Source organism: Paenibacillus nanchangensis, assembly GCF_046543445.1.
In the GTDB taxonomy this organism is placed as follows: domain Bacteria; phylum Bacillota; class Bacilli; order Paenibacillales; family Paenibacillaceae; genus Paenibacillus_AQ; species Paenibacillus_AQ nanchangensis.
The window spans coordinates 115,344-201,935 of sequence record NZ_JBHOFD010000008.1 but is presented as its reverse complement, the minus strand read 5'-3'; the positions used below and the strand labels follow the sequence as shown (position 1 = coordinate 201,935).

Genomic DNA, 86,592 nt, shown 5'->3' with positions numbered 1-86,592 from the left:
GCATGGTTGGTCGCACTCCCATGCTGCCACACAAGCAAGGTGTTTTTTGTCCATACGAGTAAAGCTACTGAATTCTCCTTACGCGCTCAAGGATTTAAGCCATTTTTCTAGCTGCGAAAGTTGAGTTAATAAGGCTAGCTGATTCAGGGGTCTCAAGCTGATGCTGCCTTAGAGGGCTCATCTGTTGTCGCACCAGGCAGCCCGCTCTAGGCGGCTTTAAGCTGCTGCTCTCGGCAGTGCACAGCCAGAGCTCCATCCAGCCGGAGCCGGGAGAACGCAGAGGATAGGAAAAGAGGGAGCGGCTAAACCCGGTTGGGCTTAGCCTGCTCCCTCTTTCCGATCGTAGGCCTCTTTCAGCACCGCTTTCATCAGCGGGACATACACATCCCAATAAAAAGCGTCTTCACTGTGATTCCGGTCAAAGGTGAAGGCGCTTTTCAGCGTTTCCCAGCCGGTATAGCGGCGCCAGAACGGGTAGCGGTTGTAGTCGGCATAATCTCCGGCAAAGTAATAAGCGGTGTACACGTCAGTCCGGCGGGCAACGACGGCCGGAAATTCGGCCGGAAGGCCCGCTCCCGTCAGCACCGCCCGCCCTTCGTCGGTCACGTTCAGGCGGTAGTTCGCCAATACGCTGCTGCCCCCAACCGGCGTCACGATGTCGAACCAGTAGTTGTAACGGGTCGTTCCGTTTACGCCCGAAAAAGCCCGCCCTTCCGGCGTAAACGTCATGCCGACACCGCCTTCCTCCAGCGCTTGGCCTTCTTCCAGCACCAGCATGCCGCCGTCCGAGTGGACCAGCAGCAGCCCCGGCCCCGAGTACGGCCAGGGGCTGCCTTCTTGGGCAGCATAGGTTTGCCGCAGGGCTTCCGGCACCTCGCCGCCTTCCCCGAGCTCTGGGAAGTAACGGCCGGTCCAGCCGGTCCACCGGGCGCCAAGCAGCGGGTACATCCGCGCGGCCGCGGACGGCGGGGTGGGGCTGGCGAACGCGTTGAACTCGGCGACCAGCGTGGCCCCCCGGCCCGCCGCGCCGGTCAGCAGCTCCGCATCGCCCAGCGTGAGCCCGCCGTAAAGATGGGCCGCCGCGCCTTCGGGCGGAGAGGCGCCGTAGAAGTCTTCGGCGGATACGCCGTAGGTGTCGGCCACATAAATTAAATCGGCCGACACCGCTTCCTCCGGCAGCTCCGAAACCGAAAATTCCGTCCCGTCTTCGGGATGGAACCCGTAATAATCCCGGCTGTAGTCATAAGCCGAGCCGTTATTTTTGACGTATTTCTGCTGATTTAACAGCCAGACCAAACCTTTATGCTCCCGGTACGATTCGTCCGGCACCGTCTTGTCGAGGATGGCGACCTGCAGCGCACGCCCCGGGGAGACGGTCCAGATGATCCAGGGGAGCAAAGCCGCCAGCAGCAGTCCGCCGGCCAGCAGCAGCGGCCATCTTTTGCGCATATTCACAGCTCCCGCCCCTTCCGTTCGCCTCCGGGCTTGGAATTCATCACGTTGCCGCGCACCATGTCGCCCCAGGCGTGCTGCTTACCCCGGACCGCCTGAATCAGCCCCTGAAACCGCCAAACCGTCATCAGCGGCCGGTACCAGAACGCTTCGGTCAGCGCGTAGAAGGTCAGGCGGAACAGGTCGGACAACTTGTTATAGCGCCCGAAGCACCACTGTTCGAACAGCACCGCGCCAACCGACAGCAGCGATCCATACACCAGCATCATCAGGAATAGGGCGAGCGTGATCTGCAGGTTGACCAGGTCAAGCAGCAGACCGGCAGCTACCGTCACAATACCAAACAATTCGATAACGGGGCCCAGCAGTTCGATCAGCGTAAAATAAGGCATAGAAACAAGCCCAACCGCGCCATAGCGGGGATTGCCGATCATCCGTTTATGCCGCCACAGGCTTTCAAACAGCCCCCGGTGCCAGCGGGTGCGCTGGCGGTGCAGCACCTTCAGCCCTTCGGGCGCTTCGGTCCAGCAGACGGGATCGGGGACGTAAACAACTCTGGCGCGGCTTTTTTTCTCCTTGATCCGGCGGTGCAGGCGGACGATCAGCTCCATGTCCTCTCCAATCGTGCCGGTTTCGTAGCCGCCGGCTTCGATAACCCAATCCTTTTTAAAGACGCCAAACGCTCCTGAGACGATCAGCAGCAGATTATACCGGCTGAGGCCAACCCGGCCCATCAAAAATGCGCGCAGGTACTCAATGACCTGCATGACGACAACCGGATTGCGCGATAGCTTGACGTGCTCGCCGCTGAGATGTCCGCTGTCCACGAAGCTGCCGTTGGCGATTCCGACACTGCCGCCGGTGGCGACAATTTCTTCGCCGGGCTTGGCATCAATAATCGGTTTAACCACCTTCAAAAAGGCGTCCGTATCCAGCACCGTATCCCCGTCGAGCGAAGCGAAGTAGGGATACCGCGATACATTGATGCCTGCGTTCAGGGCATCGGCTTTACCGCCATTCTCCTTGTCGACCAAAATCAGATTGTGATGCCGGAGCGACCGGTAGATGGCCCGGATCGGCTTGGTTTCTTTGCCCAGCCCGGACCAGTGCACCTTGCTTTTGACCTCGGTCATCTCGAATTCATCGATCAGCGCCTGCGCGGTGGCGTCTTTGGACCCGTCGTTAATGACGATAATTTCAAACTGTTTATAGTTGATGCCAAGCAGGGAACGCACGCTCCACACGATGTTGACTTCTTCGTTGTAGGCGGGGACGAGAATGGACAGGGGAGGGGCCAATTCACTGCCCAGGAGCATGTCGAACTGAACGGGATTTACGTCTTTTTCCCGGTAGAGCTTGCCGGCGGCGGCCAGGAACAAAAAGATATAGATAAGCGTGACGACAACGACATAAATCAGCAGCACCAGCGCAAACGCGTCCAGAATGACAAACAGCACGTCAATGGAAGATTCCTTCATAACGTTTCCTTTCCAGCGTTTCCTCCGCCATTTCTCTGGCATAGCGGTCGGGATGGCTTGAAATTACCCGGAGCAGCAGTTCTTCTCCCGAGCGGTAGCGGGAAAGCGAATCGGCCGCCGTTTGGCGTACGGCATAAGACGGATCGCCGAGCAGACCGTTCAGATGCGGCTTGTAGGCTTCGTCCCGGATGCTTCCCATCAGCCTGGCCCTTGCCTGCCGTTCTTCCGCTGAGCCGCCGGGGCCGTCGCTCAGAAGGGACTGAAACGCTTCTTCCCCTTTAGGACTCATATACCCAAAATTCGCCAGCGCGTTTAAGGAGCGGATGCGCAGCTCAATCTCCGTGCTGTTCAGCAGCATCTCCAGCAGCCCAAGCACGGCGGACGTGCGGTCATTGCCGAGCCGCAGGGCGTCCACAGCCGCCATTTGAACCCGCAGCGGATAGCCTGAAAAATCGGCAATCAGCTCCTCCCGGATTTGCGGTCCAAGCGGAAGCAAGAGCTGCAGCAGCCGGGCTTCGGACAAGCGGTCCGTTGTGGCTTCCTGCCGGAGGAGATGAAGCAGTTCGGGATCATGAAAAACGGCGAAAATCCGCATGATCAAAAAGCGTTCTTCCTCCGATATCCGCCGTTTCCGGTTCAGCATATCCGTCAGCTCCGTCTTCAGGGAGCCGATCCGGAACAGTTCGATTTCCAATAGAGCGTTGACTCTGCGGCTCCACCTGCGGCTGTTCAGCATCCGGGCGTAGTCTTCCCGGAAGTGGCGGCGGGCGAAAGCGTAAATGCGCTCGCGCTCCTGCTGTGAGCCGCTGACTGTCAGGCGGTGCTGCAGGGCGGCGCGCACAGGAGGCGATTCGCCCAAACGGCCTTGGTGCAGCAGCCGGCCTTCCTTGCCGGATTCCAGGTACTGCTGCAGGGCCGAGTCTCCTTCCTGGAGCAAGCGAAGCGATTCTGCAAACCGGCGATGATTCCGGTTAATCGTGCTTTTACGGAGACTGAGGTATAAAAACAGGGCAGCCAGCAGAACCAGCAGGAGCAGGCTGAAGAGTTCCACGGCCCGCAGCGTAAGGCCAAAGGGCTCGTTCATCCGCTCATCCCCCGCAGCAGCCGCCCGACACGGGCCTCCAGCTCGACCAGGCTGAAGGGCTTGGTCAGATAATCGTCCGTACCGGCCTGGATCGCCTCCGCGATTTCCCGTTCCTCCTGGACGCCGGTCAGCATCAGCACTTTATATTCGCCTTGCCCGGTCAGGCCGCGCAGCTTCCGCAGCACCTCCATGCCGTTCATCCGGGGCATCATCCGGTCGAGGATCAGCAGGCACCGGCCGCCGCCTTCGCTCCAGCCGTCTCCAAAAAAATCTTCTCCGTCGGAGAAAGCGCGAATCTCGGCTCCATATTCCTCCGCCAGTTCCCGAAGCTGACGCAGGAGCAGGCTGCGGATTAAATCGTCGTCGTCAATGACCGCTACGCGCAGGGGCGGTTTGGCGGCAGGCGTATCTTCGCGGTAGACGGCCGCCCGGCCGCCGCCCGCCGCCTTGGCTTCGGCTGCGGCCGAGGCAGCCCGCTCCAGAATCGACGCGACCGGGCTTGCCGGATCGGCGCGGGTAATGCCCGCCGAGAAGGAGGGCAGGCCGTCCATGCCGTCCGGACCCCGCCGGTACCGGGCGAGAAGTCCGCCGATCCAGTTTTCGGCCTCCGTCTCGGTCATTCCCGGCTGCAGCAGCAGGAAGCGGTCGCCTTTTTCCCGCGCCCACACGTCCTGTTCCCGAAGCGCGTTCCGGATAATATGCGAGAATTCGCGCAGCGCCTCGTCTCCCCGGGCATAACCTTCGCGTTCGTTAAAGCCGCGGAAATTGTCCAGATTGAACAGGGAAACGGTCAGCGGCGGTCCTCCGGCAGGCAGGCTCCGCCATCGCTCCAGCTCCTGTCTGAAAAACGGCGCGTTGTACGCCCCGGTTAACTCATCGTTCATCAGCATCGCCGTCAGCCGCCGTCTGCGGGACAGCTGGCGGCCGATCCGGACGGTGAATTCATCCAGCGCAAACGGCTTCGGGATGAAATCGTCGGCGCCGGAAGCGAAACCGGCAATCCGGGTGGCCTTGTCGTTCCTTGCACTCATCAACACCGTCGGGATCAGCCGGGCTTCACAGCGCTCCCGGATGCGTCCAAGCAGCTCCAGACCGCTGGACTGCTCCAGGACGACATCGAGCACGACGCAGTCGGGGTCCAAATCGTAACACCATTGCAGCGCACGGTCGGGGTAAGGCGTGGCAAGCGCCATCCAGCCGCCGGCTTCCAGAGCGTCCTTGAGGACGGTCAACATGCCGGGGTCATCGTCAAGCACGACGACCAGATCCTGCCGCCGCTCCGCCGCCGGCAGCGCCAGGCTGTCCTCGCCGTCCGATCCGGCGGCGGGTCCGATCCCCTCAGCGGGGGCTTCCGGGGCGGCGGAAGGGAGCAGGCGCAGGAACGGGGACAGCACCTTGGCTCTGTCCCCGGCCGACCATTCCCGCTCCGAGTCCTCCCGGAGCCCGGGGAGCTGCTGTTCGGCGGCCTCCATCCAATCGGTAAGGCCGATGGTGCCAGCCGTACCTTTGATCGAATGGACCAGCCGGTACAGCTCCCTTTCGGGGACGATCCCTTCGGCGGACAGCAGCCCAAGCCGTTCGCGCATCTGCTTGTAAAACAAGGTCCGGTACTTATCCATGTTCGGTATCCTCCTTTTCGGGCGGAGTCAGATGCACCTCCACGACATCGCCCGCGCTGCGCACCCTCGCATCCGCAAACCCGTTTTTGGCCAGCGTCTCGCGGATCTCCTGCTCGTTTTGTGCCGGAAACACCAGCGGCGGCGGCCCCGGCTTCCGGTTCATCAGCGACTCCCCAAGCTCCAGCAGCCGCTCCAGGGCAAAGGGCTTCTGCAGATAAGCCTGCTGCCCGTCATCCGCGTAATGCTCCGGCCGGTCCAGCACGGAGCTGACGATCACCGGCAGGCGGCCGAGCCGCTCGCTTTTCACCAGCTCGGCCACCACATCCCAGCCGGTCAGCGTTCCTTTCAGCTGAATGTCGACGATCAAGAGGAGAGGGAGGTGGGAGCCGGTGTGCCGGAGATCCAGCAGCGCTTCTTCGGCACTGTTCACGCGGTATACTTCATATCCGCTCTCCTCAAACGGGGCGCGGATCAATCCGGCGAGATTGTCGTCGTCCTCGACTACAAAAATCTTCCCTCCAAGCGGCTCGGGCACAAAGCGCTCGAATGCCGCCCAGAAGGTGCTCCCCTCGCCGAAAACCGATTCAAAGCCGATCCGGCCGCCCATTCCCTCCATAATCTCCTTGACGATGGATAAGCCAAGTCCCGTTCCGCCGATCTGCCGGCGGTCGGAATTGTCTACCCGGTAGAACTTGGAGAAAATCCGGTTTTTGGCTTCTTCCGGAATTCCCAGACCGTAGTCCTGCACCTCGGCCGTCCACTGTCCCTCGCGGAGAACAACCCGGACGTCCACTTTGTCCGCGCCGGGCGAGTATTTGATTGCGTTGCTGATCAGATTATGCAGAACCTGCAGCGTCCGGTCCCGGTCGCCTTTGACGTAGCAGGGTTCCTCCGGCAAATCGGCCTGAAGCAGATGATTAAATCCGTTTTTATATTGCGAGGCAACGGTTTCAACAACCTCCCGGAGATCAAACGGCAGCCGGGCGTAGGACTGTTTGCCCGATTCCATCCGCTGCAGATCCAAAAAATCGCCGATCAGCTGGGAGAGGCGGACCGCTTCTTTATGCACCGTCTCCAGATACTTTTGGCGTTTGGCGGGCTGTACCTCGCGCTTCAGCATAATTTCAACAAAGCCCATAATGCTGGCCAGCGGGGTCCGCAGTTCATGCGAAACGATGCTGACGAACTCATTTTTTGCCCGGTCGGCGGCTTCCTCTTCCGTCCGGTCCCGCAGGACAAAGACATACAGGGGTTCGCCTTCGGCCTGATATAAATTGCGCATATACAGCTCAAAAGCTTTTTCTTCCCCGTTGTCCCAGCGGAGGTTAAGCTGTTCGTGGAACTCATTCAAGCGGCCTGCAAACACGTCGTCAAGCTTGGCGGTCATGCGCTGGATGGCCGCTGTGGTCATAGATTTGTGGGTGGCGAGCATATACACGTTCATGCCTACCTGCAGGTCTTGAGGAATCAGGCCGTACATCGGCTGATTGATAAAAGTAACTGAGCCTTGGGCGTCTGTAAGCAGCAGCCCTTCGTAAAGGGAGTCGACGATCCGGCGGAAGCGGTCGCGCTGTTCCTCCATCGTCTGCTTTTCGCTGCCGATTTGGACATTCAGCCGGGCCAGTTCCTCTGCCTGCGATTTCCGGGCCTCCCCTTCCAACTGAGCCATGTAGGCCAATCCGAACTGGCGGACGAGCCCCTCTGTCGTCCCGTCATCCGACGCAAACGCTGTTCCGGCGCCATAGATGGTCAGGAGCAGGAAACCGGATGTCTCGCGTGAGCCGTTTTGAAGCGGAAAATAACGGTCCCATGCGTGTTCATATCCGCCGTGAACGCCCTGCTCCGGTCCTGACAGCGGACGGATGCGGGCGATTGGTTCGCCCTCTTCAAGCACGCGCAGCGCAGGCCCGAACCACTCCGATTGTTCCGGCTGCCCCGCTGATGACGGGTACCCCTGGGAATACAGCCGCTCAAACTGGCCGCCGTCCCGCCGGGCCACCAGCATGATTGCGTCAAGCCCAAGCGCTTTGACCAAAGCGGACAGCGAGTTGCGGAGAAACGCATCCATGTCCGTAAATCCGGCGAGCTGCTCCTGGAAGGAGGAGATTGTCTCCAGCGTCGCCTCACGCTCTCTCAGCTTGTCAAGCGCTTCCTGCCGTTCCAGCTGCTGGGCCATAATTTCTTCGTTTTGGGCCTCCAGCTCATCATGCTGCTCGGAGAGCTTGGCAAGATGGCTGTCGAGCTCTGCACGGCGTTGACGCAGCGCTTCAGTCATGACATTGATCCCGTGGGCCAGCTGGCCGATCTCGTCGGAACGGCCGCTTTCTTTTAGCAGCAGAAACTGTCCGCCGCCAATCTCCTGGACGACTTCCTCCATTTCCCGCACAGGGGCAATGACTTCCCGCTCTAAGTAACGTCTCAGCCGGTAAGCGAAGAGGACGGCGACACCTAAAATAAGCAGCGGAATAAACAGCAGCAGCCGATTCAAGCTCCGGTTGCGCTCCGTCAGCTCCGTTACATCGTCCCGCTGCAATTGAAGCTGGGTGGCAAACTGGCTTTCTATGGAGCGGATCAGCGGCGTAATTGTTCCTTGGGACAGGTTGCTGATGGCTGCTTTATCCTTGGCCCGGTTAAGTGAGATGGCCGTGCTCAGATGCTGGAAATAGTCGTTTCCCATCTTCTCCAGCTCGGCGAACCGGCCGGTCCATTCGGGATCGTCATGCAGCGCAAGGAACTGCCGCAGCCGCTCCCGGTAGTTTTCCCGCCTGCTGAGCGAGTCGTCCAGAAATTCCTCCCGGCCGTAAGCCATGTAGGCGCGGAAGTCGGAAACAATCCCGCTAAATTCATTTTCCAGAATGTACAGCGCGTTAAGCTCGTCCAGCCGCTGTTCCATGGCCTCCGTGTTTTCCCTGATTTGCAAATTTACAAAAATATTCGACGCAATCAGGATCACTGCCAGCGCAATAACAAGCTGATAGACGGCCCCGGCCAGTTTGGAAGCCAGGCCGCCGCGCCGCCCGCGCTTCATTCCGCGGTCCCCGGCTGCTCCATCAGCCCTCCGATTTCCTCCAGCAGTTGAATCGGGCTAAAGGGTTTGGACATAAACCGGCTTACGCCGGCGGTTTTGGCGCGAATCCGGTCCTGCTCCTGCACCTTGGCTGTCAGCAGAATCACCGGCTTGGAGGCGTTAGGCCCGCCTTCGCTGCGGAGCCGTTCGCACACCTCGATCCCGGTCGCTTCCGGCATCATGTAATCCAGGATAATCAAATCGAAGGTTTCACTGGCCAGCAGGGCGGCGGCTTCCCCGCCGTCTTCCGCTTCCGTTACCTCGAACCCTTCCTCTTCCAGCGTTTCGGTCAGCAAAAAGCGCAAAACGGCTTCGTCCTCAGCGATTAATATTCGTGCGTTGTTCAAGGAACCCAGCTCCCTTCAAGGTCATGAGTATGATGCGGGAAAGATGCCGGCAGGTTGTACTCGCCCCAAAAAATATTCCCTATCCTTAATATAAACGTTAACAATTGGACTTGTTACCTCGAATTTTGATTTCCTGGGAAATCAGGCTTATCTACCTAAAACGTGGTGAAGCCCAGCAGGTTCTGAAGGCGGAAGACCGCGTATTTCAGCCAGGTGTATTCGCTTTGGTAGGCTTCGAAAGGAAGAGTATAATCGGCGTCGGTATTGTTCCAGAGGCGGTTAAAATAGGCGACCAGTTCTCCATGCACGGGCTGCTCCTTGGGAAATGAAGCCCAAAGATTATTTTCCAGGTTGTAGTCGTCCAGATTACGCGGTGTAAAGTTGGCAGAACCCCCGAGCAGAATGGAGGGGCCTTTTGCTTTAGCGATGAACATCAGCTTGGTATGATACTGCTCCTGTGTGGTATTGTACCAGCGGATGCGGACTGCACCGTCTGATCGGTTATGAAGGTCCATCGCGACCGGCCGGTTCGGAATACCGGTTTTATCCCGTCCAAAGGCGTTCTGATTCGGATCGAGCACCAGCCGGACATCTGCTCCGCGGTCCGCAGCCCTCAGCAGCTCCCGGGTGACTTTGTCGTCGGCCAGGTAAAACATGCCGATCCAGACCGTGTCGCCCGCCCCCGCTTCGGCCAGGTCAGCTAGCAGCCTACGGTAAATGGCGCCTTCCGTCAGGTAGCGGATTTCAATGTCTCCCTTAGTGTCTTGAGGCAGACTATCCGCCTTGCCGGCGATCCGGTTCAACGCCTCCAGCGCCGGGCTGCCGCCGGACAAAGCCGCCGCGGCCCGTTCAGTCTCCACCATATCGGCAATAACCGGTCCGGTTACCTCAAATGCGATGTTGGAGTGGTAAGCGCTGGCGTCGTGCACATTGCCGGAAGAAACAAGCGCTCCTTTTTCGCTGACCAGAAGCTTGCGGTGGTTGGCCTTGACATTCAGGAGCTTGAGGTAGGACCGGACGGTAATATCAGGTCCTCCGCTGGCCATAAGATTCGGCAACCCGCCGCTGCCGCTTTGGCCAAACCATTGGATAAACGTGCGCCATACCGCCGAATACAGCGGGGTGGAGTCGCGCAGCGCATCCACATCGGTCACGACAACAGGGATGCCGGCGGTAGTCATGCGTTCCAGCAGAGGGTTAGGAGCTGAGCCGTAGTTGGTGTTTACTTCGTCGGTAAGGAAGACAATGTCCATGCCGGGGTGATTTTGTTTGTGGGCGATCAGCTTGTCCGCAAGCAAGGCGCTGACTTGAGGGAACGTCTGATCCTTATGCGTGTAGTCGTTAAAAAGAAACAGATCAATCACGAGAAACTCCCTCGATTCCTCGATCATTTCCAGCATTCTGGGCAAAATCCGGCTCTCCTGGGCGCCATCAGAACTGCCGTCGGGATAGGTGAGATCGTATAAGAAATTTAGATCTTGAACGCGGTACACCGGGCTTTCATAAGAAATCCCCGGGGGAAGCGGCTTATGGGTCTGATAAATGGCCACGGCCGCCAGCCAGAGAATCAGAGCGGCGCAGCAAGCGAGCAGGAAGCGCCGCCGCGAGAGACGGCGAATCCGTTCTCCGCCCGCCCGGCCGGAGGGCCGGGAAGACAAAAATAGTTGGTTGGAATTCATGGCCAGGCCTCCTTGTGCGAGGTTGGGTGCTTAAGAGTACTGTAAAGTGTTGTGCAGCTGTACCCACCTATAACCGCAGCGGAGAAGTCTTGACGCAGGAGGCACGCGCGGGGAGGCGCCGGAGATAATGGAACTCAGTGTAAGACAATGACAGTCTGACGCGCGTTATGTATAATGGGTGTATTCGATTTGTATAACGTTAATGACGAGCTTTTTTCGGGCGGAGACGGGAAAGGTTCAGCGAAAGGAGGGTGAGTAAACAACGTGTATACCATCAAACAGGTTGCCGAAATGCTGGATATCCCCTCCGTCACGCTTCGGGCCTGGGAGAACCGCTATCAGGCGGTTGCGCCTGAACGGACCGAGTCGGGTTACCGGCTGTACAGTCCGGAAAATGTGGAAGACCTGCGCTGGCTGAAGGAAAAGACGGAGAAGGACGGCATCAGCATTTCGCATGCGGTCCGGCTGCTGCATGCCCGCAGGCGGGACATGCTTGAGGCGGGCGGGGGACAAGGAGCTCCCGGCCAGGGTTACGATAAAATGCGGAACCAGATCTATGAAGCGCTGCATGCGTTTCAGGGTGAGCGGGCCAATGCGCTGATCGACTTCGGGTTTTCCGTGTACAGCTACGAAACGATGTTTTATCAGGTGCTTGTGCCTGTTCTGCATAAAGTCGGGGACGCCTGGGAAGCGGGAGAGGCCACAGTGGCGCAAGAGCATTATATGACCCATATGATTTTTCAGCGGTTTCAGCAGTTCATGCAGGCTTTTCCCGTGTATGCGCATCTGCCGAGAGCACTGGCGTTTTGCCCCGCGGGTGAGCATCATCAGGTTGGCCTTCTGCTGTTTTCGCTGTTTTTGCGAAAAAATGGGATGGACGTTATCTACCTCGGCGCCAATACGCCGGAAGACGGTGTATTCAGGCTGCTGGAAGAAGAGAGCCGGATCGGTGCAGTCTGCCTGTCGGTAACGGATACCGACCTGGTCCCGTATACGGACGAGCTGGTGGAACGCATCAAGAAAGCCCGGCCGGAGCTGAAGATCGTATTGGGCGGAAAAGGATACGAACGGTCAACGGACACGGTCCATTCCCGCTATGTGATGAACGAACCCGCGGAGCGGTGGCAGGAATGGTTTGACCAGTTTTTTTAGCGGTGGGAAACCTACCGGAAAAGACGAGCAGTGCGGCCTGATGCCGCACTGCTTTTTTGCGCCCGGTTTGAAAATTTATGCCAGCGGAAGTGCGGATTTACAATCGTTTTAGTTGATTGTATGATATTTGTATCACCATTGTATAAGGTTTGTCTAAAATGTGGGTAAATAAAGGTTGAGAGGAGGGATCGGATTGCTGCCATTAGCGGAATCCGCTGCAAAAGTAGCGGTAGTGGGCGCCGGACCGGGCGGCCTTGCTGCGGCGATGCTGCTTGCTGCCGGAGGCTACAGGGTTCAAGTGTACGAGAAGCAGCCCGTTGTCGGGGGACGTTCCGGAAGACTGGAGCTGGGGAATTACCGGTTCGACAGGGGAGCGACTTTTTTAATGATGCCCCAGCTGCTTAAGGAGCTGTTTGAGCTGGCGGGCCGCTCACTCTCCGATTACGTGGAGATGAAGGAGCTGGATCCGCTGTATTCGCTGCATTTCGGAGACCTTGTGTTTTCGCCTTCGACGAACCGGGAAGACACCGCGGAGCAAATTGCGAAGCTGTTCCCGGGCGACGAACAGGGGTATCTGCGGTTTATGAAAGAGGAAGAAAACAAATTCAGCCGGATCATGCCGCTGCTGCAGCGGCCGTTCGGATCGCTGGGGGATTACCTTAAACGCGATGTTTTCAAAGCGCTGCCCAAGCTGCACGCCGCGGACACTGTGTACAACCGGTTATCCAAGTATTTCAAGGATGAGCGTCTGCGCCAATCGTTTACTTTTCAAGCCAAATATCTCGGGATGTCGCCTTGGGAATGTCCGGGCACGTTCACCATTTTATCCTTTCTGGAGCACCGCTACGGATTGTATCATCCGGTTGGCGGAGTGAACCGGGTGCTGGAGGCCATGGCTGATATCATCCAGGAATACGGCGGCTCGATTCATACGGCTTGCGGGGTTAAACGGATATTGGTAAAAAACCGCCAGGCGCAGGGACTGCTCCTGGAAAACGGTGAAAAAGTGGACGCAGACCACGTCGTCATTGGCGCCGACTTTGGCTCCGCAATGACGAATCTGTTTGAGCCTGGTCTGCTCAAACGTTATACACCGAACAAAATCGCCCGCAAACGTTATTCTTTGTCCGCAGCTATGCTGTACCTGGGCATCGACGGTCCGGTCGGCCTGGCGCATCATTCCGTTCACTTTGCTGGCGATTACCGCCGCAATGTGGAGGAAATCACGAGGCTGGGCGTCCTGCCAAAAGATCCTTCCATTTATGTTCACAATCCATCCGCTATCGATCCGACGCTGGCTCCGGCAGGAAAATCCTCCCTGTATGTGCTGATGCCGGTAGCGAATTTGCAGGGACAAACGGAATGGGACCGGGATAGGGAGCGGGTGCGTGACATGATGCTGGAACGGCTGGAACGGATACCGGGTCTGGCAGGACTCGAAAGCCGTGTGGAGGAAAGCCTGTTCTACTCGCCGCTGGATTGGCAAAACAAGCTGGACGTGTACAACGGGGCTGTGTTCAATCTTGCGCATAACCTCGGGCAGATGATGTACCTTCGCCCCCATAACCGGTTTCAGGAAATAAAAGGCGTCTGGCTGGTCGGCGGAGGAACTCATCCGGGCAGCGGGCTGCCGACCATCTTTGAATCGGCCAAGATCAGCGTCCGCCTGCTGCGCGAATCCGACCGACCGGCAAAAAGCCGGATCCATGCGCCGGCGGGTTCTGCTGCCGGGACGGGAGCGCGGCTGTGAGCCGGGTCGCGGTGATCGGCGGTGGCATCGGCGGTCTGACGGCGGCGCTGCTGCTCAGCCGGCAGGGACAGGAGGTCACTTTGTACGAACAAGAAAGCAAAGTGGGCGGGCGGACGGCCTTTGAGGAAGAAGGACCATTTCGGATCGATAAAGGACCGACGATCGTGCTGCTGCCCGAGATGCTGCTCGGCATTTTGGAGGAAGCGGGCATTCCCGCGGAGCGGGTGCCCCTGCTGCGCTGTGATCCGCTGTACCGGATTCACTTCCGCAGCGGGCGGACCCTTATAAAAACCGGCGGAGCTGAGGAGACCGCGGCGGAGATTGAGCGGACTTATCCGGGCGAAGGAGCGGGTCTGTTGCGTTTTATGCGGGACATGGCTCATTTGTATCCGCAGGGCAAACGCTCGTTTCTGGAGCGGGACTTTGGCCGGAACCGTGATTTTTTCACTCCCTCGAATCTTCGTCTTATGCTTCGCCTCCAGGCATACCGGAGCCTGCGGTCGGCGGTGGGCCGATATTTCCGGAGCGAGGAGCTGCGGGACGCGTTTTCGCTGCAAAGCCTTTATATTGGAGGAGCTCCGTTTCAGACCCCCGGCATTTATACCATGCTCCCTTACGCCGAGCTGGCTTTTGGCGTCTGGATGCTGAAGGGCGGCTACGGGCGGCTGCCGGAACTGATGGCGGAAGAACTGGTGCGGCGCGGAGTAAAGATTCATACGGAAACAGCCATTGAATCGCTGCTGATTCAAGGGCGGCGCTGCAGGGGAGTGGTCGTCCGGGGAGCGGCTGAGGAATACGATGCGGTGCTGTATAACGGGGATTATCCGAATCTTGATGAACTGCTGGCGGGAGGAACGGGACGGAAAAAGGCTGAGACTGACGAACCGGATTCGAAACAAGGAGCCCCGCGCCGCCGGATGTCTTCCTCCGCAGGAATCGTCGCGCCGGGCTGGACGGGAAGCCGAGGAAGCGGGGGGCGAACCGGCGGACCGGTCCGGGTGCGGCGGGATTATCTTCCCTCATCAGGCTGCGTGCTGCTCTACATCGGAGTGGAAAAACGGTGGGAAAAGTCCCTTACGCACCAGTTTTTTCTGCCGGATAGTCTAGACCGGAGTCTGAAGAGTGTGTTCAAGGAACGCCGGATTCCGGCGGACCCGTCGTATTATGTGTTTAATCCGGCGGTGCTGGATCCGGAAGCGGCGCCGCCGGGAGCGAGCGTGCTGTACTTTTTGATTCCGGTACCCGATGCGCATGGAATAGACTGGGCAGCAGAATCCGGACCGCTTGTGGAGCGGGTACTGGAGGACGCAGAGCGGCGGGGGTTTCCAGGCCTGCGCGATCGGATTGTCTGGCGGAAAATCCGAACCCCGGAGGATGCGCAGCGGGAAGGGTTATACGGCGGAGGAAGCTTCGGGATCGCTCCAGTCTTGTCGCAGTCGGGTGTATTCCGGCCGCAGCCCAAACCGCTTCCGCTGGAAGGGCTGTACGCCGCGGGAGCGTCCGTGCACCCGGGGGGCGGCGTGCCGATTGTGATGCAGGGCGCGCGGCTTGCGGTCAGTCAAATGATGAAGGAGATGAAGAAGCGTGGATGAAATTTTGCGGAAATGCGAGGAAATGATTCAGGGTAGATCCTCCTCTTTTTATATGGCGTTTCAAGGCCTCCCCTCGCCCCGCCGGGAAGCGGTGTATGTCATTTATGCCTTCTGCCGGATGATTGACGACAGCGTGGACGAACCGGGCCGTTCCCCCTACGGCATCCATGAACTGCGGACGCTGTTTCTGAATTTGGAGCGGGCGGAAGGACATTTCATCTGGCCGGCGCTCCGCTGGCTGTTCGCGAAATTTCCCGGGCTTGAGCAGGAACCGTTCCTGCTGCAGATGGAAGGGCAGACGGGAGATCTTACGTTCACCCACTACCTGACCATGACGGAGCTGCGGCGTTATTGTTATCTCGTCGCGGGAACGGTGGGGGAGATGCTGCTGCCCGTGCTGAGGAAAGATGGCGGAGCGGAGGCCCGGGAAGCCGGGATTGCGCTGGGAATTGGAATGCAGCTGGTCAATATTATCCGTGACGTCGGGGAAGATCTGGAGCGGGGAAGAAGATACGTGCCGCTGGAGCTGATGAACAAGTACGGCTACACGCAGCAGGAACTGGAGCAAGGAATCGTCAACAGCAGATTTCGCGCCGTGCTGGAGGAGTTGCGGACAGAGGCGCTGCGCTCGTTCAGAATCGGGCTTGGCAACATTGGCAGCTACCCTCCTGAAAGCGGCATGGCGGTCGAACTGGCGGCGGCATTTTACTCCGCGATTCTGGATGATGTGGAGGCCGGCGGATACGATGTGTTCCGGCGCAGAGCGTTCGTAAGTGACGCTGCCAAGCTGAACATGCTGCGCCTTGTCAGTCAGCGTTACCCCAGACTGTCGCCTGCAGGATGCAAGGGGGTGGCCGCGCTGGGATGATTGGCGGTATTTTTTGGATCTGGTATTCGATCGGTGCCGTGCTGCTGCTGGGTCCAGGCGTTCCTGCGGTTTTGGGATTCGCGAACGGATTTTTTTTGATGCTGTTTGGACTTTATGCGCTTGTTCTTATAAAAAAGGGTCTTTTAAAAACCTCACTGTCCGGCCGGTCAGTCAGTTCTCACGGGCTGTGGCGGCTTTGGGCATCGGCGGCCTGCATATGGACCGGCGGCATGGCCCTGGAGTGGGTGGGTGTACATTCCGGACGCCTGTTCGGCACGTATCAGTATTCGGATATTCTCGGGCCGCACTGGTTTGGCGTGCCGGTTACACTAGGGTTTGCCTGGATTGGCGTGGTCGGAACTGCGGTGCTGCTCAGCCGCGATTTCGGCCAATCCGGATTTCGGCTGGCCGCTGTCCGGTCCGTGCAGACGGGAGTATGGGCGGTGCTGCTTGATCTGGTGCTTGATCCGGTGGCTTATGCCAGAGGATTTTGGAATTGGAAACAGGATAGCGGCGGTATGAGCTTTTACGGCGTTCCGGCAAGCAATTTTCTTGGATGGTTCATCGTTTCCATCCTGCTGTCCTTCTGTCTGCCTCATATACCCGCCGGAAAAACAGCTGTTCACAGCGGAACGCGCCTGTACCAGGGGATGCTTGTCTTTTTTGGCCTGCTTGCCCTGAAGGAAGGCCTGTGGGGTGCCGTTTGTATCGCCCTGCTTGGGACACTTGCCGCTGAAGGGAGCTGGCGTTATGCTCGCAGCCGCCAAGTCGCGGACATTCGATAACCTTTTTTACCTCTATAATTCCCGGTATCTCCTGCAGCGGAACTTTCGTTATGTTGGTGCGGCGGGCGATCTTAGCCCGGATGAAGCAGCGGGGCGGCCAATTTTGTATGTTATGAACCACAGCTCCTGGTGGGACGGCCTGCTTGCGTACCATGCGGCCAGAACGCTGACGCAGCGGGATCATTATTTCATGATGGAGGAGGCCCAGTTGAAGAAATATGCGTTTTTCCGCAAAATCGGCGCGTATTCCATCGATCGGCACCGTTCTTCGTCCACAGCGGCTTCACTAAAATATACCGCTTCGCTGCTAAAGGGGGGCGGCTCCGTCTGGATGTTCCCGGAGGGCGAAATCCGCCGGCTGGGCGCGGCGCCGCTTGAGTTCCAGTCCGGAGCCGGTTTTGTCCTCCGCCTGTGCCCCGAAGCGGCGGTTGTACCGGTTACGCTGGTGCACGGCTTGTTTCTCCATTCGAAGCCTGAAGCTGTGCTGCTGGCAGGTCCGCCTATACTGAAGCCGTGGAGCGAACTGGACCGAAAAACAATCGCGGAAATGCTGCAGTCTGCGCTCCAAACCCAGCTCGACGGGCACCTTCACGAGGTGCGGCAGTCGGAAAACGGCCTTCCCGCAGGTTGTACTCCGCTAATAAGGACGGGGCAATCGGTGAATGAACGGTATGACGCCTTCCGGCTCCGGAGGGCAAAATGACGGCGGTTTTCCTGGCCGCGGCGGTGCTGACCGGGCTGCAGCTTGCTTTTGCCCTATGGAACATGGGCAAAGTGCCCCGGCTGGAGCAGCTGCTGCCGCGCGCCAAATGGATGAACGACTACGTCTGGCGGATGGACAGCTGCGACTGGATGGACAGCCGCGCTTGGGCTGCGGCTCGAGATGCCGCCGCACCTTCCGCCGGTGCCTCAGTGTTCCATTGCGGGTGGGGCAGACTGGGCGAGCCGGTTGGGCCGGGCAGACAGGCGGGGAGCAGTCAGCCGGGAGAAGTTCACCCTGTGGCGGATAGATCCGGGGAAGAGAGGGGAAAGCACAGCTCACCTCGTCCGCTCCTGTCGATCCTTATTCCGGCCCGTAATGAAGCAGATAATATCGGCGAGTGTGTGCACGCTTGCCTGCGAAGCGTTGAGGGCCTCGCTGGACGGATCGGCTATGAAATAATCGTGCTGGACGACGGCTCGGAGGACGGAACAGGAGAAATCGCCGCTGCGGCTGGTGAAGGACGGGTCCGCGTCCTGAGCGGCCGCCCGCTTCCAGCGGGCTGGCAGGGGAAGTCCTATGCCTGCGCGCAGCTGGCTGAGGCAGCCCGGGGTGAGTGGCTGTTGTTTCTGGACGCAGATATCCGGCTGGAAACGGAGGCGCTGAAAGCTGCCGTTAGGGGAGCGGCCGCCCAGCGTCATGGATTGATCTCGGGGTTTCCACGCCAAGTTACCGGCACCTGGATGGAGCGGCTGGTCGTCCCGCTGATGCTGTTCACCATCGTCTGCCATCTGCCGCTGCCGCTTTTACGCCGGCTGCAGGACCCCCGTTTTACAGCAGCGCACGGCGGTTTTATGCTGATTCACAGCGGAACCTACCAACGATGCGGCGGACATGCCGCGATCCGGAGCGAACTGGTTGACGATATGTCATTGGCCCGTGCGGTCAAGCGCGCAGGCGAGCCGGTTAAATTAGCTGATCTGACCGGCTACGCATCCATGCGCATGTATCACAACGCCCGCGAGGTATGGAACGGGTACCGTAAAAATCTGTATGCCGGACTGGGCCGACAGCCCTGGCTGCTGGCAGGCCTGCTGCTGCTGTACGGCTGGATGTACCTTCTCCCGCCAGCCGCCCTGCTTCCGCTGATGATAGGGGGAAACGCCGTATCCACAGTCTGGTGCGGGACCGCTGTACTGTTCGGAATAGGCATAAAAGCGGCCGCGGACCGGAAAGGCCGCCAGCCGCTCTGGCTGTGCCTGTTTTATCCGCTCAGCATGCTCAGCCTCGCGGCCATTGCCATCGCTTCCTGGCTCGGCGGGCGTAAGGGATATGAATGGAAAGGAAGGCGGTATTCATGAAGGGTACGGCGGTGATTATCGGCGCCGGGTTCGGCGGCTTGTCCTGCGCCGTCCGGCTGGCGGCGGGGGGCTGGAAGGTCACCGTGCTGGAGCGCCAGTCCGCCCCCGGCGGCAAACTGCAGCGGATCGAGCAGGACGGATATACGTTCGACCGCGGCCCCAGCACCATTACGATGCCGCATGTGTTTCGCTCCCTGTACGAGCTGGCGGGGGCGAGAATGGAGGACTACGTATCGCTCTATGAATTGGAACCTCGCACACGTAATGTTTTTGCGGACGGGACGGTAGTCGACCTCTCAAAAAACCGTGCTTTCATGCGGGAGCAGATTGCCGCCTATAGTCCCGGAGATGCCGGACGGTACAATGAGTTTCTGGACGAGGCCGGGGAGCTGTACCGGCTTAGCAATAGGCGGTTCCTAAACCGGCCGATGCTGTCCTGGAGGGATAAACTGGCGCCTGGGCTGCTGCGCGACTGGCTGCGGGTGCGGCCGCTCGTCCGGCTGGAGCCTTTTCTCCGCCGCTACTTCAAGCATCCAAATACGCTGGCCATGTTTGGACGCTACGCCACATATGTTGGTTCTTCGCCTTATGAAGCGCCTTCGATTTTCGCTATGCTCGGTTCGGCGGAAGCCGAAGAAGGGATATATGGGGTGCATGGAGGCACCTACCGTCTGGTTGAAGGGCTCCTGACCCTTGCCCGGGAGCTGGGCGTCACGGTGGTGACGAACACAGAGGCAAAGCAAATCCGGCTGGACGGCGGCCGGGTGACGGGAGTGGAGACGGCGGACCGTTTTTATCCGGCGGACCGTGTGGTCATTGGAGGCGACGCCGTCCAGGCGGCCGCCCGGCTGCTGCCGGACCGGGCCGAGCCGGGGCTGAAGCCGGAAGCCTACGAGCCGTCGTTGTCGGGCATGGTGCTGCTGGCGGGCGTCGGAAGGCGGTATGATGCGCTGCTGCACCACACCGTATTTTTTCCCGAGACGTATCGCGATGAGTTCCTGTACATCTTCGGCAGACGGATGACGCCGCCGGAGCCTGCGGTATATGTCTGTCACTCCGGCTACACGGAGTCCGGAATGGCGCCGGAAGGGGCAAGCAATCTGTTTATCCTAGCCAACGCCCCTTACCTCAGCGAAGCCTGCGACTGGCGCGAAGAAAAACATTATTATGCCGACCGCATCCTCTCGGTGCTGGAGAACCACGGGATAAAGGGCGTGCGGGAAGCGGAGGTGCTGATCCCTTACACACCGCAGGATATAGCTGCGGACACGCTGGCTTACAAAGGGGCCATCTACGGCATTTCCTCGAACTCGGTGCGCCAGACGTTTTTTCGGCCGGGCAATAAAAGCCGAGGCGTGAAGGGTCTGTGGTACGTTGGCGGCACAACGCATCCCGGCGGCGGAACGCCGATTGTCTCGTTGTCGGGCCGTATGGTGGCGGAGACGATTTTGGGCGGAGGCTGAACCGCGCGGAAAATCGGAGTTTGGACAGGGATATGCTATAATGGGCGGATGAGAGCGGCCTGCAGGGTAAAAAGACCGGTAAACCAATGATATTGGAGAGGAGGAAAAACCTTATGAACCACAGCCCGAAAACTGGTCTGAAGCAGGGGCTGAAGTCCGGCACGGAGCAGACGGGCGGCCGCCCGTCTGCCGGTTCGGCGCCGCTTGGAGCGGGACCCGCAGGGGCAGAACAGGCTGCGTCGTCCGCCGAGGTGAACCGGGGGCCCATGACCGCCGGGACGAACCAGGAGCCGGCGTCAGCTGAGGAGCAGCAGGAACGTCCCGGTAAGGAGGGCGGCTCGCTGCTGCCGGCTTCCCGGACAGGGGAACGGAAGCTGGAGCATGTGCGGCTCTGCCTGGAGGAGGAAGTCGCGGGCAGCGGCATAACCACGGGATTGGAGCGGTACAGGTTCAAGCACTGCGCGCTGCCGGAGGTTGATTTTGAAGAGATTTCGCTACAGACCCGCTTCCTTGGACGGACGCTTCGCACGCCGCTGCTGATCAGCTCCATGACGGGCGGCAGCGAGGCGACCGGACGCATCAACGCCAGGCTGGCGGCTGCTGCGGGAAGACGCGGCTGGGCGCTGGGCGTAGGCTCGGTGCGGGCGGCGGTCGAGCGGTCGGAGCTGGCGGAGACGTTCCGCGTGCGTGAAGCGGCCGCAGGCGTTCCGGTGATCGCCAACCTTGGCGCGGTCCAGCTGGCCTACGGATTTGGGGCGGAGGAGTGCCGCCGGGCCGTGGAAATTGCGGAAGCCGATTGGCTGGTGCTGCATCTGAACGGGCTGCAGGAAATTTTTCAGCCGGAAGGAAATACTCGGTTTGGGGATTTACTGAAGCGGATCGAAACGGTATGCCGGACGCTTGAGGTCCCTGTGGGGATCAAAGAGGTCGGCTGGGGCATCGACGGCGAAACCGCCCGCAGGCTGCATGAGGCTGGAGCGGCGTTTATTGATGTGGCCGGGGCGGGCGGCACGTCGTGGAGCCAGGTCGAGAAATTCCGCAGCACGGACCCGGTCCGCCGGGCGGCCGCCGAGGCGTTTGCCGATTGGGGCATCCCGACGGCCGACTGCATCGCGGAGGTTCGCGCGGCAGTCCCGGACGGCGCCCTGATCGGCAGCGGAGGCCTGCAGAGCGGCGTTGACGCGGCCAAAGCGATTGCGCTTGGCGCTGATCTTGCAGGGTTCGGCCGGGGGCTGCTTGGAGCAGCGGTCTCGTCCGAAGAAGAGCTGGATGCGGCGCTGGCTCAGGTCGAGCTGGAGCTGAAAACGGCGATGTTCGGGATCGGCGTGTCCGATCCGGCCGCCTTGCGTCTAACGGACCGGCTGGTGCCGAAGGGCCGTTTGTAAGATCATCTGTAAGAATCGGCTAGTGTTGAAGCACCAGCTGATGTTGAAGCACCAGCTGCCGCACCTTTTTGTAAATCAGGCCCGGATTGTCCGGGCTAAAAATAAGCCGTACTCATCCGGAAGGACCTGATAACGTTCGTCCGGGACGCACGATGGGCCATTTTGCCTGAAATCTGCACGAAACTTGGACTGTAAAGGCGGCGCTAATCCGCTATAATGGGAACTGGGAATCATCCGCCCAAACAGAACAAGGAAGGGCTTAAAACTTATGATCAAATTAATGAAGATGGACGAGTCCACATTTCAATTTTTTATTAATCAATCCACCCGGGATTTTGCCGAAGAGAAAGTAAAGTCCGGTTCATGGGACGCGGAACAGGCGCTCAAAGCCTCCAAAGAGGCGATGGCGGGGTTTTTGCCGCGCGGGCTGCATACCGACGGGGCGTTTTTGTACTCTGCGGTGGAGACGGAGACCGATACTCATGTCGGTTATATCTGGTTTAATGTCACTGAAGGCCGGAGCGGGCGCGAAGCGTTTATTTACGATCTGTACATCTACGAGCCGTTTCAAGGCAAAGGCTACGGCACTCAGGTGATGCAGGCGCTGGACGAAGAGGCGCGGCAGATGGAGATTCGCCGGATTGGTCTTCATGTGTTCGGACAGAACAACCGGGCTTTTGAACTGTACAAAAAAATGGGGTACGCCGTCACCGACATCACCATGTCCAAGGAGCTGTAACGCATACAGTCGTCGGCAAGCTGGATCCCGTAACGAATCCAGTTGTCAGCAAACAGGGATATCGTAACGCCATCCAGCCGTCAGCAAGCAGGGATCTCTTATCGCACCATTCGCCTTATAGCGGGGATAGGCAACGCACCCATTCGCCCGAAAGCAGGGATCTGGTATCGCACCCATCCATCCGTATGAAGGATCTCGTGGAGAGGTCCTTTTTTTGTTAAGGGAAACAGCAGGGAGCTATGTACGGGAAATCTATGGATGATCCGGCTGCTCAAAAGGCACTCGAACCTGTCGGGAAGAAAGCGGGAACCCGGTTGCTCCGGCAAGAAGCCGAAAAGAAGTCGCTGTTGGGATTTAGGCAAAATGCTGATATAATAACTTAGATCGTGCAAAGGCTCGTGATCAATCAACTAGAAATGGGAGTTGTCATATAAATGGCTTTGAAAGCTGGAATCGTCGGATTGCCGAACGTCGGCAAATCTACGTTGTTTAACGCAATCACGCAGGCGGGCGCTGAGTCGGCGAACTACCCGTTCTGCACCATCGATCCGAACGTCGGCGTGGTGGAAGTGCCGGACGAACGGCTCGATAAGCTGACCGAACTGGTGCAGCCGAACAAAACGGTGCCGACCGCATTCGAGTTCGTCGATATTGCCGGACTGGTACGCGGTGCGAGCAAGGGCGAAGGCCTCGGCAACAAGTTTTTGGCTCACATCCGGGAAGTGGACGCGATTGTGCATGTGGTCCGCTGCTTCGAAGACGAGAATATTACGCATGTCGACGGCAAAGTCAATCCGGTAAGCGATATCCAGACGATCAACCTGGAGCTGATCCTGGCCGATGTCGAAAGCGTGGAGAAACGGATCGAGCGTTCCCGCAAAAACATGAAGGGCGGCAACAAGCAGTACGCCCAGGAAGTGGAGCTGCTGGAACGGGTGAAGGAAGCCCTTTATGAGGACAAACCTGCGCGCAGCATCGAGATGACCGAAGAAGAACGTCTGATTATCCGCGACCTTCACCTGCTGACGCTGAAGCCGGTGCTGTATGCGGCCAACGTAAGCGAAGACGAAGTGGCCGACGCCGAAAGCAATCCGTATGTGCAGCAGGTGCGTGAGTTTGCGGCTGCCGAGAATGCAGAAGTGGTGCCGATCAGCGCGAAAGTAGAGGCGGAAATCGCCGAGCTGGAAGGCGAAGACAAGGCGATGTTCCTGGAAGAGCTGGGCCTGCAGGAATCGGGTCTGAACCGCCTGATCAAAGCGGCTTACCGCCTGCTTGGCCTGTACACGTATTTTACGGCGGGTGTGCAGGAAGTCCGGGCATGGACAATCCGCAAAGGCACGAAAGCGCCGGGAGCGGCGGGCGTGATCCACTCCGACTTCGAACGCGGCTTTATCCGTGCGGAAGTGGTGGCTTACGACGATCTCGTGGCAGCCGGTTCGATGAACGGCGCGCGCGAACGCGGCCAGCTCCGGCTGGAGGGCAAGGAATACGTCGTGCAGGACGGGGACGTTATGCATTTCCGCTTTAACGTCTAATCCGCATTCTGGCGGGTTGACAGGACAAGCGAAGACAACGTGCGGCGCGATGCGCCGCTTTTTTTGTAAATAAAATATCGTTTGATGTCCCTAAGGGGGATGCCTTGAAGGGCTTGCTCGTAGTGAACGGTGTGTGCTGAAAACAGGCGGCAGGCCCGCTCTCTTGCATATAGCCTTTTTGCGTAAGGAATGATATAATATAAAGTCGTGTGCCCTAGTTTGACTCCAAACTGAGGCAGACGTTTTTTTAACGAACAGCCTTGACCCTTGCCAGACGCTTCAGCGGGCGACTTCCGCGGGCATTGCCAAGCGAAGCCGGACGGAGCGCCGCTTTGCGTAAAGGAACTCCCTTGTGAAGCTTTACCGAAGTGTGGAACGAATTTATACAGGAGAGGTGATTCCTTTGTTGGACCGATTGCAATCCCTGGCGGACCGCTACGAGAAACTGAGCGAGCTGCTCTGCGACCCCGACGTGGCGAACGACAGCAAGAAGCTGAGAGATTATTCCAAGGAACAATCCGATTTACAACCCGCCTACGAGGCATATAGTGAATATAAGACCGTCATGGAAGAGCTGGATGCAGCCAAAACCATGCTCGGCGAGAAGCTTGACGACGAAATGCGCGAAATGGTCAAAATGGAAATCGAGGAGCTGTCCTCGCGCCAGATCGAGCTGGAGCAGAAGATCCGTATTCTGCTTTTGCCAAAGGACCCTAATGACGACAAAAACGTAATCGTGGAAATCCGTGGCGCGGCCGGCGGCGACGAAGCGGCGCTGTTTGCTTCCGATCTGTACCGGATGTACACCCGCTACGCGGACAGCCAAGGCTGGCGCGTGGAGCTGATGGATGCCAACACGAATGACCTCGGAGGATTCAAAGAGGTTATTTTCTCCATCAACGGACGCGGCGCTTACAGCAAAATGAAATACGAAAGCGGCGCGCACCGGGTACAGCGGATCCCGACGACCGAATCGGGCGGACGGATTCATACGTCCACTTCGACGGTGGCAGTGATGCCGGAAGCTGAAGAAGTGGATATCGAAATTCATGACAAAGATATCCGTGTCGACACGTTCTGCTCCAGCGGCGCGGGCGGACAGTCCGTCAACACGACCAAGTCGGCTGTGCGGGTGACGCATATCCCGACCGGAATCGTGGCGACGTGCCAGGACGGCAAATCGCAGAACTCCAACAAGGAGAAGGCGCTGCAGGTGCTGCGGGCCCGTATCTTCGATATGATGCGCCAGGAGGAAGAAGCGAAATACGCCGGCGAACGCAAAAGCAAAGTCGGCACCGGCGACCGGAGCGAACGCATCCGGACGTACAATTTCCCGCAGAGCCGGGTAACCGACCACCGGATCGGGCTTACGCTTCACCGTCTGGATCAGGTGATGAACGGGGAGATTGAAGATATCATTTCGGCGCTGTCGATCGCGGAGCAGGCCGAGCTGATGGAAAAAGGAGAATAATGCTTTGAAACAGAGCGCATATGTCATGTCGCAGGTGCAAAGCATCCGGGAAGCCTTTGCGGAGGCTTCTTCTTTTTTGGAGGAGCAGGGAGCGCATGAGCCGCAGCGCAGCGCCCAGCTGCTGCTGGAGCATGTGCTGGGGCTGTCGGGCGCCGCTTATTACATGGCTTTGTTCGACCCGTTCCCTGCGGAGAAGCGGGCGGACTGGGAAGCGGCGGTAACGCGCCGGGGCCGGGGCGAGCCTGCCCAATACATCATCGGCGAGCAGGAGTTCTACGGGCGGCCGTTCGAGGTGACGCCCGACGTGCTGATCCCCCGCCCGGAGACGGAGCTGTTGGTCGAAGCGGTGCTCCGGTATGCGGGCGAGCTGTGGCCGGAAGGCGTTAAGGCGGGCACGGGATCGTCGGCGGAGAGCGGACTTGACGGGGCTCAGGCGAACTATGCTTCAGCCGACCGCGATTCGGTGGGCCACAGTGCTGCGGACCGGAGCCAAGGGAGCCACAGCCCGAGCGTTGGCGGCACCGGGTGCGGCGAAGCGGAGGCGCCGCTTGTTGCAGCGGACGCGGCTCCGGCTGAGACGGGCGGCGGCAGAAGCGCCGCCAGGCCGCTGACCGCCGTCGATATCGGCGCCGGCAGCGGCGCCATCGGCGTCACGCTGGCGGCCGAAGCGCCCGCGTGGCGCGTGCTGGCCGGCGACATCTCGCCGGCGGCGCTGGCCGTGGCCGGCCGCAACGCGCGGCGTCTCGGCGCCGCCGTGGAGTTCCGGCTCGGCGATCTGCTCGAGCCGTTCCAAGACCTGGCGGTGGATATCCTTGTATCCAATCCACCGTACATCCCCGGCGGTACCATCGCCGGGCTGCAGCGCGAGGTGCGCGACTACGAGCCGCGCACGGCGCTGGACGGCGGGGCGGACGGGCTGGACCCGTACCGCCGGATGCTGGAGCAGCTGGCGCTGCTCCCCGCTCCGCCCCGCCTGGTCGGCTTCGAGCTGGGGCTCGGCCAGGCGGGGGAGGTGGCCGCGCTGCTCCGCGCGCGCGGGCACTGGAACGAGATCGTTACCGTTAACGATCTCGCAGGGATCCCCCGCCACGTCATCGGCCTGTCCCGATGAAGTTATGGTTTGCACCGCGTGCAATCTTCCTGCACGCGGTGCAAGGGGAGTTCGGACGCTGCTCGATTGACCAGCTGCCCGGGCCGCCCGGACAGTCTGCTTTTGGCCGGCTAATAGGGGCGGCGCCCGGGCCGCGGTCAAGCCGCGCCTTCCGGTTGTTGTAATTCTTTTACCAGTTCCGTTACAATGGGAACAGGACCGGGCTCCCGCGGTCCGGATCACCGACGGATAAGCCGAACATACCGCAAGGAGGCAGTCCATTGCTTCAGAAGATTAAAAAAATCGACGGGGTTATCGTCGTCATGCTGCTGTTATTGATGGCCGTCTGCATTTTTGCGATATACAGCGTTACTCATGGGCGGGAAGGCATTGACGGCCACCACATGAAGATGCTGAAATTTTATATTCTTGGTTTTGTTGTTTTTTTTGGCCTTGCCTTTCTCGACTACAGGCTGCTGGTGAAATACGCTCTTTTCATTTACGCCGCAGGCATTGTCATTCTTGTTCTGGTCAGCTTTATCGGCAAGACGAAAAATGGCGCGCAGGGCTGGCTGGAAATTGGCGGCATCAGCCTGCAGCCTGCCGAGCTGTTTAAGCTGATTCTGATTTTGTTTTTATCTTCGGTTCTTGTGCGCAAAAACAAGCAAAAGCTTGGCTTCTGGCGGGATGTCGTTCCAATTGGCCTGCTGACATTTGTTCCGTTCGCCATCGTCATCACCCAAAACGACTTGGGGAACGCGCTGAGTTACATCGTGATTCTGTTCGGCCTGCTGTGGATCGGGAACATCAAGTTTTCCCACGCGCTGATTACCATTCTGGTAATCGGCGGGGTGGCGTTTGGCGGAATCTGGAGTTATATCAATTATCATGACCAAGCGGTGAAGCTGATCGAAAAGCTCCCGGGACGGGATCACCTGATCAGCCGCTTCGATCCGTGGCTGGTGCCCGAAAAGGCTTCGTCCGACGCCAGTTACCATACCAAAAACGCCATGCTCGCCATCGCATCGGGCGGAATGAGCGGGGAAGGTTATCTGAAAGGCAGCTCCGTACAGGCGAACCGGGTGCCGTATACGTACGCGGACTCTATTTTTGTACAGATCGCCGAGGAGTTTGGTTTTGTCGGGTCGGCGGCGGTGCTGATGATCTTTTTCATTTTGATTCACCGGATGGTTCTGATCGCGCTTGAAGCCAAAGACCGGGCCGGCCCCTTTATCATCGTCGGCGTCGTTTCAATGCTGCTCTATCAGATTCTTGAAAATATCGGAGCGTTTATCGGGCTGATGCCGCTGACGGGGATTACGCTGCCTTTTATCAGCTATGGGGGAACCTCGCTGCTGATCAACATGGCCAGCATGGGGATTGTGATGAGCGTCCTGCTGTACGGCCAGGAAGTCGAAGACGACCTGCCGAAGCCCGCGGCTTATCCGGCGCCTGCTCCTGCCAAACAGAGCTAGCGGCGGTGTTACCCGCTCCTTGTGCGACAGACCGTTTTTTTCTTGAGGATTCAGGAAGAAACGGTCTTTTTTTGTCCGGATTATCGTCCGGAATATTGTCCGGGGAATTGTTCGGGAAATCGTCTGGGGAATACTTTGCGTTTTCTTGTCCTCCCGTTCCTGCCATCCGTACGCCACCTGCTATTCTGCTACTTCTATACAAGCCCCTGCTACGTCTCTGTTACTTCCATACATGTCCTTGCTATTCCTATGCTATCTGTGGTTCTTTCCCGCGTTATTCTAATTTCCCCTCAAACGTTGCTTGCTTGGCAGACGAAGACTTGGCACCAGAGCGGCTGCGGGCGAATCTATCGGGTGAGAGTCAGCAAACTGCTGGCTATTAAAAAAATTATAGTTTTATAGGTTTGAGCTTTGCCTCCTCCGGCGATACTGGCGGATAGATAATCATACCGCCGAAGGAGTGATCGGGATGTTTTCAAATAGAGGTGCTTCCGCAGGAGAATCCATTCGTAAAACCGTGAAGATTACCGCCATTTATACTTGTTTGCTTATGATCGTCATGATGATGTGGGAAGGTCAAAAAAGCGATGCGGCAGTGGCTGCCGGCCCCATTCCGGAGGAGTCGATCCGGCTGCGCATTTTGGCCAATTCGGACAGTCCGCGCGATCAGCTGGTAAAAAGACAAATCCGCGACGAGATCGTCCAGCAGATGAACCTCTGGGTCGCAGAACTGGAAAACCCGCAAAGCTTGGAGCAGGCGCGGACGCTTATCCGAGCACAGCTCCCCGAGCTGGAGTCGCTGGTCGGACGGGAGCTGCGCGAGCGGGGGGAGGACTACAGCTACCGGGTGGAGCTCGGCACGGTGCCGTTTCCGGCGAAGCTGTACGGCGGTACGGTGTATCCCGCTGGCGAATATGAGGCGCTCCGCGTAACGCTGGGCGAAGGAAAAGGCCAAAACTGGTGGTGCGTGCTGTTCCCGCCGCTTTGCTTTATCGATGCGGGCACGGGAGAAGCGGCTGCGGCATCGGCTGAAACTGCTGGCGGTGAGGACGCATCCGCCGCAGGGAAAGCGAAAGCCGCAGCAGGTCAGGCAAAAGCCACAGGTGCGGGGAAAGTGCAGCAGACCTCTGCAGAAGGCGGGTCAGGTGGAGCTGCTGCAGGCGCAGCTGATTCAGGTGAAACGGAAACGGGAGGCGAAGCTCCGGAGGTGCGGTTTTTCCTCTGGGAGCTGATCGAGGGGATTGGCGAGTGGCTGCGTTCGCTTTGGAGCTGATTGCTCTTTAAGAAAATGGGTGGTCTGCGCAAACTGAACAGATAGTCCCATGCGAATGGGAACTGGCAGTCTTCCGTAAACGGAACAGGCAGTCTCCCGTAAACGGAACGAGCAGTCTCCCGCGAACGGAAAAATTATGATACGATTTGAGGACGGGAACGCCCGGAATACAGAAACAAGAAAGCTTGTGATGACATGACTTCATATAATGAGAAATCTGAGCTAATGCAGGATGAGAAATCGGGAGAGATACGCCTCCCGGCAGAGGAGACGCGTTGTTGGCGGCTTGATTACGAAAGCGGCGGAGAGTTGACGGCAAGCGACCATGACGCGATCCGGAAAGCGGCAGAGATGCTGCGGGCCGGCGGCACGGTCGCTTTTCCGACCGAGACGGTTTACGGCTTGGGCGCCGACGCGCGGCGGACGGAGGCGGTCGAAGCCGTTTTTGCCGCCAAAGGCCGTCCGTCCGACAACCCGCTGATCGTCCATATCGCCGACCCGGCCAGCCTGGCCGGGCTGGCCGCCTCGGTTCCGGCGGAAGCCGCCGCGCTGATGGCGGCTTTTTGGCCGGGCCCGCTGACGGTGGTTCTGCCCGTCCGGCCGGGTGTGCTCTCCGCGCGCGTTACGGCGGGGCTGGACACGGTTGGCGTCCGCATGCCCGACCACCCGGTGGCGCTGGCGCTGATCGAAGCGTCCGGCTGTCCGGTTGCCGCGCCCAGCGCGAACCGCTCGGGGCGGCCGAGCCCGACGCTGGCCGCCCATGTGCTGGACGACCTGGCCGGGCGCATCGGCGGCGTCGTCGACGGCGGCGCCTGCGGCGTAGGCCTGGAGTCGACGGTCGTTCAGGTGCAGCCGGACGGCCGGGTGGCCGTGCTGCGGCCGGGCGGAATCACCGCCGAGCAGCTGGAGGGCGTCGTCGGCGAAGGCCGCGTCGTCTCCGGCTCCGCTGCGGAAGAGTCTTCATCCGCGTCGGCCGATCCGGCGTATGACGCGAATGGCGCATCAGCACCGGCCGCGGCTGAAGCTTCCCGACCAAGCACGGCGGCAGTTGGCCGGAAAGCAAAGGCTGCTGCTGCGGATGCAAATTTCACGCCCCGGGCGCCGGGCATGAAATACACGCATTATGCGCCGCGCGGCATCCTTACGCTGGTAAGCGGCGCATCGCCGGAGCGCACGGCGCAGGCCGCGGCGGAGCGGCTGCGGGCGGCTGAGAAAAACGGCGAGATCACGGGGCTGCTTGTCTTCGACGAGCATGTGCCCCTGTATCCCGCATCGCCCGCCGCCTGCGTCGTGACGCTTGGGCCGCTGGCCGAGCCGGGCGAAGCCGCCCGGTCCCTGTACGCCGCGCTCCGGCGTTTTGACGACGCGGGAGTCACATATATTCTGTCCGAGACCTGCCCGGAGACCGGTCTCGGCGCAGCGCTCATGAACCGGCTGGCCAAAGCGGCCGGGGGGCGGATTATTCAGGCGGACTAACCTTCCCCACTCTTCTACCGTTTTGGTTATTGGTTCATCTTGTTTTAAATCCATTTTGAAATAGACTCGTGCAGTCTTTATAACCGTGCCTTATGGAAGGCAGACTTGCCGGTCCAGTCATGAAAGCCCCCTTGTCCGCATATCGTGTGTTGTACAAGATATCTATGGACCTGGGGGGTTGCGGATGGGCTTGGCGGAAGGTTATCCCGCGTTGGGTCAGCTGATGACGGTCGCCATTATGGCATTTGCGCTTGGACTGGATGCTTTTTCGCTGGGAGTGGGAATCGGGATGCGGGGCATCCGGCTGCTCCATGTGCTGCAAATGAGCCTGCTGGTCGCCTTGTTTCATGTGATTATGCCGCTGCTTGGCCTGCTGGCGGGCAGCTACGTCGGCCATCTGCTCGGACAGGTTACCGGTTATGCCGCTGGAGGACTGCTGGTGCTGTTGGGCGCGCATATGATATATAACGCGTTTCACCCCGGAGAGGGGGCTGGCGTAAAGGCAATGGATCACCGCACTTTTCTCGGCATGCTGCTGATCTCGCTCAGCGTCAGCGTCGACTCGTTTTCTGTAGGCGTGTCGTTGGGAATGTTCGTAAACGGCCTGCTGTGGATTGTGCTTGCTTTTGGAGCGAGCGGCGGGCTGATGTCGGTTATCGGACTGCTGCTTGGCCGGCGTGTCCGCGGCGGGCTTGGCGAATACGGGGAAGCCCTGGGCGGAGCCATTCTGCTGGCGTTTGGTTTGCTGATTATCTTTTGATACAATATCACCATAGAAAAACAAGTAACGGGAGGTGGAGAAGCATGCTGAATATTCTGTTCGTCTGCACGGGCAACACCTGCCGCAGTCCGATGGCTGAAGGTCTTCTGCGGAAGTTGTCCGCGGAGCGGGGGATAGAGCTGGGCGTGCGTTCCGCCGGCGTATCCGCAATTACCGGCACATCCATGTCGCGCCACGCGGCCGCGATCCTGCGGGAGGAAGGGTTTGAGGGCAGCATTACTTCATCCCAGCTGACGGAGGAAACGGTGAATTGGGCCGATCTGATTTTAACTTTGACCCGCAGCCATAAACAGCATGTGCTGCACTACTACCCTGAAGCGGTGGACAAGACTTATACGCTAAAGGAATATACTGGCGATGAAGAGTCGGTGCGGGCCGATTTGGCTGAACTGGACAGCCTCTACGCACAGGCGGAACTGAAGCGGTCGCTTGGGCAGGAGCCGAATGCCGCCGATATGGAGCGGATCATCGAGATCCGCCAGCGGATTCCGAGCTTTGATATTACGGATCCTTACGGCGGCACCCGGGAAGATTATGAGATGGCCGCTGCAGAAATCCGCTCGGCGCTGCACCGCCTGCTGGATAAGCTGGATGTTCCGCGTTAAGAGAGAACACGGTTGCTTTTCGCATCTTTTTGCTTTAAGATAGGAAGCAAATAGCGGTTTCGGTGTAACTGGCGACAAATGTGGACAAACCACGATGGAGCACCGGAATAAACGGCCGGTCGCCTGGGCAAAAGAGCACATCCGCAAGCAGCGGACTGCTCTTTTTTGTTTACTTGCCGCCTTCAGTCCAGTAACGCGCCAGAAGTTTTGGGCTGCAGCCCAGCTTTACCGCGGACAGCATCGCCTTGATTTACGGAAGGATTCGTTTTTAAGGCACGCATGTGGAAAAAAGTGAAGGAGGAAGAAAATATGAACCAATCGACTCCGGACGCGGACCGCATCCGGACCGACATTCCGGGCGCCGCGCCCCGGAACGCCGCGCCCGCTGGCGGCGGACAGCTTGCGGAACAGACGTATGCCGTGCTTAAGGAACTCGCCGGCGCCGCGGGTCTTGCTCCCGGCCGTCTGGTCGTTATCGGTGCCAGTACAAGCGAGGTCGCCGGAGCCCGAATCGGCACGGCCGGCGCGCTTGAAGTGGCGGGCGAACTGCTTGCGGGTGTGACCCGTGCGGCGGAAGAATTCGGATTTCATCCTGTCTTCCAATGCTGTGAGCATTTAAACCGTGCGCTTGTGATGGAACGCGCCGTACTGGAGCGGTTTGGTCTGACTGAAGTGTCGGCTGTCCCCGTTCCCCGCGCTGGAGGCTCCATGGCCGCAGCGGCCTACCGTTCGCTGCAGGACCCGGTGCTTGCAGCGTCGGTTCAGGCGCACGCGGGAGTGGATATCGGCGAGACGTTGATCGGCATGCATCTGCGTGCGGTGGCGGTGCCGTTTCGTCCGGGCCTGCGCTATATCGGCAAGGCGCGGGTCAACGCTGCCTGGAGCCGTCCTCCGCTAATTGGCGGAGAGCGCGCCGTATACCGGCCGGAAGCGGCTGGAGAAGCCGGATTCTGCGATTAACCGCCGGCATTTTATACCAAACAGGATATTAAGGGGAGGAATTGAAACAATGGATCAACTGCGCAAAAGTGACCCGGAAGTACTGAAAGCGATGGGGCAGGAGCTGAAACGCCAGCAGCGCAACATTGAGCTGATCGCGTCGGAGAATATCGTCAGCGAGGCGGTTATTGAAGCGATGGGTTCCGTACTGACGAACAAGTATGCCGAAGGTTATCCTGGCAAACGTTATTATGGCGGCTGCGAAGACGTTGACGTGGTGGAGAACATTGCCCGCGACCGCGCAAAACAGCTGTTCGGAGCCGACCATGCGAATGTGCAGCCGCACTCCGGCGCCCAGGCGAATATGGCCGTGTACCTCGCTGCGCTGAAACCTGGCGACACGGTGCTCGGCATGAACCTCGCCCACGGCGGGCATTTGACCCACGGCAGTCCGGTCAATGCTTCGGGCCTCCTCTATAATTTTGTAGCCTACGGCGTTCAGGAAGATACGTTCCTGATCGATTATGACGAAGTCCGCAAAGCGGCGTTCAAACACCGTCCGCGCCTGATCGTTGCAGGGGCGAGCGCTTATCCGCGCACCATTGATTTTGAAGCGCTGGCTTCTATCGCAAACGACGTTGGAGCGCTCTTTATGGTTGATATGGCGCATATCGCCGGTCTTGTTGCCGCCGGACTGCATCCGAATCCGGTGCCGCATGCGCATTTTGTAACGACTACTACGCACAAAACACTGCGCGGCCCGCGCGGCGGCATGATTCTGTGTAAAGCACCTTGGGCGGCCGCAATCGATAAGGCGGTATTCCCGGGATCGCAGGGCGGCCCGCTGATGCATGTGATCGCCGCCAAAGCCGTATCTTTTGGCGAAGCGCTGCAGCCAGCCTTCAAAACCTATGCGCAAAACGTCGTGAACAATGCCAGAGTGCTGGCCGGTACGCTGGTTGAAGAAGGTCTGACGATCGTGTCGGGCGGAACCGACAATCACTTGATGCTGGTGGATACCCGCAGCCTGAACATTACAGGCAAGGATGCGGAAAAGGTGCTGGATGAGGTTGGCATCACAGTAAATAAAAACGCCATTCCATTCGACCCTACCAGCCCGTTTGTGACAAGCGGCATCCGGATCGGCACGCCAGCCGTTACTTCCCGCGGAATGGACGAGCAGGCGATGGTCGAAATCGGCCGCGTAATCGCGATGACGCTGAAGCAGCCGAAGGATGAGGCTGTGCTGGCCGAAGCTTCGCGCCGGGTTGCAGCGCTGACGGAACGTTTTCCGATTTACCCTGGCTTGGAATACTAAGCCTGGGAGTCTTTGATTTTTTCAGCCCTTCACAGTCAGGCAATACAGCTGGCTGCGAGGGGCTTTTTTCGTTCTTTTACAAAACGTTCACATTTACTTGCCATTAAAAAGATAGTGAAAGCGTATTGCAAGTTCATGAAACTTTCAATAAAAATAGTGAAACAAATGTGAAAGCTCCAAAGGTATGAAGAAGTGCATGCAGGTCACCCTATATTATGTAGGACCAACCACCCATTTTGGCCCCGGCCGGAGAGTGGATGACTCGGACCAGCGGTATGAGACCGAGTACTCCAATCAAACAATATCCGCTGAGGAAGGGGAACGTAAACCATTTCGTCATAGATGAAATGCGGCGATGGTGATGATATAATAAACAGGATTTAGCCGCGGACAAGCAAGTATGCGTTTACGCCACACAGTTAAGGCTTCTCTTTTTCAGCGCGAAAGACGCGTTCATGCTCCGCCAATGAGGAGGGCTGGCGCATTCGCTTAGGAGACCGCTCGCGGGACAAGACATACGATTACCGGAGGGACAGCAATATGGGAAAATTGGTGATTTGCGATCATCCATTGATTCAACACAAACTGACGTTTATCCGCGACGTGCGGACCAACACCAAGGAATTCAGGGAGCATGTCGATGAAGTAGCCACCTTGATGGCTTATGAGATTACCCGTGAGATTCCGCTTGAGACGATTACAGTACAGACGCCTGTCGCCGAAACGCAGAGTAAGGTGATTTCGGGCCGGATGCTCGGTCTGATTCCGATTCTCCGGGCGGGCCTCGGGATGACGGAAGGCGTGCTTAAACTGCTCCCAGCGGCAAAAGTCGGCCATGTCGGCCTGTTCCGCGATCCCGACACGCTCCAGCCGGTAGAATACTACATAAAGCTTCCTACCGACGTACAAGAGCGGGAATTGATCGTGATCGACCCGATGCTGGCAACAGGCGGATCGGCTATCGCCGCGATTACCGCGCTTAAGAACCGCGGCTGCACGCAGATCAAGATGATGAACCTGATCGCTGCACCGGAAGGCGTGGCCGCCGTACAGGAAGCACATCCCGATGTTGACATCTATGTCGCCGCGCTGGATGAATGCTTAAACGATCATGGTTATATTGTGCCAGGGCTGGGCGACGCCGGCGACCGGCTGTATGGAACCAAATAAGATCCTTCCCGTATGTAACGGGGTGGGCAGAAGCATAATTAGAAAGGATAGGGGTTAATGTCCAAGATAAAAGTAATGACCATATTCGGCGTTCGCCCCGAGGCGATCAAAATGGCGCCGCTTGTGCTGGAGCTGGGGCGGCATCCCGAGCAGATCGAATCGCTGGTATGTGTTACCGCTCAGCACAGAGAGCTGCTTGACCAGGTGCTCGAAGTGTTCGGCATTACGCCGGACTTCGATCTGGACGTGATGAAGAACCGCCAGACGCTGAACGAAATTTCGATCCGTGTCCTCGAAGGATTGGAGCCTGTGCTGCGGGAAGCGAAACCCGACATCGTGCTGGTGCACGGGGATACGCTGACCACATTTCTGGCGAGCTATGCCGCATTTTTGCAGCAGATTCAGGTGGGCCATGTGGAAGCGGGCCTGCGGACGTGGAACAAGCTGTCTCCGTATCCTGAGGAGATGAACCGCCAGCTTACCGGTGTTTTGGCGGATCTTCACTTCGCTCCTACCGACTGGTCGGCGGGGAATTTGAGAAACGAGAACAAAAAAGAATCAAGTATTTATATCACAGGCAATACGGTTACCGATGTGTTTCAATATACCGTACAGCCGGATTACCGGCACCCGGTATTGGATTGGGCTTCAGGAAAACGACTTATTTTGATGACGGCGCACCGCAGAGAATCGCAAGGCGAACCGCACCGTCATATTTTCCGTGCAGTCAGAAGAATCGCCGATGAATTCGAAGATGTCGCCATTTGTTATCCCGTCCATCCAAGCCCCGCGGTCAAGGAGCCGGCGCACGAGATTCTGGGCGATCATCCGAGAATCAAGCTGATCGATCCGCTGGATGTCGTAGACCTGCATAATTTTTACCCGCATACCCACCTGATTTTGACCGATTCCGGCGGACTGCAAGAGGAAGCTCCATCTTTTGGAGTTCCGGTGCTGGTGCTGCGCGATACAACGGAACGGCCGGAAGGAATTGAGGCCGGCACGCTTGAACTGGTGGGAACGGATGAGGAGAAGGTGTATCAACGGACACATGCGCTGCTGACCGATCAGGACCTTTACCAGTCGATGAGCAGGGCCGCCAACCCTTATGGAGACGGAAAGGCTTCGGCAAGAATTGTCAATGCGATACTTCACCATTTTGGCAAGTTAGACCAACGTCCTGAAGAGTTTCACAGAATGTTCACAAATAATCCGAAAACATCTTAAGTTGCTCTTCTCAGATGCGAGAAAACAACATACAGTAAAACTGTACGGTTTATATGGAATTGGAATGGTTTGCTGTGATTATTTTCATGTTTTCAAGGCTTTTTGGCTAAAGTTCAATGAATTGACAAAGAGTCTGGCAATTCAGTAAAATGAGTTGGGATTGTAGCTTATGGACAATCGAAACAACAAGGACAGCCTGGCGCGGACCGCGCTTGTGCTCGGCAGTGCAGGCACTTTGCTTGCCGCTTACATCGTGATCGGATTTTTTGTTTCACGGTGGCTGGTTGGACTGCTGGACGGCCCGGGGTACTGGCTCGCGATCGGTACCATCACGGGGATGATTCTTGGAATCGTCAACGTTGTCATTTTAATCAAAAGATATCTGGGGGAGCAGGATGGATAATATGACTCCCATGATTACCGCCGTCACGCGAATGACCTGTGTTATTATGGCGGGTCTGCTGATGGGGTGGTCGCTTCACCACGAAACCCGGGACGTCACGCTTGGCATGACGCTGGGTCTCTTGGCTGGCCTCGTCAATTTCCGCTATCTGGCTGTTAAGGTCCGGCGGGTGACGCAGGCGGCGGCTGACCGGGAAGGCCGGGGGTTCAGCCTGGGGTTTGCAACGCGGATCTGCTTCGCGGTCCTGGTGACGATGTTCTCGATCAAGATTGAGCATTTTTCGCTGGAAGCAACGATCGCAGGCTTGTTTCTCCCCCAAATTCTGGCTATCCCCGCAGGGATATATTTAAGCATCAGGAACAAGCTGTAACAGATTAAAGTGAAAGGGGGGAGTGGAACATGCACAGCTCTCCGGTCATTGACCTAGGAGGCATTCCGATTGACTTATCCGCGGTCCTTATGCTGCTGGTCAGTTCGATTATCGTCTTCGTTCTGGTTATGCTCTCGGTCCGGAATCTTTCGGTCGAAAACCCTTCCAGACTGCAGAACTTCATGGAATGGGTAGTGGAATTCGTTCACGGCATTATCGGCAGCGCCATGGATTTGAAGAAAGGGAAGCCTTACATATCCTTGGGATTGACGCTGATTTTGTTCATCTTCGTTTCCAACTTGCTCGGACTGCCCTTTTCCGTTATCACCGAGGCGCACGAGCCGGTTACCATCTTCGGTCATGTTATTGAAGCCACGCGCAACCTGGCGCACGGCGGTCATGTGGAGCTGCTCTGGTGGAAATCGCCGACAGCCGACATTAACATCACCGCGGGTCTGGCGATCATCGTGTTCTTCCTGATGAACTACCTGGGCATCAAGCTGAACGGCAAACATTACTTCAAACACTACATCGAGCCGTTCCCGATCTTTCTGCCGCTGAACATTATCGAAAACCTGGCCAAGCCGATCGCGCTCGCCATTCGTTTGTACGCGAACATTTTCGCGGGCGAGGTGCTCATTACCGTTATTCTGAAGCTGGGAATTCTCAGTATTCCGTTCCTGGCGGTATGGCAGGGATTCAGTATTTTCGTCGGCGCTTTGCAGGCCTTTATCTTTACCATTCTGACGATGGTGTACATCGCGCAGATGACGATTCACGAGGAAGAGCATTAACGAACTTCCGCGGGGTAACCCCGAGCAGTCGATTTGTTTCGCGGAGGATATCTTATATTCCATATCTATGAACCGAATTTAAAGGAGGATATTTACAAATGGAATTTTTGGCAGCAGCAATCGCGGTAGGTTTGGGCGCACTTGGCGCCGGTCTTGGTAACGGTATGATCGTCAGCAGAACGGTTGAGTCCATCGCTCGTCAGCCTGAAGCTCGTAACGCCCTGCAAACAACCATGTTTATCGGTGTAGGTATCGTCGAAGTTATTCCGCTGGCAGCAACAGTTATCGCATTCCTGATCATGTTTACTTAATTTGCCGTATTTGCGGTTTGGCGGGGACGGCGTCGTGCCATCCGCGCCTTACTTTTTGTCTAAAGCTCCGCAGCAGAAGCGGTAACGGAAGGGAGTGACCTCAGTGGAAATTATTTGGACGAATATCATATTCGCGATTATCGCGTTTGTTATTCTATATGTCCTGCTAAGCAAGTTTGCGTTCAGCAAGCTGTTCGGTATTATGGAAAAACGCCGCGAACTGGTCATGCAGCAGATGGATGAGGCCGCGAAGACCAGAGAACAAGCAGTGGCTTACGTGGAAGAGCAGAAGCAGGCGCTGCAAACGGCTCGCCAGGAAGCTCAAGCCATCATCCAGCAATCTCAGCAGACAAGCGGACAGCAGGCCGAACGCCTTCTCGAAGAAGCGAAACAGGAAGCAACCCGCCTGAAGCAGGAAGCCGTTCGGGATATCGAGAACGAGAAAAACAAAGCGGTCGAAGAGCTGCGCAGCGAGCTGGGCACCGCGTCCGTCCGTATCGCCTCCAAGCTGCTTGAAAAAGAAGTCAGCGCAAGCGGTGAGCAGGAACAACTTGTCGACCGATACCTCAAAGAGGTGGGAGGCCGATCATGAGCCGCGATACGGTAGTTGCCAAACGCTACGCCAAAGCCTTGTATTCGGCGGCGGTGGAACAGGGCTCTACGCTGGAAGTGGAACAGCAGCTTAAAGCGGTGGTGGAGGCGCTCCATTCGGACCCCGAAGTGCAGCGCTTTATCCAGGCGCCGCGCATCTCGCAATCGAGCAAGCTGACTGTTCTGCGCAGCGCGCTTGAGGGGAAGATTTCTCCGGCGCTGATGAATACCGTCGAGCTGCTGGTAGAGCGGGGCAGAACCGATATTTTGGCCGATTTGCTGGATTCCTACGTGAAGATCGAGGGAGAGGCGCTCGGCATCGGCGATGCCGTCGTATATTCGACCTATCCGCTCAGCGAAGCTGAACAAGCCGCGGTGGCCGCGGAATTCGGTGCCCTTGTGGGCAAAACAATCCGGGTCGAGAACAAGGTGGACACCAGCCTTCTCGGCGGACTGAAAGTCGTCATCGGAGATACGCTGTACGACGGCAGTCTGGCGGGCAAGCTCGAACGTCTGGAGAAATCCTTTAACGAGAAGCATAGAAGATAGGGGTGAGGATATTGGGCATCAGACCTGAAGAAATCAGCACTTTGATCAAAAGTCAAATTGAGCAATATAAAGCCGATATCGAAGTTGCCGAAATCGGCACCGTCATTCAAGTCGGCGACGGTATCGCCCGTGTCTACGGTTTGGAAAACGCGATGGCCGGCGAGCTGCTGGAGTTCTCCAACGGCGTTGTAGGGATGGCGCTGAACCTGGAAGAAAGCAACGTTGGTGTCGTTATCCTCGGCGAATACTCCGAGATTCGCGAAGGCGATCAAGTAAAACGCACAGGCCGGATCATGCAGGTGCCGGTTGGCGAAGCGCTCCTCGGCCGTGTCGTGAACTCGCTCGGACAGCCGGTTGACGGCAAAGGACCAATCGAAACCACGGAGTTCCGTCCGGTTGAGAACAATGCGCCTGGCGTTATGGCGCGTAAATCGGTACATGAGCCAATGCAAACCGGACTTAAAGCCATCGACTCGATGGTTCCGATCGGCCGCGGCCAACGCGAGCTCATCATCGGTGACCGTCAGACAGGTAAAACGGCGATTGCGATCGATGCGATCATCAACCAAAAGGGCAGCGGCATGAAATGTATCTACGTTGCCATTGGACAAAAGCAATCGACGGTAGCTCAAGTAGTGGAAACACTCCGCCGCCATGGCGCAATGGAGTATACCATCGTGGTAACCGCTTCGGCATCCGAACCGTCCCCGCTGCTGTACATCGCTCCTTATGCGGGCTGCGCAATGGGCGAATATTTCATGTACAAAGGCGAGCACGTGCTTGTTATTTATGATGACCTCTCCAAGCAGGCGGCCGCTTACCGCGAGCTTTCCCTGCTGCTCCGCCGTCCTCCGGGCCGCGAGGCTTACCCGGGTGACGTATTCTATCTGCATTCCCGGCTTCTGGAACGTGCAGCGAAGCTGAGCGACGAGCTTGGCGGCGGATCGCTGACTGCGCTTCCGTTTATTGAGACACAGGCTTCCGACGTATCGGCTTACATTCCGACCAACGTAATCTCCATTACGGACGGACAGATCTTCCTGGAATCCGATCTGTTTTACTCCGGCCAGCGCCCGGCGATCAACGTCGGTATCTCCGTATCCCGCGTAGGCGGTTCCGCGCAGATTAAAGCGATGAAGAAGGTTGCTGGTTCGCTTCGTCTGGACCTGGCCCAATATCGTGAGCTGCAGGCGTTTGCCCAGTTCGGTTCCGACTTGGACAAATCGACCCAAGCCCGTTTGAACCGCGGTGCGCGCATGATGGAAATTCTGAAGCAGGGCGTCAATCAGCCGCTTACCGTTGAGCATCAAGTGATCAGCTTGTATTCGGCGGTTAAAGGTTTCCTCGACGATATCCCGGTTAAGGATGTCAGACGCTTTGAAAAAGAATTCCTGGCCTTTATGGACAGCAACCATCCGGAAGTGGCGCGTTCGATCACGGAAACCAAAGATTTGACCGCTGACAACGAAACGGCGCTCAAAAACGCCATCGAGAAATTTAAAAAAGGCTTTGCAACCAGCTAAGCCGTTTTATTGCTATAAACGAAGGGGACGGCTGTTTCGGGCAGGGACCCGGCTCGGCGCCGGACTTGCCTAGCGGACAGCCTTCTCCCTATGCATATCTAAGTTAAATCTAGTTTAGCAGCGTTTTCGAAGTCAGCTTTGGCTGACGCCAAAGCAAGCCAATGCTTACGAAGTAACTTTTGCTAGAGGCAAAAGTTTAGCAACGCTTTCGAAGTTAGCTTTGGCTGACGCCAAAGCAAGCCAATGCTTACGAAGTAACTTTTGCTCAAGCAAAAGTTTTGAGGTGGTGAAACCATGGCAAGAAGCATGCGCGATATCAAACGTCAAATCAAAAGCGTTCAGAATACCCGGCAGATCACGAAGGCGATGGAAATGGTCGCCGCCTCCAAGCTGAGAAAAGCCCAGGAAAAGGCTGAAGCGGCCCGCCCTTACTCCCGCAAGCTGAAGGAAGTGGTCATGAGCATTGCCGGCGCCACGGAGGGCGTACAGCATCCAATGCTGGTCACCCGTCCGGTCAAGAAGACCGGATACCTGATTATCACCTCCGATCGAGGCCTCGCTGGCGGCTACAATGCCAATATTCTGCGCGCGGTTACGATGATGATTCAGGAGCGGCACAAGTCACAAGACGAGTATGCCCTCTTCGTGATCGGACGCAAAGGACGCGACTTTTTGAGCCGCAGAAACTATCCGATCGTTCAAGAGGTTACCGACCTCTCCGATACGCCAACGTTTGCGGACATCAAGTCCATCGCCAACTTGGCGGTGCAGGAGTTTGAAGCAGGCGTATACGATGAACTGTATATCTGCTACAACCGTTTCGTGAATGCGATCAGCCAGATCCCGACGGTGGACCGGCTGCTGCCGATGAACGAAGTGGCCGAGTCGAAGCCGCATGAAGCCCATGCGACCTACGAATATGAACCGTCCGCTGCGGCGGTGCTGGAAGTGCTGCTGCCCAAATACGCGGAAACCTTGATCTACAGCGCCGTGCTGGACGGCAAAGCAAGCGAGCTTGGCGCCAAGATGACCGCAATGGGCAGTGCGACCAAAAACGCATCCAAAATGATCGGCAATCTTACACTTACGTATAACCGTGCACGTCAGGCGGCAATCACGCAGGAAATCACCGAGATCGTGGCCGGAGCGAACGCGCAGTCTTGAGGTAACAGTTTTCAAGGAGGGAAACAATAATGAACAAAGGACGCGTTGTAAGCATTATGGGTCCGGTTGTGGATATTGAATTTGAACGCGGCCAGCTGCCCGAAATTTTCAACGCCATCAAAATCGAAGGCACGATGGACGATGGACGCGTTATCAATGTGACGCTTGAGGCGTCGAATCACCTGGGAGATAACATGGTCCGCTGCATCGCCATGTCCTCCACAGACGGATTGGTACGCGGCATGGATGCTATCGACCAAGGCAGTCCCATCGCCGTACCGGTCGGGGAAGCCACGTTGAGCCGTGTGTTTAACGTACTCGGCGATCCGATCGACAATGGCGCTCCAATCGCTACGGCTGAGCGCAATCCGATTCACCGTAAAGCGCCGACATTTGAAGAACTGTCGACCCAAGCGGAGATTCTGGAGACCGGTATCAAGGTTATCGACCTGCTCGCTCCTTATGCGAAGGGCGGCAAAATCGGGTTGTTCGGCGGCGCCGGCGTAGGCAAAACCGTTACGATCCAGGAACTGATCAATAACATTGCACAGGAACACGGCGGTATTTCCGTATTTGCCGGTGTAGGCGAACGTACCCGTGAAGGGAACGACCTGTTCAACGAAATGACGGAATCCGGTGTTATCAAAAAGACGGCGATGGTATTCGGCCAGATGAACGAACCGCCAGGCGCACGTCTGCGCGTAGCGCTTACCGGCCTTACGATGGCGGAATATTTCCGTGACGTGGAAGGCCGCGATACGCTGCTCTTTATCGACAACATTTTCCGCTTTACCCAAGCTGGTTCGGAAGTATCCGCCCTGCTCGGACGGATGCCGTCCGCGGTAGGTTACCAGCCGACGCTTGCGACTGAAATGGGTCAGCTTCAGGAACGGATCACCTCCACTAAAAAAGGTTCCGTTACTTCCATTCAGGCGATCTACGTACCGGCGGACGACTATACCGACCCCGCTCCGGCTACAGCGTTCGCGCATTTGGATGCAACAACGAACCTGGAGCGCCGGATCTCCGAAAAAGGGATTTTCCCTGCGGTTGACCCGCTTGCATCGAGCTCCCGGATCCTCGACCCGAATGTCGTCGGCGAAGAGCACTACAACGTGGCTCAAGGCGTTAAGCAGCTGCTGCAGCGCTATACCGAACTTCAGGATATCATCGCCATCCTTGGTATGGATGAGCTGAGCGAGGAAGACAAAGTTGTGGTAGCCCGTGCGCGGAGGGTAGAACGTTTCCTGTCGCAGCCGTTCCACGTGGCCGAGCAGTTTACCAACTTCCCTGGCAAATATGTACCGATCAAAGAAACGGTACGCAGCTTCAAAGAAATTCTCGAAGGCAAGCATGACAACCTGCCGGAAGCGGCGTTCCTCTTCGTAGGTACGATTGAAGAAGCGGTGGAAAAAGCGAAAACGATGTAATATCGAGGCGCCATCCGGACCGTGTCCGCCCGTCAGGGTGCGCAGGTCTCCGGATGGCTTTTCCGTTATTGACGAACACGCCTTTCGCAGCAAACGCAGCAAAGGGAGGCGGCGTCAGAGGCCGTTTTCGGCGATCCGTACGAAACCCGGGGAAGACTTACAGACGCGGAGGTTGACCGGGGTTATTTTAGGAGGGATAAAAGGTGAACACCTTTTTGCTAGAGATCGTGACACCCGACCGGCTTGTGTATTCGAAACAGGTGAGCAGCTTGTCCGTCAAGGGTGTTGAAGGCGAACTGGGCATTCTGCCTGGACATATTCCGCTGGTAACACCGCTGCAGGTGGCTGCAATGACTGTCAAAGCCGACGGCCAGTCGACAACAATCGCTGTACACGGCGGATTTTTAGAAGTGCATAAGGATAAAGTAACGGTGCTTGCCGAAAGCGCGGAGCTGCCTAGAGACATCGACGTTGAACGTGCGGAAGCGGCCAGAGAACGGGCGATGCGCCGTCTTCAGGTACGCAGCAAACAAGACGAGATCGACCACCGGCGTGCCGAAGCGGCGCTTCAGCGTGCCGTTACCCGGATCAAAGTATCCACGGGCAAGGGACAAGAATAAGCCGCGAAAAGCAGTCAAGCCTCGCTTGGCTGCTTTTAAGCATTTAGAAGCGTAAGAGTCCCCGGCATATATCGGTAAGGAGTATTCCGCTAACAGGCCGTTTTGCGATATCAGCCAGGTCAACCAAACGTTATCCATTCTGCTTCTAGTTTTGCAGCTGTGTAGGCACCGACCGGGACCCGGGGCCTGAATTGTTTAAAAAATCGTAAAAGTACTGGATTCTTTTGCGCTTCGCAAGTATGATATAAGAGTCGATTTCCGAGCAGTTGACACGGGAGGCTAAAATGAGCGAATTCATCAATGCCGAGGTGTCGAGGTCGATCGGCACAAACGGCCTGGTTTCCATGCTGATTTCTTTGCTGTGTGTCGCCATTTCTTGGTGGGCATTGCAGAACCTTAAGCTTGACCTGTTCATAAGATATCCCAAGAGTCCCCAGGGAAGATTGCTGCACTTGCTGCTTGCGATCGTGATCGGCCGTTTGGTGGCCGGATTTTTCCTTGACTATCTGGGATGGAGCGGACAGATCCGGCACCTGTTTTAAGGTGAGTCGGTTTGGTTATAAGTGTCATAGTATCCACTGCAGTAAGAACGCCGAATAATAACATTTTATTATGTCAACACTGAAATTTAAGAAATGTTCGCGAAATTCCGCAGATTTTGAGGAAAAATGAAGCTTTTTAAGCAATCAACGAAGCAAGAGCTGGGGAAAATAATGGACGCGGAGGGAACCCTGATGAGCAAATTTATCGTCCGCGGTGGCAACAGATTGACCGGGAGCGTGAAAGTTAGCGGCGCGAAAAATTCTGTACTACCGATCATAGCCGCCTCTCTTTTGGCAGGAGAAGGAGAAAGCGTCATTATTGACGCGCCTCCGCTAGACGACGTGATGACGATCAGCAAGGTGCTGGAATCCTTGGGAGCCAAGGTTACATATCAAAATGACGTCATTCAGGTGGATGCAACCACCATCACATCTTGTGAAGCACCCTACGAGTGGGTACGCAAAATGCGGGCTTCTTTTTTGGTGATGGGACCTCTTTTGTCCCGTATGGGTCGGACCCGCATTTCTTTGCCGGGCGGATGCGCTATCGGCACACGGCCTATCGACCAGCATCTAAAGGGTTTTGAAGCGCTCGGAGCGGAGATTAGTCTCGGCCAGGGCTACATTGAGGCGAAATCGGACGGAAGACTGCGCGGAGCCAAGATCTACCTGGATGTGGCCAGCGTCGGTGCAACCGAAAATATAATGATGGCGGCAGCGCTAGCGGAAGGCGTAACCGTGATTGAAAACGCAGCAAAAGAACCGGAAATTGTGGATCTCGCGAACTACCTGAACGGTATGGGCGCTATTGTCCGCGGTGCGGGCACTGGCGTGATTCGGATTGAAGGCGTTGAGCGGCTGCATGGAGTCAGACACCAGGTGATTCCGGACCGGATTGAAGCGGGCACCTACATGGCTGCAGCGGCAATAACCGGCGGCAATGTGTATGTAGAGGGAGCGATCGCCGACCATCTCGGCCCGGTGATTGCGAAGATGGAAGAGATGGGCGTTACGATTCAGCCTGACGAAAACGGCATCCGCGTCATTGCGGATAAACCGCTGAAAGCCGTAGATCTCAAGACACTCCCTTATCCGGGCTTTCCGACGGATATGCAGTCCCAGATGATGGCGCTGCTGCTCCGGTCGGAAGGAACGAGTGTAGTGACAGAGACGGTATTTGAGAACCGCTTCATGCATGTGGAGGAATTCCGCCACATGAATGCGGAGATCAAGGTGGAAGGCCGTTCGGCCATCGTCACAGGCAATGCCAGCCTGGTAGGCGCCAAAGTATGCGCAACCGATCTTCGCGCCGGCGCAGCGCTGATTTTGGCGGGCCTGATCGCCGAAGGAACAACTGAAGTCAGCGGTACCCACCACATTGACCGGGGATATGTGAACCTGGCGGAGAAGCTGACGGGTCTTGGCGCGGATATTTGGCGCATCTCCACCGAGAAGGTGGCCGAGGCTGCCAAGGAAGAACTGGCTGCCGAGACGAAAGTCGAAGAAGTTCTCCCTCGCTTCCAGGTACAGCCTACCTGGGTGTAACCGGGAAGAATGGAAGAGAAGAAATTATTCTAACATTAGAGCACATGCAGGACCGTCTGCGGCAGATGCCGCCGGGCGGTCTTTTTGTTTTTGTACGGGGAGGCTGGCGGCAAGCCGCGTAAGACTAGTACTTAAGAAAAAGGGCTTAAGACAAGCCATTAAGACAGGCACCAAGACAAGCACACAAAACCAGCGCTTAAGACAAGCGTAAGCAAGCAGCTGCCTTGCTATTACAGTGATTGATTGTAAGGCAGTTGTTCAGGCTGCTCACCGCTTGCTGCGGCAAACCGTGCGGCTTCCCGGCCGGCAAGACCGCGCACCGGACAAGCGGGTCTGAACGCATAGGACCTTTCTCTCGTTTCTCTCAGTTTTGTTCTAGCAGGTATCCGAAACTCATATTCTATAACATCATGAAGACACCGGAGGTGCCAGACCTGATGAAAGAGTTACGGATGCGTTTGCGCCGCCTGGCGGCACGGCGGCCGGCCCGGCGCAGAACCGGCCCTGCAGGGCGCCAGCGCCTGCATACGGCTGCGCTGCTGGCCGCGCCCCTGCTGGCGGCGCTGCTGCTGCCGCTGGCGGTGGTTGGCCCGGCTGGCCGCAAGCTGCCGCCGGATCCCCTCCCGCCTGCGGCGCCCGCCCCTTCCGCCGCCCCAGCGCCGGCGGCGGACAAGACCCCGGCTGCCGAACCGCAGCCGGAAATTGCCGTCTATTTGTCGCGCAGCGGACAAATTGAAAGATTGCCGCTGGAAGACTACGTCAGCGGCGTCGTTGCGGCCGAAATGCCGGCGAGCTTTGAGCTCGAAGCGCTCAAAGCTCAGGCCGTCGCGGCCCGCACCTTTATCGTCCGCCGCCTCGTGGACGGCGACGTCAGCGGGGTACCCGTTCCGGGAGCGGTCGTAACCGATACGGTAAGCCACCAGGCTTACGTATCGCAAGCGGCGCTGGAACGGGACTGGAAGCAGGCCGGCCGCGGCGCCGACCTGGCCAAAATCCGCCGCGCGGTGCTTGAGACGCGCGGCACGGTGATGACCTACGGCGGGAAGCCGATTACCGCCGCATTTTTTTCGGCAAGCAGCGGGTACACGGAGAACTCCGAGGAATACTGGAACGCGGAGGTTCCCTACCTCCGCAGCGTAGCCAGCCCTTGGGAGCGGAACATCACGCCGAACTTCGCCGTTGCCATCACCTTCGGCCGCGGCGAGCTGCTCCGCAAGCTGGGTGAAGGGCGGCCGGAGCAAGCGGAAGATTCGGCAGAGAAAGGCAGAGCCCGGCCGGTTTCTGCGGATGCCTCCGGCGGGGAGCCTTTTATCGAAGTGTTGTCCCGGACATCCGGCAAACATATCAAGGAAATCCGGATCGGCAGCTCCGTTTATACGGGAAGAGAGGTCCGGGAGCGGCTGGGCCTGCGGTCCACCCAATTTACTTGGGAGATTAAAGGGAACCAGGTAGAATTAACAACCTACGGCAACGGACATGGGGTGGGCATGAGCCAATGGGGGGCCAATGGCATGGCGGGACAAGGGGCGACAGCGACACAAATCTTGAACCACTATTATAAGGACATCTCATTTGCAAAGGTTTCAAGTCTTCTGGCCTTGTAAATCATCTGAAAATTTACTTGAAAGATACGTATAAAAGCAAAGCGCCCGGTAACACTGGTTACTGAGGTGATAAACAATGAATGAACAAGACAAAAACAAAAACATCCAAGAGGAGGCTCCCAAAAAAGCACAGGGAGCGGCTGCACAGCCTTCCTCATGGAAAAGCCTGTTGTCCAAACGGTGGGTATTCCCGGCGATCTACACGGCGGCAGCGGCTATTATACTAACATTGGTGTGGGTCTATCAGGATGCCGGCGTAAAACCGCTTGGACAGGACTCAACCGCCACCGTTACCGAGAGTGTGAACACTCCGGCCGGCGAGGATGCCGCCCTGAACGGGGATCCCAAAGCTGTTGAAGTGGTAGCCAATGCCGAAAGCGCAGTCTGGCCGGTCAGCGAACCGGCTGATGTCCAAGTGGTTAAACCGTTTTATGAACAAAACGGCACGGAAGAAAACCATGTCGAAGCAATGGTCCAGTTTAACGACACCTTTTTGCCGAACACTGGCATCGACCTGGCCCGCGAAGACCGCAAGCCGTTTGATGTAACTGCCGCGCTCAGCGGGAAAGTCACCCGGGTGGAAAACACGCCGCACAGCGGTTCGCTGGTTGAAGTGACGCATCCGGATAACCGCAAGACGGTTTACCAAAGCCTTAGCGACGTCAAGGTTAAACCAGGCGACGAGGTCAAGCAGGGCGATAAGCTCGCATCGGCCGGAACGTTTGAAATGGAAAAAGACTTAGGCAATCACGTGCACTTCGAGATCCACGAGGACGGCAAGCCGGTGAATCCGGCGGAGCTGCTTCCGGAACGATAAGCATGCAGGGCGGGGGACGAAAGTCCTCCGTTTTTTTTGCGTAAATGCGGTTCTCGTTTGCTTGTCCTTGCAAGAATTAGGCCAGACGTGGCCAGGCCCCCCCTGAAAGCGCGAATATCTAGGCCCGCCCCTCATATAATGTACCAAACTATCCACAGTTGGGAGGCGGGAGCGTGCACGATTACATCAAGGAACGTACGATCAAAATCGGACGCTGCATCGTGGAAACCAGGCACACGGTCCGGACCATTGCCAAAGAATTCGGCGTTTCGAAGAGCACGGTGCATAAAGATCTGACCGAGCGCTTGCCGGAAATTAATCCGGATTTGGCCGATCAGGTCAAGCACATTCTCGAATATCACAAATCGATCCGTCATCTTCGGGGAGGGGAAGCGACCAAAATCAAATACAAAAAAACGACAGGGAAAAAGCGCGAAGTCGCGGTTGCGTCAAAAATGTAGAAAAAGTGAGCACTTTCGCCAAGTTTTTCAGTTGGAATGCATTGAATCCATCCCCTAAAGTATGGTATTTTTAAAGGCGGTACCAACTGTCGGAAATCCATTAAAATCAAACACTTTGGGGGCTTTTTCATTATGCTTAGCAAGGATATCGGGATTGATCTGGGCACGGCAAATGTGCTCATTCATGTCAAAGGAAGGGGAGTCGTGCTGGATGAGCCTTCCGTAGTTACGCTCGAAAGCGACACGAAGAAGGTCCTTGCTGTAGGAGAACAGGCCCGCCGTATGGTAGGGCGGACCCCTGGGAATATCGTGACGATTCGCCCGCTCCGGGACGGCGTGATAGCCGACTTCGATCTTACAGAGGCGATGCTGAAGTACTTCATCGACCGCGTTGGCGGACGAAGCTGGTACAGCCGGCCCCGCATCCTGATCTGCGCCCCCACGAATATAACATCCGTAGAACAGAAGTCGATCAGAGAAGCGGCGGAACGCAGCGGAGCCAAGGAAGTCTTTATGGAAGAAGAGCCGAAGGCCGCGGCCATCGGAGCGGGCATGGACATCTATCAGCCAAGCGGAAATATGGTAGTCGACATTGGCGGCGGAACGACGGACGTAGCGGTGCTCTCGATGGGCGACGTCGTCACCGCCTCCTCCATCAAAATGGCGGGGGACAAGTTCGACGAAGCCATTTTAAAATATATCAAGGCGAAATATAAGCTGCTTATCGGTGAACGGACCTCGGAAGATATCAAGGTCAATATCGGCACGGTGCGACCTGGAGGCCGGCAGGCGGAAATGGATATCCGCGGCCGCGATATGGTGACGGGGCTTCCCCGGACCCTGACGATTACATCGAGTGAAGTGCAGGAAGCGCTGTGGGATCCGGTATCGTCCATTGTGGCGGCGGCCAAATCGGTGCTGGAACGGACACCTCCGGAGCTGTCTGCGGATATTATCGACCGCGGCGTCATTTTGACGGGCGGGGGCGGGCTGCTGAACGGATTGGACGAGCTTTTGTCCGAGGAGCTGCGCGTTCCGGTGCTGGTGGCGGAAGACCCGATGCACTGCGTTGTCAAAGGAACCGGCATTATGCTGGACCAATTGGACAAAGTCCCTAAGAAAAAATTTTAATCGGCCGATATATAAAGTATAAACAACGGACAAGCGTTAATTTGGAAGGGGATTTGCCTTCATGATCAGAGGATTGTATACGGCCGCCGCGGGACTTGTGACCCAGCAGCGCAGACACGATACGGCGACGCAGAATATTGCCAATCTCAACACAATGGGATACAAGCAGGTGGACAGCGTCAACCACGCGTTTCCCGAAGTGATGATCGCCGCGATGCAGGGGAAATTCAGCCGCAATATCGGCAAGATCAACACCGGCGTTTTTGCCGAACAGTCCATTTCGCAATATAATCAAGGAACCTCAGTCGAGACGGGCAAGCCGCTCGATTTCGAGCTGTACGCCGATCTGCAGCTGCAGGACCCGGCTACGGGGGAGAACATGAATTTTGACGGTTCCGGCAAATATATCGGTGAGGACGGAACCATTTATCATAAACCCCAGGCTTTCTTTACCGTACAAGACGACGAGGGGAATAATCTGTATACGCGGGACGGCAGCTTCAAAGTCAGTCCGGACGGGACCGTAATGACACCCAGCGGATTCCGGGTGCTGGATGCCAACGGGAACCCGCTAGTGCTGAACGGAATTATGGAAGATGATCTGAAGGTGGACGGACAGGGCAATGTGCTGAATCCTGCGACCGGGCAGCCTTCGGGCGCGCGTCTGGGCATCAGTGTCGTGACGAATCCGAGCCAGCTGGTGCGGGACGGCAATGGGGTGTTCCATGCAGAGAACCTGGGAGAAGCGGGCATCCGCTTCGCCCAGGCCGCAGACAATCTGGAAGTCCGGCAGGGTTTTCTGGAAGGGTCGAATGTGGACTCCACTCAGGTGATGGTTGATCTGAATGCCGCGTACCGTGCGTATGAAGCGAACCAGAAGGTTGTCCAGTTCTACGACAGCAGTCTGCAGAAGGCCGTTACCGAAATCGGCAGAGTATAGGAGGATTTAACGGATGTATAACTCCACGATTAGTGCGGCGGTCTCTCTGGCGAGCCTTCAACAGCGGCTTGAGGTGATTGCAGACAATATTGCCAACAGCAATACGAACGGATACAAAAGCAGATCCGGCTCCTTTGAAGACGTATTGACCCGTGTACAGCAGCAATCCGAAGACTACCGTCAGACTGGGCGGACAATGCCCTTGGGCTTCAACATCGGATTCGGCACCCGGCTGTCTTCATTGTCGACAGATTGGGAGCAGGGGACGTTGAAGGAAACGGGCAGTCCAAGCGACCTGGCGCTTCAGGGGAACGGGTTGTTTGCGGTCAGCGTGAACGGCGGCATTGGGTATACGCGTCAGGGGGCGTTTCATTTTACGCCTGATCCGGCTAATCCGCGGCAGCTGAACCTGGTGACCGACGAAGGAAACGCGGTGCTGGGCACTAACGGGAATCCGGTGACAGTGCCTGTAGGCGTGCATGCGGCGATTGACGAATCGGGCAGAGTGCTGGTCAAGAATAACGAAAACGACCCGCCCCGGCTTGCCGCAACGCTCATGATCGTCGAACCGGTCAGCCGCGCTTCGCTGGAAGCGGTGGATGACAGCTTTTATATGCTGAAGGATGGAATTACTCCACAGGAAGCTTTTGTACAGCGCGCAGCGGGGGAGAGACCCAATGTGGGCGTACGCTCCGGCTGGCTGGAGCAGTCGAATGTGGACCTGACCAAAGAAATGACCGACATGCTGAACGTACAGCGTACCTTCTCGCTGGTGTCCAGAGCGCTGACCTCCAGCGACCAGATGATGGGACTGGCCAATAACATGCGCGGGTAGGTGATGTAGGTGAGCCAGGAGGCGAAAAAGCCCGCTAAGACCGACAAGGCTGCTTCTAAGCCTAAGACGGCTGCCAAACCTAACAAATCCAAGTGGGGCCTTATCCAGTGGTTTTTGATCCCACTTCTGCTGCTGATCGCTCTTGGCGGCGGCTTGGCTGTAGGGTATGTGGTCTTTGGCAAACAGGAGCTTAGCGATGTGTTCCATTGGAGCACCTGGAAACATGTATACGATTTGGTGTTCGCCCCTTAAGGCGGACAGCCTGAACCTTTCCGGGTTTTGCCGGGAAGGTTTTTTTGTTTTTGTGCCATATTCTGTATATGATCCGCCCGCGGGTACATCCGCCCAGCTTTACAGTTTTGCTTGCCAGGTTTATACAGGTGTTTTTCAGAGCAGGCTGTAACGGCTCCGGTGGTTTTCTGATGCTGAAAAATGTATAATGATGGGGGACTGCGGCTTGTCCGGGTCCATTTTGTGATAAAATGAAACCGGCGAGAGCGCCTGTGCGGACCTTGCACTGCTTATCAGCGGCGCGGGTTTGACGGACAGCTGCAAAAAAGGGCTCTCTCCGCCGTGCTGCCGATGGCAGCGGAGAAAGCCCCTTATCTTAACCTTCACTTCTGCAGCGGGTGAAGGATACTTATAGTTTTTTCCGAAGCCTCCTCATTTTATGCATCGCTGCAACCCATAATAAGCGTAAAGGCGCCCGGCGAACATTCCGGTTCCGATGCCGGGGCGCGAACCGTCGGAAGGAGTTCAATTCATGCTGGACATCAAACAGATTCAGGAAATCATCCCTCATCGCCCCCCTTTTTTGCTGGTGGACAAAATCGTCGAAATTGAAATGGGCAAGCGGGCGGTAGGCATCAAGAACGTAACCATCAACGAGCCGTTTTTTGTCGGCCATTTTCCGGAGTATCCGGTAATGCCCGGCGTACTCATTACCGAAGCGCTGGCCCAGGTAGGAGCGGTGGCGATCCTTGGACTTGAAGTCAACAAAGGGAAAATTGGATTTTTGGCCGGGATTGACGGCTTCCGTTTCCGCGGTCAGGTCATGCCTGGGGACACGCTGCGGCTTGAGGTGGAAATCACCCGCTTGAAGGGCAGTGTCGGCAAAGGCCGGGCGACGGCGAAGGTGGACGACAAGGTTGTTGCCGAAGGCGAAATTATGTTTGCTTTGAGCTAATCCTATACACAGATGGAGAAGGAGAGATCGAGATGACAAACTTGAGCCCAAAAGCCGCAGAGACGGTGGAACGCTGGTTGAACGACCCTTATGTAGATGAAGAGACCAAAGCAGAGCTTCGCGCGCTTGAACAGCAGCCGCAGGAACTGGAAGAACGTTTCTATAAAGATCTGGAGTTCGGCACAGGAGGCCTCCGCGGCGTAATCGGCGCGGGCAGCAACCGGATGAACCGTTATACGGTCGGCCGGGCTACTCAGGGCTTCGCCCAGTTTATTTTGGAAACTCATAAAGGAGCAGGCAGACCTTCCATTGTAATTGCACATGACTCCCGCCGTTTCTCTCCGGAGTTCGCGCTGGAAGCTGCTCTTGTTCTGGCAGGCAACGGCATCGAAGCGAAGCTGTACCCGTCGCTGCGCTCCACGCCACAGCTGTCGTTCAGCGTCCGCCATCTACAAGCAACCGGCGGAATCGTAATTACGGCCAGCCACAACCCGCCGGAATATAATGGATATAAAGTATACAACTCGGAAGGCGGACAGCTCGTTCCGCACGAAGCGGAGCAGGTTATTTCCTACATAATGAGCGTGGATTCGTTTGACGCCGTCAAGCGGATTGACCGGGAAGAAGCGGAGTCGGCCGGTCTTCTGCAGTGGCTCGGCGAGCCGGAAGATGAGGCGTTTGCCGAAACGGTTGCATCGATCAGCCTCAGCCGTGAAGAGATCCGCTCTTCGCTTGGACGCGACTTCAAGATCGTCTACACGCCGCTACATGGTACCGGTAATCTGCCGGTCCGCCAGGTGCTTGACAAGCTGGGTTTCAGCGAAGTGCATGTGGTGCCTGAGCAGGAGCAGCCGGACTCCGAATTTTCGACCGTGAAATCGCCGAATCCGGAGGAGCGGGAAGCTTTTACGCTGGCAATGAAGCTGGGCGAAGAGCTGAACGCTGATATCCTGATCGGAACCGACCCGGATGCGGACCGGATGGGAGCCGTGGTGCGGGACAACGAAGGCAAGTTTGTCGTATTGTCCGGGAACCAGTCCGGGGCGCTGATGATTCATTATTATCTCAGCCGTCTGCAGGAGCTGGGCAAGCTGCCGAGCAACGGCGCGGTCGTTAAGACCATTGTGACCAGCGAGATGGGCGCCGCCGTAGCGGGCCATTATGGAGCGACGATTTTTAATACGCTGACCGGATTTAAATACATTGGCGAAAAAATGACCCAGTTCGAGCAGTCCGGTGAATACACCTACCTGTTTGGTTATGAAGAGAGCTACGGCTACCTGGCCGGAACGTATGCGCGCGATAAGGATGCTGTGCTTGCGGCCATGCTGATCTGCGAAGCGGGTGCCTACTACAAGGCACAAGGCAAAACGCTGTATGACGTGCTTCAGGAGCTGTATGAGCAGTTCGGATACTTCCTGGAGAGTCTGGAATCCCGTACGCTCAAAGGCAAGGATGGTCTTGCACAGATCCAGTCCATTATGAGCGACTGGCGCGCAAACCCGCCGAAGGAAATCGGAGGCGCTTCGGTTACTGAAGTCCTGGATTATTCCAAGGGACTGAACGGTCTGCCAAAAGAAAATGTGCTGAAATACATGCTGTCCGACGGATCCTGGTTCTGCCTGCGTCCGTCCGGCACCGAGCCCAAAATCAAGGTGTACTTTGCGGTGCGCGGCGAATCGCTGGCGGACGCCAAGTCCAAGGTTGACCGGCTTACCCAAGAAGTGATGGGACGCGTTGACGCTTAAGCTGACACGCGCCCGGCAGGAATGGGTCTAGGGCCGGGCAGGGGGATGGGGCCAAAATACGGTCCCGCTCCCCTTGGCTCTGGCAAGAGACCCCGGATATGAAAGAGGAGGTACTTTTGGTGCAGCAAAAATGGCAGCGTTGGAATACATCATCCCGTAAATGGCTTTGGATTCTGGTGGTGATCGGACTGATCGGGGCGCTTCCCGTTGTGTACGACCGCATGCAGACCGAGCAATCGGCCAAAACGGTTGAGATCGTATTCGATTATCGCGATCTGGTTGATGTAGCCAGCTACCGCGCCCAGCCGCAGGATTATCTTGATGAACAGTTGGACCGGCTGAAGGAAGCCGGCGTACAAAGTATGGCGGTGTTCGAGAGCACGCTTGAGGACTACCGCAAAGCACGGCGGATTATGATCTGGGGCGCGCAGGACGCCGCTAACATGATGAACACCGTCTGGTCCGAAAATGAGAACTATACCTATATCCTGTTCACTTCGCCGGAGAATGCGGAACGGCTGACACCGATCATTACCAAGGCATATAACCGGCTTGGGATCGACACCGAGGAATGGACTCTTCGCGGACAAAAGGGATTGATCCTTAAGACTCCGCTTGAAGACGCGACTCTGAAAACGATGCAGCCGGATCCGCTGATGCTGGATATGCTGCGGAGCAAGGGATTTAACATTGTTCCCCGCCTGTCGGATTCCCTTCCTTACGATGAAGCGGCCATGACGGAGACAATGGCTTATTACAAGGAGCTCGGCGTAAAACGGATTCTGTTTGAAGGCGAAACGGTTAAAGGCTTCAACGACGACGAAGATCGAAACACCCTTTCGCATTTTGCAAAGCTGCTGAATGAAAATGGAATCGGCATTGCTGCGATCGAGAACATCAAGAAGCAGCAAAAAGGCTTCAAAGCGCTCGCGTATAATACAGACTACAATGTAGCCCGGCTGTATTCGCTTAGCGAAGGGGACTCTTCGCTCGATACGGAGAAAATTGTGGACCGTTTTGCTCTGGCTACCAAAGACCGCAATATCCGCATGCTGTATCTGAACACCGTTCCGCGGAGAGATACGGGCAAAGCGATGATTACCGACACGCTGGACAATCTGATTACCAGCTTGTCCGATCCCAACGGGGCGATCGACCGGATCAAGCAAAATGGCTTTACCTTCGGCCAAGCGGAGAGCTTTAAAGTTGTAGATTCCTCTTATCAGCGTTACCTTAAGCTGGTTGCGGTTGTTGGAGCCGTGTCGCTTGTTGCGCTGATGATTTCTTACTTTATTCCGGGACTTACGCTGCTTGCCTGGGCACTAGGCCTTCTTGGCAGTGCCGGTCTGCTTGTATTGAAGCCGACGCTGTTTGAGCAGGCGCTTGCCCTTGCTGCGGCGATCAGTGCGCCGACAGTAGCCGTTGTGCTGGCGGTCCGCAATCTGAACGCCAAAGGCCCTTCGGCCCTCAAGCCGGGATTTCAAGCAATGTCTCCTGGCAAGCGGCTGGCCCACAGTTTGGTGCTGTATCTTAAGACAGCTGTGATTTCGCTTAGTGCGGTGCCGTTTGTTATCGCTCTGCTCAACAATATCGCTTACAGTCTGGTATTGGAGCAGTTCCGCGGCGTAAGCCTGCTGCACATGGCGCCGATTGGATTGGTTGCACTTTACGTTCTCCTGTACCGAGGCTCGATTGCCTGGAACCGCACGGGCGAAATTCTGCGCAAACCGATTACGATTGCTATGGTCATAGCAGCTGGATTGGCCGGGATCGTTGGCTTGTATTATTTGAAACGGACAGGAAACAGCGGTTTTGCCTTCCCGTTCGAATTGGAATTCCGGACATTCCTTGAGAACACCATGGGCGTACGGCCGCGTAATAAAGAATTTTTGCTGGCGCATCCGCTCTTTATTCTCGGAGCTTTCCTTGCGCTGAAATATCGAAATGCGATGTTTGTTATGATTATTGCGGTGATCGGTCAGCTGTCGATGGTGGATACCTTTGCCCATATCCACTCCCCGGTTATTATCTCGCTGATTCGCGGTCTACTGGGACTGGGTCTCGGGCTGATTGTGGGATTGGCAGCGGTAGGCATCTGGCAGGTCCTGGAGGGATGTTGGAAACGATGGAGTCCGCTTCTAAAAAAATTGTAATTTCCGGTTATTACGGGTTTCGCAACAGCGGCGATGAAGCGGTACTGCAATCGGTTCTGATCGCCCTCGAACAACAGGCGCAGGCGGCAGGCATCCGAATTGAGCCGATTGTGCTGTCTATTGATCCGGAGTGGACGTCCGCCACGTATGGTGTCCAAGCTGTTCACCGCATGAAACCGGCTGAGCTCCGGAGAGCGATCGCCGGCAGCGACGGGCTTATCAGCGGCGGCGGCAGTCTGCTTCAAGATGTGACAGGAACCAAAAGTATCCCTTATTATATAGGGGTAATCAAGCTGGCCCAATGGCTGCGCAAGCCGGTGTTCATTTATGCCCAAGGAATTGGTCCGGTAAACCGCAAGCTATTTTATCCGCTGATTAAGTCGGCATTCCGTAAGTCCAGATATATCTCCGTCCGTGACGAGCAGTCACGCAGCCTGCTGGGGACGATGGGGTTAAACCTGTCCTCCGTGCAGGTGGTTCCCGACCCGGTAATGGGGCTCCGTCTTCCCGGCCAAGCATCGGCGGGGGACCAGGTGCCTGCGGGGGGAGACGGGAACGGCGCCCGGATAAGCTCCGCGGAGCCGCTCCCCACAGTCGGGATATCGGTACGTTTTTGGGAGACAGACCGCAAAGAGCTGCAGGCGTTGTCGGAAGCTTTTGTTTTGGCGAACCGGAAACAGCCGCTGCATCTTCGTTTTCTTCCGTTTCATCTGCCTTCGGACGTGGAAGCCTCACAGTACATGATGGAGCGTATAGAGACGGAAATCAGGCAAGACGGCGGGCGGATTAGTTTATGCGAACAGGCGGATCATCCGCTGGAAATGCTTAAAGAGGTAGCATCCTGCGACGCGCTGGTCGGCATGCGGCTTCACAGCTTGATTTACGCTGCGGGACAGCGGATTCCTCTGCTCGGAGTATCGTATGATCCGAAGATCGATCAATTTCTTAAGCGGATCGACTGCTCACCGGTGGGTTCGACGAATTCGCTGAACAGTGAGTCGACAGCCGATGCGATCCTTCATTTAATAGAAAATGGGGATTCGTGGAAAGCTACACGCGAACCGCTTATCGCGGGACTTGTGGAAGCGGCGGAGACGCCCGCCAGAACCATTGTTGAATATTTGAGGCATAAAGGGTGAGACGAAGTGGATGAATCAAGCCGGATTCCTACCGTTCCTATCTTCGGGATTCGGGTTTCCAAACTGGATATGCAGGAAACAGTTGCCTATCTGATTGATGCCGTAAGCAACCGTAAGCCGCATCAGGTAATCACTGCCAACCCGATTATGGTGATGGCGGCGCTGGATAATCCGGCGTATATGAAGATTATGACTTCTGCCGAGCTGGTTGTCCCCGACGGGACGGGTGTGGTCTGGGCCGCGGAAAAAGGCGGAGACCCGGTGAAAGAGCGGGTGGCAGGATTTGATTTGCTGCATGAGCTGTTCAAGGCTGGCGAAGCCCGAGGCTGGCGAGTCTACCTGCTCGGCTCTACTCCTGAAGTGATTCAGGAAACCGCCAATCGGTTACAATTGCAGTATCCGGGAGTGACGATCGCCGGTTACCGTGACGGTTTTTTTGGTCCGGAAGCTGACGATGAAGTTATTTCCGGTATTGTTGCGGCGCAGCCGGATCTGCTGTTTGTAGCCCGGGGGGCCGATACGCAGGAACCTTGGATCGCCCAGTATAAGGAACGGCTAGCAGTTCCGGTCATGATGGGAGTCGGAGGAAGCTTTGATGTGATCTCCGGAAAAAGCAAACGGGCGCCGATAGTCTTTCAAAAATTGCGTTTAGAATGGTTCTACCGGTTAATTAAGGAACCTACACGCTATAAAAGAATGCTTGCGCTCCCGAAATTCGCATTAAAAGTGTCACGGGAGAAAGATACAGTAACAAAAACCCGATAAAAAGCGGAATTCTACCCGAAAAACCGTGAAAATCGTCCAAAAACGGTATTGGTGTTTGGTTTTCGATCAGAGTATAATTCAATGCGGTAGAGAAATGGGGGTCGAATAGTCAAATGTTAACGATATACATCGCCGGATTTATCGTATGTATGGGGCTTGCGCTTCTGCTGACGCCGCTGGTGAAGAAATTTGCTCTGAAAATCGGCGCCACGGACGTTCCAAACGCGCGCAAGGTACATACGACGATTATGCCCCGCCTCGGCGGACTCGGCATTTTTCTGGCGTTTGTTCTAGGATTGCTGGCCGTACTTCCATGGATTCCTTACGACTTCACGCCAAGAGAAGCAAGCTTTGTAAAAGCGCTGCTGAGCGGCGGAGCTCTGATTGTATTGATCGGCGGTCTTGACGACCGGTTTGAGCTGTCCGCAAAGGTGAAGCTGCTTGGCCAGATCGCCGCAGCCTGCATCGTTGTGTTTGGATTTGATATTACGGTTGACTTCGTCAACATTCCTTTTAATAATTCTTACTCCTCATTGGAAGACTGGATCGCAATTCCGCTGACAATCTTCTGGATTGTCGGCGTAACCAATGCGGTAAACCTGATTGATGGATTGGACGGGCTGGCTGCCGGTGTATCCGGGATAGCTATTGCCACCATTGCAGTTATGGCTTTTATTATGGGCAACACAACGGTTGCTCTGCTCTGTCTCCTGCTGCTTGGCAGCATCGGGGGATTCCTGTTTTTTAACTTCCATCCGGCCAAAATTTTTATGGGAGATACCGGATCATTGTTCCTGGGTTTCTGCCTGGCGCTGCTGGCACTGCTCGGGTTTAAACAGATTGCAGTCGTGTCCTTTATTACTCCGCTGCTTATTATCGGTGTTCCGCTGTCGGACACGTTTTTCGCTATCGTCCGGCGGAAGCTGCAGAAGAAACCGATTTTTGCTCCGGACAAAGGGCATCTGCATCACTGCCTGCGTGAGCTTGGCTTCAGTCACCGCCAGACAGTACTTATTATCTATGGCATTGCGGCATTTTTTGGAGTCCTTGCGGTTATTCAATCGTCCGCAGCACTGTATGAAGCCAATTGGGTAACGTTCGTAGTCATCTGTGTAATGCTGTTCTTCCTGCAAATTGGGGCGGAAGTGATTGGACTGGTCGGCAAAACTAAACGCCCGGTTATCAATTTCCTGCTGCGTCTGCGGCTGAAAGCGAACCCGGAGCGCGGTTCCAAACCTTGATAAGACTTTAAGTTCTTTAGATTCATTGAACTCGCGGGATTCGATATAATTAGCACTCATATCCATTTTAAACAAAAACCCATCCGTCCGGATGGGTTTTTTCCTGTTTTGACTAAAAAAGCACCCCGCTTCTACCGATAAAAAACAAAGCGAGTATTTACCGGGGCTTCCCTTGAAAACATGCTCCAGTATACGAAACCAAAGGAGAGATATATCAATGCAACGCATGAAGAGACCGTTCGTATGGCTGCTGTTGGCGGCTTTGCTTGTCTCCCTGTTCCCTGGCGGCCGGTACACCCCGGTTGTTTCGGCGGCAGCCGCGGGCGTTACCTCGTACTTCAGCCCGGATGATCTCACACTGCGGGAAACCGCAAAGCTTAAGACAGACTCTAGTGAGCCAGCGACGCAAATTTCACGTGACAAAGTATATAAAACCAGCAATTCCAGTATCACCATTACCGGTACCTACTCCCAGGTAACGGCTTCTACAATGAAGGTTACCGTCGAGCAGCTGACACAGGACTCGAACGGGAAATGGGTTACCGATTCCTCCCGGATTACGACGGGTTCGGTAACGACCGATATCAATAATCCTGGCAACCGCTTCACCACCAGCGGCGTTGTGCTGTATACGGGTTTTAACAAAATCACTTTTACCGGTCTGCAAGGCAATCTGCAGCGGTCGGAATCCTTTTATGTACTGTACGACAAAGTGCCGTTCATCACTTCGCTCCAAGTGCTTGGCGGTCCTACAGCGCAGAATCTGAATGAAGGAACGCAGGTCGTGGTTCCTGTTGACCAAGTGACCCTGCAAGGTAAAGTGGCAAATGCCACTACCGTTACCGTTTCCTTGAACGGTGCGCCTGCGCTGAACACGTCCTTGTTGGAAGATGGCACGTTCTTTACGCCTGCAATGACGCTTAAACCGGGCGTAAGCACGCTGAAGATCATTGTATCCAACTCCTCCGACTCGATTACGATCGATCGTACGCTGTATTACTTTGATAAGGATCAGCCGTTTGCTTCCTTAAAACTTAAACATGGTGGACAGGAATACAATCTGATCAATAATACACCTACGCTGTCTGCTGATAGTGTAAACGTGGCAGGGCTGGCTGGACAAATTCTTGTTCCATACAGTGACAAGAGCTTCCAAAGTAATGCCAAGTTCACAATCAACAAAGGGACAACTTCGGAACTGGTAGTTGCTGTTACCGCTAACCCGGATGTAACCATCCCAGGCTCTGACGGAGTGACACCAGCTTACCGGCTGGTTACCTTCCAAACTACGGGCACAGATACCATTCCGATTACTGCTGGAAATCAGGAATTTAGACTTACAGTTGACTATGACACATTTACAACGTCTTTAATTAATAAGTACAAGTACTTGTCAGGTGAAACAGTAATCACGGACATGTACTTGCTTCCGGGATTCAAACCTGGCGATTCCGTGAAGAGTACTTCCAAGCTGCCGCTCAGCGGTCAGCAAGTAGAATCAGACAGTTTCTATATTATGGTGAAATCTAATGTGAAGCCTAAGAAGCTGTTACAAGCTTCTTATCTTCCACTCAGCGTCAAAGGTTTAAATCTAGGTTCTCCTGTAGCTGCTGCCGATCTGGATGAGCATGGTACTGAACAAGTGTATCAAGTCACCGGCTTTTCCAATGGCCAACAAAAGGTGCAGTTCCGGTTTGAGGACTCACAGTCCTTCTATAACGCTGATATTTCGTATGTTTCTAAAAACTATATTTATGTAAAGAACATTCAGGACGGCCAGACCTATCCTTTTAATTCCTCCAATCAAAATAGTTTGACCGTGGAGGGGGAATATATCGGCTTTGAGAACATCAACAGTGCTCAAATGCAGGTGAATGGTAAAAATGTAAAAGACATGCAAGGGATCTCAGGCGATTTTAAAGTAGGGGAAGCAGCAGGCGGAGGTGTAGTGAAAACCTTTAAAGTTACTCTCCCGATTACAGCTTCTGGTCCACTTGTATACGGGGAAAACAAACTTGTATTTACAGGTATTTCGCGAGACGGCAATCTTAACGATCGAGTCATTACCAAAGAAATCCGGATCTACATTATTGATGAGAACGTATCAACGCTGAAGCAGTTCCACCCGGCATTGAGTGCAGGCAGACCAACTATCACGGCGAACTCTCTCACCAATGAAGCAGAGCGCAACGCCATTTTGGCTCTTCCAGCGGAATTTGTTTATAAAGATGAAAAATATGTTACGACCCAAAACAGCTACGATTTGGTACTGCGCGGCGGTGGAGCTACCACACTAAACCTGTATAGAGGTTCGGATCTAGTTTTCTCTTCTGCAGGCCAAGGCCAAGAGCAAATGCTTAAAGATGGTGCTTCTGCGTCCACAATCGGCTTCACTTATAACGGTTCTGTAATATATGATTATGTAGGAACACAGACTGACTTCCTGCTCCGCATCCGCGACTTCAAATTTGATGCTCCAGGCAGTCATGTCTACACGCTTGAGTTGATCAATGATACAGGGGCGCGTACGACGCAGCGTCTTGAGGTCCAAAAAGAAGTGCTTCCTTATAATATCCTTTCGCCGGTTGCAACAGTGGGGGACCAGATTGTTGTGAACAAAAACTTCGTTCGCTTCGATATTGAAGCGGAGGGCGCAACCAAGGTTATGATCGACAAGTATGAAGCTACACCGCGTAATGATCTGCCTAACCGCTTTACGTATGATTTTGTCGGCCTGAAGCCGGATAAAGCCACAACAATCAAAATCCAAATCGTACGTAAAGATTCTACACTTAATGATAAGGTCAACGTCTACTATGCGAGTGCGGTACAGATTGATACGCAGTACATGGCCGAAAAGGTGAGCAACAAGTATACAGCCTTTAATAAAGAGTTGACGTTGAGCTTCCCTAAAGGAACAGTAATGAAGGGCTTTACAAGCTCCGGTGCAGCCAAATACTACCCGGATAAGAAACTGCTCTTTGGCATTGCCGATCCTGTCGATGGTGTAGTGGAACGGAAAAATGACTACGGCAATATCATTAATGTCAGCCCTGCTGATGCAAGAACACCGGAAGGCAAATCGCCGCTGGTTATTCCGCAGGAACTGTCGCTGCGCTTCACGTCCACCGCTTCCACGAATAACTTCCAGCGCGTTTCGGATATTTACTGGATTAGCGGCGGTCTAGGCGAAGACGGAACAAAGGGAACTGGCACCTACAAGCCTGCAACCAACGGTCTTGCTCCATATTCTATTGAAGGATATTTCACACAATACAGCCAAACGCGCAAAATTGTTCCATCTCAGCGTGGTAGTCTGACGCTTACATTCAGTAACAGTGTCGTTGATGAAGTGGGATCGACCGTAACAGTGTTCCGTTATACTGATTCCGGTAAGTGGGAAAACATTGGCGGTGAAGTGGACACGAAGAAACATACCGTTACGGTTCCGTTTGATGAGTTTGGTTACTATACAGTAATGAAAATGCGCCGGGGCTACTCGGATATCACTAACCATCCGTGGGCAAGAAATGTGCTGAATGGTTTGTTCTCCAAAGGCATCATGACCAACCTGCGTGCAGATTCGTTTGGTGCGGATGATACGACTACAAGAGGCGAATTTGCCACACTGCTGGTAAAAGGCCTTAACATTCCGCTTTCCTACAATGCAAGTCAGCAGACGTTCTTCGATATCGTTCCAGAGGCTGTATCGACTACTTGGGATTTCAAGCATATCGAGACGGCGGCTAGAGCCGGTATCGTCACAGGACTCAGCGACGGCTTCTTTGGTCCCGACCAGCCGCTCACGCGTGAGCAGGCGGCGGTAATGATTGCAAGGGCGCTGAAACTGAAAATGTCGGCCAATAACGACAAGCTGCTGAGCAGTTTGACTAAATCTTTTGTGGATACAGGAAGCATGGAATACTATTCCCGTCCGGCAATTGAGGCGGTCACCAAGGCTCAAATCATGCAAGGCAGCGCCAGCACGACGGCTGGGCAGAAGAAGCCGGTATACAGCTTCAATCCGAAAGGCAAGCTTACTCGGGCAGAAGCCGGAAAAATCACAGTTGCTCTGCTTCAAAAGAGCACCAAGATTTTCCCGAAAACCTTCAATTAATAGAACTTAAAAATTTAGGGCCGTCCGCAGCCAAAAGCTGTGAGGCGGCTCTTTTGCGGTTAACCGGCACAAAGGATGTACTATAGAGAGAGTTCATTGGAGAAAATGCCAAACTATTTTGGTAAGGCATAGCAAGCTAAACTTACCAAAGACAATAACTTTGTAATCTGCTTCGGTTTACGATACAATATCCTAGAACATACATTTTTTTCTGAAAGGTGAAAGCCATCAATGAAACCGATTTTAGCAAAAGCGCAGCTGGACTATATCAAGGCCAAAAACAAGTTTGAGAATAGAGCAAAAGAAATGGAAAAAGAGATTGCGAATAGAAGAGCTGTCCAGGAGATCACACAGGAGGTCATGGAAGAGCTTGTTCAGGAGACGGGCTTTCATGATGCCTATAATGATTTGGTGCTGGCCGAGAACGCTCTGCTTGAATGGTCCCACTCGACGATTAAGCATGAGAAGAGCTACCGGGAGAACCGCCAGGCTATCGATGCGCTGTATGACAACGTGAATGAGAGCGTGGAGAAGCGTCAAGAGCTGATCCAGCTGTCCATGAAGATCCGCTAATATCATCGTTCTTATGATGGCACCCGTAGAGGTGCCTTTTCTTTTTTCTCAATATTGTAAAAGCTTAGTCACATACAACACACCATTAGCAAATATTGCTTAATGACGATGGACGGTCATCGTGCTATACTCATTTCCGTAGCCGCCCAGCTTTAACAATAGTTTGAAATACATAATTCAAAGAATGCGGCCAAACAGGTCTCCAAAAAAACAAAAAAAGTTTTTTTAGGAAACCGCAACTTTTCAAAACCATCTGCGTTTAAGATGTAGAGTCACTTGGAGCCTGGAATTATTCATAGGTTATGGAAGGTCCAAAAGGCCTGATATATCAAATGGAAAATTTAGCTTTACGTGACTGGAGGCACATTGTATAATACTAAGGTAGAATTAGGAATCTAGTATAATGATGCCTTGAATCTGTTTACCAGTTTCTGTGATACCCGTCACAGACATTATTTATACTTACATTGCTCAACTCGGGAAAGGGGGTGCATCGGCTAATGAGTGACATGAGCTACCCATCTAAAGACAACTCTCAGTTCATGAATGTTCAAGGAGGAGAAAAAAAGGTTATGAAGAAAATTTTGTCCGTAGCTTTATCTACAGCAATGGCATTCTCGATGTTTGCCTCTGTAGCATTCGCTGATACAGCAACAACTCCGCAACAAAAGTTTGACGCTCTGAAAGCTAAGGGCATCCTGAACGGATATCCAGACGGTCAGGCTCATCTTGAGAAAGACCTGACTCGCGGCGAGTTCGCGAAAATCGTAACGAAGCTGTTCAACCTGAGCGAAGTAAGCAACAAACTGTCTTACAAAGACAAAGGTTACAACGCTAAGAACTGGGCAGTTCCTTACATCGAAGCTGTTACTGCAGCTAACCTGATGCAAGGTAAAGATACTGTTAAAGGTATCTTCGACTACAACGGCAAAGTAACCGTTGAAGAGGTGGCAACTGTACTGTTCCGCGCTCTGAAACTGGAAGCTCCTGCTGAAACTAACAACAACGCTTCCGTATGGGCTAAAGGCTATGCGCAAGCAGTTATCAACAAAGGCCTGGTTGCTGCAAGCGTGAACTTCAAAGGTAACGCTACCCGCTCCCTGGTTGTAGAAACTGCCTATGCTGTCGACGGTCTGGACGACGCAGTTGCAATCGCTAGCGCACAAGCAGTAAGCCCGACTAGCGTAGTCGTAACGTTTGCTGACAAAACGCAAACAACCGTTACACTTACTACTCCGCTGGTTGCTGGTGTTGAAACAACGATCAACTTCAAGCACAATGATCATGACTACACAACTAAAGTAACACTGCAAGCGCCGCAGGTAGTTTCCGTAGAAGCTCCTAACGCTAAGCAACTGGTTGTGAAGTTCAACCGTGCTGTTGATCCGGAAACTGTAATCGAAAACGTTGATGGCAACAACACGCTGATCAATGGCCTTGTTGAGATCAACGCGCTGAGCAATGCTCTTCGTGTGAACGCTGACGCTGCGAACGTAGTTCTGGGCGCTGACGGCACGGAAGCTTGGATCACATTCCAAAACAACGAATACCTGAAAGGCCAATACACTGTTATCGTTAACGATGATATCAGAACAACTGGCAACGAAGTGATCCCTGCATTCACTAAACTGGTGAATGTAAATGACACGGTTGCTCCTTCGGTTGTATCTGTAACTTCCGTTGCTAAAACAACGACTAACAAAGTGTACCTGAAACTCAGCGAGCCGGTAAGACTGACTGGTCTGATCGCTTACGTAAACGGATCGGCGTCTACGGTTAGCCGTGATGCATACGCTCCGCTTGACGAAGTAACGCTGACTACAGGCACGCTGAACAGCGGATCGACTTATGACGTATCCATCAGAAACCTGACTGACTTTGCAGGCAACGTGATTACTCCTAATCCGTATGCAACAACTGTAGCAGTCACTTCCGATGTTGCGGCTCCGCAAATCACTAGCCTGACTGCAACTGGCGAGAAGAAAGTCACTGTTGTATTCAACAAAAACATCGACTTCAACTCCCTGGTTAACAACGTACGTCTGCTTGACCCGAACGGCGAAAGTAAAGGTATCTTCCAAGTTAAACGTGGCGCTGATCAAAAGACGTTCATCCTGACTTCGCCGCTTGGTGAAATCCCGAACTCTGGTTCCTTCACAGGCACTATCGTCTTCGGTGCAGGCGTTAAGGACACGATCGGCAACACACTGGGAAGTGCTCTTTCCCAACCGATTACCTTCACTAAGGACACAACTGCTCCGACAGTTACCAGCGCTACTTACAGAGCGGGTACTGGCATTGTAGTTAAGTTCAGCGAAGAAATCGCATATGTAGCTGGAACAACTGCTACGTTGATCAAAGAAAGCAATGGTGTATCGACAAACCTGCCGACACCTCGTGTATCTGACGATCAAAAATCCCTTATCTTCAACGTTGGATCCGTTACAGGAGCTCACACTCTGCGTCTGCCTGCTGGCATCGTAAAAGACCTGAGCGCTGCTGGAAACAAAGTAGCTGCTGTTAACCTTGCAGTCGATGGCGATACAGCATCCTCGGATACTGGCAGACCGCAAGTAGTTGGCGAAGTTACTTATACAGAAGTTGGCAGTGAGTACAGACTTGCTGTTCGAGTAACTGACGACAATGAACTGAACCTGGCTTCCGTTCGCGACGTAAACAGCTACACGCTGGACAACAAAGCTCTGCCGTCCACAGCTTACATCACGATCGCTTCCGGCGAAGGTATCACTAACACTGCAAAAGACAAAACGGCTTGGATCTTCATTCCGAAATCTCACATTGAGAAGTCCAAAGCTTATGAGCTGGCTGTAAGCGGCGTTGTTGATAACTCCAACAACGGAATCGAGCCTACAGTTCGTTCGATCACGCTGAAAGACGGCAAGAAACCGACTCTTGATTCCGCAGTAATCTCTTCTGCTGACAGCAAGACTCTGGTTCTGACATTCAGCGAAGTTGTGAAGAATGTTGACGTTAACGACTTCACATTCACAATCAACAATGCTTCTGTTGCTCCTTCCGCTGTGAGAATCAACACGATTGGCGACGCACGCGAAGCTGACAGATTCTATGTAACATTCCTGAACGCTGACGGTGCAGTTCGCGATCTGAATGCTAATGAAGTTTACCAGCTGTCTGTTAAAGTGAACGCTGCTGACGCAGCTACAGGTAAAACCGATGCTAGCATCGAAGACCTGGCTGGCAACACAGTAACAACTGGCACTAGCTACTCCGTGAAGTAATCTCCGATTACTGAACAAGAAAGGATAGCCTCTTCGGAGGCTATTCTTTTTTTATATCCAGAATGATGCATTTAAGGAGGACAACCATGAAAGCCATTGGAAAAATCACGCTTTCCGTCGCTGCCATCGCTGGTAGCGTATGGGCGGGATCTATTGTCAGCAATACAGCGGAAGGTGCAAATGTGAGCCAGCCTGGCACAGCCGATGATCCGGTTGTTACCAAAAGTTATGTGGATCAGCAAATCCAAAAAGCGCTCGGCGGCGGGGCAGCACCAACCGCAACAGCTAAGCCAACGGCTTCCCCAACTGCTTCACCGGCTTCCAGTCCAGCCCCGTCAGGCAATGAATCCGTCATTGTGGATGTAAAACCGGGACAAACCCTGATTGCTTCAGCTGGAGCTGAATTTATTGTTAGAGCAGGCAAGGCGGTTGTCTACTCGCAAGATGCAAACGGTGTTGCGGATCTTACAGCAGGAGCAGATATTGCAAATGGACAGCCCGCTCCCATGAACCACCTGTTGTCTTTTCCACGGGACGGCCGAGGGATTATGGTTCAGGATGGACAAAAAATGGGTTTGACGGTTATGGTCCGCGGCGGATACACCATAAAGTAAGCAAATAAGTAAGCAAGAAAGTAAGCAAGAAAGTGAGTAAGTTAAGTTAATAAGCTAAGTTAATAAGCCAAGTAAGTAAATGAGCAAATCAGCAAGTAAGCAAGTAAGCAAGTAAGTAAAAAACTCTTTAGATAGCTATAAGTTTGCCCGGTATTACCGCTGTTTATTCTCTTCCTAATATAATGAAGGAAAAGAAATGGGGTTCCTTTTCTCCCTTAACCTGCTGCTCCTTACAATCATTTGTCCGGTTATGCTATGGCGTCCGATCCCATACTAACGGAGCAAAATGAAATCAGTCAGGAGGTGGCCGTGATGGCGAGATCGAATCGAAACCTGGTGCCGGCAAGCCGGACCATGCTGAATCAAATGAAATATGAAATTGCAGCAGAGCTGGGGTTGACCACCGGGACAACGGATTTCAGCACAGAGTTTGCGGGTGAACTGGGTGCAATGGAAGGAGCGATGAGCGCTCCTTATCGTAAGCCAGGCTGGGGACATCTAACTTCACGTGAAAATGGATCAGTCGGCGGAGAAATCACGAAGCGCTTAGTTAGACAGGCTGAGCAATCGGCAATTTTATAACTTCTTCCTATATATAGAGGGCATGTCCATTCAATTGACACCACTGGGTAAATACGTTAATATACCTGATAAGGACAAGCATCAGACCTTTTCCATATGGGGAAGGTTCATTTTTTTGAATATGACTTGTTTCGAGCGGATTTTTTTAGAATTATATCTACTATTCAAAAAGGAGGGTGATCATTCATGTCTGTGAAGGGACGCCATTTGTTTACTTCCGAGTCGGTTACGGAAGGACATCCGGATAAAATCTGTGACCAGATTTCGGACGCGGTACTTGACGCCTTTTTGACGAACGATCCCAATGCACGGGTAGCCTGCGAAGTTTCCGTTGCAACCGGACTGGTGCTGGTTATCGGCGAAATCAGCAGCAGATCGGAATATGTCGATATTCCGGCTATTGTCCGCAATACGGTAAAAGAAATCGGCTACACGCGCGCCAAGTATGGTTTTGATTACAATACATGTGCTGTATTGACCTCTTTGAACGAGCAGTCGGCTGACATTGCTCAAGGGGTAAACGCCGCGCTGGAGCACCGGGATCCTGAGCAGGTTGCTGAAGAGACCGCTAATATCGGAGCCGGTGACCAAGGGTTGATGTTCGGATTTGCCGCAAACGAGACACCTGAACTCATGCCGCTGCCTATCGCGCTGTCGCATCGGATTGCGCGCCGTTTGGCTGAAGTGCGGAAGAACGGCACATTGGAATACCTCCGTCCGGACGGCAAGACGCAAGTCACCATCGAATACCAGGACGACAAGCCGCTGCGTGTCGATACCATTGTCGTTTCCACTCAGCATGCTGAAGGAATCACTTTGGAACAGATCCAGACCGACATCAAAGAACATGTGATTTTACCGGTGGTACCCGGTGAACTGCTGGATGAAGAAACAAAATATTTTATTAATCCTACCGGGCGTTTTGTCATCGGCGGGCCCCAAGGTGATGCGGGTCTGACTGGACGCAAAATTATCGTGGATACTTATGGGGGTTATGCACGCCACGGCGGCGGTGCATTCTCTGGCAAGGACCCGACGAAGGTTGACCGCTCCGCTGCGTATGCCGCTCGTTATGTAGCGAAAAATATTGTGGCAGCAGGTCTTGCCGAGAAATGCGAAATCCAGCTGGCTTACGCCATCGGTGTTGCCAACCCGGTTTCGATCAACGTGGATACTTACGGCACCGGCAAAGTGGATGAAGAAGTCCTGGTAGAACTGGTGCGGAATAACTTTGATCTTCGTCCAGCAGGCATCATTTCGATGCTGGATTTACGGAGACCCATTTACAAGCAAACTGCTGCTTACGGCCACTTTGGCCGCACCGACATTGACCTTCCATGGGAACGCATCGATAAAGCCGAACTGCTAAAAGAACAGGCCGGTATTTAATCCGTTCCTCTTACAAAATGAACTAACCGAACCGTCCGAGCTTAGGCTCGGGCGGTTTTTTGCCGTTATGCTGCTAAAGTTTGGAAGGGTTTTGGCCGACATATACCATATACATACCCGGCTTGGTACGCCAGCAGATGGATGAGATGAGGAAAGCGCTCCTGCCCGATGGCATGAGGGATAGTCCTTGTGCTTTTTGGCATGAACGCGTACTTAGTGTGGCTTGTGAGAGGAGTTCTATTAAATGAAGAAAAGGATTTCATTGTGTGCAGCGATTGCTCTGCTCGCAAATGTCTGGTTTGGTTCTGGCTTGTCTTTTAAAGAATGGAATGGATTGGCGGCCTACGCCGCTTCGGAATTTAGCTTCAGCACGGTTCCTGCTTCCGGCGCGGCAAATGTCGATGTGTCTACCCCTTTGAAACTGAGCTTTGACCGGCAGGTGGCCCCCCAAGCAGGCGAGATTTCGTTTACTGTACAGGGACAAGGAGCCCCGTCTTTGACGATTCCAGTCGGCAGTGCCGGGCTGGTCGGCAGCTCCAACGCCTATGAATTAAAGCTGGCGCAGGGACAGCGGCTCCAGCATAACACCGCTTATACGGTGTCTATCCCCAAGGGCTTGTTTAAAGATAGTGCAGGCTCCGAATCCGCTGCTATTTCTCTGACGATTACTACGGCACCTGAAATCAACCCGGCTTTGCAAATCGCTAAGCTGTCACCTGCTCCGGGCGAACGGGCCGAAGCTTCGCAGCTGGACCAGCTGGTATTAGAACTAAACGGGCAAGTGCAGCAGGGTGGAGGCGCAATTAAACTAGTATCGGCTGCTGATAATTCGGTTGTGCAGCAGTTCAATCTGAATAATACTGATCCTGCGGTTCAGCTTACAGGGGTCAATACCTCGACAAAAGTGAACCTGAAGTTGGCCAGCAAACTCCCCGCCGGAGGCAGTTTTTATGTCCTCATTGAAGCAGGAGCGCTAAAGGATGCGGATAACAAGGTCTTCGCTGGAATATCCGGCGGGGATCAATGGAGTTTCTCGACCAAAGGGGCTGCTGCCGTTCAAGTAACGGAAGCCCCCAAGAATAATACAGGCGGGGTAGCCACCACTACTGGCATCCAGCTGAATTTTGACCGGCCAATGCTGCCCGCAGCCGGGACAATCATTATCTCGCCAGGAAGCCCCGAGGATGGCAGGGCCAAAAGAGTAGATGTCAACTCACCGATTGTAAAAGGCGGAGGAACTTCCACGATCAGCATCAACCCTGCCTCCGCGGCGGATCCGCTGCTAGCGGGAACTGTTTATGCGGTCACGATTCCCAAAGGTGCTTTTTATGATCAGGATGGGAACCGTTTCCCGGCAAATGAGCCGTTCAGCTGGAGCTTTACGACCGCATCGGCGTCCGGCCCGCTTACAGTTGCGGCACTGTCTCCCCAAGACCGCAGTGAGTCGGTGGATCCCGCCAAACCGCTTTCCCTTGTATTTAACCGGGAAGTGAAATATACAGGGGGAGCAGACGGAATAGGCTTATTTAAGAACAGCGGGACCAAAGTGCCGGTATCGGTTCAAACCGGTTCATCGGCCAACGAAATTATTCTTAAACCTACAGCTCCACTCGATTCAGATACGTTATACTATGTGGATATCCCGGGGAATGCATTTGTGGACGCAAAAGATCCGCTGACCGCTTTCGGCGGATTAAGCGGTAAAGCTTCCTGGAGCTTCCGGACAGCCGCTCTGGATAAGACCGCTCCCCAATTGACGGGTGTGCAGCTGGAGAACAACCGGAACATCCGGCTTAAATACGACGAAACACTGAACAGCTCGGTGGGTCTGCTTACCTCAAGTTTTACCGTTACGGTAAATGAGGAGAAGCGGGCGATCGACAGCGTTTCTATTTCAGGCAATAGTGTACTGGTGACGTTAAATACCGGTGTAGCGGTTGGACAAGTCGTCAAAATCTCCTACTCGGGCGGTCTGCGTACGATCAAGGACCCTAGCGGAAATGAGGCGGCTACCTTCTCGGGCAAAGAAGTCGCCAATGGCATCCAATCCGTCCTTCCGGTTCCAAAATACGGAACGGTATCGGGAACAACGTTAACGTTGACCTTTAATGACAATATCAAATCAACGTCGGGTTATGCCTACGACCAGTTTGTTGTCACATCGGACGGATATTCGCTGGGCGTTACGGGCATCGGCTTCGGCGGAAGCACGGTAAACCTGTATCTGAGCAGCGCGCCAGGTAACGGAACGGCTGTCAGAGTGTCCTACTATCCGGGATCTTACCCGCTGCAGGATCCGTATGGGCAGAATATCGCAGGATTTAACGACTTTTTTGTACGGAATACGTACGATACCGTTGCTCCGGTCCTCAATACGGCAAGCGGCAGCGGCAACAAAATCATTTTGACTTACAATGAAGGAATGGCCACAACCAGCCTTCCGCTGAAAAGCCAATTCTCCGTTCTAGTTGGAGGCAGCCCCAACTACGTAACGGATGTCAATGTATCCGGCAGTCAAGTTATTCTTACGCTGCAAAGCAATCTGTCCGGTAATCAAAATGTTACGGTATCTTATGTGCCCGGAAGCGCGGGTCTCAGCGATTTGAACGGGAACCGGGCGGGCTATTTGGATCTTCAGCCGGTGGAAGTCTCTGGTGTAGCCGCAGTCCAGGGTCTGCAAAGCGCTTCAGTCTACGGCAGTGAACTCACGCTTGTATTTGCACGCTCCATGCAGACCGCCACACCGCTGTCGGTGTCCCAGTTTGCTGTCCGTGCGGACGGTACGGCAATTGGCGTAAAAGCTGTGTCTCTCACGGGAGATACACTTAAGCTTACACTTTCTACCGCAGTAAAACCGGATCAAAAAGTGGACCTTTCTTATATGGCGGACTCCGCTCCGCTCAAAGATGCCACCGGAACGGCGCTGCCGTCCTTCAGCATGATTACCGTGCAAAATGTAACAGGAACGACCGGCACAGGCACCAGTACAGCGGCGGGGCGTCCTTCTTATCTGGGCACCTTAGCTCAGGAAGAGTTCGGTAAAATGTATGGGCTGCTGCAGACCGGTTCGGCTACGGCGGCTGAGGACCGTTCCATGTACAGCTCTTCGATTAAACGTTATGTGCTGAACGCGGAGCATCTCAAGGCTAGTTATGCCTATCTGCACGGTCAAGGAACGTCGGCGCTTGCTTTTGAAGTGCCGTCGACGGAACGGGCCGCTTATGTGGTTGTTCCCTACAAACCGTTGTCCGAGGCTTATGCGCGCAACGCTGCAACGGAATTTGCCGTACGGTTTGGCGATAAGCTCTACAGCCTGCCGGTGCAAAAAATTGACCTCAGCTCCTTTGTCCCAACGCTTGGAGGAGGCGAATATTCGCTGATCTTCCGGATTGAGGCACCTCCGACGGGAACGTACACTCCGCTGGAACAGAAACTAGCACAGCAGGGGATGCAGTTCGCCACGGAGTTAACGGATTACCGTTTATCAGCTATGGCAGGAGAAAATTACACAACGGTCATGGAGGTCAAGGCACCGACGGAACTGAGAATCCGGACGAACAAAACGCTGAACAATGATCAGACTGCGGCGGCCAGACTGGATGCGCTGTATTCCGATGCAGCCTATCTTCCGACCTCGATCACCAAACAGGGGAATTATAACCTGATCAAAGCCCGGATGCAGGGCAATCAGGTGGCGGCAGCACTCACAACAAACCGCAGCTTCAGCGATACAGCGGGGCATTGGGGACAGCCGATCATCAGCAAGCTGGCCTCTAAAAATATTATCGACAGCAGCTACGGATCCCAGTTCAAGCCGAATCAGAAAATTACGCGCAGTGAGTTCGCAGTAATGCTGGCCCGGGGTTTGGGATTGGCTGGAAGCCGCGAGAACGCACAGCGTTTCCGCGACGTGACGCCATCCACCCAAACGGGCGATTACATCGGTGCGGCGGCCAAAGCCGGCATTATCACCGGAAACACCGATGCCACCTTCCGCCCGAACGATCCGATTACCCGGGAACAAATGGCGATTATGATGGTGCGTACGCTGGATTATGTCGAGCAGCCGATAACACTGAACGCCTTTGCGGATGCGGTTTTGTCCAAGTTTAAAGACAAAGCTAAAATCCAGAACCCGGATATTGTAGCCAAAGCGACGCAGGCGGGCATCATCCAAGGCGTTCCGCTGAACAAATTCCTCCCGCAGGGCAATGCGACACGGGCGGAAGGGGCTGCAATGCTGCAGCGCATGCTGGAGAAAGCAGGTTATTTGTAATCCCCGCGGGGCGACAGCCAGCTCCTCTGCACGCTTCAGTTGGGCCGATATAGCAACGGAAACAGGCGTCTGGTACAAACCGGGCGTCTGTTTATTTTGTGATGTTCTTGTTCGGTGATGTATACGCTTATCTGCTCGCTCATCTATCCGGCTGGTCGATTTCGGTTCAATTTCTTAAATATTCGTAACTTTTTCGGCTTATTTTAGTCTATTAATGGTGTACCGGGAAAATAGACGAAAAGCCCGGAGTCTGGTAGACGGATGCTGTATGATGCAAAACTAGAGATGGGAGAGTTATGCTGCAATGAAAAGAAAGAATATCCGTACGTTGAATAAGAGAGAGCGTCAGATGGGGCGGCAAAAGGCTGCCCGGAAGTGGGTTGCTGTATCGCTGGCCGGGGTAATCTGGTTTATGCCTGTCGCAGGCGAATGGACAAGCGGTTGGCCCCTTGGAGCAAGGAGCTCTATCGCGGAGGCGGCGACCGCCTCGGTCAGCGTGAACAAACTGGGCGAAGAAGTAATCACTTCCGGCGCAATCATGATGAAATATAAATATTCCTCTTCCCGCTCCACCGGCAAAGCTTCTGGGCTGGCGGACGTCATCCGGGTTGATCTGAACAACCCTTATGTATCCGTGGATGTGATGACGGGAAAAGGAGGCAAGCTGACCACCCGCCAAAGTACTGGCGGCATGGCCAAGGAAAACGGGGCGGTAGCCGCGGTGAACGGGGATTATTTTAACACAGGGGCGGAAGGTGCTCCGATTGGCGGACAAGTAACCGCAGGCACGCTGGTTTCTACGCCTTCGCAGCTGGAAGGGCTGTATGCCTTTACCTTGACCAAAGACCGTAAGCCGATGATCGATGAATATTCATTTGAAGGCAAGGTTATGTCGGAGGACGGAGCGGAATTCCCGCTGGCCGGCATCAATAAAGCTGCGTATAATCCCGAGGGGGCCAGCTCCAACTATAGTCATTCCAATGCCTTATATATATACACCGATGCGTGGGCAGCCAAAGAACGGCCCAAAAACAGCAACACCACGCCAACGGAAGCTCTAGTGGAAAATGGAGTTGTAACTAAAGTCTCGGAAGGCACGGCGCTGCCGATCACCGTTCCGAAGGGAGCGTATATTTTGCGTGCCCATGGCAAGGCATCCCAGTATATCACCGAACATTTGGCTGTGGGACAGAAGGTGTCAACGGCTTATGCACTCCGTTCCAAAACGAACCAGCAGACGGTTGATCCGGCCACGCTGCAGACGATGATCGGCGGACATACCATTCTGGTCAGCAGCGGCAAGGCGACCTCGTTTTCCCGTTCAACCAGCAGCATTGGAGGTTCCCGGGCCCGGACAGCGCTTGGTTATTCCCAGGACGGGCGTTATGTGTACATCATTGCAGTTGAGAAAAACAATGACAGCGACGGGATGACGCTGTCGGAGCTGCAGTCTTTTATGACCAAAATTGGAGTCTGGAAAGGACTCAACCTGGACGGGGGCGGCTCAACGACGATGGTGGACCGGCCGCTTGGCGAAACCTCCACCCAGCTGACCTTCAAAACCGAATACGGCACGGAGCAGCGCAGCGTTGTAAACGGGCTGGGTGTCTATACGAGTGCGCCTAAAGGCGACGTGAAGGGGATTAAAATTAGCGGAGATTCCTACCTGCTGATTGGCCAAAAAGCTTCGTATTCGCTAAAAGCTTACGATACGTATTATAACCCGATCGAAATGAACGCAGGGAACACCACCTGGAAATCAAGCAATGGCAACGTTGCGGTCAGCGGCGGTGAAATTACGGCCGTAAAACCGGGGAAATCCACTTTGACGGCAGTTAGCGGCGCAGCCAGCGCCAAGACGGAGGTTACTGTCCTCGGCGGGGATGATTTAACCTCTCTGAAGGTGGGAACCAGCAATGGAGCGCTTATTGCGGGAACCTCCTTATCCGTGCCAGTTACGGCGGTTACACGAAACGGAGATAACGTCACGGTTCCGGACAGCGCGCTAAAATGGGAGTTTTACGGCTTCAGAGGCAGCGTGGCAGGCGGTACGCTGAAAGTGGATTCTGTAAATGAAGGAGTTACCACAGGATATGCCATCGCCCGGTACAACGGCTTTAGCACGGCGATTGTGCTCTCCAAGGCGGCAGCCAGCTCGTGGGAGAACTTTGAAAATGTAAATTATCCGATTGCTTTTACAACCAATGCATCCGGTGTAACCGGCACCGCACAAATTGCCCAGGGCAGCGGCGAGCAGACCTCCAAAGTGCTGTCTCTTTCCTATGATATGACGGCAGGAACCGGCAAAATGTATGCTTACGCTCAATTAAACGGTACAACTGGAAAAACGATTCCCGCAGCCGCCACCAGCATGACGCTGGATGTCATGGGCGATAAAAGCCTGAACTGGCTCCGTGCGGAGCTTGTCGACAATGCCGGCAAAACCGTCTATGTAGATTTGGCCAAGGTCATCGACTGGACCGGATGGAAGAAACTGAGCATCGACCTGAGCGGACAAAATATCGCCTTCCCCGCTAAAATGAAACGGCTGTATGTGGTCAACGTGGAAGAGGGGCAGGATGAGCGGGCGAAAACAGGAACCGTCGCTTTTGACAACATTTCGTTCGTAATGCCTTCCCTCTCCAGTGATGCCGGCCTGCCGGAAGGCAAAGCGCTGATGGCGATCGGGCAAAAATCCATTTCGGTGAATGGTACTAAAAAATCGATTGAAGTTGCTCCAATTATGCGTGACAGCAGCACTTATGTGCCGATCCGTTATGTGCTCGACGCATTTGGCGGGCAGGCGTTCTGGGACCCGGCAACAAAGCATATTCTAGTGCTGCGCGGCTCCAAAGTGCTTGATTTGACGCTTGGTCAAAAAGAATTTGTGCTGAATGGAAAACGGCAGTCTGCCGAAGTTGCGCCTTTACTCATTAGCGGTAGGACTTTAGTCCCGCTTAGATTGGTGTCGGAACAGCTCGGATTAAAGGTAAATTGGGAACAAAACACGAAGACCGTAACGATTGAGTCGTGATATGTTAATATAATAAAGATAGATATTTGAAAGAAATGGGGCCAATCGTCCGTGGAATATCAAGCAGATGCCATTGACCGCGTCATCAAGAACACCATAGATGTCATGGAGAGCAGCAAGTATCAAATCTTCGAAATTTTGGAGGCTGCGCGTGATGAGCTTGTTGCGTTGACCAAAGAGCTGGAGCGCGTCATGGATGAAACGGACGAAACCTTGCAAAAGGTGGACAAACTGGAGGTGCAGTATCACCGCTCCAGAATTCGGCTGACCGAGGTAAGCCGGGATTTCGTGCGCTACACGGAGCGGGATATTCGCATTGCCTATGAAAAAGCAACCGAGCTGCAGCTCGAACTGATGATGGCCCGGGAAAGGGAAGCTTACCTGCGGAGCCGCCGGGACGAGCTGCAGAAACGGGTGCGTAAGGTCGAGAGCTCGGTTGAACGCGCCGAGTCGATCGGATCGCAGATGAGCGTGGTCCTGGAATACTTGTCAGGGGAACTGGGACAGGTGACCCGGATTGTGGAGTCCGCGAAGAACCGGCAGATCATTGGACTTAAGATTATTTTGGCGCAGGAGGAAGAACGAAAGCGTATTGCCCGGGAAATCCATGACGGTCCTGCTCAAATGCTGGCGAATCTAGTCCTAAGGACGGAAATTGTAGAAAGAATGCTGGTAAAGCAGGAATTTGGACTGGTGCAGCACGAAGTAGTAGACTTAAAAGGACAGGTGCGTTCTAGCCTGGAAGAGATGCGGAAGGTCATTTTTAACTTGCGTCCGATGGCGCTCGACGATTTGGGACTCATTCCGACACTGCGAAAATACGTGCACGATTATGAGGAGAAGACAAAAATCCGCACCGTGTTCGAAACCAAAGGCAAGGAGCACCGGCTTTCATCCGCCATGGAAGCAGCCGTGTACCGGCTTGTCCAAGAAGCGCTGACTAATGTAGCCAAGCATGCGTTCGCGAGTTATGTCATCGTTGAAATTACGTATCAGGCGCAGCTGATCAAAATTGTGGTCAACGATAACGGACGCGGCTTCAACGTCGAAAAAATGCGGCGGGAGCAGAACAGCCGGGAAAGCTTTGGCCTGGTAGGCATGAAAGAACGCGTGGAGCTGCTCGAGGGGAGAATGGAAATCGAGTCGGCGGAGAATCAAGGCACCAAAATCATAATACACATACCAACAAACGTGGAGAAAGGAAAGGAGTAGTGTGATGGAGAACCAGAACCAAATCAAGGCGCCCATCAAGGTGCTTCTCGCGGACGATCACCAGTTGTTCCGGGAAGGGCTGAAACGCATTTTAAACATGGAGGAAGATATCGAGGTTATCGGCGAATGCGGTGACGGCATTCAAGTGCTGGAGTTCTGCAACACGAACAAACCTGATATTGTCCTGATGGATATTAATATGCCCGTGGAGAACGGGGTGGAAGCCACTGAGAAGCTGCGTGAGCTGTTTCCCGATGTGAAAGTCATTATTTTGTCGATTCATGATGATGAGAGTTACGTATTCGAGACGCTGCGCAAAGGAGCTAACGGCTACCTGCTGAAGGATATGGAGGCGGAGTCGCTGATTAATGCGATTCGTTCCGTGTATGAAGGTCATGCTTTTATTCATCCTAAGGTAACCGGCAAACTCATCAACCAGCTGCGCAGAATGACTTACCTGAACGAAACGGGAGCGATGGCCGAAACGGGCGTCAAAGAAGCCGGCGTCAAGTTCGTTGCAGGAGACAACAACCCGCTAACGCGCCGGGAAGCTGAAGTGCTGCGTCTGATGGCTGAAGGCAAGAGTAATAAGATGATTGGCGAATACCTTTTTATCAGCGAAAAAACGGTGAAAAACCACGTCAGCAGCATCCTGCAGAAAATGGAAGTGGACGACCGCACGCAGGCGGTTATTAATTCGATCAAATACGGTTGGGTTACGCTGTAATCACATGCGGGCCGCCGAAGGACGGACAGATATACTTACATAACTTACGAGGCGGCCTTTGTGCCGCCTTTGTCTTTTGAAGAAGGCAGTGCAGACTCCTCTATTTTTATAAAACGCTAAAACATCGTTTCACAAAAGCTCCGAAAATACAGCAACCGGAAATCCCAAATTTGCTGCAGTGACGGTCCCGCTTTAACTGTCCTTCGTAAGATCATTCTATATATTGAGTAAAGCTCAGAGTCGTACACAAAAATCCGCTTGGTCCTTGCCGTCTTTCTTTGGCCAAGCAGGACATCCGCCCGGATATGGGGCGCACCGACTAGCTTATACCGGCATATAGTGACGGTATAAGAGGAGGTGCATCTCCATGGCAGCCCAGTTGATCTGGATCGTGTTGATCTACGCTTCGGCAGCGTTTGGGGTTCATGCGCTGCATGCGTGGGCCAGGCGAAAACCAAGCTCGGAGCGCGGCGGCTGGACGCATATCGTTGTGATTACGCGCAATCATGAATCCGTTGTCGAAGGCGTCGTCCGGTCGCTGGCGCTGCATGCCTGCCTCACCGGCAAAGCGCTTCGTGTGACCCTGATGGATGACGGCTCGACGGACCAAACCCAAAGTATCGCCGCTTTGGCGGGCAGGAATGCCTGCGGGCTGGATTTCCGGTTCGGTACGCATGCAGGTGTGGAGCTTTCCGGCGCTGCCGGAAGCGGATATATCATGGATCTGCGGCAGTACGGTACGGATGCCCCGCAGCACTGCATGCGGTTTCCAGGGCAGAAGAACAGATAGAGCCAGCGCGGTATAAGGGCAGAAGGGCGAATGAGAACTAGTGCGGCATAAGTAAGGGTGGCGTAGAGGGGCTTAACTTGTTAAAGGATAGGCTTGGCTGGTAAAAAGCGGAAAACAGAGGTAAGATGGAAGAGCGGGTGAAACCTGCAGGGTGTGGTAAATAATGCTATACATTGGTGGATAACTGGTGAAGCCACTAGAGCCGGTAGGAAATCGAATAGAAGGATCAGTGTGAAGAACGCACTTCCCAAATGAGGGGGAGTGTGTTTTTTTGTTTTTTGACTATGTAGACGGAAAGGAGCATGCATATGCGTGTAACGGTGTATGCAGTTTATGAGTTGAGCCGATGGGACGTTTATTTGGCTTTGGATGGAGAGGCGGGTAAAGGGTGGCTAGGTGAGACGGCGGATTATAATGATTGGCGGTCTGGTGCAAGTGGGTGGGTTGTGCTCTGCCGTTCCATGCCGCTAGGTTGGGCGGTTAGGCTTAGAGATTATGGCGTACGGCCGACGAAGGAGGCGGTTGGTTGGGGACCAGAAAAATGGGGAGCGTATATTCGGCACGTTTTAAGACGGGAACTGGCGGCTGAGCGCAAGCTGAGGATGGTATCCGTCCGGCCGGAAATCGCGCACCTTGATGTGTGCCATCCTAAATGGCCGGAGGCGGAGGTGGAGGTGGAGCGGTTTGGGTTTGCGGGGGAGGGGAGGGAGAGGGAAAACTTTACGTCTGAGGGTCCTCTTCCTACGTTTTGGGGTGGAGAAGCGGAGGGGATAAACCAAAAAAAAGATCGAGGCGATAGCCGGGAGCCGGACAAGCTGCTTGCTGAGGCAGCTGCGCTGGCTGAAGTGCTGAGTGGGCGGTCGCTGCTGGAGCATGAAGTGGAGAGCTTGCTGGAAGAACGGCTTCCGGCGCTGGCCGGATGCTGGACGCACGCAGCAGAGCTCGCCTGTATGCGCGGATGGCTGACGCTGGAGGCGGCGGTGAGTGAAACCACCGCTGCTAGGGCCAGTCAGCCGGCGCGCCCGGCGGCGCCGGAGGGCGCAGCCCCGGTGCCCATGCGCTTTCTGCGGCGCGTCTTCGCCCGCGCCGCGGCTCCGCGCTGCCTGCGCTGCGGCAGCGCCGCCACCGCCCGCACGCCCTGCGCGGCGTGCGGCCTCCTGGGCTGCGCCTACTGCGAGGCCTGCCTCGCACTCGGGCGCAGCCGCTCCTGCGCGCTGCTGCTGCGCGGCGCAGCGCGTCCCGGGCCGGCCGTGCGGCACGCGGCCGGCGTCCCCGCCACCGCCGATGCGGTGCGGCGGTGGGGGCTGAGCGCGGCGCAGGGCGCAGCCGCAGGCGCCGCGCTCAGCTTTTTGGCGGAGCGCCTGGACAGCTCCGCCCCAGGGGCCCCAGAGCGGTTCCTGCTCTGGGCCGTAACGGGAGCGGGAAAAACCGAAATGATTTTCCCGCTCCTCGAAGCGGCGCTCGCCCGAGGCGGGCGGGCGCTCGTAGCCACGCCGCGGCGCGACGTCGTGCTGGAGCTGGCGCCCCGGCTTGCGCGGGCGTTCCCGGACGAGCGCATTGCCGTCCTGTACGGCGGCAGCCCGGACCGCTGGGCGGCCGGCCGGATCACGCTGGCAACAACGCATCAGCTGATGCGGTTTTGGCATGCTTTTGATCTAGTCATAATTGATGAACTCGATGCGTATCCCTATCACAATGATCCCATGCTTGCCTACGCGGCAGAGCAGTGCCGGCGCCCTGACGGCGCATTTGTGTTTTTGTCGGCTACGCCGCCGAAGCCACTCCAGCAGGCGGCTGACAGGGGCAGGCTGGCTCATGCCCGGGTTCCCGTCCGTTATCACGGATACCCGCTTCCGGTACCGGTACGGATTACGGCTGAGCCTGTAGCGGCAGCACTGAAACGCGGTCAGCTCGCGTCCGCATTAGTGAAGACCCTGCGTGCGTCGTTGGAGCGGGGCGCCCAAGTGTTTGTATTCGTAACTCGAATTTATCAAATAGGCCCGCTGCTTGCCCTGCTTCGCCGGACACTGCCTGGAGTGCCTATGGACGGTACTTCCTCACAGGACTCCAGGCGGGCGGAGAAGGTAATGGCGTTCCGCCGGCGCCAGCTTGCGCTGCTGGTCACGACCACAATTTTGGAGCGGGGGGTTACCGTGCCTAAAAGCGACGTGATCATTCTCGATGCCGACGACCGCCTGTTTGATGAGGCTTCATTGGTGCAGATGGCCGGGCGGGCGGGACGGTCCAAGGAGGACCCGTCTGGACGCGTACGCTTTGTTTCACCGAATTGGACCCGCGCGCAGCGGGGGGCCATCGCCGAAATTCGGACAATGAACCGGATTGGCCGCCAAAAAGGTTATCTTCCCGCGAAAGGACAAACGCATGACTCAAAATAAGTTCACCCAACTTCTCAGCCGGCTGCTTACCCCGCCTGCCACAGCTTGTCTGACCTGCGGCCGGACCAGCCGATCGGAGTCGCCTTATGCCGGTGTGTGCCGTTCCTGTGCCGGTGCGATTCCTTGGATCCGGAATCCCCGCTGCATCATTTGCGGCCGGCATGTCGGCTGTCCCGACTGTTGCCGGAACGGAGCGGAACCGGAGCAAGCTCTTTTTCGCAATCGGAGCGCCGTAGCTTACAGTGACGAAATGAGGACATGGTTGGCACAATTTAAATATAGGGGCGATGAACGCTATGCTCCTGTTCTGGCGGCCATGATGAGGCCAGCCTACCGGCTGCTTCAGGAGGAGATGGGGCGATTGATGGAAGGAGCAGGACGTGATGGGTTTAATGGAACGAGGACAAGAGATGGCGGTCTCAAATGGAAAGCCGACGCCCTTGTTCCAGTTCCGGTCAGTGCCGCGCGGCTTGCGGAACGGGGATTCAACCAGGCGCAGAAGCTGGCGGAGACTTTGAGCAGCCGGGAGGGTATCCCGCTTTTGCCGCTGCTGAAGCGCACCCACCATACGGACAAGCAGAGCTTCAAGACCCGGGCGGAACGGATGAGCAATATGAAGGATGCTTTTTGCCTGGAACAACAGGCTGATGTGATACTGCTGCGCTTACTGGCAGCAAAAATACCCGCGTCCGCTTCCCCCGTCCAGATTGTCATTGTTGACGACATTTACACAACAGGCAGCACGCTTCGGGCATGCGCCAGAGTGATCCGGGCGGGAGCGGAGCGGGCGGGAGTTCCGGTTCAGGTGACGAGTGTTACATGGGCCAGGTCGTAAGTTTGAGCGGAGAGCGGCTGAGGTGGATCAGGCTTGTGCCTGTGCCTGTGCAAGCGGCATCCAGTCTGCACCAGTCCATCAATCCGCTTCAATCTGTCACATCTGCTTTGGAGGCATGAATCATCATGAGTGCAACGGAAACGGCCAAAACGATCCCGCTGGACAGCAGGCTTTTCGACACGGAGTAGGTATTCGCCATATAAGGAGCTGCAACAGCCTGGAACGGCGAGTACACAAAATACGGACTGTGCGAAAGGCCTAACATGATATTCGAGAGCATAACCGGTAGAGACAGCAGGATTGGAATCAAGAAGGAACGAGCCACCTGGGAAACCCATAGAAGTAGCGCACACAGCGCCATTTGCCCGAAAGCGGAAACGGCGAACTTCACGAGCTCTTCACGGAGTATCCCGGCCGGCATCAACTGCTGCTTATAAATGGCGCTTGCTGCGTAAGTAGCGGTAAATTCCAACAGGAAACTCGCAGTAACGATAAGGAAAGCGAACCCTGTTTTTACCAGTAAAATGGAGTGACGCGAGGCAGGGTAGGTATACAGAACCGACGCCGTATGGTCCATGAACTCCCGTGCGCCGATTTGAACGGACAGCGCAGCCGCCCAGACCACCGCGAGAAACGCGATATAAATCAGACTGTTGTTTGCTAAATAGTCCGCCCAGGACATTGTCCCGCCTTCCCCGGTTCGCAGGATCAGAAACAGTACGGGTCCGAATATGGAGACTGCCGGAAGAGCCCAATAAAGCGGCGACCTGCGGAACTTCAGCCATTCGCAATACAGCATTTATCTCCCCTCCTTATTTTCTGTGACCCGGATAAAATAGTCCTCCAGCGTGTCGGTACGAAGCGTTGACTCTTTGACTTCCACGCCGCTCTCAACAAGAATACGGTTGATTCTTCCGCTTGGCAGCGTGGTATCGTACACCCGGATGACGCCGCGTTCCCAGACCTTGAACTGCTGAGTTGCCAGTTCCTGTTCCAAAACAACGGAGGCCTTGTTATCGTCGTCAACCTTCAGTTCCAGATAATGGCGATTTTTGCTCTGTATTTCATCCGCATCCAGCTGCTCAATGAGTCTGCCCCGGTGCATGATGCCGATCCGGTTGGCCATCAGTTCGATTTCCCCGAGGATATGACTGGATACGAGGATGGTCATTTCCCGTTTGCGCTGAAGATCCATGATCATCTCGCGTGTCTCCTTGATTCCTACAGGATCGAGGCCGTTGATCGGCTCGTCCAGAAGGAGAACATCCGGGCGATGCATAAGGGACCGGGCGATTCCCAACCGCTGGCGCATACCCAGCGAGAGCTGGCCGGCTTTTTTGCCCGCGGCGGCTTCCAGGCCGACCAGCTTTAGATACTCTTGAACCGACTCTTTTTCAGGAATCCCGTGCATTCGGCGGTGAAGCTCCAGATTCTCGGCTGCAGTAAGCTGCGGATAACAGCCAGGCGTTTCAATAATGGAGCCGATCCTGCCCAGCAGCAGCCGGTTCAAAGGTTGGCCGAACCATCGGATTTGTCCAGAGGTAGGCTTGACCAACCCAAGAAGCATGCGCAAAGTCGTCGTCTTTCCCGCCCCGTTTTGCCCAAGTAATCCGTAAATATCGCCGGACCGCACAGTCAGATGAAGATTATCCACCACCGTGTGCTTTTTGTACTGTTTTGTTAATACCTCTGTTTGTAACAGCATTTCGAGTTACCGCTCCTGTTCTGCTTGGATTTGATATGGATAAGATACGGCAATCCTCTTACGCTGTATTTACGAATTTCTTACGTTTTGTTTAACTGCCGCGGACTGCGGCACTGAAGCGGAGGGGAGAGACAAAATAAAAGAGGTCCGCCTGCCCGGGTCGGATACAGCGGACAGACTGCCGCCCATCTGTTCCGCGAGATGCCTGGCTATCGTCAAGCCGAGTCCGCTGCCGGATTGCCGCGGGGAACGGGCGGGCTCCATTCTGTACATCCGCTCAAAAATTTTCCCCAGCTCAGACGAGGGAATACCCGGACCGTTATCCCAGACCTCCAGCTG

The 86,592-nt window shown here is 55.3% G+C and carries 70 protein-coding genes and 1 riboswitch (1 of these 71 cut by a window edge); of the genes, 60 read left to right on the top strand and 10 right to left on the bottom strand.

Going from position 1 to position 86,592, the window contains the following annotated elements:
- Positions 1 to 318: 318 nt before the first annotated feature.
- From ACE6ED_RS08550 to ACE6ED_RS08520, 7 genes are all read right to left on the bottom strand, one after another.
- Positions 319 to 1,449, bottom strand: a complete 1,131-nt coding sequence (locus tag ACE6ED_RS08550; protein WP_410826685.1) for a hypothetical protein — start codon at positions 1,447 to 1,449, stop codon at positions 319 to 321.
- A 2-nt stretch (positions 1,450 to 1,451) separates the two neighbouring features.
- Complete coding sequence (locus ACE6ED_RS08545; RefSeq protein WP_410826684.1) at positions 1,452 to 2,930, bottom strand: glycosyltransferase family 2 protein; 1,479 nt, start codon at positions 2,928 to 2,930, stop codon at positions 1,452 to 1,454.
- The gene (locus ACE6ED_RS08540) at positions 2,911 to 4,014 is read right to left on the bottom strand and encodes a HEAT repeat domain-containing protein (RefSeq protein ID WP_410826683.1); all 1,104 of its coding nucleotides are present in this window, start codon (positions 4,012 to 4,014) and stop codon (positions 2,911 to 2,913) included. Before ACE6ED_RS08540 ends, ACE6ED_RS08545 begins: the two co-directional genes overlap by 20 nt.
- Positions 4,011 to 5,633: a response regulator gene (locus ACE6ED_RS08535; protein ID WP_410826682.1), complete on the bottom strand. Its 1,623-nt coding sequence runs from the start codon at positions 5,631 to 5,633 to the stop codon at positions 4,011 to 4,013. The genes ACE6ED_RS08540 and ACE6ED_RS08535 overlap by 4 nt, the downstream gene beginning before the upstream one ends.
- Entirely contained in the window at positions 5,626 to 8,661 is a 3,036-nt protein-coding gene (locus tag ACE6ED_RS08530; RefSeq protein ID WP_410826681.1) for an ATP-binding protein, read from the bottom strand. The genes ACE6ED_RS08535 and ACE6ED_RS08530 overlap by 8 nt, the downstream gene beginning before the upstream one ends.
- Complete coding sequence (locus ACE6ED_RS08525; protein WP_410826680.1) at positions 8,658 to 9,047, bottom strand: response regulator transcription factor; 390 nt, start codon at positions 9,045 to 9,047, stop codon at positions 8,658 to 8,660. Before ACE6ED_RS08525 ends, ACE6ED_RS08530 begins: the two co-directional genes overlap by 4 nt.
- A 155-nt stretch (positions 9,048 to 9,202) precedes the next feature.
- Positions 9,203 to 10,726 (bottom strand): phospholipase D family protein, encoded by a 1,524-nt coding sequence (locus ACE6ED_RS08520; protein ID WP_410826679.1) that lies wholly within the window; start codon positions 10,724 to 10,726, stop codon positions 9,203 to 9,205.
- A gap of 264 nt (positions 10,727 to 10,990) precedes the next feature.
- Between ACE6ED_RS08520 and ACE6ED_RS08515 the strand changes: the two genes are divergently transcribed.
- From ACE6ED_RS08515 to ACE6ED_RS08220, 60 genes are all read left to right on the top strand, one after another.
- A complete protein-coding gene (locus ACE6ED_RS08515; protein WP_410826678.1) occupies positions 10,991 to 11,878 on the top strand; it encodes a MerR family transcriptional regulator in 888 nt (295 codons plus the stop codon).
- A gap of 196 nt (positions 11,879 to 12,074) precedes the next feature.
- Positions 12,075 to 13,628: a phytoene desaturase family protein gene (locus tag ACE6ED_RS08510; protein WP_410826694.1), complete on the top strand. Its 1,554-nt coding sequence runs from the start codon at positions 12,075 to 12,077 to the stop codon at positions 13,626 to 13,628.
- Positions 13,625 to 15,220: a phytoene desaturase family protein gene (locus tag ACE6ED_RS08505; protein WP_410826677.1), complete on the top strand. Its 1,596-nt coding sequence runs from the start codon at positions 13,625 to 13,627 to the stop codon at positions 15,218 to 15,220. The genes ACE6ED_RS08510 and ACE6ED_RS08505 overlap by 4 nt, the downstream gene beginning before the upstream one ends.
- Positions 15,213 to 16,088 (top strand): phytoene/squalene synthase family protein, encoded by an 876-nt coding sequence (locus ACE6ED_RS08500; protein ID WP_410826676.1) that lies wholly within the window; start codon positions 15,213 to 15,215, stop codon positions 16,086 to 16,088. The genes ACE6ED_RS08505 and ACE6ED_RS08500 overlap by 8 nt, the downstream gene beginning before the upstream one ends.
- The gene (locus ACE6ED_RS08495; RefSeq protein WP_410826675.1) at positions 16,085 to 16,873 is read left to right on the top strand and encodes a carotenoid biosynthesis protein; all 789 of its coding nucleotides are present in this window, start codon (positions 16,085 to 16,087) and stop codon (positions 16,871 to 16,873) included. Before ACE6ED_RS08500 ends, ACE6ED_RS08495 begins: the two co-directional genes overlap by 4 nt.
- Positions 16,839 to 17,576: a lysophospholipid acyltransferase family protein gene (locus ACE6ED_RS08490; protein WP_410826674.1), complete on the top strand. Its 738-nt coding sequence runs from the start codon at positions 16,839 to 16,841 to the stop codon at positions 17,574 to 17,576. The genes ACE6ED_RS08495 and ACE6ED_RS08490 overlap by 35 nt, the downstream gene beginning before the upstream one ends.
- On the top strand, positions 17,573 to 18,934 hold the full coding sequence (locus ACE6ED_RS08485; RefSeq protein WP_410826673.1) for a glycosyltransferase family 2 protein: 1,362 nt from the start codon (positions 17,573 to 17,575) through the stop codon (positions 18,932 to 18,934). The genes ACE6ED_RS08490 and ACE6ED_RS08485 overlap by 4 nt, the downstream gene beginning before the upstream one ends.
- Positions 18,931 to 20,397, top strand: coding sequence for a phytoene desaturase family protein (locus ACE6ED_RS08480; RefSeq protein WP_410826672.1), 1,467 nt, complete (start codon positions 18,931 to 18,933; stop codon positions 20,395 to 20,397). Before ACE6ED_RS08485 ends, ACE6ED_RS08480 begins: the two co-directional genes overlap by 4 nt.
- A 266-nt stretch (positions 20,398 to 20,663) precedes the next feature.
- The gene (fni, locus tag ACE6ED_RS08475) at positions 20,664 to 21,782 is read left to right on the top strand and encodes a type 2 isopentenyl-diphosphate Delta-isomerase (protein WP_410826693.1); all 1,119 of its coding nucleotides are present in this window, start codon (positions 20,664 to 20,666) and stop codon (positions 21,780 to 21,782) included.
- A 268-nt stretch (positions 21,783 to 22,050) separates the two neighbouring features.
- The gene (locus ACE6ED_RS08470) at positions 22,051 to 22,521 is read left to right on the top strand and encodes a GNAT family N-acetyltransferase (protein WP_410826671.1); all 471 of its coding nucleotides are present in this window, start codon (positions 22,051 to 22,053) and stop codon (positions 22,519 to 22,521) included.
- Positions 22,522 to 22,955: 434 nt separating this feature from the next.
- A complete protein-coding gene (gene ychF / locus ACE6ED_RS08465; protein ID WP_410826670.1) occupies positions 22,956 to 24,056 on the top strand; it encodes a redox-regulated ATPase YchF in 1,101 nt (366 codons plus the stop codon).
- Between the two features lie 403 nt (positions 24,057 to 24,459).
- The gene (gene prfA, locus ACE6ED_RS08460) at positions 24,460 to 25,527 is read left to right on the top strand and encodes a peptide chain release factor 1 (protein ID WP_410826669.1); all 1,068 of its coding nucleotides are present in this window, start codon (positions 24,460 to 24,462) and stop codon (positions 25,525 to 25,527) included.
- A gap of 4 nt (positions 25,528 to 25,531) precedes the next feature.
- A complete protein-coding gene (locus ACE6ED_RS08455) occupies positions 25,532 to 26,638 on the top strand; it encodes a N5-glutamine methyltransferase family protein (protein ID WP_410826668.1) in 1,107 nt (368 codons plus the stop codon).
- Between the two features lie 260 nt (positions 26,639 to 26,898).
- Positions 26,899 to 28,092, top strand: a complete 1,194-nt coding sequence (locus tag ACE6ED_RS08450; protein WP_410826667.1) for an FtsW/RodA/SpoVE family cell cycle protein — start codon at positions 26,899 to 26,901, stop codon at positions 28,090 to 28,092.
- Between the two features lie 505 nt (positions 28,093 to 28,597).
- On the top strand, positions 28,598 to 29,365 hold the full coding sequence (gene spoIIR / locus ACE6ED_RS08445; protein ID WP_410826692.1) for a stage II sporulation protein R: 768 nt from the start codon (positions 28,598 to 28,600) through the stop codon (positions 29,363 to 29,365).
- A gap of 225 nt (positions 29,366 to 29,590) precedes the next feature.
- Positions 29,591 to 30,841 carry an L-threonylcarbamoyladenylate synthase gene (locus tag ACE6ED_RS08440; RefSeq protein ID WP_410826666.1) on the top strand — a complete coding sequence of 417 codons (1,251 nt, stop codon included), beginning with the start codon at positions 29,591 to 29,593 and terminating at the stop codon, positions 30,839 to 30,841.
- Positions 30,842 to 31,025: 184 nt separating this feature from the next.
- A complete protein-coding gene (locus ACE6ED_RS08435; protein ID WP_410826665.1) occupies positions 31,026 to 31,601 on the top strand; it encodes a manganese efflux pump MntP in 576 nt (191 codons plus the stop codon).
- 44 nt (positions 31,602 to 31,645) lie between these two features.
- Positions 31,646 to 32,227, top strand: coding sequence for a low molecular weight protein arginine phosphatase (locus ACE6ED_RS08430; RefSeq protein WP_410826664.1), 582 nt, complete (start codon positions 31,646 to 31,648; stop codon positions 32,225 to 32,227).
- A 54-nt stretch (positions 32,228 to 32,281) separates the two neighbouring features.
- A riboswitch (ZMP/ZTP riboswitch) is annotated at positions 32,282 to 32,363 on the top strand.
- A gap of 173 nt (positions 32,364 to 32,536) precedes the next feature.
- Complete coding sequence (locus tag ACE6ED_RS08425; protein WP_410826663.1) at positions 32,537 to 33,187, top strand: TIGR01440 family protein; 651 nt, start codon at positions 32,537 to 32,539, stop codon at positions 33,185 to 33,187.
- 49 nt (positions 33,188 to 33,236) lie between these two features.
- Positions 33,237 to 34,484, top strand: coding sequence for a serine hydroxymethyltransferase (locus ACE6ED_RS08420; RefSeq protein WP_410826662.1), 1,248 nt, complete (start codon positions 33,237 to 33,239; stop codon positions 34,482 to 34,484).
- Between the two features lie 540 nt (positions 34,485 to 35,024).
- Positions 35,025 to 35,654 (top strand): uracil phosphoribosyltransferase, encoded by a 630-nt coding sequence (gene upp / locus ACE6ED_RS08415; protein ID WP_410826661.1) that lies wholly within the window; start codon positions 35,025 to 35,027, stop codon positions 35,652 to 35,654.
- A 57-nt stretch (positions 35,655 to 35,711) separates the two neighbouring features.
- Positions 35,712 to 36,881: a non-hydrolyzing UDP-N-acetylglucosamine 2-epimerase gene (wecB, locus tag ACE6ED_RS08410; RefSeq protein WP_410826660.1), complete on the top strand. Its 1,170-nt coding sequence runs from the start codon at positions 35,712 to 35,714 to the stop codon at positions 36,879 to 36,881.
- A 169-nt stretch (positions 36,882 to 37,050) separates the two neighbouring features.
- Positions 37,051 to 37,284: an ATPase F0F1 gene (locus ACE6ED_RS08405; protein WP_410826659.1), complete on the top strand. Its 234-nt coding sequence runs from the start codon at positions 37,051 to 37,053 to the stop codon at positions 37,282 to 37,284.
- On the top strand, positions 37,277 to 37,654 hold the full coding sequence (locus ACE6ED_RS08400; protein WP_410826658.1) for an ATP synthase subunit I: 378 nt from the start codon (positions 37,277 to 37,279) through the stop codon (positions 37,652 to 37,654). The genes ACE6ED_RS08405 and ACE6ED_RS08400 overlap by 8 nt, the downstream gene beginning before the upstream one ends.
- Positions 37,655 to 37,683: 29 nt before the next feature.
- A complete protein-coding gene (atpB, locus tag ACE6ED_RS08395) occupies positions 37,684 to 38,448 on the top strand; it encodes a F0F1 ATP synthase subunit A (RefSeq protein ID WP_410826657.1) in 765 nt (254 codons plus the stop codon).
- A 98-nt stretch (positions 38,449 to 38,546) separates the two neighbouring features.
- On the top strand, positions 38,547 to 38,759 hold the full coding sequence (gene atpE / locus ACE6ED_RS08390; RefSeq protein WP_410826656.1) for a F0F1 ATP synthase subunit C: 213 nt from the start codon (positions 38,547 to 38,549) through the stop codon (positions 38,757 to 38,759).
- 103 nt (positions 38,760 to 38,862) lie between these two features.
- Positions 38,863 to 39,351, top strand: a complete 489-nt coding sequence (atpF, locus tag ACE6ED_RS08385; protein WP_410826655.1) for a F0F1 ATP synthase subunit B — start codon at positions 38,863 to 38,865, stop codon at positions 39,349 to 39,351.
- Complete coding sequence (locus ACE6ED_RS08380) at positions 39,348 to 39,899, top strand: F0F1 ATP synthase subunit delta (RefSeq protein WP_410826654.1); 552 nt, start codon at positions 39,348 to 39,350, stop codon at positions 39,897 to 39,899. Before atpF ends, ACE6ED_RS08380 begins: the two co-directional genes overlap by 4 nt.
- Positions 39,900 to 39,910: 11 nt before the next feature.
- Positions 39,911 to 41,422 carry a F0F1 ATP synthase subunit alpha gene (gene atpA / locus ACE6ED_RS08375; protein ID WP_410826653.1) on the top strand — a complete coding sequence of 504 codons (1,512 nt, stop codon included), beginning with the start codon at positions 39,911 to 39,913 and terminating at the stop codon, positions 41,420 to 41,422.
- A gap of 294 nt (positions 41,423 to 41,716) precedes the next feature.
- Complete coding sequence (gene atpG / locus ACE6ED_RS08370; RefSeq protein WP_410826652.1) at positions 41,717 to 42,586, top strand: ATP synthase F1 subunit gamma; 870 nt, start codon at positions 41,717 to 41,719, stop codon at positions 42,584 to 42,586.
- 29 nt (positions 42,587 to 42,615) lie between these two features.
- The gene (gene atpD, locus ACE6ED_RS08365; RefSeq protein ID WP_410826651.1) at positions 42,616 to 44,016 is read left to right on the top strand and encodes a F0F1 ATP synthase subunit beta; all 1,401 of its coding nucleotides are present in this window, start codon (positions 42,616 to 42,618) and stop codon (positions 44,014 to 44,016) included.
- A gap of 203 nt (positions 44,017 to 44,219) precedes the next feature.
- Positions 44,220 to 44,636 carry a F0F1 ATP synthase subunit epsilon gene (locus tag ACE6ED_RS08360; protein WP_410826650.1) on the top strand — a complete coding sequence of 139 codons (417 nt, stop codon included), beginning with the start codon at positions 44,220 to 44,222 and terminating at the stop codon, positions 44,634 to 44,636.
- A 284-nt stretch (positions 44,637 to 44,920) separates the two neighbouring features.
- The gene (locus tag ACE6ED_RS08355; protein WP_410826649.1) at positions 44,921 to 45,178 is read left to right on the top strand and encodes a DUF1146 family protein; all 258 of its coding nucleotides are present in this window, start codon (positions 44,921 to 44,923) and stop codon (positions 45,176 to 45,178) included.
- A gap of 192 nt (positions 45,179 to 45,370) precedes the next feature.
- The gene (gene murA, locus ACE6ED_RS08350) at positions 45,371 to 46,723 is read left to right on the top strand and encodes a UDP-N-acetylglucosamine 1-carboxyvinyltransferase (protein WP_410826648.1); all 1,353 of its coding nucleotides are present in this window, start codon (positions 45,371 to 45,373) and stop codon (positions 46,721 to 46,723) included.
- Between the two features lie 437 nt (positions 46,724 to 47,160).
- Complete coding sequence (gene spoIID / locus ACE6ED_RS08345; protein ID WP_410826647.1) at positions 47,161 to 48,327, top strand: stage II sporulation protein D; 1,167 nt, start codon at positions 47,161 to 47,163, stop codon at positions 48,325 to 48,327.
- A gap of 76 nt (positions 48,328 to 48,403) precedes the next feature.
- On the top strand, positions 48,404 to 49,144 hold the full coding sequence (locus ACE6ED_RS08340) for a peptidoglycan DD-metalloendopeptidase family protein (protein ID WP_410826646.1): 741 nt from the start codon (positions 48,404 to 48,406) through the stop codon (positions 49,142 to 49,144).
- 173 nt (positions 49,145 to 49,317) lie between these two features.
- Complete coding sequence (gene spoIIID / locus ACE6ED_RS08335) at positions 49,318 to 49,605, top strand: sporulation transcriptional regulator SpoIIID (protein WP_410826645.1); 288 nt, start codon at positions 49,318 to 49,320, stop codon at positions 49,603 to 49,605.
- 132 nt (positions 49,606 to 49,737) lie between these two features.
- Positions 49,738 to 50,736: a rod shape-determining protein MreB gene (gene mreB, locus ACE6ED_RS08330; RefSeq protein WP_410826644.1), complete on the top strand. Its 999-nt coding sequence runs from the start codon at positions 49,738 to 49,740 to the stop codon at positions 50,734 to 50,736.
- A gap of 61 nt (positions 50,737 to 50,797) precedes the next feature.
- Entirely contained in the window at positions 50,798 to 51,676 is an 879-nt protein-coding gene (locus tag ACE6ED_RS08325; protein ID WP_410826643.1) for a flagellar hook-basal body protein, read from the top strand.
- A gap of 13 nt (positions 51,677 to 51,689) precedes the next feature.
- Positions 51,690 to 52,511: a flagellar hook-basal body protein gene (locus ACE6ED_RS08320; protein WP_410826642.1), complete on the top strand. Its 822-nt coding sequence runs from the start codon at positions 51,690 to 51,692 to the stop codon at positions 52,509 to 52,511.
- 9 nt (positions 52,512 to 52,520) lie between these two features.
- Positions 52,521 to 52,763: a DNA-directed RNA polymerase subunit beta gene (locus tag ACE6ED_RS08315; protein ID WP_410826641.1), complete on the top strand. Its 243-nt coding sequence runs from the start codon at positions 52,521 to 52,523 to the stop codon at positions 52,761 to 52,763.
- Positions 52,764 to 53,274: 511 nt separating this feature from the next.
- Positions 53,275 to 53,697 (top strand): 3-hydroxyacyl-ACP dehydratase FabZ, encoded by a 423-nt coding sequence (gene fabZ, locus ACE6ED_RS08310; RefSeq protein WP_410826640.1) that lies wholly within the window; start codon positions 53,275 to 53,277, stop codon positions 53,695 to 53,697.
- A 32-nt stretch (positions 53,698 to 53,729) separates the two neighbouring features.
- Positions 53,730 to 55,445: a phospho-sugar mutase gene (locus tag ACE6ED_RS08305; RefSeq protein ID WP_410826639.1), complete on the top strand. Its 1,716-nt coding sequence runs from the start codon at positions 53,730 to 53,732 to the stop codon at positions 55,443 to 55,445.
- Positions 55,446 to 55,564: 119 nt separating this feature from the next.
- Positions 55,565 to 57,598, top strand: coding sequence for a DUF5693 family protein (locus ACE6ED_RS08300; protein WP_410826638.1), 2,034 nt, complete (start codon positions 55,565 to 55,567; stop codon positions 57,596 to 57,598).
- The gene (gene csaB, locus ACE6ED_RS08295; protein ID WP_410826691.1) at positions 57,571 to 58,737 is read left to right on the top strand and encodes a polysaccharide pyruvyl transferase CsaB; all 1,167 of its coding nucleotides are present in this window, start codon (positions 57,571 to 57,573) and stop codon (positions 58,735 to 58,737) included. Before ACE6ED_RS08300 ends, csaB begins: the two co-directional genes overlap by 28 nt.
- A 6-nt stretch (positions 58,738 to 58,743) precedes the next feature.
- The gene (locus tag ACE6ED_RS08290) at positions 58,744 to 59,502 is read left to right on the top strand and encodes a WecB/TagA/CpsF family glycosyltransferase (RefSeq protein ID WP_410826637.1); all 759 of its coding nucleotides are present in this window, start codon (positions 58,744 to 58,746) and stop codon (positions 59,500 to 59,502) included.
- Positions 59,503 to 59,615: 113 nt separating this feature from the next.
- Positions 59,616 to 60,743, top strand: coding sequence for a glycosyltransferase family 4 protein (locus ACE6ED_RS08285; RefSeq protein WP_410826636.1), 1,128 nt, complete (start codon positions 59,616 to 59,618; stop codon positions 60,741 to 60,743).
- Between the two features lie 217 nt (positions 60,744 to 60,960).
- Positions 60,961 to 64,860, top strand: coding sequence for an S-layer homology domain-containing protein (locus ACE6ED_RS08280; RefSeq protein ID WP_410826635.1), 3,900 nt, complete (start codon positions 60,961 to 60,963; stop codon positions 64,858 to 64,860).
- Between the two features lie 231 nt (positions 64,861 to 65,091).
- Positions 65,092 to 65,433 (top strand): hypothetical protein, encoded by a 342-nt coding sequence (locus tag ACE6ED_RS08275; protein WP_410826634.1) that lies wholly within the window; start codon positions 65,092 to 65,094, stop codon positions 65,431 to 65,433.
- A gap of 500 nt (positions 65,434 to 65,933) precedes the next feature.
- Positions 65,934 to 68,693, top strand: coding sequence for a hypothetical protein (locus ACE6ED_RS08270; RefSeq protein ID WP_410826633.1), 2,760 nt, complete (start codon positions 65,934 to 65,936; stop codon positions 68,691 to 68,693).
- Positions 68,694 to 68,779: 86 nt separating this feature from the next.
- Complete coding sequence (locus ACE6ED_RS08265) at positions 68,780 to 69,307, top strand: hypothetical protein (protein WP_410826632.1); 528 nt, start codon at positions 68,780 to 68,782, stop codon at positions 69,305 to 69,307.
- Positions 69,308 to 69,619: 312 nt separating this feature from the next.
- Entirely contained in the window at positions 69,620 to 69,889 is a 270-nt protein-coding gene (locus tag ACE6ED_RS08260) for a small, acid-soluble spore protein, alpha/beta type (RefSeq protein ID WP_410826631.1), read from the top strand.
- Between the two features lie 186 nt (positions 69,890 to 70,075).
- Positions 70,076 to 71,278: a methionine adenosyltransferase gene (gene metK / locus ACE6ED_RS08255; protein ID WP_410826630.1), complete on the top strand. Its 1,203-nt coding sequence runs from the start codon at positions 70,076 to 70,078 to the stop codon at positions 71,276 to 71,278.
- A 244-nt stretch (positions 71,279 to 71,522) separates the two neighbouring features.
- Positions 71,523 to 75,554, top strand: coding sequence for an Ig-like domain-containing protein (locus ACE6ED_RS08250; protein ID WP_410826629.1), 4,032 nt, complete (start codon positions 71,523 to 71,525; stop codon positions 75,552 to 75,554).
- Positions 75,555 to 75,903: 349 nt separating this feature from the next.
- Positions 75,904 to 78,588: a stalk domain-containing protein gene (locus ACE6ED_RS08245; protein ID WP_410826690.1), complete on the top strand. Its 2,685-nt coding sequence runs from the start codon at positions 75,904 to 75,906 to the stop codon at positions 78,586 to 78,588.
- Between the two features lie 51 nt (positions 78,589 to 78,639).
- Positions 78,640 to 79,800, top strand: a complete 1,161-nt coding sequence (locus ACE6ED_RS08240) for a sensor histidine kinase (RefSeq protein WP_410826628.1) — start codon at positions 78,640 to 78,642, stop codon at positions 79,798 to 79,800.
- A gap of 4 nt (positions 79,801 to 79,804) precedes the next feature.
- Positions 79,805 to 80,527 (top strand): response regulator, encoded by a 723-nt coding sequence (locus ACE6ED_RS08235; RefSeq protein WP_410826627.1) that lies wholly within the window; start codon positions 79,805 to 79,807, stop codon positions 80,525 to 80,527.
- 367 nt (positions 80,528 to 80,894) lie between these two features.
- A complete protein-coding gene (locus tag ACE6ED_RS08230) occupies positions 80,895 to 81,317 on the top strand; it encodes a glycosyltransferase family A protein (protein ID WP_410826626.1) in 423 nt (140 codons plus the stop codon).
- Positions 81,318 to 81,625: 308 nt separating this feature from the next.
- Positions 81,626 to 83,713, top strand: coding sequence for a DEAD/DEAH box helicase (locus ACE6ED_RS08225; protein WP_410826625.1), 2,088 nt, complete (start codon positions 81,626 to 81,628; stop codon positions 83,711 to 83,713).
- 262 nt (positions 83,714 to 83,975) lie between these two features.
- Entirely contained in the window at positions 83,976 to 84,548 is a 573-nt protein-coding gene (locus ACE6ED_RS08220) for a ComF family protein (RefSeq protein ID WP_410826624.1), read from the top strand.
- A gap of 88 nt (positions 84,549 to 84,636) precedes the next feature.
- Here ACE6ED_RS08220 and ACE6ED_RS08215 read toward each other — a convergent pair whose 3' ends face one another.
- The 3 genes from ACE6ED_RS08215 to ACE6ED_RS08205 all read right to left on the bottom strand — a co-directional run.
- Positions 84,637 to 85,347, bottom strand: coding sequence for an ABC transporter permease (locus ACE6ED_RS08215; protein WP_410826623.1), 711 nt, complete (start codon positions 85,345 to 85,347; stop codon positions 84,637 to 84,639).
- The gene (locus ACE6ED_RS08210; protein WP_410826622.1) at positions 85,348 to 86,253 is read right to left on the bottom strand and encodes an ABC transporter ATP-binding protein; all 906 of its coding nucleotides are present in this window, start codon (positions 86,251 to 86,253) and stop codon (positions 85,348 to 85,350) included.
- Between the two features lie 69 nt (positions 86,254 to 86,322).
- Positions 86,323 to 86,592 carry the final stretch of a sensor histidine kinase gene (locus ACE6ED_RS08205; protein WP_410826621.1) on the bottom strand. 630 nt of this gene lie beyond the right edge of the window, so the window shows 270 of its 900 coding nt (coding positions 631-900); the start codon falls outside the window, past its right edge — the gene reads right to left on this strand; the stop codon is at positions 86,323 to 86,325.

Bases quoted from the DNA above. Each gene is read 5' to 3' on its own strand.
- ACE6ED_RS08550 (WP_410826685.1), bottom strand. From the start codon at position 1,449: ATGCGCAAAAGATGGCCGCTGCTGCTGGCCGGCGGACTGCTGCTGGCG.
- ACE6ED_RS08545 (WP_410826684.1), bottom strand. From the start codon at position 2,930: ATGAAGGAATCTTCCATTGACGTGCTGTTTGTCATTCTGGACGCGTTT.
- ACE6ED_RS08540 (WP_410826683.1), bottom strand. From the start codon at position 4,014: ATGAACGAGCCCTTTGGCCTTACGCTGCGGGCCGTGGAACTCTTCAGC.
- ACE6ED_RS08535 (WP_410826682.1), bottom strand. From the start codon at position 5,633: ATGGATAAGTACCGGACCTTGTTTTACAAGCAGATGCGCGAACGGCTT.
- ACE6ED_RS08530 (WP_410826681.1), bottom strand. From the start codon at position 8,661: ATGAAGCGCGGGCGGCGCGGCGGCCTGGCTTCCAAACTGGCCGGGGCC.
- ACE6ED_RS08520 (WP_410826679.1), bottom strand. From the start codon at position 10,726: ATGAATTCCAACCAACTATTTTTGTCTTCCCGGCCCTCCGGCCGGGCG.
- ACE6ED_RS08495 (WP_410826675.1), top strand. From the start codon at position 16,085: ATGATTGGCGGTATTTTTTGGATCTGGTATTCGATCGGTGCCGTGCTG.
- ACE6ED_RS08490 (WP_410826674.1), top strand. From the start codon at position 16,839: ATGCTCGCAGCCGCCAAGTCGCGGACATTCGATAACCTTTTTTACCTC.
- ACE6ED_RS08485 (WP_410826673.1), top strand. From the start codon at position 17,573: ATGACGGCGGTTTTCCTGGCCGCGGCGGTGCTGACCGGGCTGCAGCTT.
- ACE6ED_RS08480 (WP_410826672.1), top strand. From the start codon at position 18,931: ATGAAGGGTACGGCGGTGATTATCGGCGCCGGGTTCGGCGGCTTGTCC.
- fni (WP_410826693.1), top strand. From the start codon at position 20,664: ATGACCGCCGGGACGAACCAGGAGCCGGCGTCAGCTGAGGAGCAGCAG.
- ACE6ED_RS08470 (WP_410826671.1), top strand. From the start codon at position 22,051: ATGATCAAATTAATGAAGATGGACGAGTCCACATTTCAATTTTTTATT.
- ychF (WP_410826670.1), top strand. From the start codon at position 22,956: ATGGCTTTGAAAGCTGGAATCGTCGGATTGCCGAACGTCGGCAAATCT.
- ACE6ED_RS08440 (WP_410826666.1), top strand. From the start codon at position 29,591: ATGCAGGATGAGAAATCGGGAGAGATACGCCTCCCGGCAGAGGAGACG.
- ACE6ED_RS08435 (WP_410826665.1), top strand. From the start codon at position 31,026: ATGGGCTTGGCGGAAGGTTATCCCGCGTTGGGTCAGCTGATGACGGTC.
- ACE6ED_RS08430 (WP_410826664.1), top strand. From the start codon at position 31,646: ATGCTGAATATTCTGTTCGTCTGCACGGGCAACACCTGCCGCAGTCCG.
- ACE6ED_RS08425 (WP_410826663.1), top strand. From the start codon at position 32,537: ATGAACCAATCGACTCCGGACGCGGACCGCATCCGGACCGACATTCCG.
- ACE6ED_RS08420 (WP_410826662.1), top strand. From the start codon at position 33,237: ATGGATCAACTGCGCAAAAGTGACCCGGAAGTACTGAAAGCGATGGGG.
- upp (WP_410826661.1), top strand. From the start codon at position 35,025: ATGGGAAAATTGGTGATTTGCGATCATCCATTGATTCAACACAAACTG.
- wecB (WP_410826660.1), top strand. From the start codon at position 35,712: ATGTCCAAGATAAAAGTAATGACCATATTCGGCGTTCGCCCCGAGGCG.
- ACE6ED_RS08405 (WP_410826659.1), top strand. From the start codon at position 37,051: ATGGACAATCGAAACAACAAGGACAGCCTGGCGCGGACCGCGCTTGTG.
- ACE6ED_RS08400 (WP_410826658.1), top strand. From the start codon at position 37,277: ATGGATAATATGACTCCCATGATTACCGCCGTCACGCGAATGACCTGT.
- atpB (WP_410826657.1), top strand. From the start codon at position 37,684: ATGCACAGCTCTCCGGTCATTGACCTAGGAGGCATTCCGATTGACTTA.
- atpE (WP_410826656.1), top strand. From the start codon at position 38,547: ATGGAATTTTTGGCAGCAGCAATCGCGGTAGGTTTGGGCGCACTTGGC.
- ACE6ED_RS08380 (WP_410826654.1), top strand. From the start codon at position 39,348: ATGAGCCGCGATACGGTAGTTGCCAAACGCTACGCCAAAGCCTTGTAT.
- atpG (WP_410826652.1), top strand. From the start codon at position 41,717: ATGGCAAGAAGCATGCGCGATATCAAACGTCAAATCAAAAGCGTTCAG.
- atpD (WP_410826651.1), top strand. From the start codon at position 42,616: ATGAACAAAGGACGCGTTGTAAGCATTATGGGTCCGGTTGTGGATATT.
- ACE6ED_RS08355 (WP_410826649.1), top strand. From the start codon at position 44,921: ATGAGCGAATTCATCAATGCCGAGGTGTCGAGGTCGATCGGCACAAAC.
- murA (WP_410826648.1), top strand. From the start codon at position 45,371: ATGAGCAAATTTATCGTCCGCGGTGGCAACAGATTGACCGGGAGCGTG.
- spoIID (WP_410826647.1), top strand. From the start codon at position 47,161: ATGAAAGAGTTACGGATGCGTTTGCGCCGCCTGGCGGCACGGCGGCCG.
- ACE6ED_RS08340 (WP_410826646.1), top strand. From the start codon at position 48,404: ATGAATGAACAAGACAAAAACAAAAACATCCAAGAGGAGGCTCCCAAA.
- mreB (WP_410826644.1), top strand. From the start codon at position 49,738: ATGCTTAGCAAGGATATCGGGATTGATCTGGGCACGGCAAATGTGCTC.
- ACE6ED_RS08325 (WP_410826643.1), top strand. From the start codon at position 50,798: ATGATCAGAGGATTGTATACGGCCGCCGCGGGACTTGTGACCCAGCAG.
- ACE6ED_RS08320 (WP_410826642.1), top strand. From the start codon at position 51,690: ATGTATAACTCCACGATTAGTGCGGCGGTCTCTCTGGCGAGCCTTCAA.
- fabZ (WP_410826640.1), top strand. From the start codon at position 53,275: ATGCTGGACATCAAACAGATTCAGGAAATCATCCCTCATCGCCCCCCT.
- ACE6ED_RS08305 (WP_410826639.1), top strand. From the start codon at position 53,730: ATGACAAACTTGAGCCCAAAAGCCGCAGAGACGGTGGAACGCTGGTTG.
- csaB (WP_410826691.1), top strand. From the start codon at position 57,571: ATGGAGTCCGCTTCTAAAAAAATTGTAATTTCCGGTTATTACGGGTTT.
- ACE6ED_RS08285 (WP_410826636.1), top strand. From the start codon at position 59,616: ATGTTAACGATATACATCGCCGGATTTATCGTATGTATGGGGCTTGCG.
- ACE6ED_RS08280 (WP_410826635.1), top strand. From the start codon at position 60,961: ATGCAACGCATGAAGAGACCGTTCGTATGGCTGCTGTTGGCGGCTTTG.
- ACE6ED_RS08275 (WP_410826634.1), top strand. From the start codon at position 65,092: ATGAAACCGATTTTAGCAAAAGCGCAGCTGGACTATATCAAGGCCAAA.
- ACE6ED_RS08270 (WP_410826633.1), top strand. From the start codon at position 65,934: ATGAGTGACATGAGCTACCCATCTAAAGACAACTCTCAGTTCATGAAT.
- ACE6ED_RS08265 (WP_410826632.1), top strand. From the start codon at position 68,780: ATGAAAGCCATTGGAAAAATCACGCTTTCCGTCGCTGCCATCGCTGGT.
- ACE6ED_RS08260 (WP_410826631.1), top strand. From the start codon at position 69,620: ATGGCGAGATCGAATCGAAACCTGGTGCCGGCAAGCCGGACCATGCTG.
- metK (WP_410826630.1), top strand. From the start codon at position 70,076: ATGTCTGTGAAGGGACGCCATTTGTTTACTTCCGAGTCGGTTACGGAA.
- ACE6ED_RS08250 (WP_410826629.1), top strand. From the start codon at position 71,523: ATGAAGAAAAGGATTTCATTGTGTGCAGCGATTGCTCTGCTCGCAAAT.
- ACE6ED_RS08245 (WP_410826690.1), top strand. From the start codon at position 75,904: ATGGGGCGGCAAAAGGCTGCCCGGAAGTGGGTTGCTGTATCGCTGGCC.
- ACE6ED_RS08235 (WP_410826627.1), top strand. From the start codon at position 79,805: ATGGAGAACCAGAACCAAATCAAGGCGCCCATCAAGGTGCTTCTCGCG.
- ACE6ED_RS08230 (WP_410826626.1), top strand. From the start codon at position 80,895: ATGGCAGCCCAGTTGATCTGGATCGTGTTGATCTACGCTTCGGCAGCG.
- ACE6ED_RS08225 (WP_410826625.1), top strand. From the start codon at position 81,626: ATGCGTGTAACGGTGTATGCAGTTTATGAGTTGAGCCGATGGGACGTT.
- ACE6ED_RS08215 (WP_410826623.1), bottom strand. From the start codon at position 85,347: ATGCTGTATTGCGAATGGCTGAAGTTCCGCAGGTCGCCGCTTTATTGG.
- ACE6ED_RS08210 (WP_410826622.1), bottom strand. From the start codon at position 86,253: ATGCTGTTACAAACAGAGGTATTAACAAAACAGTACAAAAAGCACACG.